Here is a 111,544-nt window from a genome sequence, read left to right as displayed (position 1 = left end):
TCCGTGCCGGTCTCGTCGAAGATTGCGTCGTCGCCGTCACCCGGATCATATCGGTAGGCATCGTTTCCTGCCTCGTCATAGGTTTCGTCGTCACCTAGACCCAACTCATAGTCGTCGTCGCCTTCACCGCCTTCGATGACGTCGTTTCCATCAAGGGCCCTTAGCGTGTCGTTGCCCGCCAGACCGAAAAGATAGTCGTCATTGCTTGTGCCGACCAAGAGGTCGGCGCCGGACGTGCCGTTATAGTCGGTCACGAGGTCATCGGTGGCATGGCTCTGATTGTCGGTCACGAAATAGACGGTTTCAACCGAGGTCAGCCGGATCCGGCCTTCCAGTCCACTCATGCCCTGGACGGAAACCGTTCCATCCATCTCATGGGTGAAGATGAAGTTTTCACGTGCGCCGAACAGGCTCAGCGTGTCGGCGCCATTCCCGCCGTCGATCGTGTCCGTTCCGCCGGAAGAATGGAAATTGTCGTCTCCATCGCCGCCTCCGATCTCGTCATCCCCGCGACTGCCACGCAGATCGTCGGCGCCGGACGTGCCCTGATTGTCCAAAGGGTCGCCCGCCACACCGTCTCGATAATCCTCTAGGGCCGTCTTGTATGCCGCGACCGATCCGGTCTGAAGCACGACCTCGGGGCTGAGGCCATAATTGTGCAGGAAGTCGAGAACGCTGAGTGTATCCTCAGACAGTTCGATGGAGGGGAGATCGATGTCGAAGCTGGGACGGCCATCCTCCTTGTAGAAAGGTCCCGACAAGGCGTCCGACGGGTCGTCCTCATATTCGTTCGAACCCGTTACGTCTTCGAACAGGATCGTGGCCCCGGTCGCGTTGACCCTGACGACCAAGTCGCCGCGGAGCTGCACCGTGCCGTAGAGGCCTGGTCCCGACGGAGGATTGTCGGCGATGATCTGCGCATCCCAGATCACCGTCACATCATCCTTGGCAAGGCTGGAGAGGTCGAACCTGCCGGTGTGACGGTGGGTGACGCCGTCGGCATCGCGCGCGATTACGGTGTCGTGCCCGTCATTGGCGCCGAACTCGACGGTGATGTCGAGATCGCCGTCCTCAGGCGGAAGGAGCATGATCACGTCATTGCCGGCACCGCCCGCAACATAGGCATCCAAGATCGCCGTGACCTCGATATAGTCGTCGCCCGAGCCGCCCTCGGCAGAATCCCCACTGCCCGCCACCACGAGATAGTCGTTGCCCCCGCCGCCATACATCTCATCGCCGCCGCTCCAGCCGCTGACGATCATGTCGTTGCCGTCGCCGCCGGTCAGGATGTCGCTAGCGGTGTCCTCGCCGCCGAAGATCATCGCATCGCTGCCGTCGACAGTGATCACGTCGGCGCCCGCGCCGCCGTCGATCCGCTTGAGGCCGTCGTGAACGGCGAGGTCGGTGATCTCGTCGTCATAGGCGGAGCCGATGATCTGGGTCTTGGCGTTGAAGAGGTTGATCGTGCCACCGCCGTCCGGTGTGCTGGCGGTGCCGGTGCCCTGATCGTCGATGTTGACGACGATCCTGCCCGAGAGTTCCTCGGCGTTCGCGATGACATCGGCGCCGGGCCCCATGTCGATCGTCAGCGTGTAGCCGTTGGGGATCAGGCCCGAGAGGTTGAGATAGTCACTATACTCGGTGGCAATGATCTTCTCGATCGAATGTAGCGTGTCCGTGCCGCCTTCCGCATCGTTGACAGTGATGGCAGTATTCGATCCGTCTCCGTGAAAGTTGATCGTGATATACCCTGGGCGTGATGCATTGTAGCTGACGGTATCGGTATCTGCGCCGCCGTTAGTCCTGTCTCCTTCGTCTCCGCCCCAGATCGTGTCGTTGCCAGCGCCGGCGGTGAATTGATCGCTTCCCGCGCCGCCGATCAGTGTGTCATTGGCCCAGACGGAGTCAAACAGGCTGTCACCGTCGAGAATGAAGTCGTTGCCGTCCCTTCCGTGAAGGATGTCGGGCCGGTACGATCCAGTAATTAAGTCTCCCTGCAAAGTACCAACGACCATGTTAGTTGGCTCGACGCTGGTGATGTCGCCACTTTGATCTTCTTCCAGCAGCGCATCGATGTCGCGCCATTCTTGATAGGTGAAATAGGTGCCGATTGCGCGACCCGTCGGAATGACGTTGTTGCCTGTGGAATCCAGATAGCCGACCTGCGACGAATGGGTACCGATGACGTAGTCCAGTCCGCCGAAATTCAGCAGGTAGACCCCTCCACTGTCGCCAATGTTCGCGGCAATGTCATATTCCAATCGCCCGTTCGCCACAGCGGTAACGCTACCCGATCCGGAGGTGCCAACATGCCCCGTCCGGTTTCCTTCTCGAGACACATACGCCCCATTTAGTGCCGCGCCCGGATTCTTGAGATCATTATCGTCTAGAAAAACGACGAGGCCGTCAGCAGATGACCCTATCTGTCCCCCGCCTTGAATGATGACTGTGTCGTAGCGAGCAAGGCCAGCCTCTATTACCCCGTTTACCGGGATCGCTCCTCCCGCTGCAATCAATTGGTTGACTGAATCCAGATATTGTCCTGCATAACCTCGGTATGAAAGACCGATCGTGTTAGACCCATCAATGATATCTGGGCTGGATCGACTTCTGTCCCATTCGAACACGATATGACCAGCAGTCAGTACGAAGTTGTCACCGATGCGATAGCCGGTTCCACTGGTAGTGCTGTTCGGAAGTTGATCGTCACGCGTTGGGCCCGATACTGTTGTTCGATGACCGGCCATGCTTTCCTACTCCGTACAAAAGGTTCCCCAGACGGCGCTTCCTTCAGGATTCGGAACGCCGCCAACAATCGCGCGATCGTGCCCACCAGCGGAAGTGTGTCGCGGAGGCCCTCCCACGGGTCTTGAACACGGGACAGCGTCGACCCATTCAGAACAGCCGAGCAAGTGGGGATGCTCGTAGTGACGCGCGGCCAACCCGGAGCAGCTGGGGGTGCCGTTGCCGCCACGTTCAGAGCAAATTAGATCGCCTGTGAGAGCGTCCGACCACGCTTGGCACCACGGGTGACGCATTGCTGCGATCCGGCGTCCGTTGAAAGGGCGGCCCTCAGTAAATGCGGTACAGAGCGTCGTCTCGCCTTCGTTGACCGCCTCCGCCTCTGAGCCCTGCCAGCGGCTTTCGCAAAAGCGCAGACTTGATTGACGTGCACCGCCAAAGTTGTCCCGAAAGGCTGAAGTCGCATGCGGCGCCGTTGCGCCTGCGCAAAAGGGCTCCGATGGTTCAACGGCCCGATCAGGGTCAGCCGTACAATGAATGGCACCATCAGCTCCAGTCCGGGAGCACAGCTTCTGCCAATTGGTCCAGATGAGACAATGAGGGTGCGTCTCGCCGAACGCCAGCAAAGCACGATCCGCTGCGGCGGGATCACGTGTCGACGTATCGGAGATTTGAGCAACGCTGCCCTGCGGTGCGAGGGAAATGCACGCGCCAGCCCCGAGCAGGCAGCCAACGAGTCCCCAATAAACGAATCGACGCATGGCGACGCGCCTCCTTATCGTTGCTGAAGCTGTCACTGGATTGTTGCATCTGCAAGTCTATTTCATGGTATATTATTCGTTTTCAAAGTAACCGGGAAGAAGCGCGCCTTATAGTTAATGTTGATACTATCGAAGCGAGGCTGGCGCATATCGAATGCGGCGCGGGCGATCCCAAAAAGCTCTCCGACTCAAAACGGGCCGGAGGTTCGTCGCCGCCGGCCCGTCCTGCCGTTTCGCATGGAGCAGTGGGACGCTTGTAGCCGCAGATCGGGATCAAGGCGACTCCCGAATGAGCCGGGGATTGCGGCCGCGCCGCCAGCCGGGCGCGCTGATCGAGATCGGGACGATTCCATGGGAACAGCGGCCGGCGCAGCGGGTTTAGCCCCCGTCGATCGCCCCCCAATCGACGACGTGAGCGGCGGGCCTCCCAAAACGCTGGCGGGAGGCCCGCATCGCTCGGGCCATCGGCATGCCGTCGCGCCCGGCTGGAATTTGAACGCGCGGCACGGAAAGATCCGCGGGCGCCGGCAGCGGTCAGCCGGGGACGCGCCGGTTGGAGAAATGCAAGGCGGCGAAGGGGAAATCCGCCGTCCCCCAGCGGCGGAGCGCCCGGTAGAGTTTCTCGTAATAGCCGCGGACATGGGCCGACGGCGTCACCCACCAGTTGACGTCGGCGTCGCACCGCGCCAGCTCTTCCGAGAGCGGCGTGCGCCGTCCCAGGGGATAGAAATAGCAGCAGCCAAGATATTCGCCTGCATCGGTGTGGGCGGCGTAGCTGAACGAATAGCCCTCGCGGAACTCGCATTCGTGCCAGACGAGATCGATATAATTGCCGTCTTCGGTGACCGGCCCGGCCGGCCAGCCGCCGCCGCGGGTCTCGCGGATCAGGTCGAGGCTGGCGTTGATGCCGGCGACGTCCTCGGCGAGATGCTCGCGGCCGAGCCGGCTCGCCACGATGTCCTCGAAGGTCAGCCGGGGCGGCGCCGCGAAGCCGGCGGGCAGGCGGATGGGCTTGATCAGCTGCGCATAGTCCATCGGCGTTCTCCTATGGCCATGGCCAGGCCTTCAGCACCCGCACGCCGTCCGGTCCGGCGCCGGGCCAGAGTTGCACGAGATACTGGTCGTCCCCTTCGAGCCCGTTTTCGCTGAGCGTGTCGAGACCGGAGAGGTTCACCCGCACGCCGAGCGGCCCGGTCGTCACCTCGAGCCGCGGGGACGTGGCTTCGTAGTCGGTCAAACCGGCGAGCACGAGCCGGCCCGTGGGGCAATCGAAGCCGGTTTCGGCCACATGTTGCCAGTCATCGAGAGCCGGCGCCGGACGCTCGGCGTGCCATTCGACGCGCACCGGCACCGTCATGTTGCGCGCGGTGTGGAGGACGACCGCATGCGGCCCGGCCATGAGGCGGCGGGCGATCGTCTCGTCCGTATAGTCGTCGGGGAGATCGGGGTGATCCTCGTCGCGCAGGTAGATCTGGAAATAGTCGGCGAACAGTTCGCCCTCGAAGAGCAGGCTGGCCATGACTCCTCCATCCTTCCGTCCCGACGTTCAGGCCACGGCTGGCCCCGGCTCAGCGCGCCACGATCCGCATCCGGACGCTGACCCGGTCGCCCAGGCCGACGCCGGCGGCCTTCTGCACCGCCACCTTGACCGGCAGCAGATAGGTGTCGCCCTGCGGGAAGAGCGAGGTGGTGAAGCGGGTCGTGCCGATCGCCGCCTCGACCGGGACGACGCCCCAGCCGTAGCTGGCGAGGCGGGCGGCGTAGCGGACCTCGCCGACCAGGTCCGCCGGGACCGGCACGAAGAGCCAGGGGGCGGGGCCGCGCCAGTGGATGATCTCGCCATCGAACGCGATCGAGGCCAGGGCTTCGCCGTCCGCAGTCACAGTTTCGCTCCCGTCGATCGCCGTCCGTGCCGGCACAGCCATGGCGGGCCGGGGCCGCGAATGCAACGCGGCGTCTGACGGGCCGCGTCAGTTCGAGTTGCGTGGCTCGCCGTCGCGGCGGATGTTGAGATTGACGTCGATGTCGCCGATCCCGTTGTCGACATTGTCGACCACCCGGCCGGCGCGGTCGGCGACGTTGCCGACGTCGGACGCGGCCTCCTCGGCGGCCCGGCCGACATCGTCGACGACATTCTCGACGCCGGGCGCGTCATAGCTGATCGTGGTCTGGCCGTTCTGGCGGTCGTTCTCGACGCTGCACGCGGCGGCGAACAGGAGCGGGAGCGCGAAAAGCAGTCGCATGGGCTTCCTCCATGGTTTGCCGGTCAACGCCCGTCGACCGTTTCGGGTCCGCGCGCCGCGGCAAGAAGAGGGCTCAGGCGCTCAGCCGGGTGACGTGGCCCATCTTGCGGCCCGGCCGGGCGTGGCGCTTGCCGTAGAGGTGGAGGTGCGCGCCGGGCTCGGCGAGCAGGGTCCGCCAGTCGTCGGCGTCGCGGCCGATCAGGTTCACCATCTCGACGCGCGGCGCGGTGCGGCCGGTGGCGCCCAGCGGCAGGCCGCAGATCGCGCGGATGTGGTTCTCGAACTGCGAGCTGACCGCGCCCTCGATCGTCCAGTGGCCGCTGTTGTGGACGCGCGGTGCCATCTCGTTGAACAGCGCCTCCTCGCCGACCGCGAAGAATTCCAGCGCCAGCACGCCGACATGGTCGAGCGCCTCGGCGACGCGGCGGGCGAGGGCCTCGGCGGCGGCGACGGCGGGCTGGAGGGCGGGCTCGACGGGCACGATCGAACGGTCGAGGATGCCGCTCCTGTGGATGTTGCGCGGCGCGTCCCACAGGACGGTCTCGCCGTCGGTGCCCCGGCACAGCAGGATCGAGAATTCGGCGTCGAAGGTGACGAAGCTCTCGAGCAGCGAGGGGGCGGCGGCGACGGTTTCCCAGGCGAGGGGCGCCGCCTCGGGCCGCTCGATCCGCGCCTGGCCCTTGCCGTCATAGCCCAGCCGCCGCGTCTTCAGGATCGCAGGCGTGCCGATTTCGGCGAGCGCCGCTTCGAGGCCGGCCGCCTCGTCGACCCGCGCGAAGGGGGCGGGGCGGCCGCCCTGGCGGACGACGAAGCTCTTCTCGCTCAACCGATCCTGCGCGATCTCCAGGGACTCGCGCGGGGGATAGAGCGGGACCTGGCTGACGATCGCGCTCAGCGGGCCGGCGGCGATATTCTCGAACTCGTAGGTGCAGACGTCGACCTGGCCGGCGAAGCGCGCCAGCGCGTCCTCGTCGTCGAAACGGCCGCGGGTGAGGTGCGCCGCGACCTCGCCGGCGGGCGGCGTCTCGTCGGGCGCGTAGATGTGGCACTTGTAGCCGAGCGAGGCGGCGGCGAGGCTCAGCATGCGCCCGAGCTGGCCGCCGCCGACGATGCCGATGGTGGAGCCGGGCGGAACGATCATTCGGGGCTTTCGGCGACCCCCTCGGTCTGCCTGGTGCGCCACGCCTCGAGCCGGGCGGCCAGCACCGGATCGGCGGTGGCGAGGATCGCCGCAGCGAGGAGACCGGCATTGGCGGCGCCCGCCCGGCCGATCGCCAGCGTCGCCACCGGCACGCCGGCGGGCATCTGGACGATGGAGAGCAGGCTGTCGAGGCCATTGAGGGCCTTCGATTCCACCGGCACGCCGAGCACCGGCAGGCGGGTCATCGACGCGGCCATGCCGGGCAGGTGCGCGGCGCCGCCGGCGCCGGCGATGATCGCCTTGAGCCCGCGCTCGACGGCGCTGCGGGCATAGTCGTAGAGCCGCTCGGGCGTGCGGTGCGCCGACACCACTTTGGTCTCGTAGGGAATGCCGAAGGCGTCGAGCATCTCGGCCGCGCCCTTCATCGTCTCCCAGTCGGAGCGGCTGCCCATGATGATCCCGATGAGAGGCGCTCCGGCGGTCATGTCGTTTCGAGCCTGTTTGGTCGGCGAAGCGCAGTCCTTAACCACCGCCTCGCGCGAGAGCAATCGCCGCTTCGCGGCTTGTTAACCAGTGCTGGCGTAGAAAGCGGGCCTTTGGTGGGCAAGGGCCGGGCAGTGGCATCACAGGCGGAATTTTCGAGGAACCCAGGCAGTCGCTATGACGACGCGCCGGACGTGCGCGAGGAGCTGGCACGACTGGCCGACGAGAATGCGCTGCTGCGCGCGGCGCTGGCCGAGACGCGCGCCCGGCTGGGCGATCTCGAGGAGGCGGTCGACAGCGATCCGCTCACCGGGCTTGCCAACGAACGCGCCTTCCGCCGCGAGCTCGACCGGGTGGTGCGCCAGGCGCAGCGCCACGGCACCCCGGCGGCCCTGCTCTCGATCGATCTCAAGGCGCTGAAGCGGCTCAATGCCGAGCGCGGGCGGATCGCCGGCGACGCGGCGCTCGCCCATGTCGCCCGGCTGGTGAAAGGGCTGATCCGGACGACCGACGTGGCAGCGCGGTTGGGCGGCGGCTTCACCCTCATCCTCGACCATCTCGATCCCGATTCCGCGATCGACACCGGCGAGCGGATCGCCCGCTTCATCGCCGGCCAGCCGCTCGATCTCGGCGGGGCGCAGGTCGCGCTGGAGGCGACGGTCGGCGTCGCCGCAATCCTCGCCGGCGACAGCGCCGAGGACGTCCTCGGCCGCGCCGAGCGCAACATCGCCCGGATGAAGGAATTCTAGGGCCCCGGCGTCGTCATTGCGAGGAGCCCTTCGACGCCGCCTGCGGCGTCGCTCAGGATAAACTGCCGCTGCGCGGCAGCGACGCGGCAATCCAGTCCTCGCGCCAGCGCCGCTCTGGATTGCTTCGCTACGCTCGCAATGACGATTTCGGCCTCAGGCGTTAACTAGGCGGAGAGCGTGCTGCGGACCGCTGCATGGGCATCGGCGGCGCGCTGGATCGCTTCGGCCGCCGACCAGCCCCAGGCGAGATGCCCCGCGAGCAGCACGGCGCTGCCCGGCGCCGCACCCGTCGCCGGGCGCACGGTGAGCCTGGGCAGCAGCCCGGCCTCGCCCGCCAGCCAGAGCCCGCCGCCGGCAAGCGCGCCGGTCAGCCGGCCGAGCCGGGGATTGGTCGCCGCGAGGAAAGCGCCGAAGGCAGCGCCATAAGCGAAGTCGCCGAGCCGGATCGACGACGCGAGGGTGTCGCGCGCGTTGGCGCGGCCGCCCTGCAAGCGGCGGACGGTCGACGCGAAGACCAAGGTAGCCGCGACGCCCGCGACGCCGCCGATCGCCAGCCGCGCCGCAAGGCCAGGTCCGTCAGTCTGCTGCTTCGCCATGGCGCCGCCATAGCCCGGCGGCGCGGCCCGGAAAAGTCAGAGCTCGACGCCGCTCGCGATCGCCTCGAGCTTTTTCAGGCGCTCGCGCACCGCGGCGAGCTCGATGCGCGTGCCGACGTCGCCCTCCGCTTCGTTCGCGGTCCGCCGGTGCGCGAGCTCGAGCCGCTTGAGCTCGAGCCAGCCCTGCCAGGCTCGTGAAGCGGCGACGGTCAGCATCGCGGCGATCGTCAGCGCGGTCGCGGCAAGGATCAGGGTGGTGGTCATTTCGGGTCCCATCTCAATCAGCCTGTCTGGCAAGGCGGGGCGGCTTCGGCCCCGGATATTCGGCGGAGGTCGATGGCGGTTCGACGAACGTCACCATGAGGGCCGTCATTCATATCTGAGCGCCACGATCGGGTTGGTCCGCGACACGCGCAGGGCATGGCCGGCGATGGTGCCGAGCGCGATCACGAAGGCGAGAAGGCCGGCGACGACGAATGGCCCCGGCCCGAGATCGACCCGCGCGTCGAAGCCGTTCAGCCAGTCGCGCATCACCCACCAGGCAACCGGCCAGGCGATCAGGTTGGCGACGATCACCGGCTTCGAGAACTGCCAGGCGAGCAGCTTGACGATGTCCAGGACGGTCGCGCCGAACACCTTGCGGATGCCGATCTCCTTCGTCCGCCGATCGGCGGTGAAGGCGGCAAGGCCGAACAGGCCGAGACAGGCCACGATCACCGCAAGCGCGGCAAAGGTCGTGAAGACGATGCTGCGCGTCTCCTCGGCATCGTAGAGCTGCCGGATGATGTCCTCGCTGAACTCGGCCTCGAACGGGACCTCCGGCGCGATCCGCTTCCACACCCGCTCGACGCGGTCGCGCACCGCCGTCGGATCCCCGGAATAGCGGACCAGCAGCCAGCCCGGCTGGGTCCGCTCGTAGAGGAACATCGTCGCCGCGACGGGCTCGCGGATCGAGCGGAAGCGGCTGTTGCCGACGACGCCGATGATGGTGACGGGCGTGCGCCCGACCGTCTCCACGTCGCCGTCGTCGGCGCGCAGGGTCCGGCCGATCGCATCGGCGGGTCGCGCGAAGCCCAGCCGCCGGGCGGCCAGCTCGTTGAGCACGACATTGTAGCCGCGTCGCGCCATCGTCGCTTCGGCCCCCCCGTCCGGCAGGTCGGCGGCCAGCGTGCTGTCGTCCATCGCCTGCCGCTCGCTGAAGGTGCGGCCGGCAACAGTCGGGATGTCCATCGTGCGGAAGAAGCCCGGATCGATCCGGTAGAGCTCGAACTCGACCGGCTCGGTCGCGCCGGGCGCGGTGACCGTCATGTTCTCCATGCCCCAGGTGGCGACGCCGATCGTCGAACGGCCGACCGAGGTAACGCCTTCGACCGCGCCGATCTCGCGCAGCATCGTGTCGAGGACGGGGCGCAGGGCGGAGCGATAGATGTTCCCGACCTGGAGGATGCCCTCGCTGCGATAGCCGACGTCGATGGTGCGCGCGAAGGCGGTCTGCGCGTAGATGACCGAGGTGCAGATGATGAGGGCGATCGAGACCGCGAACTGGCCGACGACGAGGATGTTCCTCAGGCGACCGGAGCCGGCCGGATCGGTGGACGACTGGTTGGCCTTGAGCACCGAGGCGGGACGGTAGCGGGACAGGATGAAGGCCGGATAGAGCCCCCCCGCGCCGCCGACGATCAGGATGAGGCCCGGGATTGGCAGAAGCATCCCTTGTTCACCGAAATAGCGGACCCGAAGATCGGCATCGAGCAAGGCGTTGACGGTGGGCAGCAGCATCTCGACCAGCGCCACGGCGATCAGCATGGCGGTCGCCGTGAGCAGGATCGATTCGCCGAGGAACTGGGCGATCAGCTGCCGCCTGGAGGCGCCGAGCACCTTGCGCAGCGCCACTTCGCGGGCGCGCTGGCCGGCGCGGGCGGTGGCGAGATTGACGAAGTTGATGACCGCCATGGCGAGGATCAGCACGCCGACGATCCCGAGCGCGACGATCGTCCCGCGATCGTTGGTCGGCCGCATCCCGTTCTGCGATTCGCCGAGATGGATGTCGCGCACGTTGATTAGCCGCCAGTCGACGTCGGTGCCGGGGTTGACCCGTTCGCCGCCGATCACCCGGTCCGGAATGTTGCGGCGCTCCCATGCGGGCATCTGCCGCGCGATCTCGGCGACGTCCGCGCCCGGCCGCAGCCGCGCATAGACCCAGCCGTTCTTCGGCATCCACTGGGTCAGGAACGGGACGGAGCCGCCGTACAGCGTCTCGAAATCGACGCGTGCCACCACCGACAAAGCGAGATGGCTTTCGCGGGGCGGGTCCTGGACGACGCCGACGATCCGGTAGTCGGTCGTCCGGCCGCCTGCGACGAGGGCCAGGGTTCGCCCGACCACGTCGATCGTGCCGAAGCGCCGCTGCGCCTCGGTTTCGGTCAGCACCAGCTCGCCCGGGGCGACCAGCGCCCGTCCCGGGTCGCCGCGCAGGAAGGGGATGCGCAGCACATCGAACAGCGGCCCGTTGACGAAGAGGAAATGGTCGCTGACCGTGCCTTCGCCATCCTGGAGGATGACGGGCTGCATCTGGCCCGCGTAGACGACCTGCTCGACCTGCGGGAACTGGCGCAGCCGCTCCCCCGAGACGTAGGACGTCATCTGGGTGCCGCCCAACTCCACGTCCGGATCGTCGCTGCGGGTGATCCACTGCTGCAGCTGGAAGGTGCGCGCCGCATCGGGCAACCACGCGTCATAGGTGAGCTCGTAGCGGACGTAGAGGAGCACCGTGAGGCAGGCGGCGAGCCCGAGCGACAGGTCGGCGATGTTGATGACGGCGTAGGTCTTGTTCCTGACGAGCGCCCGGAGGCCGACGACGAGATAGTTCTTCCACATGATCGACCCTCCTACTCGTATCTGAGCGCGACGATCGGATTGGTCCGGGACACGCGCAGGGCGTGGCCGGCGATCGTTCCAACCGCGATCACGAAGGCGAGGAGCCCGGCGAGGACGAAGGGGCCGGGGCCCAGGTCGACCCGCGCGTCGAAGCCGTTCAGCCAGCCGCGCATCACCCACCAGGCGACCGGCCAGGCGATCAGGTTGGCGATCATCACCGGCTTGGTGAATTGCCAGGCGAGGAGCTGGACGATGTCGCGGCTGCGCGCGCCGAACACCTTGCGTATGCCGATCTCCTTGGTGCGCCGTTCGGCGGTGAAGGCGGCAAGGCCGAACAGGCCGAGACAGGCAATCACCACCGCGAGCGTCGCGAAGCCGGCGAAGGTCTGCCCGCGCGCCGCGTCGGTGGCGTAGAGTCCGGCGAGCTGGGCGCCGGCGAACGCGCCCTCGAACGGCACGTCCGGGACGACCTGGCGCCAGACCCGGCCGATCTGCTGGCGCACAGTTTCGGGATTTGGCGATCGGTAGCGGACGATGAGGGTGCGATAGGCGCCGCGATCGTGGAATATCATCGGTTCGGCGGCTTCGCGGAGCGAGCGGAAGCGGCTGTCGGCGACGACGCCGACGATCGTCGCCGGCACCAGCTCGCCGCCGAACATGCTGGGGCGGACCTGCTTGCCGATTGCGTCCGCCGGGCTGTCGAAGCCGAGGCGGCGGGCGGCAAGCGCGTTCACCACGACGTTGAAGCCGCGCTCCGCGAGCGCCTGCTGCGCCGGCGCGACCGCTTCCTCGGGCTCGAACGGCGTCCAGGCATTGTCGTTGGCAAAAGCGCGCGACAACGGCCGCCCGGCCAGCATCGGAATGCGCATCGTGCCGAAGAATTCGGGGCTGACGCTGTAGAAGCCGATCAGCGGCGGCGCGGTCAGGCCCGGCGCCTGGACGTTGGTATTGAAGGTCGTGCCGCTCGCGACCGAGATCGAGCCGGCCGCGACGCTCTCGACGCCGGGCACGCGGCCGATCTGGCGCATCAGCGTCTCGGTCGCGCGGACCGCCGAGGCGCGGTTCATGTTCTCGACCTGGATCAGGCCCTCGCGCTCGAAGCCGAGATCGGTGGTCTGGACGAAGACGGTCTGCGCGTAGACGACGATGGTGCAGATGATGAGCCCGATCGAGACGGCGAACTGGGCGACGACGAGGGTGCCGCGCAGCCGCCCGGTCCCGCCCGGCTCGGCCGAGGAGCGGTTGGCCTTGAGCACCTCGCCGGGCCGGAAGCGCGACAGGTAGAAGGCCGGGTAGAGGCCGCCGGCGAGGCCGACGACGAGCCACAGCGCCAGGACCGGCAGGAGCACGCCGCCCGCGCCGAGATACCGGACCGAGAGATCGGCATCCAGCCAGGCGGAGACATAGGGCAGGCCGAGCTCGACGAAGGCGAGGGCGAGCAGCATCGAGACCGCGGTGATCAGCAGCGATTCGCCGAGGAACTGGAGGACGAGCTGCCTGCGGTTGGCACCGACCACCTTCCTCAGCGCCACCTCGCGGGCGCGCTGACTGGCGCGGGCGGTGGCGAGGTTGACGAAGTTGACGGTCGCCATGCCGAGGATCAGCAGCGCGACGATGGCGAAGGTGACGAGAGTGCGACGGTCGTTGCCCGGCCGCTCCAGCTCGCCCTCCGCGCCGCTCAGATGGACGTCGCGGATGTTGACCAGCCGCCAGTCGAACAGGTCGCCTTCGTTCACCCGCTGGCCGCCGACATTGCGCGGCGGGATGCTGCGCCGCTCCCAGGCCGGCATGCGGGCGTTGATCGAGGCCGCATCGGCACCGGGGCGCAGCTTCAGATAGACATAGCCGTTGATGCAGCCCCAGCCGCAATCCGCCTTCTCCGCGTCGGTGATCCGGCGGACCAAGGAGATGTTCAGGTGGCTGTTGCGGGGAAGATCCTCGAACACGCCGGTGACGCGCATCGCATATGGCTCGCCGCGGCGGATGCCGGTGAGCGTGCGCCCGAGCGCGTCGATCGTGCCGAACTGCCGGATCGCCTCGCTGCGGCTCATCACGACGCCGTCCATCCCCGCGAGCGCGCGGGCCCGGTCGCCGCGCAGGAACGGCAACTGGAGAATGTCGAAGAAGGCGGCGTCGACGAGGAAGGCGGGGGCGAAGACCGGCTCGCCGTTGCGGAGCAGGACGAGCTCCTCGCCGTCGGCGCGCGCGATCGCCTCGATCTCGGGGAATTCCCGGCCCAACGAGTTGGTGATGATGCCGTGCGTCGCCTGCAGGACCGCGCCGGGATCTTCCGGATCGATGCTGACCGTCTGGACCTGGAACACCCGCTCCGCGTCCGGCAGCCAGCGGTCGTAGGTCGTCTCGTAGCGCACGTAGAGGAGGAGCAGCAGGCAGGCGGCAAGGCCGGTGGCGAGGCCGAAGATGTTGATGAAGGCGTAGGTCTTGCTGCGGACCAGCGCCCGGAACCCGACGGTCAGATAGTTGCGCCACATGATCCGCGTCCCCTGCCTACTCGTAGCGAAGCGCGTGGATCGGATTGGCCCGCGCGACCTTGATCGCGTGGCCGGCGATGGTGCCGATCGCGATGGCGAGCGCCAGCATGGCCGCGATCACGAAGGGCGCCGGCCCCAAGTCGATGCGCGCCTCGAAGCCGTTCAGCCATTCGCGCATCGCCCACCAGGCGACCGGCCAGGCGATCAGATTGGCGATCAGCACCGGCTTCGAGAATTGCCAGACGAGCAATTTCAGGATGTCCATCGTGCTGGCGCCGAAGACCTTGCGGATGCCGATCTCGCGGGTGCGCCGCTCGGCGGTGAAGGCCGCCAGGCCGAAGAGGCCCATGCAGGCGATCAGCACCGCGAGCAGAGCGAAGGCGGCGAAGGTCTGCGCCCGCGCCCGCTCGGCGGCGTAGAGATCGGCGATGATCGTTTCGCTGGTCCGGGCCTCGAACGGCACGTCCAGCACGAGGCGCTTCCAGGTCGCCTCGATCGCCCTCTGCGCCCCTTGCGCGTCGTCGCCCGAATGGCGCACCATCAGCCAGTCGAGCGCGCCGCGGCTCTGCCGGAACATGGTCGCGCGGATGGGATCGCGGACCGAGCGGAAGCGGCTGTCCTCGACCACGCCGACGATGGTCAGCGGCACTGGGCCAATATCCTCGCCAAGCAGCTCGGCCCGCACCTGCTGGCCGATCGCCGCGCGAGGCGAGCGAAAGCCGAGTGCGGTGGCGGCGCGGGCGTTGATCAGGATATTGATGCCGCGCGCCGCCAAAGCGCGGTCCGCCGCCTCGTCGCGGGGGGAAGCGCGGGTGGCATCGTCGGCGGCGCGGTTCTCCTCGAACAGGCGACCGGCGAGAGGCTCGATCTCCATCGTCTGGAAGAAATTGGGGCCGACGGGCGCGCTGCTGATTTCGACCGGCTCCGCGACCCGTGGCACCTGCACGCGCTGGGTGACGTTGCCGGTCGTTCCGACCCCGACATTGGTGCGGGCCACCGCCTCCACGCCGTCGATGCCGCGCAGCTCCCGCATCAGCGCCTCGGCGACCGAAGCGACGCGGCCGTCGCTCACATTGGCGATCTGGATCAGGCCGCCGCTCCGATAGCCGGGATCGACGGTGCGCGCGTAGACGGTCTGCGCGTAGATGATCGCGGTGCAGATGATGAGGCCGATCGAGACCGAGAATTGGGTGATGACCAGCAAGGTGCGGATCCGGCCCGTACCGGGCATCTCGGCCGCCGAGCGGTTGGCCTTCAGCACCAGGCCGGGCTGGAATCGCGACAGATAGAAAGCGGGATAGAGTCCGCCGGCGATGCCGATCAGCAGGACCAGGCCAAGGATCGGCAACAGGAGCCCGCCGCTGCCCAGATAGGCGATCGACAGATCGGCGTCGAGGAAGGCCGCGTAAGGCGCGAGCAGAAGCTCGACCGCGGCCAAAGCGATCAGCATCGCGACCGTCGCGACGAGCAGGGACTCGCCGAGGAACTGGACGACGAGCTGCTGGCGGCGGGCGCCGAGCACCTTCCGGAGCGCGACTTCCCGAGCGCGGCGGCTGGCCGAGGCGGTCGAGAGGTTGATGAAGTTGAAGCAGGCGGTGGCGAGCACCAGGGCGGCGACGATCGCGAAGGTCGCGATGGTGGTGCGGTCGTTGCCGCGCACCGCGGCGCCGTCCTGCGCCTCGCCCAGATGCACGTCGCGTAGGCCGATGAGGCGATAGTCCTGCTGGGCGCGGAAATCGACCTCGGCGCTGACCGGGATGTTGCGCGCCTCCCAGGCCGGCATCTGCCGGTGGATCTCCTCGGCCGTGCTTCCCGGGCGAAGCGCGACATAGACCCAGCCCGCCTGCCAGCCCCAGTCGGTGAAGAAGTCCGAGTTGGCGCCGAAAAAGCCGGCCGGATCGAAGCGGGTCAGCATGCGCAGGCGCATGTGCGAGTTGCGCGGCAGATCGCGCATCACCCCGCCGACACGGTGATCGACGTTGCGGCCCTGGACCGCCACGGTCAGCGTCTCGCCGACCGGGTTACCCGCGCCGAACAGGCGGAGCGCCTCGCTCTCCGAGAGCACCACCGACCCCGGCTCCGCGAGCGCGGTGCGCGGATCGCCATGGACGAGCGGGAAGGCGAAGACGTCGAAGAAGGGCCCGTCGACCATCGCCGCCTCGGGCACCGCGAAGGCCTGGCCGTTGCGGATCACGGTGGCGGTGTTGGGCAGCAGATAGACCCGGCGCTCGACCTGTGGGAAATCGCGCGCGATTGCGAGGCCCGAGACGTAGGAGGACATTTGCAGGTTAGGGTCGTCGCCATTGTCCTGCGGCGCATAATCGGTCTGCATCTGGTAGATATTCTCGGCATTCGGAACCCAGGAGTCGTAGCTGAGCTCGTAGCGGACGTAGAGCAGGATCATCAGGCAGGCGGCGAAGCCGAGGGCGAGACCGAGCACGTTGATCAAAGCATAGGTGCGGTTGCGCGCGAAGGCCCGGAGGCCCGCCGTCAGATAGCTTGTCCACATCAGCTTTCCCCTTTAGGAACCGGTCATTCGTATCTGAGCGCGTGGATCGGGTTGGCGCGCGCCACCTTGATCGCATGTCCGGCGATGGTGCCGATCGCGATCACCAGCGCGATCAGCCCGGCCAGCACGAACGGCGCCGGGCCGAGATCGACGCGGGCGTCGAACGTGTTCAGCCAGTCGCGCATCACCCACCAGGCGACCGGCCAGGCGATCAGGTTGGCGATGATGATCGGCTTGGAGAACTGCCAGGCGAGCAACTGGACGATGTCGCGGGTGCGCGCGCCCATGACCTTGCGGATGCCGATCTCCTTCGTCCGCCGCTCGGCGGTGAAGGCGGCGAGGCCGAACAGGCCGAGGCAGGCGACGATGATCGCGAGGACGGCGAAGCCGGCGAAGGTCTTCGCCCGCGCATCCTCGGCCTCGTAGAGCTCGGCCATGATGTCCTCGCTGAAGTCGGCCTCGAACGGCACCTCGGTGGTGATGCCCTTCCACACCCGCTCGACCTGGGCGCGGATGTCGGCCGGATTGCCGTTGAAGCGGACGGCGAGGTGGGTGTGGTTGCCGTTGCTGTTCTGGAAGATGATCGGATCGACCGGCAGCTTGACGTTGCGGAAGCGGGTGTCGCGGACGACGCCGATCACGGTGATCGGCACCAACCCGATCTCCGAATCGACCAAAGCGGCGCGGAACGAGCGGCCGACCGCGTCGCGCGGATTGTTGAAGCCGAGGCGGCGGGCGGCAAGCTCGTTGATCACGACGTTCGCGCCGCGCGCCGCCAGCGCCCGCTCGGCGGCGGGATCGGGCGGGTAGGGCAGGGTCATGTCGTCCATCGGCCGCTGCGGATCGAACCAGCGCCCGGCAAGAAGCCGCATGCCCATGGCGGGCATGAAATCCTCGTCGACATTGTAGATGCCGATCGTCACCGGCTCCGGAACACCCGGCACCATGACGCCGGTATTGTTGTTGTTCTGGGTCGCGACGCCGATATTGGTCCGCCCGACGGATTCGACGCCGGGCACGCGCCGCACTCGCTCGGCGATCGTCTCGCCCTGGTTGAGCAGCTGATAGCGCGACAGGCCGTCGATCTGGAGGATGTGGCTGCGGTTGAAGCCGGGATCGACGGTGCGGGCATAGACGGTCTGGCCGTAGATGACCGCGGTGCAGATGATGAGCGCGATCGAAACGGCGAACTGGGCGACGACCAGGATGTTGCGCATCCGCCCGGTCCCCGGCGTCTCCGACGAAGACTTGTTGGCCTTGAGCACCGTCGCCGGCTCGAAACGCGAGAGGAAGAAGGCGGGGTAGAGGCCGCCGAAGATGCCAACGATGACGACCAGGGCGAGCACCGGCAGGACCACGCCGTCAGCGCCGAAATAGGTGACCCTCATGTCCGCCTCGAGGAACGCGGCGAGCGACGGCATCAGCAGCTCGACGAGCGCCAGCGCGATCAGCATCGCGACCACGGCGACGATCACGGATTCGCCGACGAACTGGGTGATAAGCTGCTTGCGGGTCGCGCCGAGCGCCTTCCTCAGCGCCACCTCGCGGGCGCGCTGGCTGGCGCGGGCGGTGGCGAGATTGGTGAAGTTCACCACCGCCATGCCGAGGATCAGGAAGGCGATGACGGCGAAGGTGACGATCGTGGTGCGATCGTTGCCGGGCGCCATCGCGGCGGCCTGGCCGCGGCCGAGATGGATGTCGGCGACGTTGACGATGTGCCAATCCTGGTCGTCGCCGGCGTTGAACCGCGCCTCGCCGGCATTCTCGTCGGGGATGCGCCGCCGCTCCCAGGCCGGGAAGCCGCGCTGGATCTCCTGCGGGTCGGCGCCGGGCCGCAGCTTCACGTAGACATAGCCGTTCTGGCAGCCCCAGCAGTCGAGCGCGCCGGGCACGTCCGCATTGTAGGCGATGAGGTCGATCCGGATCAGGCTGTTGATCCGGAAGTGCGAGTTGCGGGGGATGTCCCTCAGCACGCCGGTGATGCGGAAGTCGCGCGAGACGCCGCGGGTGATCAGCGTCATCGTCTGGCCGACGACATTGTCGGTGCCGAAGCGGCGGCGCGCCTCGGACTGGGTGATGACCGCCGAATTGACCTCAGCCAGCGCATTGCGGTCGCCGCGCGCCAGCGGCAGCGGCACGATGTCGAGGAAGTTGCCGTCGACCCAGAGATAGTCCTCGGTCATCGTCGCCTGGCCGTTCCGGAAGAACACCGGATTGTTGTTGGTGACGTAGACCTCCCCCTCGACCTGCGGAAAATCGCCGCGGATCGACTTGCCCGCCTGGTAGGGCGTCATCTGGAGCTGGGCCTCCTGGCCGGTCTCGCTCGACTTGTACCAGCTCTGGATCTGGTAGACGCGCTCCGCCTCGGGAATCCAGCGGTCGTAGCTGAACTCATAGCGGACGTAGAGGAGGATCATCAGGCAGGCGGCCATGCCGATCGCCAGGCCGAAGATGTTGATGAAGGCATAGGTCCTGCTCTTCATCAGCGCACGAAAACCGACGGTCACGTAATTGCGCCACATGATGATCCCCTTCCCCGACCTATTCTGAAGCGACCGGCTTCTCCCGTTGGTGCTATTCCCGCTGGTGCTATTCGTATCTGAGCGCGTGGATCGGATTGGCCCGCGCCACCTTGAAGGCGTGGCCGGCGATGGTGCCGATCGCGATGGCGAGCGCGATCAGCCCGGCCAGCACGAACGGCGTCGGACCCAGGTCGATGCGCGCGTCGAATGTGTTCAGCCATTCGCGCATCGCCCACCAGGCGGCCGGCCACGCGATCAGGTTGGCGATGATCACCGGCTTCGAGAATTGCCAGGCGAGCAGGCCGACGATGTCGCGGGTGCGCGCACCCAGCACCTTGCGGATGCCGATTTCCTTGGTCCGGCGCTCTGCCGTGAAGGCGGCGAGGCCGAACAGGCCGAGGCAGGCGATGATCACCGCGAGCATCGCGAAGCCGGCGAACACCTGGGTGCGGGCGGCCTCCGCCTCATAGACCTCGGCGACGCGCTCCTCGCTGAACACGCCGTCGAACGGCACGTCCGGGGAGAGCCGCCGCCAGGCCTGTGCGACGCGGTCGCGCACGCCGCGGGGATCGCTGGCGTCGTAGCGGACCAGCAGCACCCCGGCGCCGGGCGGGTTCATGCCGAACATGATCGCGTCGAGCGGCTGGCGGATCGAGCGGAAGCGCGAATCCTGGACGACGCCGATGATCCGGGTCGGCACCACGCCATATTCGGCCTCGACATAGCTCACCTGGACGGTCTTGCCGACCGCGTCGGCGGGGTTCCGGAAGCCCAGGCGGCGGGCGGCGAGCTCGTTGATCACGACATTGGCGCCGCGTGCGACCAGCGCGCGCTGGGATTCGGGCGTCGGTGAGAAGGGCTGGTTGAAATCGTCGGCCGGGCGGTTCTCGTCGAACAGCCGGCCGGCGATCAGCCGGATCCCCATCGTCTCGAAGAAGTTCGCATCGACATTGTAGGTGTCGATGTTCACGGGATCGGCCTGGCCCGGCACCTGCACGCCGTTGCTGATGCTGCTGGTTGTAGAGATGCCGATGCTCGAACGGCCGACCGAGACCACGCCCGGCACCCGCTTCAGCTCCTCGACGATGGCGTCGGCCCGCTCGACCAGCTGCCGGCGGCCGAGATTTTCGATCTGGATCAGGCCGTCGCGGCGGTAGCCGGGATCGGTTGTCCGCGCGTAGACGGTCTGGGCATAGACCACCGCGGTGCAGATGATGAGGCCGATCGAGACGGCGAACTGGGCGATGACCAGTGCGTTGCGCAGCCGGCCCGAGCCGGCGGCCTCGGCGGTCGACTTGTTCGCCTTCAGGACCTGCGCCGGCTGGAACCGCGACAGGTAGAAGGCGGGATAGATGCCGCCCGCTGCGCCGACCAACAGGGTGAGCAGCACGATCGGCAGCAACATGCTCCCGGCGCCGAAATAGGTCATGCCGAGCTCGGCATCGAGGAAGCTGGAGAGGGCCGGCAGCAGCAGCTCGACCAGCGCCAGCGCGGCCAGCATCGCAATCGCCGCGATCAGCACCGATTCGATCAGGAACTGGAGGACGAGCTGCTGGCGGTTGGCGCCGAGCACCTTGCGCAGCGCCACCTCGCGGGCGCGCTGGCTGGCGCGCGCCGTGGCGAGATTGGTGAAGTTGACGCAGGCCATGCCGAGGATGAGGAAGGCGATGACGGTGAAGGTGACGATCGTGCGCCGGTCGTTGAGCGGCGCCATCGTACCGACATTGGCCTCGCCGAGATGGACGTCGCGGACGTTGACGATCTTCCAGTCCTGGTTGTCGCCCTGGTTGCTGGTGACCTGGCCGAACGTCTGGTCCGGGATGTTGCGCCGTTCCCAGGCCGGGAGCTGCGCCTGCATCGCCGCGATGTCGGCGCCCGGCCGGACGGTGAAGTAGAACCAGCCCGACTGCCAGCCCCAGCTCGTCAGCATCTGCGGGCTCTCGGCATAGATGCGGCCCGGATCGATGCGCGCCACCATGTTGAAGCGGACGTGCGAGTTGCGCGGAACGTCGCGCACGACCCCGGTGACCCGGTAGTCGAGGGAAATCCCGCGCTGCACCATCGTCACCGTCTTGCCCATCGGGTCTTCGGCGCCGAAGATGCGCCGTGCCTCGCTCTCGGTGAGCACGATCGTGTTGGCCTGCGAGAGCGCGGTCGCCGGGTCGCCCTTGACGAACGGGAAGCGCAGCACATCGAAGAAGAGGCCGTCGGTGAGCAGGACGTTCTCGGGCTCCAGCGCCTCGCTGCCGCGCAGGACGATCGGGCCGCTGGACCAGGCATAGACGGAGCGTTCGATCTGCGGGAAATCGGCCTTCGCACGCGCGCCGGCGATGTAGGAGGTCATCTGCAGCAGCGTCTCCTCGCCGGTCTGCGGATCTCGATAATGGCTCTGGAACTGGTAGGCGTTCTCGCTGTTCGGCAGCCACGCGTCGTAGCTGGTCTCGTAGCGGACGTAGAGGAGGAGCATCAGGCAGGCGGCGAGGCCGACCGCGAGGCCGAAGATGTTGATGAAGGCGTAGGTCCGGTTCTTCATCAACGCCCGGACACCGACGGTGAGATAATTACGCCACATGCTTCGTCTCCGTTCCTGCGCGATCTGGTGCGCGCTCAGTTTGCCGCGGCACGGATGCTGCCCGAGCCGTTGACGTCCTCGCTGACCTGCCGGGGACGTCCGCTGTAGGTGATGTTGCCGCTGCCATTGACCGTCGCGGCCATGGCCTCGGTGGCCTGTGCGCGGACATTGCCCGATCCGTTGATCACGACCCGTGCGCTGCGGGCACGCAGGCGTTCGAGGTCGGCGTCGCCGGACCCCTGGATGCGCACCTCGACCTCGTCTACTCGGCCGTCGGCCCGGAACGAGCCTGAGCCTTCGCCGGTCAAGGCGAGACGGCCGTCGGTCAGGCCGGTGAGCAAGACGTCGCCGCTCGCGCGGAGATCGACGCCGTCGAGCCGCGGGACCGTGATCCGCGCGATCATGGGCTGCCGCACCCGGTAGCCGCCCTCGACGCGGAGATGGAGCCTGCCGTCCCGCGCATCGGCGCGAATGCGGTCGACCAGATTGTCGTCGCCCTCGAGCTCGATCGCGGCGCGCGGGCCGATCGTGATCTCGGCATCGAGCGCGTCGTCGACAATCACCCGGGTGAAGTCGCCGGCCGGGCGCGCCTGCCGGATGCGGCGGCCCGAGCCTTCGACCGGCGTTTCATCGCTGTAGCGGACTTCGATGCCGCGATCGCTGCTCGCATTGACCATGCGCTCCCGGTTCCCGGCATGCGCCGGGCAGGCGATCAGCATCATGGCCGGAACCAGCAAGGCGGGCATGGTGCGCATCAGGCAGCCCGGCGGTGCTCGATGAGGATGCGGCCGTCGAGCATGTTGACGACGCGGCCGGCATAGTCGGCATGGGCCGGCGAGTGGGTGACCATGCAGATGGTCGACCCTTCCGCATTCAGCGCCTGCAGCATCTTCATCACCTCTTCGCCATGGGCGGTGTCGAGGTTGCCGGTCGGCTCGTCGGCGAGGATCAGCTTCGGTGCTGCGACAAGGGCCCGGGCGACGGCGACACGCTGCTGCTGACCGCCTGACAGCTGGGACGGCCGGTGCCTGGCGCGGTGGGCGATACCCACCTTATCCATCACCTCGTCGACCCGGGTGCGCCGCTCTCCCGCGGGGACATTGTGGTAGAGCAGCGCAAGCTCGATATTCTCGCGGACGCTAAGCTCGTCGACGAGATTGAACGATTGGAAGATGAAGCCGATGTTCCGCTTGCGGAAGTCGGCGAGCTTGGATTCCGACAGGCCCGCGACCTCGGTGCCGTCGAACACGTAGGAACCGCCCGACGGGCTGTCGAGCATGCCGATCACGTTGAGCAGGGTGGACTTGCCGCAGCCCGACGGCCCCATGATCGCGACGAACTCGCCGTCGGCGACATCGAGGAAGATCTCGTCCAGCGCGGTCGTTTCGACCGTGTCGGTGCGGTAGACCCGGGACAGATTACGCATGCTCAGCATCAGATCGGCTCCTTTCATTGCCCACTCAGGCTCAGCCGATCGCGTTCGGCGAAACCCGTATAAGGAGAGGTGATGACGCGCTCGCCGGGGTCGAGACCCTCGAGCACCTCGATCGATTCGGAATTGCGGCGGCCGAGCCGGACCTGGCGCTTGACCGCGCTCGAGCCGTCCGGCGAGACCACGAACACCCAGTTGCCGCCGGTCTCGTTGTAGAAGGCGCCGTTGGGGATCAGCAGCGCCGGCGAGGGATCGCCGAGCGTCAGGCGGATCTGCACGGTTTGGCCGCGCTGGAGGTTCTGCGGCTCCTCTCCGAGGAAGGCGAGGTCGATCTCGAACGTGCCGTTGCGCACCTGCGGATAGATCTTGCTGACCCTGAGGCGGACCTGGCGGCCGCCGGCGTCGGCGGTGGCGATCTGGCCCTCGGCGACGCGGCCGAGATAGAATTCGTCGACCTGGGCGCGCAGCTTGTTGCGGCCGGCGCTGTCGATCTGCCCGAGCCGCTCGCCGCGCTGCAGCGACTGGCCGATCTGGATCGAGAAGGCGGTGAGCTGGCCGGTGACGGGCGCGCGCAGGTTCAGGGCCTCGAGGCTGCCGCGGGCGATCGAAAGGCTGTCGTTCAGCGCAGTGGCGGAGGAGCGCAGCTGGGCGAGCTGGCTCGATTGCAGCCGCTCGTCCTCGCCGCGCTGGCGGCGCAGCACCTCGGCGCGGCGACGCATTGCCTGGGCCGTATCGCGGCTGTCGGCGAAGGTGCGCTGCGGCACGAAGCCGCGCTGCGCGAGCGGGCGCTGCAGCTCGTACTGGCGCTCGGCGGTCTGCGCGGCAAGATCGGCCTCGATGAGGGCGCGCTCGTTGGCCAGGCGGGTCTGGTTGAGCGCGAGCTCCTGGCTGCGCATCGAATTGATCTGCTGGGTGACCTCGGTCTGGCGCGCGAGCACGTTCAGCTGGAGGTCGGAATTGGAGAGAATGGCGAGCGGCTGGCCCTCCTGGACCATCGCGCCGTCCTCGACGAGGATGCGCTCGACCCGGCCGCCCTCGACCGCGTCGAGGAAGACGGTGAGCGACGGCTCGACGCGGGCGCGCAGCGGCAGGAAGTCGTCGAACCGGCCGCGTTGCACTTCGGAGATGGTGAGGCGCGCGGTGTCGACGGTCTGGCTGTTGGCGGTGGGCGCGAAGAAATAGAAGAGCAATGCGACGAGAAGGACGACGCCGGCAGCGAGGCCGACCTTGATCTGCTTCGAGAGGCCCTTCGTCTCGACGACACGGTCCATCGCGCCGCCGCTCTCGGGGCCATGCTCACCCTTGGTCATTCGCACCACGCTCATTCATTATCGTCCTTCATTGTCCTTCTTGGGCTGCGGCGGCGTCGCCTGTCCGATTCCGGACAGAAGCTGTCCGCCGCCGCACACCTTGCGTCCCTTCATGCCAGCGGCAGCGCGATGAACGAGAGGAAGCCGGTCATCAGGAAACCGAGTGCGAAAGCGAAAGTCTCGACCTTTTCCATGTCAGTGCTCCTTGGCGAGGGTGACCCCCTTGCCCGGATCGGAGCATAAGCCGTGCCAGCCGAAAGAAATGGCGGATTTCCGGGATTCCTGCTTGAAAGTGTTGGTCGAATCTCGCATGGACCCTGTCCGCTTCCGGACTTGGCACGGAAGTTGTTTGTCCGGTATCGGACAGCCACGGGAGGGCCCACGTGAGCCAGACGAAGCGCTTCGGGCGCTGCATCATCATCGACGACGATCCGGACATCCTGATGTCCGCGCGCCTGCTGCTGCGCGACATGTTCCGCGAGGTCATCACCGTCCAGGCGCCCGAATCCGCGATGACCGCGATGGAGGAGGAGCGTCCGGACGTCATCCTGCTCGATGCCAATTTCGGGCGCGGCGCGACCAACGCGGCGGAAGGCTTCCACTGGCTTTCCGAAATCCTGAAGCGCGATCCCGACGCGGTGGTGGTGATGATCACCGCCCATGCCGGCATCTCGGTCGCGGTCGAGGCGATGAAGCGCGGCGCGACCGACTTCGTCTCCAAGCCCTGGTCGAACGAGCGGCTGCTCGCCACGGTGCGGACGGCGGCGACGCTGCGCACGTCGCGGGTCGAGGTGGTGACCGAGCGCAAGCGCGCGGCGGCGGTCACGGCGCCGACCGGCGGTGAAACCCCGCTGCTCGGCCAGTCGCCGGCGATGGCGCGGGTCTATTCGCTGATCGAGCGCGCCGCGCCGACCGAGGCCAATGTGCTGATCCTCGGCGAGAACGGCACCGGCAAGGAGTTGGTGGCGCGCGCGCTGCACGCCGGGTCGCGCCGGGCGGACAATGTGCTGGTCTCGGTCGATCTCGGCGCGGTCGCCGAGAGCTTGTTCGAAAGCGAGCTGTTCGGCCACATGAAGGGCGCCTTCACCGACGCCAAGGGCGACCGGATCGGGCGGATGCAGGCAGCCGACGGCGGCACCCTGTTCCTCGACGAGATCGGCAATGTGCCGCTCCATCTCCAGCCCAAGCTGCTGACCGCGCTCGAGCAAAGGCAGGTCGTGCCGGTCGGCGGCAACAAGCCGGTGGGAATCGACGTCCGGGTCATCGCCGCCACCAACGTCAGCTTCGACCAGCTCGCCGACGAGAGCCGCTTCCGTCAGGATCTCCTGTTCCGTCTGAACACCGTCGAGATCGAGCTGCCGCCCTTGCGCGAGCGGCGCGAGGACATCCTGCTGCTCGTCGAGCATTTCGTCGGCCTGTATGCCAGGAAATACGGCAAGGAGCCGCGCGAGATCCCGCCGCCCGTCGCCGACGCGCTGGTCAGTTACGACTGGCCGGGCAATGTCCGCGGGCTGCGCCATGCTGCCGAACGCGCGGTGATCCTCGCGGACGCGGGCGCGTTCACGGTGGACGATTTCTCGCTCTCGCGCGTCGCCGCCCGGACGCCGACGGCCTCCGCGCCGGCGCCGGTTCCGGCCGCGCCGACGGTCGCCGCGGCGCGCGACGACCTCAATCTCGAGCGGGCCGAAAAGCAGATGGTCGAGCAGGCGCTGAAGAAGCACAGCTACAACATCTCGCTCGCGGCGGCCGAGCTCGGCCTCACCCGCGCCTCGCTCTACCGGCGGATGGAGAAGCACGGTCTTTAGTGTGCGCCTCGGCTCGCGCTTTCTGCTCGGCCTCGCCTGGCGGCTGGGGCTGCTGCTGCTCGCCGTTTTCGCCTTCGTGGGATCGCTGGAACGACCGGACCTGGGCGCCGCACGGGTCCTCGCGGGCCTGCTCGTCATCGGTGCGGCGGCGTGGCTGTGGCGGCACATCCAGCGCACCAACATGGAGCTGGCGCGGTTCATCGACGCGGTGCGCTTCGGCGATTTCAGCCAGAGCTTCTCGCACCGCGCCGACGGCAGCGGCTTTTCCGAGCTGGGGAGCGTGCTCGATGCGGCGCTGAAGCGCATGCGCGACGAGAAGCACAAGCTGATCGACGCGAACCGCTTCTACGAGGCGGTGCTCGACGATGCGCCGACCGCCCTGCTCACCGTCGACAACGGCAAGGTCGAGCTCGCCAACAAGGCGGCGCGGCGGCTGCTGATCCGGCACCAGGGCGTCCGCGTCGAGGATTTCCGCGAATATGGCGACGCCTTCGCCGACGCGCTGGAGGGCGGGGCGGTGAACCGGCCGCGGCTGGTGCCGCTGCTCAGCGACGGCGTGCCCCAAACCATGCTGGTCAGCGCGGCGGTGGTGCACCGGCTCGGCGGCCTCGTCCGCGTCGTCGCGGTGCAGCCGATCCAGGGCGAGCTCAATGCCATCGAAATCGCCGCGCAGAGCGACCTCATCCGGGTGCTGACCCACGAGATCATGAACTCGATGACGCCGGTCACCTCGCTCGCGCACAGTGCCGCGGGGCTGATGCGCAAGGTCGACACGGGCGGCAATGCCGACATTTCGGACGCCCGTCAGGCGGTGGAGACCCTGGCCCGGCGGGCGGACGGGGTGATGAACTTCGTCGAAAGCTACCGGCAGATCAGCCGCGCGCCGGAGGTGCGTCGCCGGCCGATCGACGTCGCCGCCTGGGCGGAGGAGCTCGCCGCCCTGTTCCGCGCCGACGACCGGGCGCAGGACGTGGCGCTGGACGCCAGCATCGAGCAGGAAATGGCGCCGCTCGAGGCCGATCCGGACCTGATGAGCCAGGTGCTGATCAACCTGCTGCGCAACGCCGCCGATGCCGCGCGCGGCCACATCGACGCGCCGAAGGTCGCGCTCCGTTTCCAGCGGACGCCGTCGGGGCGGACGCAGATCGAGGTCGAGGACAATGGCCCGGGCGTGCCGGAGGGTCTCAGGCAGGACATCTTCCTGCCCTTCTTCACCACCAAGCAGAAAGGCACCGGCGTGGGGCTCAGCCTCGCCCGTCAGGTCGTGCTCGCCCATCGCGGCTCGATCAGCATTCTCGACGGCGCCGGGGGCGGCGCGCTGTTCCGGATCGTGATCTAGGGTCCAGAGCGCGATCATCTTAAGCTGCGTCGTCATTGCGAGCGCAGCGAAGCAATCCAGCGCGGCCTTCGAGTCAGGCTGGATTGCTTCGTCGCTTCGCTCCTCGCAATGACGAGATGTTTCAGGCTAAGCTGATCATGCTCTAGCCGAGCAGCCGTTCGGCGAGGTCGCGCGCCTGCACCGAAATGTCCGGGACGGCGATGCTTTCCCAGAAGGCGCCGCGGGTGATCGGGCCGATCGCGGAGAGCGACGGCGAGGCATTGCCGAACGCATCGATGACGCGGCTGCCGGCATCGACGTTGAGGCCGAGCCGGCAGGGATCGGGGCGGATGCGGCCGGCGCCGCGCAAGGTGGCGAGCAGCGGATCGCCGCTGTTGGCGAGGCCGAGATCGGGACCGGTGCAGTTGACGGCGTAGCGGACCTGCTCGGTGATCACCTCCTTGCTGCCGCGCGGCTGCCAGGAGACGGCGAGGCCATGGCCGTCCGGGGCGATCTTCCGGGCCCGGCCGGCGGCGAAGGTCAGGCGGCCCTCGGACTCCATGGCCGCGATCCGCTCCGCGACGGCCGGGGCGATGCGATGGCGGTGCACGTCCCACCAGGGGCGCAGATGCCGCAGGAACCTGAGCTTGGTCGGGAGCGGGGCGCCGGTCCACAGCGTCTGGGTGACCGGGCGCATTTCCTGCACCGCGACGCGCCAGCCGACCACGTCGCTCCGTTTGCGGAAGGCGTTGAGGAGCCAGCTCAGGTCGCCCGGATAGTCGGGCTCCGCATCGGAGGAATCGTCCTTGCGGATGTGCGGACGGGGGGCGAGGCCACGCCGCGACAGCGACAGGATGCGGCCGCGGAAGCCGGTGGCGTCGAGCGTGAGCGCCGCGTCGATCGCGGTGAGGCCGGTGCCGAGGAGGAGGATCATGTCCTGGTCGCCCAGACCCTCCAGGAACCCGCCGAACCAGGGATCGTCGACATAAGCGGAGCCGAGACGATCGGGATCGATGCCCGGCGGCGTCGCCGGTCGGAGGTTGCCGAGCGCGAGGATCACGGCGTCGGCGTGGAGGCTGCCCCCGTCGGCAAGCCGGATCTCTTCGCCTTGCGTGCCCGGAACGACGTCGACCGCCTCGCCGCCGATCACCTCGATCGCGTCGCCGGCGGCGTCCTTGAGCTCGCACAGATAGTCGCCGAACAGCATGCGGGGCGCATAATCGTCCGGCGCGCCGCCAAAAGGTGCGAACCAGCGCGCGAAATGGCCGGGATCGTCCGGATAGACGATCATCTTGTTGGCGGGGACGTTGAGCAGATGTTCCGGCCGGGTCGTCCCGTAGGCGGTGCCGCGGCCGGGAACGCGCTCGCGTTCGATCAGGGCGACCTGGCCGGCGCCTCGGCGGAGGAGATGCAGCGCCTGGATCGTGCCCGAGGCACCGGCGCCGATCACGGCGATCCTGGGCTGGGTCATGCGATCTCGCGCTCGGTCAGATAGTCGCCCTGGACCGGATCGGCGAGGCTGAGGCCGTCGAGGATGCGCGCGGTCTCGTCGCGCACCATCAGCATGGCGCGGTGCAGCCGGCACTTCTCCTCGGAAATGCAGTTCTTGCATTTCTCGTAGGCAAGCCGGCTGGCGCAGGGGAGAAGCCCGAGGGAGCCGCGGGTCAGCCGGACGATCTCGCCATAGGTGATCTCGGCCGGCGGACGGGCGAGCCAGTAGCCCCCCTCGCGCCCGCGCATCGTCTCGACCAGCCCGGCCCGGCGCATCTGCGACAGGATCACGGTCAGGAACTTGGGCGGCAGGTTCTGCGCCTCGGCGATCTCGGTGAGCTGGACCGGTCCTTCCCCGTAGCGATCGGCAAGGTGGAGCAGCGCCCGGATTGTGTAGCGCGTCCGTTGAGAAAGCATGGCGCTCCCATGGACCCGATGTGCGCGGAAAACAACGGCTGAGCCGCGCCCGAGTCAGCTGATGTCGGGGGGCGCCTCGTCCAGCCGGCCGTGCAGGCGCCAATTGGAGAGCGCGCGCAGGCTCAGCATGGCAAGGCGCACCTCCTGCAGGAAGATCAGGAGGCCGACGATCAGCAGGCCCATGGCGAGGATGAACAGGGCCGCGATCACCCGCGCGGCGGCGATCTGGGTCGGCTCGGCAATGAACAGGATGGCGACGACCACGCAGACGAGGAGCGCGCTCGCGGTGCAGCAGATGATCGCGAGGTTCGCCGCCCTGATCCGGCGGGCGAGCAGGCGCAGCTCGATGAGGGCATGGTCGCGCTCGACCGGATCGAGCGATTCCGCGGCGGCCGAGACCCGGCGGGCGCGATCGACGACGCGGGCGAGCCGGTTGGCGAGCACGTTGAGGATCGCGCCGACGCCGGCGAGCAGGAAGACCGGCGCGACGGCCAGCTGGATCTGCGAGGCGATGGCGGAAATCTCGGGGTTGTGCATGGGCCCTCCGGCGATCCGTGGCGGACGTTAGGGCGCCCCGGCCACGACGGGCAAGCTTTCTCTAGGCTCCCCGGCGATGATCTCGTGTTGCTATTGCGATGCGTTCGCAATAATACTGTCGACACAGGAGATCATGGATGCTGATTCAAGCGCTTGCCGAAACCCCCGATCTGCGTCTCGTCGCGGCCGCCGAGGCACGCACGGTGATGGCTCTGAGGCTGTGGATCGTAATGGGCAAGCTCGGCCACTGCCCGTTGCGGGCGATCACCGAGCGGCTCGGCTGCGCCCGCGCCGCGGCACATCTGCACCTGCTGATGGAGGAGATCGGCACGGCCTGGCCCGATCCGTTCTGCGCCGCCTCGCCCTGCTGCCCGCGGCTCAGCCACGACGAGGCGCTCGCGCTGGAGATGATCCGGGCAGGTGGCCGCGGCGACCGGCCGGCTTTCGATCGGCTGCTCGCCGACATGCTTCCCGCCGACGTGCGCGAGCGGCTCTACCTTTCGGCTTCGGTGCTGAGCCAGGCGCTGGAAAATGCCTGAGCCGGTCAGGCGGCGGGCGGCGGCGCGAGCGCGGCGGTGACGAGCTCGGTGTCGAAATATTCCCTGAGCTCGATCATCTGCCCGCCCTGCATCCGGATCACGTAGCAATAGCTGTTGTTGTAGGGCCTGCCGGCCGTGGTCATGACCTCGCCGCGGCACAGGACGACGACCGTGTCGTCCTCGGCGATCATCCGCTCCGCCCGGTTGCGGTAGGTCGTCGCGAACTGGCCGGCGAGCGGGCGCAGGATCTTCTCGCGGACCGCGGTCTTGCCTTCGTAGCGGCCGGACCAGGCGTTCGTTCCCTCCATGATCCAGGTGAAGTCGTCGGCCATGGCCGCGACGAAGGGCCGGGTGTCGCCTTCGGCGAACGCGTCCCAGACGCGCCGCAGGACCGCCTTGTTCTGTTCCGGCGTCATGGCAATCCTCCCGGCGCATTTGGTATCAGTTCGAAACCTATGGGCCAAGCCATGTCCTAGCATCACCTGCGCCTCGTGGGTTAGGCAGGGGCCGACTCGCTCGGGGGCGGAGGGATCGGTTTGGCCGGACATCATCACCATCATGACGGACACGGCCACGGCCCGCCCGATTTCGGCCGCGCCTTCGCGATCGGCATCCTGCTCAACAGCCTGTTCGTGGCCGCGGAGGCCACCGCCGGCATCCTGTTCGGCTCCATGGCCCTGCTCGCCGATGCCGGGCACAATCTCTCCGACGTGGTCGGGCTGGCCGTCGCCTGGGTCGGGGCCGGACTGTCGAAGCGGGCGCCGACGCGGCGCTTCACCTGGGGCTATCGCGGCGCCTCGATCCTCGCCTCGCTCAGCAACGGCGTGCTGCTGCTGATCGCGGTCGGCGCGATCGCGGCCGAGGCGATCGGACGGTTCGCCAATCCGCCGCCGGTCGAGGGCGGCGTGATGATCGCCGTCGCGGCGATGGGCGTCGTCATCAATTTCGGCACCGCGCTCCTGTTCGTCCGCGGCCGCAAGCGCGACATCAACATCCAGGGCGCCTATCTCCACATGGCCGCCGATGCCGGCGTCTCCGCCGGCGTGGTCGTCGCCGGCGCGCTGATCCTGTGGACCGGCGCGCTCTGGATCGATCCGGCGATCAGCCTCGTCATCGCCGCGATCATCCTGTGGAGCACCTGGGGCCTGTTGAAGCAGTCGCTCTATCTCTCGATGGGTGCGGTGCCCGAGGGGATCGACACCGACGACGTCGAAGCCGCGCTGATCGCGCTGCCGGGCGTCACCAAGGTGCACGACCTTCACATCTGGGCGTCGGGCACGACCGAGACGGTGATGACGGCGCATCTCGTCCTTGCCGGCGGCCATCCCGGCAACGGCTTCCTCACGGACGCCCAGCGCGTGATGCACGACCGGTTCGGCATCGGCCACGTCACCATCCAGATCGAGGTGGGCGAGGGCGCCGATTGCGACGATTGCGGTGCGCCGGACGGCCATGGCGGCCATGATCATGCGGTGCCGGCGCGATGACCCGCAACATCGTCCAGGTCACGCCGTTCATGCTCGTGCCCGATCTGGAGGCGGCGCTCGCCTTCATGACCGAGACGCTCGGGTTCGGCGTGGATTTCCGGATGAGCGACTATGCCTATGTGAGCCGCGAGGGCGCAGGCTTGCGGATGATGGCGGCCGGGCCGGGGAATCCGTTCCAGCCGGGCACGCGCCGCTTTGCCTATTATTTCGACTGCCGCGACGTCGACGCGCTGTACGCCGAGCTCAAGCCCCGGCTCGACCGGCTGCCGGCGGGCGACGTCCATGGACCGGCGGACAAGCCCTATCGCCAGCGCGAGCTGCTGGTGCTGGCGCCCGACGGAAATCTGATCGCGTTCGGGCAGGCGATCGCCGCGGCTGGCGGCTGAGGCTGGTCGCCGACGAAATCGGCCCTTATTCTGCCGCCCTCTCCAAGACAGGAGTCGCCTGACCCATGCGCATCCTCGCCCCCGCCCTCGCCGTCCTGCTCGCCCTCGCGCCTTCGGCCGCCGTGCCGGCGCTGCCCAACGGTGCCCGCGCGCCCGATTTCACCACCACCGGCGCGCTCGCCGGCCGGCCGTTCCGTCTCCATCTCGCCGAGCAGCTCCGGCACGGCCCGGTCGTGCTCTATTTCTATCCGCGCGCCTTTACCGCCGGCTGCACGGCCGAGGCGCATGCCTTCTCCGAGGCGGCGGCCGACTTCCGCGCCGCCGGCGCACGCGTGATCGGCATGTCGGCGGACGATTACGACACGCTGCGGCGCTTTTCGGTGGAGGCCTGCCGCAACGCCTTCCCGGTCGCGACCGCCTCGCCGGAGACGATCCGCGCCTATGACGTGCTGCTGCGCGAGGGCGCCAACATGACCAACCGCACCTCCTATGTGATCGCTCCCGACGGGCGGATCATCTATGCGCACAGCGAGATGGACTGGCGCAATCACGTGACCAACACGCTGGCCGCGGTCCGCCAGTGGCATGCGGAGCAGCAGCGCCGGTCCCGCTGACGCCGTCCCGCTCGCGACAGGAATGGGCTTGACGGGATTGCCGAAATCCCGTCCGTCCGCGGGCATGACGTTCGCACTCCATCCCGCGATCGATGCCGAAGCGCTGCGCCGGACCTTCGCCGCAGACCGCCGCATTCAGATCGCCCCGTTTCTCGACGACGCCAGCGCGCAGGCGCTGCGGGATCATCTGCTGGCCCGCGACGACTGGCGGCTGGTGTTCAACGCCGGCGAGAAGTTCTACGAGGTCGATCGTCCCGGCCAGGCATCGATGACGGCCGAGCAGCAGGCGACCCTCGACGGCATCGTCATGCAGGCTGCGACCCTGGGTTTCCAGTATCGCTACGAGACGATCCGGGTTCCCGACGATCCGGCCGAGCGCGGGAAGAACGGCTCGCTGCTCGACCAGCTCGCCCTCTTCCTCTCGAGCGGTCCCGCACGCGATCTCCTGCGCACGATCACGGGCGCGCACGACATCGCGTTCGCCGATGCCCAGGCGACCTGCTATGGCCCGGGCCACTTCCTCACGCTCCATGACGACAATGTCGCCGGCAAGAACCGCCGCCTCGCCTATGTGCTGGGGTTGACGCCGAAATGGCGCGCCGAGTGGGGCGGGCTGCTGATGTTCCACGACGAGGCGGGCGATATCGAACGCGCGCTGCTGCCCCGGATGAACGTGCTGAACCTGTTCGCGGTCCCCCAGGCGCACAGCGTCAATATCGTCGCGCCGTTCGCGGGGGCGCCGCGCTATTCGGTCACGGGATGGCTCCGGACGGGATAGCCGTTCCAATGCGCAAGGGCGCCCCGCGACAATTTTCTCGGGAACCTTCGTCCTTGTGAACGCTTTGTGACGCGGGATGCTGGGTGTCACGCGGCTTCCCGGGGCGCCGGTCCGCAAGGTCCGACGCCCCGCTTTGTGACGGAATGAAAGGGGTTTCGATGAGGATTCTCACCCAGGGGGCGATTGCGGCTGGTATGCTGGCCCTGACCGCGTGCGGCGGCACCACCCAGACGCCCGCCGAGAACGCGGCCGACAATGTCGAGGCCATGACCGAGAACCAGGCCGACTATCTTGAGGGCGTTGCCGGCAACACGTCGAACGACCTGGTCGCCGACACGCTCGAGAACCAGGCGGATGCGGTGCGCGAAGCCGGCGAGAACCGGGCGGACGCGATCGAAGCCAATGCGCAGCCGCCGGCCGACGTGAACGGCATGTAAGTTTGCGTCCCGTTGCGTTTTTGAAAGAGGGCGCCTGCGAGTTCGGGCGCCCCTTTTTTATGCGCAGGGTCCCCTCTATGACGGGCCCATGGACTTGTCCCGTTTCGTCGAGGCGCAGCAGAATGTCTATGCGGACGCGCTTGCCGAGTTGAAGGCGGGCCGCAAGACCAGCCACTGGATGTGGTTCATCTTCCCGCAGATCGCCGGACTCGGGCGCAGTCCGACGGCGCAAGTCTATGCGCTGGCTTCGCTCGACGAGGCGCGCGCCTATCTCGATCACCCGACCCTCGGGCCTCGGCTCGCCGAAGCGGCGACAGGTGCGCTTCAGCATCGAGACAAGAGCGCCGAAGCCATTTTCGGGCCGACCGATGCGATGAAATTCCGGTCCTCGATGACCCTCTTCGAGGCGGCGAGCGATACGCCCGGCCCGTTCACCGAAGCGCTGGACGCATTCTATGCCGGCGCGCGCGATCCTGCGACGCTGCGGATATTGGAGGAGATGGCGTGAGCGAGCCGATCAGGCTTCACGAAAGCTGGCTGGCGCCGCTGAAGGGCGAGTTCGCCGAGCCTTATATGACCCAGCTTCGCGCGTTCCTGGTCGCGGAGAAGGCTGCGGGGCGGCGCATCTTCCCAAAGGGCAGCGAATGGTTCCGGGCGTTCGATCTGACGCCGCTGGGCCAGGTGCGCGTCGTGATCCTCGGGCAGGATCCTTATCATGGGCCGGGACAGGCGCATGGGCTGTGCTTCAGCGTCAGGCCGGGCACCCAGATCCCGCCGTCGCTGGTCAACATCTACAAGGAAATGCAGGCCGATCTCGGCATTCCGCCGGCCCGGCACGGTCATCTGGAGCATTGGGCGAAGCAGGGCGTGCTGCTGCTCAACAGCGTGCTCACCGTCCAGATGGGCCAGGCCGCCTCGCACCGCGAGCGGGGCTGGGAGCGCTTCACCGACGCAGCGATCGCCGCGGTGAACCGGCAGGCCGATCCGGTCGTCTTCCTGCTCTGGGGCAGCTATGCGCAGAAGAAGGCGGCCGTGGTCGACGGCCTCGACAAAGGCGGGCAGCATCTCGTTCTGAAAGCGCCGCACCCGTCGCCGCTGTCGGCGCACAGCGGCTTCTTCGGATGCCGCCATTTTTCCAAGGCCAATGCCTTCCTGGAAAGTAGCGGCCTGCCGCCGATCGACTGGCGGCTGCCGGATCCGACCGCGGATTGATCGCCGGAGCCGATCACAGAATATGGATAAAGTCATTGGCATTGTTGCGAACGATTCTTAACTAGGGTGCCATGCACACGTACGATCTCCTGTCCCGAGACCTGGCGAAGACACTGTCCTACCTTGCGATCCACCTGATGGTTGGCTTTTCGGTGGCCTATGCGCTCACCGGATCGGTCGCGATCGCCAGCGGAATCGCGCTGATCGAACCGTGCCTCAACGCGATTGCGTTTTTCTTCCACGAGAAAGCCTGGCGGCTGCGCGACCGCCGGCGGGGACCGCCGTCACTCGCCGCCTGAAATCCAGCCGGAGCTCCGGCTCTGGAGGCGCTGCGCGAGCCGGCCGGCCAGCAGGCCGGGGAGAATGGCCGCGATACCGGTGGCCGCGGCAAGGCCGATCGCCACCGGCCAGAACGGGAGCGCCGATGCCTCGAGAGCGAGCCGGACAGCGACGGCGGCGGGGAGGCACAAGCTCATGGTCAGCCAGGCGATACGCACCGTCGCGATCTGGCCGACGACCAGCATCATCGCAACCATCGAGAGGCCGGCCAGGCCCGCGATCATCGCGGGATCATCGAAGCCCTGGCTGCGGTCGGAAGAGGACCAGTGCGGCAATCCCACCAGGAAGAAGCCGACGAGGAAGGCGGCGATCAGCCCGAGGATGCTGCGGCGGACCATGGCGGTCCAACCCTAGGGACGGCCTGCTTAACAATGCCCGATGGCTTATGGTTTACGCGGGCGCGAGGCCGGCAACGAGCTGGTCGATCAGCGGCGGCGGGGCATCGAGCACCGCCATGCTGTAGCTCGCGATCATCGCTATCACCTCCGCATCGTGTCGGGTGAGCCAGGCCTCGCTGTCGTAGAAGGCGTCGAGCGTCTGCTGACGCGCCTCGACCGACGGGAAGGTGCGCACCAGGCAATAGCTGTCGGCATCGTGCCGCGACGACGGTGATGCCGGCCGCCTCGAGCATCGGCAGGATCTGTCCGTGGAAGCGCCGGTCGAACGCGTCGCCCATGCCCGGACGGAGCGTGTAGACGCGCAGTTCGAGAACCTGGTCGGCGGTCATTCGGACGGGCAGTTGCCGGGCCGCTCTTCGGTGGTGCCGCCGGCCAGATACCAGCGCGAGGGACCATCGGCGCTGTCGTCATCGTCGTAGAAGCAGACGTCCGCGGTGGCGCCGTCCGGCGTGATCGAGATCGACCAATTGTGGTAGCCGCAATTGTGCGGCTCGCAGCCCCAGGCGAGGATCCGGCCGTCCCGCGCCACGATCGGCGCATCGGTCGCCGGGCTGTCGAGGACGAACCGGCGCAGCGCCGGATCGGTCAGCGTCGCCGCGACGGCGGTGCGGACCGCGGGATGGGCGCGGAAGGTGACGCCGTCGACGCTCTCGCCCGGATGGCGGCCGACATAGGCGGTGAGAATGCCTGCCGTTCCGGCGGTGGCGTTCGCCGCCGCCGCGGCATTGCCGGGTGCGGGCGCAGTCGCCGTGTCGGCCTTGTTCTGTTCCGGCGCCGGAGCGCTGCAGGAGATGACGGCGAGGGTGGTCAGACAGGCCCAGAACCTGGTCATGGTATATCTCCCGCAAGGTCCGGCCCGCCTTACAAGAGCGGGTGATCGCGCGCCATCCTAATGGTGGTCGAGGGGAAGGCGGAGCTGGCGCGCTGGCGCCGGTCCGTCGAGGGGTGGGCGGTAGAGATTGTGCAATTCGACGAGGTCGAGATGATCCGCCTCGGCCGCGGGGAAGAGCAGGCCGCGCTCGTCCCCTGCCGGGGCACCGGTGCGGCTGAACAGGCGCAGAGGGGCCTGCGGCGACAGGCGGGAGAGCCTGGCGCTGAGCGCGGCGAGATCGCTGTCGACGACGCGGGCGAGGATCAGCAGGCTGCGGCTGCGCCCGTCGGTCACGCGGCCGAGATAGCGATCGGACCGGTCCTCATAGTCGATCCGGCCGAAGGCGCTGTCGGTGACCAGGAAGGCGATGCGGTACATCCGGCCGGGCTCGGGAACGGGCAGCTGGATCATCGGCCGCCGCCCCGGATCGCCCGGCGCCCCGGGGGTGCGGCGCAGATATTCGGCAGGGAAGGAGATCGACAGGGCATGCCAGGGCGTCGTGCCGGGCGCCGGGATCCAGCGGGAGGTGCGCGGGCCCGGCGACGCGATGCCGCGCGCGACGAGCGGCGTGGTGCCGTCGTGCGACTGGCTGAAGGCGAGGCCGCGGCGGCGGATGGCGAGGCGGGCGAGGCCGAAGCCGCCCGCGCCGGCGACGTGGAAGGCGCCGTGGCGGTCGGCGATCACCGTCCAGGCGCCGGAGACCAGCTGGCGGGCACGGTCGGCGACGGCGAAGCGTACCGCCCGGGCCGGCACCTCGCCCGCATGCGGCAACCAGATATAGGCACGCGCCTGATCCATCGCGCCGATATGCCGTGGCGCGGGGACAGGGGACAGCGCGAAATCGGCAACGGGTGACGCATTGCGTCGGGCCGCCGGCAGTGTCAGCATCGCGCCATGGGCATTGCCGAGCTGATCGGTCTTGCGGCCAGTATCAGCCTGCTGTCGGGCTGGCGACTCTATCTGTGCGCCTTCGCGACCGGCCTGGCGATGCGCTACGGCTGGATCGATCTGCCGCAGCATCTCTCCGCGCTGGATGCGCTCGCCAGTCCCTGGGTGATCGGCATTGCCGGCGTCGGCCTCGTCGCCGAATTCTTCGCCGACAAGATCGCCTGGCTCGATTCCGCGTGGGATGCGGTGCACAGCTTGGTGCGGCCGGTCGGCGGGGCGCTGCTCGCGATGGCGATCGTCGATGCGCAGGATCCGACCTGGCAGGTGGCGAGCTTCCTTCTGGGCGGCGGTGCGGCCCTGCTCAGCCATGGCGCGAAGGCGGGAACGCGTGCCGTGGTCAACACCAGCCCCGAGCCGTTCAGCAACATCGCGGTCTCGACCGGGGAGGACGTGGTCACCGGCGGGCTGCTCTGGCTGGCGCTCGCCAATCCGCTGGCGGCGACGGTGATCGCGGTCGTGCTGCTGGTCGTTTCGATCGCCGTCTTGCTCTGGGTGCGGCGCCTGCTGAAGCGGGCCTTCGCGCGCCGCGCCGACGCCGCGCAGCCCTGACCCTGAGATGCTGCGCCGGATCGGCTATCTGCTGCTGCTCGCGCTGACGCTCGCCGCCTGGTGGTGGTTCGAGCGCCGCGACGCCGAGCTGCGGACGATCCGTGCCGCCGACGGCGCCGAGATCCAGGTGATCGACGGGGATTCGCTGAAGCTGGGCGCCGACAAGATCCGCATCGCCGGCATCGATGCGCCCGAATATCGCCAGACCTGCACCGACGCCGACGGACGCGCCTGGCCGTGCGGCGAGGCGGCACGCGGCGCGCTGGAACGGCTGGTGCGTGGCGGCGGTCTCGTTTGCATGGAGAGGGCGACGGACCGCTACGGCCGCAAGTTGGCCGACTGCCGCACCGGCGCCGGCGACGTCGGCGCCGCCATGGTCCGCGCCGGCTTCGCGCTCGGCGCCCGCGACCCGCGCTTCGAAGAGCATGAAGCGGAGCTGGCCGACGCACGGCAGGCGCGGCGCGGCGTCTGGCGCGGCACGCACCAGCATCCGGCCGACTGGCGCGCGGCCCATCCGTCGCGGCAGCGCGCCGATTGACCGGGCGGCACCGGGAGCGGCCCATTCAATCGCGGCGTTCGGGCGCCTAGGCTGGTGCGCATGATTCGCCCGCTCGCATGTCTTGCCGGTCTTGCCCTCCTCGTCGGCTGCACCGACGATGCCCCGATCAATCAGCCGGCCGCCGCCAACGAAACCGCCACAGCGAATGCGGCCGCCCCGGCGCCGGTGCCCGATGCGGCGCGGGTCCGCATCGAGACCGGAGCAGGCGCGATCACGCTGGAGCTGGACGGGCGGCGGGCGCCGGTCACCACGGCGAACTTCCTCGCCTACGCCGATCAGGGCCGGTTCGACGGCACCAGCTTCTACCGCGCGGCGCCGACGCGGGGCGCGCCGGGACGCGGCTTCATCCAGGGCGGCATCCGCCGCTCCTACCGACGCATGCTGCCGCCGATCGCGCACGAGCCGACCAGCAAGACCGGCCTCAGGCACGAGCCCGGCACGATCTCGATGGCGCGCACCGCACCGGGCAATGCGATGGGCGAGTTCTTCATCACCACCGCCCGGATGGAGCAGATGGACGCCCGTGGCGACGATCCGGGCTATGCCGCCTTCGGCCGCGTGGTCGAAGGCATGGACGTCATCCGCCGCATCCTCGACGCCGAAACCATCCCGAACGCCGGCAGCGGCAGCATGCGCGGCCAGATGCTCGCCGATCCGGTCGCGATCGTCCGGGTGCGGCGGGTGGAATAGGTTAGCGCGACCCTGCCGCCGCCTGCATCGGTGGAATGGGCGGGAGCGTCGGGCCGAACGGGAAGGAGCCCTGCGGGGGCGGCCGCAACGGCCAACTTCCGAGCACATTATGAATGCCGTTCCCGTGCTCGCTCTCGATCAACAGGATCTCGCCCGGAACCCATTCGCACAGGAATGTGAACGGCTCGAAGCCGCAGCGGTCATGGCCCAGCGTCACATGCGGCTGGTGCTTCTCCAGTATTGGCATGATGTCCCGTGCCGCGAGATGTCCGAACAGGGTGCGGCAGAACGCGCGATACCCGGCCTTCCGCCCGATCGTATAGAGCGCCGCCCCGCCGTCACCACCACCGACGCGTCCGAGATGCAGCAGGAGCGACGACAGATCGGCGCCGGCCAGCGCCGCCTCGACGCGGGGCGCGATGAAATGATCGCGCTCCAGGCTTTCGAGCAGCACGCACAAGGTCAGATGAAGATGGCGTTCCCTGATCTGCCGCTCATGCTGGCCGGCGGCCTGGCGCAGCGAGGCGATCCAGTAGCGCAGCACGGGATCGGGCCTGAAAGCGAGGAAATAGCGATAGACATCCGGCTTCGGCATGGCGCTCTCCGACTCGACAAGATGTTCCTATTATGTTCTCGATCGAGACCAAAAGTCGAGTCGCCTTCGAAGGGTTCGCGTGCCTGCCGCGTTAGGTCCTGCGGACAGTGATCGTCCGAGGAGACCTGACATGCGTACCAAGTTCCTGTTCGCGGCCATTGCGCTCGGCGTCGGCACCCTTGCCAGCGCGATGCCGGCCGAGGCCCGGATCAACCAGCGGCAGGGCAACCAGCAGCACCGCATCTGGCACGGCGTCGGCACTGGCGAGCTCACCGCGCGCGAGGCCTACCGGCTCGAGCGCCAGCAGGCGCATATTGCCCGCTACGAACGGCGCAGCCGCGCCGACGGCCCCGGCCTGACCGGCCGCGAACGTTATCGGCTGGAACGGATGCAGGACCGGGCCAGCCGCAACATCTACCGCCAGAGGCACGACCGGCAGGACCGCTGGTAAGGCGGTCCGCCGCCACCCGGCGCGAAGGGGAACGACGCACCGCGCCGCATCGGCCGGCGGGTCGCCGGTCGGCGGGGCCGCCGCCCCGTCAGTGGACGAAGCGCGCCACCACGTCGCGGTAGGAGCGGCTGACCTTCACCTGCTGGCCCGAGCCCAGAACCAGGAAGCATTCGCCGTTGGTGTGCGGCTTCACCTGGCGGACCTGATCCAGGTTGACGATGGTCGAACGGTGGACGCGCTGGAAGCGGCGCGGATCGAGGCGCTTCTCCAGATCCTTCATCGTCTCGCGCAGGATCAGGGTGTTGTCGCCGGTGTAGATGCACATGTAGTCGCCGGCGGCGTCGATCTTCTCGATGCTGTCGACGTCGACCCGGAAGATCTGGCCGCGGTCCTTGATGTTGATCATCTTCTCGTAGCGGCTGGCGGCATGGCCGTCGTCGCCGACCGCATCGACATTCTCCATCGCATCGGGCGCCACTTCGGCGAGCACCTCCTTGAGCTTCTCCACCTCCTCGACGCCGCGCTTCTCGGTGAGGCGCTGGCGCACCCGCTCGAGCGTGTCGGCGAGACGCGCCTCGTCGACCGGCTTCATCAGATAGTCGACCGCCTGCGCCTCGAACGCGCGCAGCGCGTGGTCGGAATAGGCGGTGACGAAGACGAAGAGCGGCGGCTCGACCTCCATCAGGCCCTGGATGACCGAAAAGCCATCGAAGCCCGGCATCTGGATGTCGAGGAAGACGAGATCGGGCTTGTTGGTCTTGATCGAGCGGATCGCCTCGCGCCCGTTCGAGCAGGTGTCGATGATCTCGACGTCCTCATGCGGCTGAAGGCGCAGCTCGAGACCCTGAATCGCCAGCGGCTCGTCGTCCACCAGGATGGTGCGGATCGTCATTTCGGCTCCTCGGTTTGGAAGGGTATATCGATGAAAACGCGGAAGCCCCCTGTAATGTCCGACTGTGTCTCGAACCTCTGGTTGTCGCCATAGGCCTGCGCCAGACGGTCCCGAATGTTCGCCAGACCGACACCGGTGGAATGTTCGGCGCGCGCCTTGTACTGGGCGTCGGCGCCCGGCCCGGTATCGGTGACGGTGATGAGGACGCGGTCGATCTGGCGCCTGACCTCGACCGAGATGTCGGCGCCCTCCTCCTGCGGCGTCACCGCATATTTGATCGCATTTTCGACCAGGGGCTGGAGCAGCAGCGACGGCAGCTGCGACTGGGCCGCGCCAGGATCGATATTGAAGTGCGGCCGCAGCCGTTCTTCGAAACGCATCTTCTCGATCTCGAGATAGAGCTTCAGCGTCTCGACCTCCTGCTGGATCGTGACCGTGCCGGCCGGCTCGTTGACCAGAGTATAGCGCAGGAAGGACGACAGGCGCGAGAGCATCGCATTGGCGCGGTCGGTCTGCTTGAGCAGGACGAGGGTGGAGATCGAGTTCAACGTATTGAAGAGAAAGTGGGGATTGAGCTGGTAGCGCAGCATGGCAAGCTGGGCATTGGAGGCCGTGCTTTCAAGCCGCAGCAGCCGGTCCTTCTGCTCTTCCAGCAGAATGTAGAAGTTGATCGAATAATAGAGCGCCGACCAGGCGATCAGCAGCGAGACGGTGAGCAGGATCGCGCCGAGGAAGCGGATTCCCTCGGGCCGCGTGCCGGGCTGGATGAACGTCGCGACGCTCCACGTCTCGATCGCCGAGAAGGCGGCGGCGGCGCTGACGACGATCAGGATCGAGCCCACCCAGGTGACGATCTCGCGCATCTGGATGAGCCGGCGATAGGCCGCGGCCATCAGGAGCGTGATCGAATAGCCGGTGGCGGTGAGCAGCAGGGTGTGGAGCACGTAGCTCCAGCCCATGTCGTTGGCGACGCCGGAGAGGGTGCGCAGGATGAAATAGCCCGCCCAGCCGGCCGACTGCAGCGTCCAGAAGGCCCTGTTCTTGTCCTCGAAGAACGGACGGCCGTGCAGCCGGAACGGGTTCCAGCTTCCCTGCGCTTCGCCCGTCATGGGCGGCGCGGCCTGGGCGATGCTATCGGGCACGCGTCGTCTCCGCACTCCCTCTAGAGCATGTGTTCCCGCAAGGGAAATCGCTCATCGGCGATAGGCGCCCGGGGTTGCGGCGGCACCGGGCGCGGGTGCGCCCGCCGTCGCGCGCTCGGGCAGGACCAGCATCGACCAGTCGTCTTGCTCGGCGACATAGGCCGCGACGGCGCGGCGCACGTCCTCCGCGGTCATGTCGCGATAGGTGGAGAGGTAAGCGCGGACATTGTCGATCTCGGCCGGCGTCCCGGCCCAGTTCTCGATCGCCTCGATCCAATAGGCGTTGGTGGCGAGCCGCCGCTCGATGCCGCTCACCACCGGGTTCTGGGCGCGGGCGAATTCGTCGGGCGCCGCGGGATTGGCGGCGAGATCGGCGACGATCTCCCGCGCCGCCCGGAAGAAGGCCTGGGCGCGCTCGGGGCGGATCTCGGCGGCGGCGTAGAAGATGCCCCAGTTCGCGAAGGTGTCGGAGGAGAGATGCGCGGCATTGGGCGAATAGGTCGTGCCCTCCGCCTCGCGCAGCCGGTCGAACAGCCGGACCTGGAACATGTTGGCGGCGAGCGAGAGCGCGCGGCGGTCGCGGATCCCTTCGATCCCGCCGAGCGTCGACCAGCCGATCAGCGCGAACGCCTGGCTGGCGTCGCCGCGATGGGTGAAGGTGCGCGGCTCCGGGCCCGGCGCGGGCGGCCGGAGGGCGGCGGCATGGCTCGTCGTCGTCGTCTCCGGGCGGGTCGGCAGTGCCGCCACGGTGCGGGTGACCGCCTCGACCGCGGCATCGAGCGTCATGTCGCCGACGATCACGACATGGACCGGTCCGTCGGCAAGCAGCGGGGTGTAGAAATCGCGGAACTGGTCGATCGTGGCATTGGCGATCTCCTCGCGCTCGATCGGGCGGAAGCGCTGGTCGTTGGGGCGCACGAAGCCGCCGAGCTCGCGATTCGCCCGGGCCGAGGCCGAGGTGAAGGCGAGGTCGTAATTTTCGACCGCGCTCGTCCGGTAGCGGGCGAAGAGGGCCGGATCCCAATGGGGCGCGACGAGCTTGGTGGCGAGCAGGCGGAGCTGGTCGGGGAGGTCGGCCGCATTGGTCTGCCCGCCGAGCACGAAGGCGTCCTCGTCGATGCCGAACGACAGGTTCATCCGTCGTCCGGTGAGCAACCGCTCCAGCCCGTCCTGGTCGAGCCCGGCCAGGCCCGACGGGGCGACGAGAGCGGACAGCCAGCCGAGCGAGGGGCGATCCGGCGCCAGGCCCGCCTGGCCGTGGCCGAAGCGCAGCCGCACCAGCACCGAGCCGCGCTCGAACTCGGTCGGCTTGAAGGTCAGCGTCGAGCCGTTGGCGAAGCGGACGATGGTGACGTCCATGTCGTCGATCCGCTGGCGCGAGATCTCGCGGCCGGGCGCGCCGAGCGCGGGCAGGTCGTCGAAGCTCACCAGGCGCTCGGCCGGACGCGTCGCGGGGGCCGCCGCGCGCGCCTCGGCCAGCCCCTGCGCCAGCGCCGCATTGCCGCCCTCGATCGCGGTCGGCGTCGCCAGGATCATGCGCGGGCCGAGGCCGGTGAAGAGATCGCGCATCGCGGCGCCGACCCGCGCCGGCGTCATTTCCGCCACGTTGCGCTCGAAATTGTCGAGCACGGTCCGGGCGGTGGTGGTCACCGCGCCGTTGTCGACCGCACCGACGAGTTGCTCGGCGCGGACCTGCGAGCGCACCGTCGCCTCGCCCTGGACGGCGGCGGTGACGCCGGTGCGCAGGTTCCTGACCTCGCGATCGATCTCCGTCTCGCTGGGCGGGGCGCGCAGCGCATCGCCGACGATCGCGAAGCTCTCGGCCATCGCCTCGCGCCAGCGGCCGTCCCGCGCGGTCAGGGTGAGACCGCTCATGTCGGCGATGTTGCGCTGGCGCGACAGGCCGACCGAAGCGCTGATGAAGGCGGAGTCGCCGCGGGCATGGGCTTCGAGGCGGCGGTTGATGATCCGTGCGGCGAGAGTCTCGGCGAGGTAGATCTGCTCGCGCGCCATGGTGTGCGGGACCCGCTCGTAGGGGCGGATCCACTGGATGTTGGCGGTGTAGGGCACGCCCGGATAGGGAACGTTGGCGACCTTCCCGGCGACCTCGACCGGCGTGCCATAATCGGGGTCGGCGGGCTCGGGCCCCTCACCCCGCCAGCCGCCGAAGCGGCTCCGGATCAGCGCTTCCATCATGTCGGGATCGGCGTCGCCGACCATGACGATGGTGGTGCGGCCGGGGCGGTACCAGCGGCGATAGAAGGCGCGCAGGCCCTCGGCCGTGGCGGCGTTCAGCGTCTCGTCGGTGCCGATCGGGTCGCGCTGTGCGAAGCGCAGTCCGGCGAAATAGAGCGGCAGGGTGACGTCGCGCATCCGGGTGGTGAGTTCGGAGCGGCGGTTCTTCTCGGAGAGGATCACCGGGCGCTCGCCCTCGACCGCCGCCGGGTCGAAACGGGCGCGCGCCATCATCTCGAACAGGACGTTGAGGCTGGTGTCGAGGCTGGTGCGGTCGGCGTGGGGAAGATCGAGCTGGTAGACCGTGTCGGTCGGGCTGGTACGCGCATTGCTGTCGCTGCCGAAGCTCGCGCCGAGCCGCTGCCAGGTCTGCCGCGCCTCGCGATCGGGAAAAGTCTCGGTGCCGCGGAACACCATATGCTCGACATAATGGGCCCAGCCGCGCTCGTTGTCCGCCTCGTGCAACGAGCCGGCGTCGATGCGGATGCGGATCGAGACCTGGCCGGCGGGGAGAGCGTTGCGGCGCACCGCATAGCGCAGGCCGTTGGGCAAGGTGCCGAACCGCCAGGCCGGATCGGGCGCGATGTCGCTGCCGCGATAAAGCCAGCCGGTGTCGCCGTGGGCTGCCGGGGCGGCCGGTGCAGGGGCCTGTGGCTGCGCGAGCAGCGGGGCGGAGAAGGCGAGGAAGAGGGCGAGAATCGCCGGACGAAGCGGAATCATCGGAGCCTTTGTGGGTATGCCGCGTCGGGATGTCGAGCATTGTCCTTCCCTCGGCCGCCTTGACTCTTGCTGAACGTGGGAGGAACATAACAGGAACATATGACTCCGAGTCGCTCCTCCGCTGCGGCCCTCGCCGATCCGCGCCTTGCCGCGTTGCGGGCCGAGGTGCGCGCGCTCGAGCAGATCGGTCGTGCCGCCGAGCGGCCTGCCGTGCCGTTCGGGATCGCCGGGGTGGATGACCGGCTGGCGGCGTGCGGGCTCGCGCCGGCGCTGCATGAGGCGGCGGCCGATACGCTTGCACCGGGCGACGAAGCGGCCGCTACCCTGTTTCTTGCCGCGGCGGCAGGCCGCTTCGTGCGCGCGCAGGGCGGACAGGTGCTCTGGGCGCTTGCCCGCCGGGACCTGTTCGCCCCGGCCCTGGCGCAGGCGGGACTGCCGCCCGATCAGGTCGTCTACGCCGATTGCCGCGACGATGCCGAGCTGCTCGCGGTGATGGAGGAGGGGCTGCGCTATGGCGGCCTGGCCGCGGTGGTGGGAGAGGTGGCGCGCGCCGGCATGGCGAACCTGCGTCGGCTCCAACTCGGCGCCGAGGACAGCGGCACGGCGGCGCTGCTGCTGCGGCGCTGGCGCAAGAGCGGGGCGGATCCGCTCGCCGCGCCGTCCCCCGCCGTCACTCGCTGGCGGATCGGCTGCGTGCCGGCCGCGCCGCTCCCTTATGCCGGGCTCGGTCGCGCCTGCTGGCAGGTCGCGCTCGTCCGCCAGCGGGGCGGGCCGCCGCATACATGGATACTGGAGGCCCCCGATGCCGAGGCTCGCCTCGCTCTGGCTGCCCGATCTGGCGATCGACCGGATCAGGCGCACGGAGCGGACCGCCGCGCCGCCGCGCCGCCCGCTCTGGCTGCCTGACGCCGATCGCGTGCTGCCCGCGCGTAGCGGCCACTGGCGGCCTGGTGCGCGCTGGGCACGCGAGGCGCCGGCGCAGGATGTGATCATCCGCGACGGCACCGGCGCGCTGGTCACCGCGCACCGCGATGGCAACCGCCTCCTCGTCGCCGCCGCCTCGCGTCAGGCGCGTGCGCTCGGTCTCGATCCCGGCATGCCGCTCACCCAGGCGCGCATCCTCGTCCCCGGCCTCGACGTGCGCGATGCCGACCATGACGGCGACGCCGCGTGGCTCCAGCGCCTGGCCCTGTTCGCCGCCCGCCGCTGGACGCCGCGCGCGGCCCTGTCCGGCCCGGACGGCCTGTGGTTCGACCTCACCGGTGTCGCCCATCTGTTCGGTGGCGAGGAACGGATGTGCGAACGCATCCTCGCCTTCTGCCGCCGCCTGGGCTTCGCCGCCCGCATCGCGGTGGCGGGCAGCCTCGGTGCCGCCCACGCGCTCGCGCGTTTTTCCGGGCGGCCGCTCACCCTCTGTCCCATCGGAGGCGAAGCGCAGGCGATCACCGATTTCCCGCTCGCGGCGCTGCGTCTCGACGCGGAGGTGCTCGACGCCGGCCGCCGCCTCGGCATCGGGCGGGTCGGCGAGCTGATCGCCATGCCGCGCGGCCCCCTCCAGCGGCGTTTCGGCAGCACCTTGCTTACCCGTCTCGATCAGGCGCTCGGCCGGATCGGCGAGCCGTTCGACCCGATCGTGCCCGAGGAGCCGCCCGAAATTCTGCTCCGCTTCCTCGAGCCGATCGCCACGCCCGAGGCGATCGCCGAAGCGCTGGGCGAGGGCATGCGCCGGCTCGTCCCGTTGCTGGAGGAAACCGGCCTCGGCGTGCGCCGGCTGGTGCTGCTCTGCGACCGCGTCGACGGCGACGTCCAGCGCGCCGCGATCGGCACCGCCCGCGCCACCCGCGACGGCGCCCATCTCTTCCGCCTGATGGCGCCGCGGATCGAGACGCTCGAGCCCGGCTTCGGCCTGGAAAGCCTCCGCCTCGTCGCGGCCTGCGTCGAGCCGCTCGAGTCCCAACCGATCGAAACCGAGTTGGGCCAGCCGAGCGGCGGCGATCTCGCCGGCCTCGTCGACCGTCTCGCCGTCCGCCTCGGCCGCCCCCGCATCTACCGCCTGAGCGCGCTCGAAAGCGATCTGCCCGAGCGCAGCGTCGCGCGCATCGATCCGCTAGGCCAAGCGGCGAACTGGCCGAAATGGCCCCGTCCGGCCCGCCTCGTCATCCCGCCCGAGCCGGTCGATTTCGTCATGGCGGAACATCCGGATGGGATGCCCGCCCACTTCAAATGGCGCGACCGGCTCTACAAGATCGTCGCCGGCGACGGCCCGGAACGCGTCTACGGGGAATGGTGGCGCCGCGCCGAGGAGCGCGAGGCGATCCGCGACTATTACGCCGTCGAGGATGACGAGGGCCGTCGCTTCTGGCTGTTCCGCAAGGGCGATGGCGAAACCGAGGCCACCGGCGATCGCAGCTGGCACCTGCACGGGGTGTTCGGATGAGCGGCTCAGTGACGGGCGTCGAGAGCCTGGACATGGCCTTGTGCGGCATATTCCAGGATTTTCTCATCGGGAGTCAGCACCGGACAAACCAAATCGTTGGCCGTTGCCAGGATCAGCCGGTCTGCGGGATCACCATGAATGGCTGGGGGAAGGAGGCCTGCCGCGACAGCCAATTTCGGCGCAACCGGCACCAGTTCCATGCGCGGATCGGACAATATTCTGCTGATCCAGTCGAGGGGGCCTTGGCCGAGGTTCAACCGCCCCTTCCCGACCAGCATCGCAACCTCCCATGGCGTAATCGCCGAAAGCGAGAACGCATTTCCGGTCTCAATCAAACGTCGGCTTTCAGGCCCGAGCCGCCCGTCTCCCAGCGTGAACCAGACGAGGGTCGCCGTATCGAGAAGGATCAAGGAAGATCATCCCACTTGGCGGGATCGTTGGCATGTACTTCGCTAGGGTCGATGGCGGGACTGAAAGGATCGTCGAACCGATATCCGGAATTCTTCATGCAGCCGAAGAACAGTCGCTTTTCCTCCTTCGGCGCCGGACGCAGCACGCCGACCGGCTTGCCCCGCTTGGTGATGGTCACGGGCTCGCCCGTGCGCTCCACCTCGTCGAGGATGCGCAGGCAATGCGCCTTGAATTCCGCCGCGCCGATCATCTTGCCCATGACCAAGTCTCCAGAAGTGGTCACTTCATATAGTCATTTCCTTGGGGGCGGGCAATCATGACCTATGTCGAGCTCCAGGTCGCGACCCATTTCAGTTTCCTGCGCGGCGTCTCCAGTGCGGAGGAGCTGTTCTCGGCCGCCGCGATGCTCGGCTATCCGGCGCTCGGGGTCACCGACCGCAACACGGTCGGCGGCCTCGTCAAGGCGCTGCGGGCGGCCGATGCGACCGGCGTCCGACTCGTCACCGGCTGCCGGCTCGACCTCATGGACGGCTCGTCGCTGCTGGTCTGGCCGGAGGACAAGGCCGCCTGGTCGCGCCTCACCCGCCTGCTCACCACCGGCAAGAGCCGGGTCGACCGCAAGAAGGGCGAGAAAGGCCAGTGCTTCCTCCACTGGGAGGATGTGGAGGCGTGGAACGCGGGCCTCGTCGCCGCCCTGATCCCCGACGAGGCGGACCGCACCAGCGAGATCGCGCTGGCCCAGATGGCCGACATCTTCGGGGACCACGGCCATCTCGCCCTCACCCATCGCCGCCGCCCCGGCGAGGCAGCGCGCCTCCATGCGCTCGACGACCTCGCCAAAAGCTACGGCCTGAGGAGCCTCGCCACCGGCGACGTGCTCTACGCCGGTCCCGACAAGCGCATGCTCCACGACGTCGTCACCGCGATCCGCGAGCATTGCACGATCGACGAACTGGGCTTTCGCCGCGAGCGCTTCGCCGACCGCTATCTCAAGAGCCCGGAGGAGATGGAACGGCGCTTCCGGGATTTCCCCGATGCGGTCCGGGCGACGGCCGACATCGCCGAGCGCTGCACCTTCGACATGCGCGAGCTCAGCTATCAATATCCCGACGAGCTGGTCATGTCCGGGCGCACGGCACAGGACGCGCTTGAGCGGCTGACCCGCACCGCAATGTCGGCCAAGTTCCCCGAAGGCGTGCCGCAAAATTATGCGGACCTGCTGGAGCATGAGCTGAAGCTGGTCGCGCGCTGGCGCTATGCCCCCTATTTCCTCACGGTCAATTCGATCGTCCGGTTCGCCCGCAGCCAAGAGATTCTCTGCCAGGGCCGCGGTTCGGCCGCGAACTCGATGATCTGCTACATACTCGACATCACCTCGATCGATCCGATCATCCATAAGCTGCTGTTCGAACGCTTCCTGTCCGACGACCGCGACGAGCCGCCGGACATCGACGTCGATTTCGAACATGACCGGCGTGAGGAAGTGATCCAGTGGATTTATGAAACTTACGGTGAGGAGCACGCCGCCCTGACTGCCGTGGTCAGCCGCTATCGCACCCGCGGCGCGGTGCGCGAGGTCGGCAAGGCCTTGGGTTTACCGGAAGATTTGACTGCCACCCTCTCCGGCCAGGTCTGGGGCTGGTCGAACGATGGCGTCGCGGAACAGCATGTCCGGCAGCTCGGTCTCGACAAGAACGATCCGCGTCTTGCGCTGACGCTGGACTTGACCCGCCAGCTCGTTGGCACGCCACGACACCTTTCCCAGCATCCCGGCGGCTTCGTCCTCACCCGCGACAGGCTGGATAATCTCGTACCCATCGAGCCGGCGACGATGGAGGATCGCCGGGTCATCGAATGGGAGAAGGACGATCTCGAAGAGTTGAAGATCATGAAGGTCGATGTGCTCGGCGTCGGCATGCTGGGCTGCATGCGCCGGGCCTTTGAGCTTCTCGAGGCACATAAGGGCCAGCGCCTCGATCTCGCCTCGCCCGAGATGCAGGACGATGATCCCGCCGTTTTCGACATGATCTGCAATGCTGACACGCTCGGCGTCTTCCAGATCGAGAGCCGCGCGCAGATGTCGATGCTGCCGCGCCTCAGGCCGCGCCAGTTCTACGACATCGTCATCCAGGTCGCGATCGTCCGGCCGGGGCCGATCCAGGGGAATATGGTCCACCCCTATTTGCGGCGGCGCGAGGGAAAGGAAATCCCGGAATATCCCAAGCCCGAGCTTGAGGAGGTTCTGAGCAAGACCTTGGGCGTGCCGCTCTTCCAGGAACAGGCGATGAAGGTTGCCATCGTGGGGGCGGGCTTTTCGCCGGCCAGGGCGGACGCGCTGCGTCGTTCGATGGCGACCTTCAAGTCGACCGGCGGCGTCACCGATTTTCACGATGATATGGTCGAAGGAATGGTGAGACGCGGCTACATCCGGGATTTCGCCGAACGGACGTTCAAGCAGATCGAGGGGTTCGGCAGCTACGGCTTTCCCGAAAGCCATGCCGCGAGCTTCGCCAAGATCGCCTACGCTTCGTCCTGGATGAAGCACTACCATCCGGAAATCTTCTGCGCCGCTTTGCTCAACGCCCAGCCGATGGGCTTCTATGCGCCGGCACAACTCGTCCGCGATGCGCGCGAACATGGGGTGGAGGTGCGTCCGGTCTGCGTGAATGCCAGCCGCTGGGATTGCACGCTGGAAGCGGGGGGAGGGAAATGTCTCCCGCTCCGCCTTGGCCTCAGGATGGTGAAGGGCCTTTCCAACGATCATGGCGCGCTGATCGCCGCCGCAGGGATGGATGCGCCCTTCACGTCCATCGAGGATGTCTGGCAGCGCACCTGCGTGCCGGCGGCGGCGCTGGAGAAGCTCGCCGATGCCGATGCCTTCCAGTGTCTCGGGCTCGACCGGCGACAGGCGCTGTGGCGCGTGCGGGGGCTGGGCGGCAAGCCGCTGCCGCTGTTCGCCGCCGCCGAGGCACGGGCGAACGAACCCGAGGTCGCGCTGACCCCGATGACCGAAGGGCGCGAGGTGGTCGAGGATTACCGCGCGGTGCAGCTGTCGCTCCGCGCCCATCCGGTCGCCTTCCTGCGCGACCAGCTCGAGGAGAGGGGTATCCTGCCCGCCGCGGCGCTGCGCGGCCTCGGGGACGGACGGAAGGTCTCGGTCGCCGGCATCGTCCTCGTCCGCCAGCGGCCGGGCAAGGGCAATGTCACCTTCATCACCATGGAGGACGAGACCGGCATCGCCAATGCGCTGGCCTGGGAGCGGATCTTCCAGGCGCACCGCCGGGTCATCCTCTCTTCGGCGATGATCGCGGTCCACGGCCAGCTCCAGAAGGAGGGACAGGTGATCCACATCGTCAGCGAGCGGATCGAGGACCTGACGCCGTGGCTCGCCCGGGTCGGCGAAATGCATTTCCCGCACCGCTACGGCCCGCCCGACGCCGCGAAGAACGGCGGACACGATCCGCGCGATCCGCTGCCTCCGCCGCGCCCGGCCTTGCTCCCCGGCCGCGACGGCGGCATGCGCATCCGCTCACGCAATTTCCACTGATCCTCATGCGCCGAAGCACGTCGCCGCATTTGGGATGACGCGCCGCGCGAAGCTTCCTAGATAGACGGCCCCCCTTGGAGATTCCCATGCGTACTCCTTTGCTTGCCCTCCTCCTCGCCCCCGCCGTCCTCCTTTCGGTCCCCGCCACCGCCCAGCAGCAACAGCAGCGCCAGCCGGAGCTCGGCGCACCGACCGCCACGCCCGAGGAAATGCTCGGCCAGATGGACCCGGCCGCGTCCGAACAGGAGATGCAGCGGCTGATCGCGGAAGCAGCGGCCTTTCCGCTCGGCTCGATCGACAATCCCGTGCGGGTCGGCGGGCCGGACGGCGAACGTGCCTATCTCGCGCGGCTGCGCTGCGCCGACGGCGCCGCGATCCGGCTCGGCGCGCGCAACGAGTCCGGCGTCGGCGCCTTCGGCACCGTGACCAACGCCTATGCCGTCGCCTGCGGCGGCACGACGCGGCGCATCGTCTTCGACATGTACCATGAGGAGCATGTCGAGAACCGCGCGCCGCCGGGCTTCACCATCGCGGGTTGACTCTCTGCGCTTGCCCACCCGTGCGGCGCCCCTATGTAGGCGCCGATGCGGGCGACGCTGCGATGGCTGGGAACGACCCTCCTTTCCCTGGCCATTCTCCTGTGCTTCGCGCCGACGCTCGTCCCGCCCTTCCTCGACCGGATCTATTATGAGGGACCGGCGAGCGGCCATTATGACGGCGCCCGCTTCTTCAATCCCGATCCCGATGCGCCCCGCCCGCCACGGCCGGGCAGCGTCTTCACCCGCATGCTCCGCGCCGAGGGGCGGGCCGAATGGCCGGCGCAGGTGCCGGTCACGCCGACGGTTCCGTCCCGCCGCATTGCCGGCAACGACATGCGCGTCACCTGGATCGGCCACGCCACCGTGCTGGTCCAGACCGCCGGGCTCAACATCCTCACTGACCCGATCTGGTCGGAGCGCGCCTCGCCCTTCTCCTTCGCCGGGCCGCGCCGCGTCCGGGTGCCGGGCGTGCGGTTCGAAGACCTGCCGAGGATCGACCTCGTCCTCGTCAGCCACAATCATTACGACCATCTGGACCTGGCGACGCTCCGCCGCCTCTGGGCGCGCGATCGACCGCTGATCGTCACCAGCCTCGGCAACGACACGATCCTCCGCCGCGCCGGCATCGACGCCCAGGCGCGCGACTGGGGCGGGCGCGTCGCCGCGGGCTCGGCCGAGGTGATCGTCGAACGCAACCACCACTGGGGCTCGCGCTGGTTCACCGACCGCAACCGGGCCCTTTGGTCGGCCTTCACGGTGCGCACGCCTGCGGGCAACATTTTCTTCGCCGGCGACACCGGCTGGGGCGACGGCGCCTGGGTGCGCGAGGCGGCGCGCCGCGGCCCCTATCGACTCGCCATCCTGCCGATCGGCGCCTACGCGCCGCGCGACGTGATGGAGGCCAATCATCTCAACCCCGAGGAGGCGATGCGCGTCTTCGTGATCCTCGATCCCGTACAGGCCATCGGCATGCACTGGGGCACGTTCCAGCTGACCTGGGAGCCGATCGACGAGCCCCGCCAGCGCCTCGCGGTGCTCTCCCGCGTCCGCGGCCTCGCGCCGGGCCGCTTCGTCACCACGGAGGCCGGACAGGCGTTCAGCGTGCCTTTGGCGCCGCAGAGAGGGGCAAACGCGCGCTAATCCGCCGTTCACACCCAATGTCTACATTGCGCTTCGCGGGCGACATCCTATCTTGGGTGTGAAGGGAAAAGCGATGAGCGACGACAACCGGACTCCGGACAAGGATCCCGGCACCAACACCTGGATGAAAAGCCTCCTGATCTGGGCCGGCATATTGCTCGGCCTCGTCCTGTTCGTGCAGGTGATGGGCGGCGGCGCCACCCGGGCGGCCGATTCGATTCCCTATTCGGAATTCCTGAACAAGGTCGACGAAGGCCAGGTGAAGCAGGTCGTGATCGGCAAGGAAGCGATTTCCGGCCGGATGACCAACAACGAGACCTTCCGCACCAACCTCGTCGCCGATCCCGAGCTCACCAACCGCCTGCGCGAACGCGGTGTCGCCTTCGACGGCCAGCCCGAGCAGCAGACCTCGCTCTGGATGTACATCCTCATCCAGTCGCTGCCCTTCCTGCTGATCCTCGGCATCGCCTTCTTCGTGATGCGCCAGATGCAGAAGAATGCCGGCTCCGGCGCCATGGGCTTCGGCCGCTCCAAGGCGAAACTGCTGACCGAGAAGCATGGCCGCGTCACCTTCGACGACGTCGCCGGCATCGACGAGGCGCGCGAGGAGTTGCAGGAGATCGTCGAGTTCCTGAAGGACCCGACCAAGTTCGCCCGCTTGGGCGGCAAGATCCCGAAGGGCGCGCTGCTGGTCGGCTCGCCCGGCACCGGCAAGACCCTGCTCGCCCGCGCCATCGCCGGCGAGGCGAACGTGCCGTTCTTCACCATTTCGGGCTCGGATTTCGTCGAGATGTTCGTCGGCGTCGGCGCGTCCCGTGTCAGGGATATGTTCGAGCAGGCCAAGAAGAACGCGCCCTGCATCGTCTTCATCGACGAGATCGACGCGGTGGGTCGTCACAGGGGCGCGGGTCTCGGCAACGGCAATGACGAGCGCGAGCAGACGCTGAACCAGCTGCTCGTCGAGATGGACGGCTTCGAGGCGAACGAAGGCATCATCATCATCGCCGCGACCAACCGGCCCGACGTGCTCGATCCGGCGCTGCTCAGGCCCGGCCGCTTCGACCGCCAGGTCGTCGTGCCGCGTCCGGACATCGACGGGCGCGAGAAGATCCTCTCGGTCCACGTCAAGAAGCTGCCGCTCGCGCCGGACGTGGACATCCGCACCATCGCCCGCGGCACCCCAGGCTTCTCGGGCGCCGATCTCGCCAACCTCGCCAACGAGGCCGCTTTGCTCGCCGCGCGCAAGGGCAAGCGCCTGGTCGCGATGAAGGAGTTCGAGGAGGCCAAGGACAAGGTCATGATGGGCGCCGAGCGCAAGTCCATGGTGATGACCGAGGAAGAGAAGAAGGCGACCGCCTATCACGAGGCCGGCCATGCCCTCGTCTCGCTCCACGTCGAGGGCTGCGATCCGCTGCACAAGGTGACGATCATCCCGCGCGGCCGCGCCTTGGGCGTGACCTGGAACCTGCCGGAGCGCGACCGCTACTCGATGTCGATGATCCAGATGAAGGCGCGGCTCGCGCTCTGCTTCGGCGGCCGCATCGCCGAACAGCTCATCTACGGCAAGGACGCGCTCAACACCGGCGCCTCCAACGACATCCAGCAGGCCACCGAGATGGCCCGCTCGATGGTCATGGAATATGGCATGAGCGAGAAGCTCGGCTGGCTGCGTTACCGCGACAACCAGGAAGAGGTCTTCCTCGGCCACAGCGTCGCGCGCTCGCAGAGCGTCTCGGAGGAGACCGCCCGCCTGATCGACCAGGAGATCCGCACCCTGATCGAGGAGGCGGAAGGTCGGGCGCGCACGGTGCTCACCGACAATCTCGATGAGCTCCACAAGCTCGCCGGTGCGTTGCTCGACTATGAGACGCTGACCGGAGAGGAGGCCAAGCGGGCGATCAAGGGCGAGGATATCGGCCGCGAGAATCCGAGCGACCGCTCCGGCCCCGCGCCGATCACCGGCTCCTCGATCCCGAGCACCCGCCGTCCGCGCGGCGGCATCGGCGGGCCCGCGCAACAGGGCGCGTAACGTTAAGATCAGGCCAAAAAAAGGGGCGGTCCGTTCGGGCCGCCCTTTTTCTATCCCAGTGCGCCGATGCCGAGCAGCAGCACGAAGAACAGGCTGGCGGTGACGAAGCAGAAATTGACCAGCAGGAAGGTGCGCACCAGCGCCCCGACCCAGCCGAGGCTGTAGGCCTGTTTCAGCTGACGATACATATGGATCGGCGGGATGAACGTGCCCGCGGTGGCGATGATCGCCGTCGGCACGCCGGCGAAGCCGAGGATGGTCAGCACGATCGCGAGCAGCGACATGAAGGCGAGCGAATAGGTGACGAACACCGTATGGTCGTAGAAGCGGAAGCGCCGCGTCCAGAAGAACAGCAGCCACACGAACGGCACCGAGATCGGGATCAAGAGCCAGGAGAATTTGTAGCCGTTCGCCTGCAGCTTGTAGAGCGCGAGGCCCGGATTCTGGTTGATCTTCTTGAGACCGGAGTCGAGCCGCGCCCAACCCGTCCTGACCCCGTCGTCGGTCGCATTGAGCGTGGGCGCGCTCCGCCGCAGCTGGGCCAGCGCCTGACGGCCCTGCTGCAGCTCCGCGATCCGGCGATCGTATCGGGCCACCCGCTCGGCGCGGCGTCCGTCGTCGCGGCGTTCCGTCAGCCATTCGCGCCGGCTCTCCTGCGCCCGCGCCAGTTCCGCGGCCATGCCTTGCTCGGCCATTTCCACGCCGCGCGCCGCACCGAGGGGGCCATCGCTCAGGCTGGTGAGGGACAGGCCGTAGATCTGCAAGATTGCGAACATCAGGAAGATCGCGAACAGGAACATGCCGAGCGGCGAGACGAATTTCGCCCGCTCGCCATGGACGTAGCGCCGCGTCAGCTCGCCCGGCCGCCAGGCGAGCATCGGCAACGTCCGCCAGAACTTGCCGTCGAGGTGGAGGATGCCGTGGATCAGGTCATGGCCGATCGCCGAGATGGTGCGGTGGACATGGCCCTTCTGGCCGCAGCGGCGGCAATAGGCGCCGGTGAGCCCGGCGCCGCAATTGAGGCAGTTGCCCTCCGCCTCCTGCGTCGCCTCGCCTGCTTCCGGCTCCACGGTGCGCGCGAACATGCCGCCCGTCACTGCTTCGCCCACACCCTCGATTCCGCTCATGTCCTGGTCTTTCCCCTAGCCCAGCGCCCCGATGCCGAGCAGCATCAGGAAGAAGAAGCTGGCCGTCACGAAGCAGAAATTGACCAGCAGGAAGGTGCGCACCAGCGTGCCGAACCGGCCGAGGCTGTAGGCGCCCTTCAGCTGGCGGTAGATGTGGAACGGCGGCACGATCATCGCCGCGATGGCGATGATGCCGGACGGCAGGCCGGTCATGCCGGACAGCGTCAGCAGGATCGCGAACAGCGACATGAAGGCGAGCGAATAGGTGACGAACACCGTGTGGTCGTAGAAGCGGAAGCGCCGCGTCCAGAAGAACAGCAGCCACACGAACGGCACCGAGATCGGGATCAAGAGCCAGGAGAATTTGTAGCCGTTCGCCTGCAGCTTGTAGAGCGCGAGGCCCGGATTCTGGTTGAACTTCTCGATTCCATGGTCGAGCCGCGGCCAGCCGGTGTCGAAGTCCGCATCGATGAAGCGCCCGGTGCCCGTGCTGAGCTCCTGCACTGCATCGACGCCTTCCTGCGCCCCGGCGATCTCCCGGTCGAGCGCGTCGAGCGTCGCCGGCTGGCCGTTCTTCAGCACCACCCGCTCGCCGCGCGCGAAGGCGGCGCGGCGGTCATGCGCCTCGCGCAGCTCGCGCACCACCTCCTGCCGCGCGACGTTCATGTTCCGCTGGACCACCTCGCTCGAGCGCATGTCGAGGTTGCTCAGCGACAGGCCGAAAATCTGCAGCACCGCGAACATCAGGAAAATGGAGAACAGGAACATGCCGAGCGGCGAGACGAATTTCGCGCGCTCGCCATGGACGTAGCGCCGTGTCAGGTCTCCCGGCCGCCAGGCGAGCAGCGGCAGCGCGCGCCAGAACTTGCCGTCGAGGTGGAGGATGCCGTGGATGAGATCGTGTCCGATCGCCGAGATGGTGCGGTGGACGTGGCCCTTCTGACCGCACATCCGGCAATAGGGGCCGACCAGCGCGGCGCCGCAATTGAGGCACTTGCCCCCGGCGTCGTGCGCGGCCTCCCCGGCCTCGGGCTCGATGGCGCGCGCGAACATGCCGCCCGTCACCGCATCGCCGACACCTTCGATTCCGCTCATGACCGCCCCTTGTCGGCCGCCTTATGACGAAGCCGCCGCGGGCCGTCGAGGCCGTTCGCATGCGGCCTGTGCCCATGCTATCGCCCGCCCATGACCCTGACCGGCCTCCTCGGCGGCTCCTTCAACCCGGCCCATCGCGGGCATCGCCGGATCAGCCTCGGCGCGCTCAGGCGGCTGGGTCTCGACGAGGTGTGGTGGCTGGTCTCGCCGGGCAATCCCTTGAAGCCGAAGACGGGGATGGCGCCGCTGGCAGCCCGCGTCGCATCGGCGCGGACCGCGGCGCGGCGGGCGCCGATCCGGGTCACCGCGATCGAGGCCGAGCTCGGCACGACCTACACCGTCGGGACGATCGCCGAACTGGTCCGGCGTTTCCCGGAGCGGCGCTTCATCTGGCTGATGGGGGCGGACAATCTCGCCCAGTTCCACCTCTGGCGCGACTGGCGGAAGATCGCCGCCCTCGTGCCGATTGCCGTCATCGCCCGTCCGGGTTATGATGGCCGGGCTCTCAGGGCACCGGCCCTGGGCTGGCTGCGGCGCTTCGTCCGGCCCGCGCGCCAGGCTCGGCACTGGACGAGATGGAGATTGCCGTCGCTCGTGCTGCTTGAACTGCCGCCCGATCCGACCAGTGCGACCGCCATCCGTGCCGCCGACCCGCAATGGCACGAAAACGTCACGGAAACGTTCCAACACAAGGCTGTCCGCGACGGCGTGACGCGCCGAAAGTTGATGGGCCTGATACAGCAAAGGAGGCATTTTGCCCGCTAACGCACCCGCTCCGCAGACCGGCGGAGCCGACGAACAGGCCGAGGCGCTTCACGACCTCGTGCTTCGTTCCCTCGACGACGACAAGGCGCTCGACGTCGCCTCCATCCCGCTTGTCGGCAAATCCAACATCGCCGACTATATGGTGATCGCGAGCGGCCGCTCGACCCGTCAGGTTGCCTCGATGGCGCAGAAGCTCACCGAGCGGATCAAGCGCGATCTCGGCCGCAACGTGCGCGTCGAGGGGCTGCCGGTCGCCGACTGGGTGTTGATCGATGCCGAGGACGTGATCGTCCACCTGTTCCGCCCGGAAGTGCGCAGCTTCTACAATCTCGAAAGGATGTGGGCGTTCGAGGAGAGCGCCGCGTCGGCCGTCGCAGCGCACTGAGCCGCCTTGTTGCTCCACATCGTCGCGCGGGGGAAGATAGGGCGCGGCCCGGAGGCGGAACTGGTCGCGCGCTATCTGAAACGCATCACCTGGTCCACGAAGGTGACCGAGCTCCCGGACACGGGGGGCAAGGTGCCGCCACCGGCCGACAACGGCGTCACGATCCTGCTCGACGAGAAGGGCGCGCAGCTCTCCTCGACCGAGCTGGCCCGCCGGCTCGAGCGCTGGCGCGACGACGGCCGGCGCGAGGCGCGCTTCCTGATCGGCGCCGCAGGCGGCTTTGGCGATGCCGAGCGCGCCGAGGCCGACCTCCTGCTCGCCTTCGGCACCGCGACCTGGCCGCACCTCCTCGCCCGGGCGATGCTCGCCGAGCAACTGTTCCGGGCGACGAGCATCCTTGCGAACCACCCCTATCATCGCGAAGGATAGGCTGGTGCGCGGGCCATTGCTCCCATTGCTCCTCATCCTTGCGGCCTTGCCGCTCGTCGCGGCGGTTGCCGCGCATGCGGCGCGCGGCAGCGATGCCGACGCCTTCGCGCAGGCCCTGAAGGACGCGCGTCAGGCGGAGGCGCGGTCGCGGGCGCTCGACCAGCGGGCCCGTCGCGCGACCGACGCGGCCCAGCGCGCCCGCGTCGAGGGCGCGGCGCTGGCCGCCCGCATCGAGGCCGCCGAATCCGGTCTCACCGCGGCGCAGCGCCGGATCGCGATCGTCGAGCAGCTCCAGGCGGGGCAGCGCGCGCGGCTGGCGGCGCGCCAGAGACCGCTCGTCCGTCTTACCGCCGCCCTCCAGACGATGGCGCGCAGGCCGGCCGCGCTGGCGCTGGTCCAGCCGGGATCGGTCAACGACACGGTTCGCGTCCGATCGCTGCTCGCGGCCACCCTTCCGGAAATCCGCCGCCGCACCGCCGCGCTGCGGGCCGAAGTGACACGCGGCAACGCTCTGCGCCGCGACGCGGACCTGGCGCGCACGGCCCTGCTCGCCAGCCGCGAGCAGCTGCGCCGCCGCCGCGTCGAGCTGGCCGCGTTCGAGGCGCGGGAACGGTCGCACTCGTCGGAACTGGCCGGCCTCGCGCTCACCGAGTCGGATAGGGCGCTCGCCCTAGGCGAGGAGGCGCGCGCGCTCGCCCGGACGATCGGCAACCGGGCCTATCAGGCGCAGCTCGAGGCCAGCCTCGCCCAACTGCCGGAGCCGATGCCGCGCCCGCTGCGCGAAGGCGAGCGTCGCGAACAGCGTGCCAATCCACTCCCCTACCTCCTTCCCGTCCAGGGGCGCCTGTTGACCGGAGTCGGCGAGATTTCCGACGGCGGCGTCCATTCGCGCGGGCTGACCTTCGCGGTCGCGCCCGGCGCGCGGGTGATCGCGCCGGCGAACGGCCGCGTCCTGTTCGCGGCGGCCTTCCGCTCCTACGGCAATGTCGTCATCCTCGATCATGGTCGCGGCTGGTCGACCGTGATCACCAATCTCGCTACCCTCGATGTGGCGCCGGGCGCCATCGTCCGGCGCGGCGCGGCGCTCGGCCGGACCGGCGGCGAGTCGCCCCGCGTCACCGTCGAATTGCGCCGAAACGGGCGCCCCGTTCCGGTCGCGCAGCTCCTCGCCGGCTAGCGCCTGCTCGTCAGACGGTGCCGGCCCACACCCCCACCCGGCCTCCCAATAGCATATCCTGTCGATGGGAGGCCGGAGGCCGGGTGGGGGTGCGGGCTGGTGCCGCTCGATCCAATCACCGCGTTAATCTCCCGTTGCTTTTCCCGGGCCTAGAAACACGGTAGAAGCCGGCGAAACCGCCTTTCATCAGGACCAAGCATGGCCAGCAATCTCTTTCGCTCGATCGGCCTCGTCAGCGCCGTCGCCTTCATTCCCGCCGCGACCGCCGCGCTCGCCCAGGTCGACGTGAATTCCTATCGCGAGATCGACCAGTTCATGAGCGTGCTCGAGCGCGTGAAGGCCGAATATGTCGACCAGGTCGACGATACGACTTTGATCCGCGGCGCGATCGACGGCATGCTCTCCAGCCTCGATCCGCACAGCTCCTATCTCGACGCGCGCGGCTTCCAGAGCCTGATGACCACGACCGACGGCAATTATGGCGGCCTCGGCCTTACCGTCACCATGGAGGACGGCGCGGTGAAGGTGATCGCGGCCACCCGCGGCACTCCGGCCGATCGCGCCGGCATCAAGGCGGGCGACTTCATCACCCATATCGACGGCCAGCTCTTCTTCGGCGGCACGCTCGACGAGGCGGTCGAGAAGATGCGCGGCGCACCCGGCACGAGCGTCCGCATCACCGTGGTTCGCCCGGGCCGCGACGCGCCGCTCCAGCTCAGCATCACCCGCGCCGTGATCGACATCCCCGCGGTGACCTCCGCGGTGCAGGACCGCGTCGGCATCCTCACCGTCACCACCTTCAACCGCAACACCACCGAGGCGGCGCAGCGCGCCATGGCCGACATCCGCCGCCAGCTCGGCGGCGAGCCGAGCGGCTGGGTGCTGGATCTGAGATCGAACCCCGGCGGCCTGCTCGACCAGGCCGTCGGTCTCTCCGACCTGTTCCTGGAGCGTGGCGAGATCGTCTCCCAGCGCGGCCGGCGCCGCACCGACATCGAGCGCTATTATGCCCGTCCCGGCGACGAGGCGCACGGCGCGCCGATCGTCGTGCTCGTCGATGCCGGCACCGCCTCGGCCTCCGAGATCGTCGCGGCGGCGCTGCAGGACCATCGCCGCGCCATCGTCATGGGCGAGACCACCTTCGGCAAGGGCTCGGTCCAGACCCTGATCCCGCTCGGCCGCGGCGACACCGCGCTGAGGCTGACTACGGCGCGCTACTACACGCCGTCGGGCCGCTCGGTGCAGGAAGGCGGCGTTTCGCCCGATCTTCGCGTGCCGCAGCTTTCCGACCCCGATTTCGCCTCGCGGACGCGGGTGCGCGAATCGGATCTCAGGCGCCACCTGGTCAACGAGGCGGGCATCCGCGACGACGTGCTCCAGGATGACGGCCGCCCCGATCCGCGCTTCGCATCGACCACGCAGGAGCTCGAGCAGCGCGGCATCGAGGACTATCAGCTCCACTATGCGGTGCAGACGATCTCGCGGCTGAATCGCGTCCAGACCGCCGGCGCCGCTCCCGGCCGCACCAGCCGTCGCTGAGCCTCAAGATGGCGACCAGCGCCTCTGCCGGAGCCGCGGGTCCGGGGCCGCTCGGCCTCGCCAAGCTCTTCGCGGTCGCGGTGCCGGCGGCTCTGCTCGGCGGCGCCTATTATTTCCAATATGTCCGTCACCTCCCGCCCTGCGAGATGTGCTGGTGGCAGCGCTATGCCCATATGGCGGCGCTCGCCTTCGCCGTGATCGCGCTGCTCGCCGGGCGCATGCCGGATCGTGGCCGCAGCTTCGTCTGGCTGGCGGCGCTCGCCATTCTCGCGAGCGGCCTGATCGGCTTCTATCATGCCGGCGTCGAGGCGGGCATCTTCGAAGGCTTCACCCAGTGCACCAGCCTGGTCGGCGGTGGCAGCGGTTCCAATGACGACCTTTTGAAGGCGATCATCGCCGCGCCGATCGTGCGCTGCGATCAGGTACCCTGGTCGCTGTTCGGCATTTCGATGGCCGGCTGGAATGCGATCCTTTCCGCTATTGGCGCGTTGGTGGTGTTATGGTTGAGTCTGAAGCGGTCCCCGGTCCGGATCTGACGCCCGCCTGGCGCCCCGGCGATTCGCGCCCCGACGCGGCGTCGATGTTGCGCGTCGACCAAGCCGGCGAATATGGCGCGACCCGCATCTATGCCGGCCAGCTCGCCGTGCTGGGCGATCGCCACCCTTCCGCGCACCTGATCGCGCGCATGGCGGCGCAGGAGCAGCGCCATCTCAGGCATTTCGACGCGATGCTCGCCGAACGCGGCGTGCGTCCGACCCTGCTGCAGCCCTTCTGGCATGTCGCCGGCCATGCGCTCGGCGCCGCCACCGCGCTGATCGGCCCGAAGGCGGCGATGGCCTGCACCGCGGCGGTCGAGGACGAGATCGACCGGCATTATTCGGAGCAGCTCGCGGCCCTGGGCTCCGACGATCCGCCGCTGTCCGAGGCGATCGCCGATTTCCAGGCCGACGAGCGCGAACATCGCGACGCCGCGATCGAGGCTGGCGCCGAGGACAGCTTCGGCTATCCTGTGCTCTATGCCGCGATCCGGGCCGGCTGCCGTGTCGCGATCGAACTGTCGAAGAGGATCTAGGTCATGCGTCACGCCCTGTTCGCCCTTCCGCTGCTGTTCGTCGCCGGGGCGGCCTCGGCCCAGTCGGCCACCGGCGAGCCGCAGATCAACCAGCTGATCGTCTACGGTGAAGACACCTGTCCGCCGAGCACCGATGCCGTCATCAATGTCTGCGCGCGCCTGCCGGAGGACGACCGCTACCGCATTCCGCCGAACCTCAGGAGCGATCCCAACAATCCGTCCAACCAGGCCTGGGCGCGCCGCGCGGTCGAGCTCTCCTATGTCGGCCGCGCCGGCACCGAGAGCTGCTCGCCGACCGGTCCGGGCGGCTGGACCGGCTGCTTCAACCAGATGGTGACGCAGGCCCGCGCCGAGCGCGCGACCGACGAGCGGATCAACTGGAACCAGCTGATCGACGAGGCGCGGCAGGAGCGGCTGCGCCGCCAGGAAGCCGAGATCCTGCGCGAGGGCCGTGAGGAAGAGCGCGAAGAGGCCGGGATTCCGCCGGAGCCGCAGCAATAAGCGCGGGCGGCTCGCCCACCGAGGCTGACGCGCCCGGTCTGCGCCGCGACATCGGCTTCACCGGCTCGGCCTTCCTCGCGTTCAACGGGATCGTCGGCGCGGGTATTTTCGCCTTGCCGGCGACGCTGCACGGCCAGTTCGGCGCGTTCAGCCCGTGGCTGTTCCCGCTGTTCGCCCTCGCCGTCCTGCTCGTCGTGCTGCCGTTCGCGCGGCTGGCGGCGCTGTTTCCGACCTCCGGCGGTCCGGCCGCTTATACGGCCGTGTTCGGGCCGGTCGCATCCTTTCAGGTCGGCTGGCTCTATTACCTGACCCGCGTGACGGCGCTCGCCGCCAACGCAAATGTGTTCGCGATCTATGCCGCTGCGCTCTGGCCGCCGCTCGGCACGGCGATCGGCCGGATCGCGACCATCGCCTTGCTGATCGGCGCGCTCACCCTGATCAACGTCGCCGGCGTGCGCCGGGCGATCCGGGCGCTCGATGCGCTGACCCTGCTCAAGGCGCTGCCGCTTGTCGCGCTCGCGGTTTTCGGCCTGATCTGGTCCGCCCATGCGGTGCCGCCACCCGGTCCGCCGCCGTCGCTCTCGGCGATCGAGGCGACGGCGCTGGTCGTGCTCTATGCCTTCGTCGGCTTCGAGAATTCGGTGGTCCCGGCCGGCGAGACGCGCGATCCCGAGCGCAACATCCCGCGCGCGCTGATCGCGACCGTCGTTGCGACGGCGGCGATCTACTTCCTGGTGCAGCTCGCCTATGTCGCGGTCATGCCCGCCGGCGCCGCGCCGGACGCGCCGCTGGCCGCCTTCGCGGAGGCGCTGATCGGGCCGGTCGGCGCGGTGCTGCTGTCGCTGACCGCGCTTGCCTCGGTCGCCGGCAACGTCACGGGATCGCTTACCTCGACGCCGCGAGTTACCTATGCGCTGGCCCAGGGCGGGCTGCTTCCGTGCTGGTTCGGGCGGGTCAGCGCACGTTTCGCGACCCCGGCCAATTCGGTGCTGTTCATGGGTCTGCTCGGCTTCGCGCTGGCGGTGACCGGCAGCTTCGTCTGGCTCGCCATCGTCAGCACGCTGGCGCGCCTGTTCGTCTATGGCGCCAGCATCGCCGCCTTGCCCGCCAACCGGCGCCGCGCCGGCCTTGCGACCGGCATCGGCACCTTTGCCCTGATCGGCGCGGGCCTTGCCCTGTGCGTCTGGGCGGCGATGCAGTCACGCGGCGATGCCTGGGCGATGCTCGGCGGCCTCGTCGCGCTCGGCCTGCTGCTGTTCCTGATCGCGCGCCGTCAGGCCGCTTCGAGCGCGGCGGCCTCCGTCTCGGCGATCCAGCCCCCGCCGAGCACCCGCTCGCCCTCGTAGATCACCGCCGCCTGCCCCGGCGCGACGCCATATTCGGGCGTCCGGAAGATCACGCGGTCGCCGTCGATGCGCGCCGGAGCCGGTCTGGCGAGCGAGCGGACCTTGACGGCGAGGCCGTCGCGCTGGTCCTCGCCGAGCCAGTTGATGCCGTCGAGCCGGGCGCTGCGCACCGCGAGCGCCCGCCTGGGGCCGACCACGACGCGGCGGCTCTCGGGCTCCAGCTTCAGCACGTAGAGCGGCGCGCTCTGCCCGCCGATCTCGAGGCCGCGGCGCTGGCCGACGGTGAAGTGGATGAGGCCGCGATGCATGCCCAGCACCCGCCCGTCCTGATCGACGATCTCGCCCGGATGCGCCGTCTCAGGGCGCACCTTCTCGACGATCCGGGCATAGTCGCCGTCGGGGACGAAGCAGATGTCCTGGCTGTCCGGCTTGTCGGCGACGATCAGTGCGAGCTCGCGGGCGAGGTCGCGCACCGCCGCCTTGGGCAGGCCGCCCAGGGGAAAGCGCAGGAAATCGAGCTGGTCGCGGGTCGTCGCGAACAGGAAATAGCTCTGGTCGCGCGCCGGATCGGCGGCGCGGTGCAGCTCCGGCCCGTCCGGCCCGGCGACGCGGCGGGCATAATGGCCGGTGGCGAGGCAATCCGCGCCGAGATCGCGGGCGAGGGCGAGGAGGTCGGTGAACTTCACGCCCTGATTGCAGCTGATGCACGGGACCGGCGTGCGGCCACTGGCATATTCGTCGGCGAAGCGCTCGATCACGCTCTCGCGGAAGCGGCTCTCATAGTCGAAGACGTGATGGGCGAAGCCGAGCCGGTCGGCGACGGCGCGCGCGTCATGGATGTCGCGCCCGGCGCAGCAGCTCTTCGCGCGCCCGGTCGCGGCGCCGTGATCATAGAGCTGGAGGGTGATCCCGATCACCTCGGCGCCGCTCCGGTGGGCGAGCGCGGCCACGACCGAGCTGTCGACGCCGCCCGACATGGCGACGACGATCCGCGCCCCCCTGGGCGATCGGCCGAGCTGGAAATCCGCGTCCATCGCGGCGCTAGATAGGCGCACAAAGGCCCGCCGCCCACCCCTTTGGTGCTTTACTTCCCCTTCACCCTCTTTCGCTAAGGCGGGCGGCGATGAAGATGAGCTTTCCCGGCAAGGGGGCGAGGCATCGGGCGCCGCTCGACCATGACGTCCTGCTCGCGACGCTCGCCGCGCAGCGGGCGACGCGCGCCGCGGCAACGGCTGCGCGCGTGCCGGCACTGCCGACGGCAGAGGAGCCGATCACGGAAATCCTGCTCGCCGGCCCCGGCTGGCAGCGGGCCCGATCGGCGCAGCAGGGCAGCTTCCATCCGGACGAGGCGGAGCGCAGACCGTGAAACCCGCAGGTCCGATCTTAACCCTTCGTACACCCTGTTCACCGACATCTTTACCGTCGCGTTTTAGCGTTCCTTCAATGCTCGGGGAGTACGGGAAGGAACGTGGGCGGCATCGATCGCCGAACTCGTGTGCAGTTTTGAGGTACGAATGATCGAGAACCAGAAATTTCGACCCGCCCAGGTGATCGGCCCGCTTGGCGAGCCGCTGACGCTGGACAGCCTGCCGCCGCCCCAGACGACGCGCTGGGTCGTGCGCCGCAAGGCCGAGGTCGTGTCCGCGGTCAATGGCGGCCTGCTCAGCGTCGACGAGGCGTGCGAGCGCTATGGCCTCAGCCTCGAGGAATTCGCCGGCTGGCAACGGGCGGTCGACCGTTCGGGCATGCCCGGCCTGCGCGTCACGCGCATCCAGCACTACAAGACCCTCTACGAGCGTCAGCAGAAATATTGAGCCGGTAGCGATTTCGCTGCCGGAACGATATCCTTCCCGTCGCCGGAACCAGACTGGCAGTGGCGCGTCTTAAGGTCGGACCGCCGCTGTAACCATTCAGGGCGGTTGCAGGAGGGATGTCACATGATCGGTATCATCATCTGGCTTATCGTTGGCGGCGTCATCGGCTGGCTCGCCAGCATCGTGATGCGCACCGACGCGCAACAGGGTATCTTCCTCAACATCATTGTCGGCATCGTCGGCGCGTTTCTCGCGGGGCTGATCATCACCGGCGGGTCGATCAACAATGCGGGCTACGACATACGTTCGCTGATCGCCTCGTTCGTCGGCGCCGTGGTGCTGCTCGGGATCGTCAACCTGTTCCGCCGCGGCCGCGTCCGCTGACGCGCCGTCAGCAAAAGAAGGGCCGCTCCGGCGGGAGCGGCCCTTGTGCATCTATTACTGAAGCTCGAAGCTCACCGTCAGGGTGACGCTCAGCGTCTGCTCGCCCGGCTCGATCTGCGTGCCGGCCGCATCGCGCGCCTGCGCTTCCATGCGCATCACCGGCACCGGGGGCATCTGGATCGCGCCCGGCTCGCTGACCGAGAGGACCCGCACCACGCGCATGCCGAGCGTGCGGGCATAGAGATCCGCGCGGGCGCGGGCGGTCGCGATCGCCGCCGTCCGCGCCTCGTCGAGCGCCGCCTCCGGCCGGTCCACGCTCAGCATCGGGCCGTTGATCTGGTTTGCGCCCTCGGCGACCAGCGCGTCGAGGATGCGGCCGGTCTCGGCGATGTCCCGGAAGCGCACCGTCACCTCGTTCGAGGCGCGATAGCCGACCAGCTGCGGCGGCTGATTCTCCGCATAGCGATAGTCGGGCTGGAGGCTGACATTGCTGGTCTGGATGTCGCGCGCGGCAATGCCGGCCCGCTCCAGCGCGGCGCGGACCGACGCCATTCTGGCGCCGTTCTGCCGGATCGCCTCCTGGGCGGTCTGCGCCTGGGTGACGACGCCGGCATTGATCCGGGCGATGTCGGGAACCCGGGTCACCTCGCCGGTCGCGACGACGTCGAGGCGGGTACCGGAAACCGGCCGCGCCGCCTCGCTCTGCGCAACGGCGGCGGACAGGGGCGCGGCAATCGCCGCGGCCGCGAGCGTTGCGGCCATGACGGATCGTATCATCTTGTGCTCCTTCTACTCGGGGCCGCACGGGCGCGGACCCGGTGCGCCCTTAACAGGAACGCGGCTGCACCGTCGCTGAATCGTTCGTATCGGCGCCGTTCAGCGCCGGGCGACGAGCCGGTAGATGCCGAGAATGATCAGCGAGCCGACGATCGCGGCGATGAAGCCCGCGCCCTCGCCCGGCCCGTACCAGCCGAGCGCCTGGCCGAGGAAGCCGGCGAGGAGGGCGCCGGCGATGCCGAGCACGATGGTGACCAGGCAGCCGCCCGGATCCTTGCCCGGCATGATCGCCTTGGCGATCGCGCCGGCGATCAGTCCGATGATGATCCAGGTAATCCAGCCATGATCAGCGAGATATTGGGACATGCTACTTGCCCTCCTCTTGGCGCCGTCCGCGATTCGGCGGGCGACCCGGCATTCAGCATTGGTAAAGGGCCGTTGTTGGTTGTAAAGCGCGCTTCCCGCAGCGGGGGCGGGAAGGCACCACGTTTTTGGCTTGTTCCGGGTGATATATTCGGGTAACACAGCGACGGATAAGCGGCCAGTCGCCGCAGAGCCGGATTGGGGACAATGAAAGCGATGAACTTCGAGTCGAGCAAGTGGCGCAGGGATGCGCTCGACGATGTCGTGGTGGACGAGGAGACGCTTGTCCGCCGCCGGCGCCGGCGCAACATCATCCTCGCCGTGGTCGCGATCGCGCTCATCGCGATCCTGGCGGTGTTCCTGCTCGGCGGCAGCGGCGAGAAGGCGGCGGCCCCGGCCGGCGACCAGGGCCAGCAGCTGCCGGCGGTGACCGTGATGGTCCCGGGCACGCAGGATGTGGTCGCGATGATCTCCGCGACCGGTTCCCTCAACGCGCGCCGCGACATGCAGGTCGGCGTTCCCGGCGAGGGCGGGCAGGTGGTCCGCGTGCTCGCCGAGCCCGGCCAGTGGGTCAATGCCGGCCAGGTGTTGGCGGTGATCGACCGCCGGGTCCAGACCCAGGAAGCGGCGCAGCTCGCCGCCCAGATCGAGGTCAACCGCGCCGACCTGAGGCTCGCCGAGAACGAGCTGCAGCGCGCCCAGGCGCTGGTCGGCCGCGGCTTCATCAGCCAGGCCGACGTCGACCGCCGGCGCGCAACGCGCGACGCCACTGCGGCGCGCGTGCGCGTCGCCGAGGCACAGCTCGCCGGCACCCGCGCCCGGATCAGCCAGCTCGACGTGCGCGCGCCGACCGCCGGCCTGATCCTTGCCCGCAACATCGAGGCAGGCCAGGTCGTGAGCGGCGGCTCGGGCTGGGTGTTCCGCATGGCCCAGAACGGCGAGATGGAGCTGCGTGCGCAGCTCCAGCAGAGCGACCTCGCCCGGCTCAGCGCCGGCGTGCCGGTGACGGTGACGCCGGTCGGTTCCGACCGTTCCTACCAGGGCACGGTCTGGCAGGTATCGCCGATCATCGATCCGCAGACCCGCCAGGGCGATGCGCGCATCCTGATCCCGTACAACGAGGACCTACGTCCGGGCGGCTTCGCCAGCGCCGAGATCCGGGCCGGCTCGCGCACCGCGCCGCTGCTGCCGGAATCGGCGGTGCAGAGCGATGCGCGCGGCAACTTCGTCTACCTCGTCGACAACAACAACACGGTGGTGCGCCGCGACGTGCAGATCGGCGAGGTGACCGACCGTGGCATGGCGATCGTCTCGGGCCTGCAGGGCAACGAGCGGATCGTCGAATCCGCGGGCGCCTTCCTCAACCCCGGCCAGCGGGTGCGGCCGGAGCTGCGTCGGGCGCGCAACACCCGTTGATGGACGAAGCGGAGGCGGCCGGGCCGCCGCCTCCCTGATTGAGGCTGGAACAGGACAGAACAATGGGTTTCCGCAACATCTCCGCCTGGTCGATCCGCAACCCGACCCCTTCGCTCGTCCTGTTCCTGTTCCTGTCGCTGGCCGGGATCATCAGCTTCATGCGGATGGACGTCCAGAACGATCCGGATATCGAGTTCCCGATCGTCATCGTCCAGATTTCGCAACCGGGCGCAGCGCCCGCCGAGCTGGAGACGCAGGTCACCCAGCGGGTCGAGGCGGCGGTGCGTTCATTGACCGGCATCGACGAGATCAACTCCACCGTCACCGAGGGCAATTCGACCACGGTCGTCCAGCTCGCGCTCGGCACCCCGATCGACCGCGCCGTCAACGACGTGCGCGATGCGATCACCCAGATCCGCGGCAACCTGCCCGACGGCATTCTTGAGCCGCAGGTCAGCCGCGAGGACACCGCCGGCGACGACATCGCCAGCTTCGCTGTCGTTTCGACCGACATGACGCTGGAGCAGCTGAGCTGGTTCGTCGACAACACGGTGTCGCGCGAGCTCCTGTCGGTGCCGGGCCTCGCTGCGGTCAACCGGACCGGCGGCGTCAGCCGCGAGATCCGCGTCATCCTCGATCCGACCCGCCTTCAGGCGCTCGGCATCACCGCCGGCCAGGTGAACCAGCAGCTCGTCCAGATGAACCTCAATGCGGCGGGTGGCCGCGCCCAGATCGCCGGCTCCGAGCAGTCGATGCGCATCATCGGCAATGCGCTCAATGCGCATCAGCTCGGCCAGACCCAGATCGCGATCAGCGGTGGCCGGACGGTGAAGCTGGCCGATATCGCCCAGGTCCGCGACCTTTATGGCGAGCAGCGCTTCTACGCGACCCAGAACGGGCGCCAGGTGCTCGCCTTCGGCTTCCAGCGTGCCAAGAACGAGTCCGACGTCAGCGTCTATCACGGCGCGATGGAGAAGCTGCGCGCGATCGAGCAGGCCAATCCGGGCGTGCGCTTCGTGCCGCTGACCAACTGGGTCAAATATGCCGAGGAGCAGTATCACTCGGCGATCGAGGCGCTGATCGAGGGCGCCGCGCTCGCCGTCGTGGTCGTCTTCCTGTTCCTGCGCGACTGGCGCGCAACCGCCATCTCGGCGATCGCGATCCCGCTGTCGGCGATCCCGACCTTCTGGTTCATGGAGCTGCTGGGCTTCTCGCTGAACAGCATGACGCTGCTCGCGCTCAGCCTCGTCGCCGGCGTGCTCGTCGACGATGCGATCGTGGAGATCGAGAACATCGTCCGACATATGCGGATGGGGAAGACCGCCTGGCAGGCGTCGATCGACGCCGCCGACGAGATCGGCCTCGCCGTGGTCGGCACGACCTTCTCGATCGTCGCGGTGTTCCTGCCGGTCGGCCTGATGCCGGGCGTCGCCGGGCAGTTCTTCAAGAATTTCGGCTTCACCGTCGTCGCGGCGGTGCTGACCAGCCTCGCGGTCGCGCGCCTCATCACGCCGATGTTCGCCGCCTATTTCCTGAAGGCGAAGGGCCATGCAAGCCATGGCGAGGGCTGGCTGATGGACCGTTACATGTCGGTGCTCGCCTTCACGCTCAAGCATCGCTGGACGACCGTGGTCGGCGGCATCGCGGCGCTGCTCGCCACCGTCGCCTGCTTCGCGCTGCTGCCGCAGACGTTCCAGCCGAACCAGAATTTCGACCGCACGGTCGTCTCGGTCGAGATGGTCCCAGGCACCACCCTGGCCCAGACCGGCGATGCGGTCCGCCAGGTCGAGTCGGTGCTGCGCCAGCAACCCGAGGTCGAGGGCGTGTTCTCGCGTATCCGCGTCGGCAACGCGACGATCGAGGCCGCGCTTCGTCCCGACCGCGAGCGCTCCAGCGTCGAGTTCGAGCGCGCGATGGCGCCGACGCTCACCCAGATTCCGGACGCGCGCGTCTTCTTCCGCTCGCAGCAGGGCGGGCAGCGCGACCTGATGCTCACCTTGGGCGGTGACGATCCGGTGCTGCTCAACCAGACCGCGCAGCGGATCGTCGAGGAAATGTCGCGCCTGCCCGAGCTCAGGGCGCCGCGCGTCATGGGCGACCTGCAGCGGCCCGAGATCACCATCCGGCCGCGCATGGACCTTGCCGCCAATCTCGGCGTGACGACGGCCGCGCTCAGCAACGCGATCCGCATCGCGACGCTCGGCGACATCGACCAGAACAGCGCCCGCTTCTCGCTGAACGACCGGCAGATCCCGATCCGCACCTCGATCAACGAGAATTCGCGCCAACGCCTCTCGACGATCGAGAATCTCCCGGTGCCGACCGCGACCGGCGGCTCGGTCCCGCTGCGGCTGGTCGCCGACATCGGCTTCGGCGCCGGCCCGACCCGCATCGATCGCACCAACCAGGTCCGCCGCGTCAATATCGGCGCCGATCTGGCCCCGGGCTATGTCAGCGGCCAGGCGTGGGAGAAGATCCGGGCGCTGCCGTCGATGCGCAACCTGCCGGACGGCGTGCGCGAGCTGCTGCTCGGCTTCAACCGCTGGCAGCAGGAGCTGATCCGCGACTTCATGATCGCGGTGGGCTCGGGCGTCTTCCTCGTCTTCTCGGTGCTGCTCCTCCTCTACCACCGCATCCTGCCACCGTTCGTGAACATGGGCTCGTTGCTGCTCGCGCCCCTGGGCGGCCTGCTGGCGCTGATGATCGTCGGGCAGCCGGTCTCGCTGCCGGTCTATATCGGCCTGCTCATGCTGCTCGGCATCGTCGCCAAGAACTCGATCCTGCTGATCGATTTCGCGCTGGAGGAGATGGGCAAAGGCGTGCCGAAATATGAGGCGATCCTGGACGCCGGCCACAAGCGCGCCCAGCCGATCGTGATGACGACGGTGGCAATGACGGCCGGCATGATCCCGACTGCCGTCTCGCTTTCCGGCGATGCCGCCTGGCGCGCGCCGATGGGCATCGTCGTGATGGGCGGCCTGATCCTTTCGACGGTGCTGACCCTGGTCCTGGTGCCCGGCACGTTCAGCCTGGCGCTCGGCGTCGAGGAGCGGCTCGGGCCGCGGCTCAGCCGCTGGTTCACCACCGGCGGCAAGGACGCCCGTCCGCCGGCGCCCGAACCTGCCGAATAGGCCTCATTTCGGCGGCGGGTTTGAACCGGACCCGCCGCCAGCTATTCTGACTCCATGAGCCCGCGTGACCCGCTGCCCTTTCGCGCCCGTCCGGCGCCGAGCGCGCGGGGCATGCGGGCGCTCGCGACCGCGATGCTCGCCGGCATGGCGGCGATCTTCATCGCTGCGACCGGCCTCGTCGATCAGCATCCGGCCTGGGGGTTCGTGCGCGCCTTTGCCGAGGCGGGGCTGGTCGGCGGCATCGCCGACTGGTTCGCGGTGACCGCGCTGTTTCGCCATCCTCTCGGCCTTCCGATCCCGCACACGGCGATCATCCCGCGCAACAAGGACCGGATCGGCGATACGCTCGCCGCCTTCGTCAAGGACAATTTCCTCACCCCCTCGGTCGTCGCGCGGCGGATGCGGCAGGTCGATATCGCCGGCGCCGTCGGCCGCTTTCTCGCCCAGCCGCCGGGCGAGGGGCGCCTGCGCGAGGGCGGCTCGCGCCTCCTCGCTGACATCCTCGAGGCGCTCGACGAGGAGCAGCTGGGCGGCATGGTCAAGGGGGCGATCGTCGCGCGGATGCGGTCGATCGAGGTCGCGCCCTTGCTTGGCCAGACGCTCGAGGCGGCGATGACCGAGGAGCGGCACGTGCCGATGATGGACGGCATCATCACCTGGGCCGGCCGTACGCTCGATGCCAATGAGGACGTGATCCGCGCCATGGTCCACCAGCGGGCCGGCTGGATCCTGAAGCTCGCCGGCCTCGACGACCGGCTCGCCGACGCGATCGTCGACGGCCTCAGGAAGCTCACCATCGACATGGCGGTCGAGCGCGACCATCCGCTCCGCGTCAAGGCGGAGGAAGGGCTCGCGCGGCTCGCCGCCGGCCTCCAGGGCGATCCGGAGATGCAGGCCAAGGTCGAAGACTGGAAGAACGAGATGATCGAGAACAAGGCGGTCGGCGACTGGCTCTCGGGCGTCTGGGAGAACAGCCGCGCCGGCCTGCTCCGCGCCGCCCGCGATCCCGACCGTGCGCTCGCCGGCAAGTTCGGCGAGGCGCTGCGCCAGTTGGGCGGGACGCTGCAGCGCGAGCCGCGCCTCAGGAATGCGATCAACCAGTTCGCCCGCCGCGCCGCCTCCGGGATCGTCGCCTCCTACGGCAGCGACATCGTCAAGCTGGTCTCCGAAACGGTGCGCGGCTGGGATGCGCGCACCGTCTCAGACCGCCTCGAGAACGCGGTCGGCCGGGACCTTCAATATATCCGCATCAACGGCACGCTCGTCGGCGGCCTGGTCGGCGCCGGCATCCATACGATCGAAGTGCTGGCGTGAGCGCGCGCGACGACACGCTCAGGGACATGGCCGCCAATCGTGGCTGCCGGCTGGTCAAATCGCGTATCCGCACGCCCGGGCGCGGCGACTACGGGCGGTACGGGCTCAAGGACGCGAGGACCGGTCGTGAGGTGCTGGGCTTCGGCAAGACGGCCTCGCCGCGACGGATGGGGAGATCGAGGGCCAGCGCGGCCATGGGTCGGGCGCGGTACTGGTGGAAGCCGCCGAGACCGGGCTCCGGGATCGTGGCTGCGGCCTCGTGGAGGTGACCAGTAACCGAAAGCGCGCGCGCGCACCGATTCTACGAGCGTCTCGGCTACGAGCGCACCAGCTATCGCTTCGCCAAGCCGCTCTGAGCGCCATTTTCGCGGGCCGGGGGACTTGAACCGGGCGCCCGGCTGGGCTTTGTTGCGCGCCGAGAACAGGGAGGAATTGCCATGAATGTTGCCCGCCTGCTCGCCGCTGCCGCGGCGCTTGCCCTCGCTGCGCCTGCGGTCGCCCAAACCCCGCCGGCCGCACAGGCCCGGCAGGAGGCGGTCACCGTCATTCACGCCGGCACGCTCCTCGCCGTTCCGGGCCGTCCGCCGCGCCGGGAGGCGAGCATCGTCATCCGCGGCCGCCGCATCGCCGAGATCCGCGACGGCTATGTCGACGTGCCGGGCGCGCGCGTCGTCGACCTGCGCGACTCCTACGTCCTGCCGGGCCTCATCGACATGCACGTCCACCTCGTCGGCCTCGACGACCGCTTCCAGGCGCGCCTGCAGGCCAATCAGCGCGACTATGAGGACGAGGCCTATACGGCGCTGCTCAATGCCCGTCGCACGCTCCTCGCGGGCTTCACCACCGTCCGCGACCTCGGCGCCGAGCCGCGCACGATCACGTCCCTTCGCGACGCGATCAACGCCGGCCAATTCTCGGGGCCGACGATCGTGGCGGCCGGCCGCGGCGTTTCGGTCACCGGCGGCCATGGCGGGGTCAACGGCCTCAACCGCGACCTCACCGAGATCATGCACGCCCGCGCCACCAACATGTGCAATGGCGCCGAAGACTGCCGCCGGGCGGTGCGGGAGCAGATTTCGGCCGGCGCGGACGTGATCAAGTTCGCGGCGACCGGCGGCGTGCTGAGCAACGTCGCGGGCGGCCTCAACCGTCAGATGATGCCGGACGAGATGCGCGCGATCGTCGAGACGGCCCACACCTTCGGCCGACGCGTCGCGGCGCATGCGCACGGTGTCGACGGGGTCAATGCCGCTCTGGAGGCCGGCGTCGATTCGATCGAGCACGGCACCTTCACCAACGACCAGACCTTCGCCCTCTACCGTCGCACCGGCGCCTATTATGTGCCAACCCTGATGGCCCCGGCTGCAGCGCTGGCCGACGGCGCGCGCGGCGCGCTCACTCCGGCGCAATATGACAAGGCCCGCGAGGCCGCCGGCAATGCGACCGAGAGCCTGCGCAGGGCGGTGCGGGAGAACGTGAACATCGCGTTCGGCACGGATTCCGGCGTCAGCCGCCACGGCGACAACGCCCAGGAGTTCGCGCTGATGGTGAATGCCGGCATGACCCCGGCCGCCGCGATCCGTGCCGCGACCGTAGGGGCGGCGACCCTGCTCGGCCGCGCCGACACGATCGGCACGATCGAGCCCGGCAAGGAGGCCGACATCATCGCCGTCGCCGGCGATCCGACCGAGAATGTGCGCCTGCTGGAGACTGTCGGCTTCGTCATGCACCAAGGCCGCGTCCACAAGCTCGGCGGCGAGCGGCAGCTGACCGACGCCGACTGACGGCCGACGGCGGCTCAGCCGTCGCTGACGCGCTCGATATCGGCGCCGACCGCGCTCAGCTTCTCCTCGAGCCGCTCATAGCCGCGGTCGAGATGATAGACGCGATTGACCTGGGTCTCGCCCCGGGCCGCCAGGCCGGCGAGGACCAGGCTCATCGAGGCGCGCAGGTCGGTCGCCATCACCGGCGCGCCGACGAGATGGTCGACGCCCCGCACCACGGCGGAGCGGCCGCGCACCTCGATGTCGGCGCCCATGCGGCTCAGTTCCGGCACATGCATGTAGCGGTTCTCGAAGATCGTCTCGGTCAAGAGGCTGGTGCCGTCGGCGAGCGCGAGCATCGACATGAACTGCGCCTGCATGTCGGTCGGGAAGGCGGGGAAGGGGGCGGTGGAGAGCGACAGCGGCCGGGTCGCGCCGTTGGCGCTCACCCTGATCCCGTTGTCGAGGATCTCGACCTCCCCGCCGGCGTCCTTGAGCCCCGCGAGGATGGCGTGCATCGAATCCTCGCGCGCGTTGGCGAGTTCCAGCGCCCCGCCGGTGATCATCGCCGCGCAGGCGTAGCTGCCCGCCTCGATCCGGTCCGGCATGACCTGGTAGGCGGCGCCGTGCAGCCGGTCCTTGCCGTGAATGGTGAGCGTGTCGGACCTCAGGCCCTCGATCTCGGCGCCCATCGCTATCAGGCACTGGGCGAGATCGGTGATCTCCGGCTCGCGCGCGGCATTCTCGATCACCGTCGTGCCCCTGGCGAGCACGGCGGCCATCAGCGCATTCTCGGTCGCGCCCACCGACACGGTCGGGAAGCTGATCGTGCCGCCGGTCAGGCCGCCCTCGGGCGCCGTCGCCTTCACATAGCCGGCAGCCAGCTCGATCTCGGCGCCCAGCGCCTGCAGCGCCTTGAGGTGCAGGTCGATCGGCCGGTTGCCGATCGCGCAGCCGCCGGGCAGCGACACCGTCGCCTCGCCGGCGCGGGCGAGCAGCGGCCCCAGCACCAGGATCGAGGCGCGCATCTTGCGGACGATGTCGTAGGGCGCGACGGTCGAGGCGATGTCGCTCGCCTTCAGCGTCATCGTCCGGCTGAAGCCGTCGCCCTTGGCGCCCTTGACCATGGTCGAGACGCCGAGCTGGTTGAGGAGGTGCATGAAGCTGTCGACATCGGCGAGCCGCGGCAGGTTCTGCAGCTCCAGGATCTCGTCGGTGAGAAGGGCGCACGGCATCAGCGTCAGCGCCGCATTCTTCGCCCCCGAGATCGCGATCCGGCCGTTGAGCGGGCGGCCGCCCCTGATGATGATCCTGTCCATCAGGGTCGGCGTTTACGCCTTCTCCGCCGCCGTGCAAGCACCCGGAAAAATGCGCGGGGGCCAGACGCACTTAATTTCGATCAGGGCAGAGGCCGCCATTCCTCCATACAAGTCACACGGTTGTCGCAATTTTCTCGGGTTTGGGGGACGCGGTTGTTGGGGGCAGAAGGTCTCGCCGAGCGGTTCGGTAAGCATGCGCGCCTGACCGCCAGCGAGCAGGCCGCGCTCGACCGGTTCGAGGAGCAGCAGCGCAGCTATCGCCGGGGCGCCGTCGTGATCCGCGAGCAGGAGAATGCGCGCGAGCTGTTCGTGGTCCGCTCGGGATGGCTGCATTCCAGTGTCGTACTCGGCAATGGCAGCCGGCAGATCACCCGCTTCCACTTCCCCGGCGACCTCGTCGGCCTGCCTTTGCTCGCCTTTCCGGATTCCCCGGAAACGGTGACGGCCGTCACCGACATTGTCCTGCACCCGTTCGGACGGGAGCGCGTCGGCGCCCTGATCGCAGAGCACCCCCGACTCGGGGCGCTGCTGCTCTCGCTGGCGGTCGCCGATCGCGTCGCCTTCGCCGATCGTATCGCCTCGCTCGGCCGCACGCCCGCGCGCACCCGCGTCGCCGCGCTCCTGTGCGAGATCTACATGCGGATGCGCGGGCTCGGCACGGCCGAGGGCGGCCCGATTCCACTGCCGCTGACGCAGGAGGATATCGGCGACGCGACCGGCCTCACCGCCGTCCACGTCAACCGCATGATGCGCGTGCTGGCCGAGGACAGGATCATCGAGCGCCGCGGCGGCATGTTCCGTGTCCTGGACGAGGCACGCCTCTGCGCCGACGCGGGCTTCCTCGATCGCTCGCCGGTGGAGACGGGCTGGCTGCCGCCGCCGCGGTGAAGCGACCTCAGGCCTTTTCGAGCGTGCACTGCAGCGGGTGCTGATTCTCCCGCGCATAGTCGATCACCTGGGCGACCTTGGTCTCGGCGACCTCATAGGGAAAGATGCCGCAGACGCCGACGCCGCGCTGGTGGACGTGGAGCATCACCCGGGTCGCGTCCTCGAGGTCCATCTTGAAGAAGCTCTGCAGGACGTGGACGACGAACTCCATCGGCGTGTAATCGTCATTCAGCATCAGCACCTTGTAGGGCGAAGGCGTCTTGGTGCGGGTGCGCGTCTTGGTGGCGACGCCAAGGCCGGTGCCCTGATCGCCCTCGTCGATCCGATCGTCGTCGGAAGCCCAAATCCGGATGTCGCTCATGTCCATATCAACGCAATAAATATGGCAGGGTGCCCGCCGCCTGCAAGGGTTTCGGCGGTCGGTTGTCGTCAGTCGACGTAGCGGCGGGAGCTTAACAAGGCGCCAAAACAAAGGGCGGACGCCCCGAATGGGAGCGCCCGCCCTTTTACACGGTCGGCTGTGCCGACCACTCGCGAAAAGCTTACGCCGCGAGGGTCTTCACGCGCTCGGCCGCGACCGAATAGCGGCTGGTGATCGGCTCGGCGACGTCGCCGGCGATCTTCAGGACGGCCTCGCTCACCTTCGCGCTCTCGGCGACGGCGGCGTCGAACGCGCTGCGGGCATAGTCGCTCTGCAGCTTGAAGAAGTCGGTCGCGGTCTTCACCTCGGCGAAGTTCTTGAAGGCCGCCGAAGCGTCCTCGAAGCTCTTGCGGCCGAACTCGGCGGCTTCCTGGCTCAGGGTCTCGACGCCCTTGGCGGCGACCTTCGAGGAGGCGACGATCGCCTCGACATTGCCGCGGGTCAGGTCGGCGAATTCCTCGACGAGCCTGGAACCCTTTTCGAAGGCGGTCTTGGTGCGCTCGTTGATGTCGCCGAACGCATTCTTGAACTGGTCGGCGCCGACGAACGGCGTCTCGGTCTTGGTGGCCATGGTCTTCACTCCTTGTGTGTCGGCGCCGGCGCGAACCGGCGTCAAAGTCTTGTTCACGGCGGCCGCCTTGGCGGCCGGGGCTTTGGCAGCCGCGACCGGCCTGGGGGCCGGAGCGGCTTTCTTGACGGCGGGCGCGGCGCTCTTCGCCGGCACGCTCTTCTTCACGCGTACGGCCGCAGCTTTTACCGGCGGCGGCGCCTTCTGGGTCTTCTCCACAAGAGCCGGAGCCGTCGCAGCCTCGGGCGCGACCTTCGCTTCGACCGGGGCCGCTTCGGCCTTCTCGGCCTTCGCAGGCATCACCGCCGGCGCAGCGTCGGACACGATATCCTCGGCAGGCTTGGCGGCCGGCTCGGCAGCTTTGGTCTCGGCCATCGCAAACGACTCCGTCTTTGTTGCGGTGCAGCAAATAGTGCGGGCGGCGGCGGATTGCAAGCACTTTTTGTGCGCTGCAACATTGCTGTCACAATGAGGATTTTCAATGGCTTAGGAGGCAAGATCGTATACGATCTACCTTATCTTCTCACGCGCGCAATACGCCCGTGCAGAACGCAGCGTGCTGGTGTTCTGGTCGAAGAAGAGACGAGAGATCGACGCTCAGGCGACGTGACGGATCGGCGTGAAATCGGCGAGCCAGGCGCGGGCCTGGCGTTGCGCTTCGGCGATCTCGCGCGCAGTCATCTCCTCGGCGATGTCGGCGCGGCATTCCTGTGCCAGCGTGCTGCCGTTCAAGGCGGCGAGGTTGAACCACTTATGCGCTTCGATGAGATCGACCATGATGCCGCCGCTGCCGGTCGAATAGGCGACCCCGAGTTCGTAGAGCGCCTGGATGTCGCCCCCCGCGGCATCGGCGATGCGGCTTTCGACGAGGAAGGCCGCGGATTTCGCACTGTGACCCATATGACATGCCCCCAACCTGCGTGTCCGGGACCATGTCTGCGGCAGCACTCCCCAACAAATGGTTAACGTCGCGATCAGGATGTCGGCGGCGGGGGCGCGGATTGCGTGACGCTTTCGAGCGGGCAGCGCCAGCCTTCGACCCGGATCGCGCCGAAGCGGTCGAGATCGCCCTGCGGCGTCGTTTCGAAGGCGAGCGGCGCGGTCGGCCTCAGCCGGGCGCAGGTGCCACGCGTACGCGCATAATACCACTGACCGGTGTCGGCACGGACATACACGCCCCGATCATCACGCACGACGGCTTCCAGGAAGCTGCGCATGCGCGGAATCCGGGTTTCCTCGGTCTGACCGGGAGCTGGTTCCGCCGCAAGGAGCGGAGCGGCGCCGATCAGGGCGGCAGCGAGCGTGACGGCTTTCATCATCTTCCTCGTCTCCCTTCTGCGAGGGGCGGCTCCTGCCATGTCAGCGATGAACCGACGCTGAGCGCGGCCATTCCACCGCGAGGATCGAGAAGAGCACGGTGTCGCGGACATGGCCGTTCCAGGTGATCCGGTCGGCGCGGATCACGCCCTCGCGCACGCCGCCGATCTTGGCCATCGCCGCCTGGGATCGGCCGTTGCGCGCATCGACGCGGAACTCGATCCGGCGAAAGCCGCAGTCGATCGCCCGGCCGATCATCAGGTCCTTGACCCGGCCGTTGAAGCCGGTGCCGCGCATCGCCGGCACATAATAGGTGCAGCCGATCTCCAGCACGCCGCGGTGCGTATCGATTCCGAGGAAGCTCGACATGCCGGCCAGCGCATCCTCCCTGAACAGGGCGAAGGTACGCCAGTCCGGGCGACCGCGGATGAAATCGAAGCTTGCGTCGAACCGGTCCGGCGCAAAGGACATGGAATAGATCTGCCAGATGTCGAGGTCCTCAGCGCAGGCGGCCTTGAGCGCGCCGCGGTGCGCCTCCGTCGCCAGCTCCGCACGCACCTCGCCGTCCTGCATCGGCGCGTCCAGCGCGTCAGTCCCGATCATCGTCGCCGTCAGCTTCGCCGTCAATTTCGCCGTCAGTTTCCAAATCCCGCGCCACCTGCGGCGAGCGCAGCAGCGTGTCGATATGGCTGCCCTCGTCGAAGCTCTCGTCGAGCAGGAACTTGAGGCGCGCGGCATATTTGGTGTTCACCCGCCGGGCGACCTCGCTCTGGAGATAGGCGGTGTTGGTCCTCAGCGCCTTCAGCACCGCCTCGGCATCGCCGCCGAGCAGCGGCATGACGAAGGCGGTGGCGTGCCTCAGGTCCGGCGACATGCGCACCTCGGTGATCGAGACGCTGTGGCTGACGAGCGTCGCGTCATGCACGTCGCCGCGCATCAGGATGTCGGAAAGCGCATGGCGGACCTGCTCGCCGACGCGCAGCAGCCGCACCGAGCGGCCTTCGGGGGTTTCGTTGTGCCGTGCCATCTGTCTGTTCTTGGGGCGCGATATGCCCAATGACGGAAGGAAACTACTTCTTCTCGTAGCCGCCCTTGTCGGGAATCGGCTGGCCCTTCTCGTCCAGCGGCTGACCTTTCTCGTCGACCGGCGGCTTGCCACCCTTCTCGTCACTCATGCTACGACTCCTTCCCCGATAGGAGACGCAGCCTAGCTCGATCGCGAGGGCGCGACAACGTCCCCGGCTCAGCGCCCATTCGTCGCCATCTCGCCCTTCATCGCCCGGGCTGTGAAGGTGCCGCGGGCGACGAGATCGCCGTCCTGGTCGAACAGTTCCGCTTCGGTGAAGACGATCGTCCGGCCGGCATTGACGACGCGGCCCTTGCCGACGAAACGGCCGGGCCGTGCCGGCTTGATGAAGGAGATGGTGAAATCGATCGTCGGCGCATAGACGGTGCCGCCGGTCATCGCGAACAGCGCCGGGCCCTGCGTGTCGTCGAGCATGGCGGCGAGGAACCCGCCCTGCACCGTCCCCGCCGGATTCACGAACCGCGCGTCGACGATGAAGCCGATCTCGATCGTCCCCGCGGCGACATCCACGTCGCGCAGCGTCCAGCCGAGCAGTTTCGATCCTTCGGGCAGCGGGAAGCTGTCGAAGACGGACTTTGGGGCAGTCACGGTCAGGCGTCCGCCAGAATGTCGTCCACGGCAACGTCCAGCGTTCGCGCGAGCGCGCGCCAGAGCGGCATCGTGCCCTGCGCTTTCCCATTCTCGATTTCCGACAGGTTCGATTTGACCGTGCCGACGGCCTTGGCGAGCGCCGCTAGGGTCATGCCCCGATACTGGCGCCAGACGCGCAAGGGGCTTTCTCCGTTCAGGATGCGATCGATCATCTCGGCGGGCAGATATTCCTCCCCCGCCAGGCGGCGCTGCTCGGCCTGCTCGGCCGCTGCGCTGTCGGCCCTGTCCTCGGCAATATCCAGCAGCCGAGCATAGTCTTCGACCGGTAGCACAGCCATCTTCCGACCCGCGATCTCGACAATCTGTGCGGTCATTCCGTCACCTCATAAACCGATCCACGCGGCGCGATATCGTCGATCCAGAGCACATCATTGTCGATCCGGAAGATCACTCGCCAGTCCTGCACACGCAATCGGCATTCAACCCGTCCCTGCAGCCGCTTCACGTTCGCGCCCATCGACCCCGGATCCGCCGCCAGTTCACCGATCTTCTGCCGGATCAGCGTGCGCTTGTTGGACCGGACAAGCGCTTTCGCCGCCGATTTGGAAAATCGGATGTCCATCGAAGCGTGTTTAGCATTCTCCGAACCTTTCCGCTATAGAAAGTTCGGATATTCCGAACTCGCCCTATAGCGTGCGTTCGCGCTCCTCGATCTCGAACGTCTCGAGCATGTCACCCGGCTTGATGTCGGTGTGGCTCTCGAAGGTGACGCCGCACTCGAGGCCCGCGCGAACCTCGGGCACGTCGTCCTTGAAGCGCCGGAGCGAGGCGATCGATCCGTTGTAGATGATCACGTCGTCGCGCATGATGCGCGCCTTCAGCGCCTTGCGGATGAAGCCTTCGGTGACCAGCAGGCCCGCCGCCTTGCCGTGCTTTCCGGCAGAGAAGACCTCGCGGATCTCGGCGCGGCCGACGACATTCTCGATGATCAGCGGACCGATCTTGCCGGCCATCGCCGCCTTCACCGCGTCGGTGAGATCGTAGATGACATCGTAATATTGCATGGCGACGCCGTTGCGCTCGGCGATCTCGCGCGCCTTCGCATTGGCGCGGACGTTGAAGCCGATGATCGGCGCGCCCGAGGCGGCGGCGATATTGACGTCGCTTTCCGTGATGCCGCCGACGCCGGCGTGAAGCACACGCGCCTTGATGTCGTCGTTCGAGATCTTGTTGACCGCCGCGACGATCGCCTCGACCGAGCCCTGCACGTCGCCCTTGATCACCAGCGGGAATTCGACCGCCTGCTTCTCCTTCAATGCGGAGAACATCGTGTCGAAGCTGGCCGGCGCCGAAGTGGTGCGCTTGCGGTCGATCACGCCCTGACGATAGGCCGCGACTTCGCGGGCGCGTGCCTCATTCTCGACGACGGTCAGCGTGTCGCCGGCCGACGGCACGCCGCTGAGGCCCAGCACCTCGACCGGAACGCTCGGACCCGCTTCCCTCACCTGGCGGCCATGATCGTCGATCATCGCGCGGACCTTGCCCGAGATCGGGCCGGCCACGAAGATGTCGCCGACGCGCAGCGTGCCGCGCTGGACGAGCACGGTCGCGAGCGGGCCGCGGCCCTTGTCGAGCTTGGCCTCGACCACCGCGCCTTCGGCGGCACGGTCGGGATTGGCCTTCAATTCCAGGATCTCGGCCTGGAGCGCGATCGCCTCCAGCAGCTTGTCGAGATTGGTCTTCTTGAGCGCCGAAACCTCGACGTCCTGCACGTCGCCGCCCATGTCCTCGACGACGATCTCGTGCTGGAGCAGCTCCTCGCGCACCTTCTGGGCATTGGCGCCGGGCTTGTCGATCTTGTTGATCGCCACGATCATCGGCACGCCGGCCGCCTTGGTGTGGTTGATCGCCTCGATCGTCTGCGGCTTCAGGCCATCGTCGGCCGCCACCACCAGGATGACGATGTCGGTAACGTGGGCGCCCCGCGCGCGCATCTCGGTGAACGCCTCGTGGCCCGGCGTGTCGAGGAAGGTGATCTTCGACTTGTCGGCCAGGGTCACCTGATAAGCGCCGATATGCTGGGTGATGCCACCGGATTCCCCGGCAACGACATTGGCGCCACGGATCGCATCGAGCAGCGAGGTCTTGCCGTGATCGACGTGGCCCATGATCGTGACCACCGGCGGACGCGGCTGCAGCGTCTCCGCCGCGTCGACGTCGGTCTCGGTCTGGATGTCGACGTCGCTGTCGCTGACGCGCTTGATGTTGTGGCCGAACTCGGTGACGAGCAGCTCGGCGGTGTCCTGGTCGATCGTCTGGTTGACGGTGACGACCACGCCCATCTTGAACAGCGCCTTCACCAGATCGGCGCCGCGCTCGGCCATGCGGTTGGCGAGCTCGCCGACGGTGATGTTCTCCGGCACCACGACGTCGCGGATCTGCTTGGCGGCAGGGCCCGACTGCATATGGGCGCGCTTTTCCTTCTCGCGGGCGCGCTTCAGCGCGGCGAGGGAACGGGCGCGGGCATCGCCGCTGTCGTCGAGGGCGCGGGTGACGGTGAGCTTGCCGCGCTCGCGGCGATGGTCGTCGCGGCCGCGTGCCGGACGGGCCGGCTCTGGCCGCTTCACCGGGGTGAACGCCTGGCGCGGCGGGCGGGGCTGGCCCGGGCGCGGCGCTTCTGCGGTCTCTTCCGCTGCGGTAGGCTGGGACGCCGTTTCCTCGACCGCCCTGACGGTCTCCTCGACGGCGCGACGGGCCTCTTCCTCGGCCTTCAGCCGCACCTCTTCCTCGGCGCGGCGATTGTCCTCGGCGCGCTTCTTCTCCTCCTCGGTCGCGGCCCTGGCCTGCTTGTCCTCGCGGCGGCGCGCCTCCTCGAGCGAGGCGAGACGGGCCTCCTCGGCCTCGCGCAACAGCCGCTCCTGCAGCTCTTTGCGCGTCTGCACGGAATCGACCGGGCGCGGCTGGGCGGGCTTGGGCGCAGGGGCGGGCTCGGGCGCGCGCGCGGCCGGGGCGGGCGTCGGCGCAACCGGCTCGGGAGCCGGCGTGGCCTCTTCGCCCGGGCGGCCCAGGATGCGGCGCTTCTTCACCTCCACCACGACGGTGTTCGAGCGGCCGTGGCTGAAGCTCTGCTTCACCTTGCCGGTCTCGACCGTCCGCTTGAGGCCCAATGGCGCCCGCGCTCCCAGCTTCGGTTTGTCCGTCGAATCGCTCACTTAGTTTCCTTTGCCCACATCCATTACAGGCGCACCCGGCGCCTTCGCCGACGCGGCGCTTAGCCCAGCATCACGTCCGATAAAAGCGTGCCACCGCTCGATCGCATGCGAGACGCGCGCGGCAGCTGCCCGGTCAACGAGAGCGATATGTACCACATTCTCGCGACCGAGCGCCAACGACAATATGGCCCTTCCCACCGGCAAAACCAAGCCCCGCCGGCCACTTCCCTCGGCATCGGAGCCGACCCGCCAGGCCTGGTCGAGCTTGCGATTGCCCTCCTCGCCCGCATCTTCGGCATGGAGCAGCAGCTGCACCGTGCCGCGCCGCGCCGCGGTCTCGATCTTCTCCGATCCGGTGAGGAGGTTGCCGGCGCGCGCCTCGAGCCCGAGCCGGTCGAGCATCGTCTGCCGGAGCGCCGCCTCGATCCGCGCGCCCAGATCCTCGGGCACGCGCACCTCGCCGGTCTTGAATGCCCGGACCAGCGCGCCCTTGAGCCTGCCCTTGGCCTGTGCCGCCTCCAGCGCGCTGCGATCGACGCCGATCCAGGCGCCGCGCCCGGGGGCGCGCGCGCGGACGTCCGGCGCCACCTCGCCATCCGGGGACAAGGCCAGCCGGATCAGATCACCCCGCGCCCCGGCCTCCCGGGTCAGGATGCAGGTGCGTTCCGGCGTATGAGGACCGTGCTCCCGCGAAGGCGGGAGCCCAGACGCTTGTTTGTCCTGGCCCCCATCGAGGAGGTCGCCCTGTCCCCCGGACAGGGCTGTGGATGCCCGGGGGGCATCCACACCTCTCGATTTCGCCGGGGTTCGCGGCTGACGGGTCAGCCGCTCATTGGGGAGTTTCCGCAACCGCGTCCTCCCCGATAGTCTCTGGTCCTTCATCCTCGAACCAGTGCGCGCGCGCCGCCATGATGATCTCGTTGCCCTGCTCTTCGGTCAGGCCATATTCGCCGAGCACGCCGCCCTTGTCCTCGGGCCGGTTGTTCGGCTCGCGCTGGCGGCGCTGCTCGGGCCGCTTCTTCTGGATGAGCTCGTCGGTGGCGAGATCGGCGAGATCGTCGAGCGTGCGGATGTTCGCCTTGCCGAGCGTCACCAGCATCGCCTCGGTGAGATAGGGCATCTCGGCCAGCGCATCCTCGACGCCTAGGGACCGGCGCTCCTCGCGCGCCGCCGCCTCGCGCCGCTCCAGCGCCTCGGCGGCGCGGTTCTGCAGCTCGGCGGCGAGCTCTTCGTCGAAGCCCTCGATCGCCGACAGCTCCTCGGCCTCGACATAGGCGACCTCTTCCAGCGCCCCGAAGCCCTCGGCGACGAGCAGCTGGGCGAGCGTCTCGTCGACATCCAGCTCGTTCTGGAACATCTCGGAGCGCTCGATGAACTCGCGCTGGCGCTTCTCGCTCGAATCCGCCTCGGTCATGATGTCGATCGCCGATCCGGTGAGCTGGCTGGCGAGGCGGACGTTCTGGCCGCGCCGGCCGATCGCGAGGCTGAGCTGGTCGTCGGGCACCACCACCTCGATCCGGCTCTCCTCCTCGTCGATGACGACACGGGCGACGGTGGCCGGCTGCAGCGCGTTGACGATGAAGGTCGCGGTGTCCTCGCTCCACGGGATGATGTCGATCTTCTCGCCCTGCAGCTCTTGGACGACGGCCTGCACGCGCGAGCCCTTCATGCCGACGCAGGCGCCGACCGGATCAATCGAGCTGTCGTGGCTGATCACGCCGATCTTGGCCCGGCTGCCCGGATCGCGCGCGGCCGCCTTGATCTCGATGATGCCGTCGTAGATTTCGGGGACTTCCTGCGCGAACAGCTTCTTCATGAACTCAGGATGGGCGCGCGACAGAAAGATCTGCGGCCCCCGGTTCTCGCGGCGGACGTTGAGGATGATCGAGCGCACCCGATCGCCAACGCGCAGCAGTTCGCGGGGGATCTGCTGGTCGCGGCGGATCACACCCTCGGCGCGGCCCAGATCGACGACGACATGGCCGAACTCGACGCGCTTGACGACGCCGGTGATGATCTCGTTCGCCCGGTCCTTGAACTCCTCATATTGCCGCTCGCGCTCGGCGTCGCGGACCTTCTGGAAGATGACCTGCTTGGCGGCCTGCGCGGCGATGCGGCCGAACTCGATCGGGGGGAGCGGGTCGACGATGAAGTCACCCAGCTGCGCGTCCTTCTGGAGCTTCGCCGCGTCCTCCAGGTTCACCTGCTTGAAATAGTCGTCGACCTCCTCGACCACCTCGACGACGCGCCACAGGCGCAGATCGCCGCTGTTCGGGTCGAGCTTGGCGCGGATGTCGTTCTCGGCGCCGTAGCGGGCACGGGCGGCGCGCTGGATCGCATCCTCCATCGCCTCGATGACGATCGTGCGGTCGATGAGCTTCTCGCGCGCGACGGCGTCGGCGATCGCGAGCAGCTCGGCCTTGTTGGCGGAAACGGCGCCGGGGGCGTTCCCGGCTTCGGCGGTGGCCATGATCTAGTCCTGTCCTTCTTCTTCGGTCTGTTCGATGGTGTCCGCGCCGTCCGCGCTGATCGGCGCGGTCGCGGCGAGGAGCCGGTCGGTGAAAAGCAGCTTGGCGGAATGGACCGCGGCGAACGGCACGCGCCGTTCGCCGAGGCCATCGACGCGGATCAGCACCTCTTCGCCATCGGCGCCGATCAGATCGCCGCTATATTGCTTGCGGCCCTCGATCTTCTCGGTGAGGTTGAGCCGCGCTTCATGCCCGGCCCAGTCGTCGAAATCCTTCATCCGGGTCAGCGGCCGGTCGATCCCGGGCGAGCTGACCTCGAGCCGGTAGCCGCCTTCGATCGGATCCTCGCCACGGGCTTCCAGCGCGTCGAGCGCGTCGGACAGCCGCCGCGACAGCCGCTCGCAATCGGCGAGATCGAGCTGGCGCGTGTCCGGCCGCTCGGCCATCACCTGCAGCGTGGGATCGTCCTTGCCGCCGATCATCATCACGCGCACCAGCGCCAGCCCCTCGGCTTGCACCTCGGGCTCGATGATCCGGGTCAGCTCGGCGATGTCCGCCATGCACGCTCCAACGGCTAAAGCTCGCCCGTGCCGACCCCGTCCGGGGCCAGCCTCAACAGCGTCACCGATGTCGAGAAAGGCATGCGCTATATAGGGAAGGGGCGGGGAGCGGGCAAGCGCAGAGTCGCGCCATGGCGATGTTTACCCTTTCTTAAGGTTAAAGCCGCATTGAGATGGATGAATTCGGTAAGGTTTTGCTGCTAGATTCCACATGCACCGAAATTCGGCTGGATCGCTGCCATTGAACGTGACGCCGCCTCGCAAGAAACCCTGGAAAGCGCTGATCGTGGCGCTTGTGGTGGGACTCATCTTCGGCGTCGCCCAGGCGGGCAAGCCGATCGAGAACTGGATGCAGATCGCGCGCAACAAGCTGCGCAGCCATCCGGCGAGCGGTGAGATCGTCCTGGTCGCGATCGACGACCGCAGCCTCACCGAGGTTGGAGCGGTTCCCTGGAATGGCAGTCTGCTGGCCGATCTGATCCGTCGGATCGACGCGGCCGGCGCACGCAATATCCATCTCGATGACGAACTGCGGGCGCTCGGATCGCCAGCCCAGGCCAGCCAGCTGGAAGCGACGTTGGCGCAGTCGCGGGCGAACATTCTGTTGCCGTCCAGATTCTCCGTCGATCCGGTCTCCGGCACGCGAACCGACTATCGTCCCGTGGACCGCTTCGCCCGTCACGCGCAGGTCGTGAACACCAATCTGTGGCTCGAATGGGATGATGCCGTCTGGAGTCATCCCTACGCCGTCCCTGATGGCTCCGGTACGATGCTCTCGCTGGGAAGCGTATTGGGTGGCGTAAACCGGCCTGCGGCCGAACTGTTCCCGATCGACTACGGGATCGACATCCAGACGATTCCGACGGTGAGCGCCAGCGACATTCTTTTCGATCGCTACAGATCGGCATCGATCGCAGACAAGGACATCGTGATCGCGCGGACGGATACGACCGCGACCCGCCAGCGGGTTCCCGGCTTCCGCCCCGTGCCGGTCATCCTTTTCCATATCGTCGCCGCGGAGACATTGCGCTCCGGAATCCCGATGAATCTCGGGTGGGCTGTGCCCTTTGGTGTGGCGCTGCTGGTGTCCGGCGTCGCGCTCTACACCCGGCGGCGTGTGATCGCCGGAAGTGTGCTCGCTGTGGCGACCGGCGGCGCAATTGCCGCTCCGATTCTGCTGGAAGCGCATCACATCTATGTGCAGGTCGTGCCCGCTCTGGCGGTGCTTGTCGCGGCAGCGCTGATCCGCCTCACCGCGAGCCTGAAGCGGTCATACAACGCACGCGGCACGACCAATCTGGTGACCGGCATGCCCAACCTGCAGGCGCTCCGCCAGGCCGGATCGAAGTCCGGGGTGGTGATCGCAGCGCGGATCAACAACTACGCCCAGATCACCATGACCCTCCCGCCGCAGCATGAGAAGGAGCTGGTCGAGCAGATCGTCGGGCGCCTCGAATTCGGCGCCACCGGGGCCGACATCTTTCAGGCTGACGAAGGCATCTTCGTGTGGACCTCCCGGATCGGGATCGAGGATGGTCTCATCCAGCAGCTCGAGGGCCTGCAGGGTCTCTTCCGCAGCCCGGTCGTTGTCTCGGGCCGTCTCATCGACCTGACGGTGACGTTCGGGCTCGATCCCGACGGCTCACGGCCGCTGGTGCAGCGGGTGTCGAGCGCGCTGGTCGCCGCTGACGAGGCCGCGCGTGACGGCAAGAGGTGGGCCAGCTTCAATCCGGCCAGCGTCGAGGACGCCGATTGGGAAATGTCTCTCCTGGCACGGCTCGATCATGCGATCGATCATGGCGAGATCTGGATCGCCTACCAGCCGAAAAAGGATTGCCGGTCCGGGCAGCTGATCGGCGCCGAGGCGCTGGTCCGCTGGACGCATCCCGAGAAGGGCGCGATCTACCCCGATCAGTTCATCGGCGCGGCCGAACAGGGTGGGCGGATCGAGCGGCTCACCTATCACGTGCTCGATCAGGCGCTCGCCGGCGCGGCCGCGATTAATCGCCGCAAGCATCGCTTCAACGTCGCGGTCAATCTTTCTGTGCTGCTGCTGGACAGCAAGCGGCTGGTGTCCACCGTCGAGACCCTGCTTCAGAAGCATGGGGTCGATCCCGCCTCCCTGACGCTGGAGGTGACCGAAACCTCCACACTCGGCAGTGCCGCGACCCAGATCGCCAATCTCGAGCGGCTGAGCGCCATGGGGATCCAGCTCTCGATCGACGATTATGGCACCGGCTTCTCAACCCTGGAATATTTGCGGCGCATTCCGGCTTCGGAGATCAAGATCGATCGCAGCTTCATCAGCATGCTGGACAGCTCGCAAAGCGACCGCATCATGGTGAACTCGACGATCCAGCTTGCCCATTCGCTGGGCCGCAAGGTGGTTGCCGAGGGCGTCGAGAGCGAGGCGATCCTGACCGAGCTGAAGCGCATGCACTGCGACATCGCGCAGGGTTATCATGTCGGCCGGCCAATGCCGTTCGCCGACCTCCTCGAGCAACTGGGCCTGGCCGAACGCGCAGCCTGATCGGGACTTCCGGCCTGGGCGTTTGAGCCGGCGCGCAACCGCGCGACCGGGGCTCCCCGCTTTTCCGATTCGGTGAATCGCGCGCTTCGATTCGCGAGCTCACACCCCTTGCGTGCCCGCGCCTTTCACCCCTCGGCCGCTCTCATCTTTGCCGCATAGTCAGCCGATTCAATGAGTTACGGCTTCGAAACGGTTTATGGCTTGTTAACCCTAACAAAAGAGGTTAATGCTAGGGCTCGGCCAAGTTTGTTTTGACTAGAGCTCTAGGGAGATCACCATGTGGGATTGGCTTTTCGGCGGTGGCTACTGGGCCTAAACGGTCCGCCGCAAATGTAAAAAGCCCCGTTTCGGCGGGGCTTTTTCTTTTGGATGTGGTGGTTCGTCGGCCGACGCCGAGGCGTTGCGAGCCGGGCCCCGGGCGTGCGAAAAGGGTGTCACCTTCCCGAACCCGGACATCCAATGAAGATCATCGGCAGCTACGTCTCCCCCTATGTCCGCAAGGTGCTCGCCTGCATGGCGCTCAAGGGGATCGACGACTATGAGATCGATCCGATCACGCCCTTTTTCGGCGGCGACGAATTCCAGCGCCTCTCGCCGCTGCGGCGCATCCCGATCCTGATTCACGGCGATCTGGTGCTCACCGACTCCTCGGTGATCTGCGCGTATATCGACGAGGCTTTCCCCGGCCATCCGCTGCTCCCCGCCGGCCCGGCGGACCGGGCCCGCGCCCGCTGGCTGGAGGAATATGCCGACACCCGGCTCGGCGACCTGTGCATCTGGAGCCTGTTCTACCAGAAGGTGGTCGGTCCGCTGGTGTTCGGCGAGCCCGGCGACCCTGCCCGGGTGGAGAAAGCACTGAGCGAAGGACTACCCGGCGCGCTCGACTATCTCGAAGGCCTCGCGCCGGACGACGGCTTCCTGTTCGGCGAGATCGGCCTCGCCGACATTTCGATCGCGAGCTTCTTCCGCAATGCCGGCTATGCCGGCTTCGAGATCGACGCCGGCCGCTGGCCGCGTGCCGGCGGCCTCATCGCGCGCTTGCTTGCCCATGACTGCTTCGCCCGCTTCCTGCCCTTCGAGCAGGCGCAGCTCAGCACCAATCCGCAGGGGCGCCGCCAGGCGCTCCTCGCCGCCGGTGCCCCGCTCACCGCCGACACTCTCGGGACCCGCGAGCCGCGCCGCGGCGTCATGGCACTCTAGCAGACAGGTTTCCTGATGATGGTTCGGTCGATCTTCTCGCACGTCCGCACATTCGTGCTTCTGCCCGGCCTGTTCCTTGCCGTCCCGTGCGATGCGCAAACGCCGGCCGCGTCCATCCCGGCGAGTCAGGGCTTCTATCGCCTCCCCTATGCGGATGGCACGACGCTCGAGGTGTTCGACGACGTCGAGAGCCACCGTCCCGTCGGCCGCACCGATCTCTTCGCCGTCGACGGCCAACGCCCCTATCGCGTCGTCGCGGCGGCGGCGGGCCGGATCATGGCGATCCAGGACGGCTACAGCGAACAGCAGTCCGGGCGCGCCGCGCGCGAATGCCGCAACAACTTCGTCTGGATCGCCCATCCGAATGGTGAATGGACGAACTATTCCCACCTGGCCCACGGCACGGTGACCGGCCGGGCCGGATTGAAGGTCGGCGACGAGGTCCAAGCCGGCACCTGGCTCGGCGACGAGGGAACGGTCGGCTGCTCGATGCTGGACCATGTCCATTTCGAGGTCGCGGTGCCGCGTCGGGACGACCCGATCGACGCCGGCGGCTTCCTGAACGACAATGCCGATGGCGCACGGCTGCGCCGCCCGCGCTTCTGCGGCGTCGAAGGAGAGGCCGTGAGAAAAGGCGAGCGCCATCGCGCCGGATCCTGCCGATAGCCTGCTATTCCGCGCCCCAGGGCGGCGGCGGCACGGCCGCGAGCTGGGTGAGATCGAATTCGACGCGAAAGAAACGGCCTGGCCTGCGCAGCTCGTAAGCGAAAAGCCTGCCGGGCGAAACTTCTACCGTCCAGATGTTCGTCACCGATGGATGCAGATCCTGCGCGACAAACATCTCGCGCGAGACCCTGTCTGCCGGGAATTCCTGGCGGGTCGCGCTACCGGAAGCCACCGAGTCCCCGCCATATTGCGTCAGCGCATCCTCGCTTCCGTCCTCGTGCCGGTGATCGTGCTTGAGGCGCAAGCCGTCCTGCGTCCGGGTGACGACCCAGGTTCGCGAGCGATTCTCGCCGACGTGGAACGGGATACGGATCTCCGTATCCGTGCAGCTGCGCACGTGCATGATCAGCCGGGTGGCCGTCATCGCGCGGTCGGTCGCGTCCGTGCTGACAACGCGGCCTTCATAGGCCCGACCGCAGAGCGCTCGCAGGGACTCGAAGAACGCATCCTGCGGTGCATCCGCGGCGACCGCGCCGGCGAGGGCGAGAAACGGGAGTGGGGTCATGGGGATCACCCTATCGCCCCTCTCGCGCGGCGCAACCGGCATCGTTATGAAGGGCGCTTCCTCGGTTTCGGCGCATTTGCGTGCCGGACCGCCAGCAGGGAGTTTCCGATGCGCGCCTTCCGCTCCGTTTTCATTCCCGCCCTCGCTTTGATCGGCTGCACCGCCGCCACCGATGCCGGCAATGCCGGGCAGCAGACTGCCGGCCAGTCGGTCGCAGGCGAAGCGGGCCGGCCGTTCCAGGTCCGGGAGATCGCCCAGTTCCGCGAGCCCTGGGCGATGGCCTTCCTCCCCGGCGGTCGCCAGGCGCTGATCACCGAGAAGCGCGGGGCGGTGAGGCTCTGGACGGTCGGCGGCCAGGCCGTCGACGTCGCCGGCGTGCCACAGGTCGCTTATGGCGGGCAGGGCGGTCTCGGCGACGTCGCCGTCCATCCGGATTTCGCCAACAACGGCGTCATTTATCTCAGCTATGCCGAGGCCGGCGAGAACGGCACGCGGCACGCGGCCGTCGGTCGCGGCCGGCTGGTCACCGAGGGCGGGAGCCCGCGGATCGAGAATTTCCAGGTCATCTGGCGGCAGGAGCCGGGCTTCGACGGGCGCGGCCATTACGGCCACCGCCTGCTCTTCTCGCCGGACGGCCAGTTCCTCTTCATCAGCTCGGGCGAGCGCCAGGAATTCGATCCCGCGCAGGACCGCAATTCCAACGCCGGCAAGATCGTCCGCCTCACCGACACCGGCATGGTGCCCTCCGACAACCCCTTCTACGATCAGGGCCGGATCATCAGCCAGGTGTGGAGCCTCGGCCACCGCAATCCGCTCGGCATGGCCTGGGATGCGGACGGACGGCTCTGGGAGATCGAGATGGGCCCGCAGGGCGGCGACGAGCTGAACCTCGTCGAGCGCGGCGCCAATTACGGCTATCCGATCGTTTCCAACGGCGACCATTATGATGGCCGCCCGATCCCCGACCACGACACCCGCCCGGAATTCGCCGCGCCGAAGGTCACCTGGACGCCGGTGATCTCGCCGGGCAACATGATCTACTACACCGGATCGATGTTCCCTGAGTGGCGCGGCGACCTGCTCGTCGCCGGCCTGTCCAGCCAGGCGCTGGTCCGCGTCGACCTCGACGGCACCAGCGCCCGCGAGGCGGAGCGCTGGAACATGGGCCAGCGCATCCGCGAGGTCGAGCAGGGGCCGGACGGCTCGATCTATCTGCTCGAGGACGAGCGCAACGGCTCGGGCGGGCGGCTGCTCCACCTCACGCCGGCGCGCTAGCCTCCAGTTCCGCGGCGAGCGCAACGATCCGGTCGGCCGCTTCGGGCCGGCCGCGGTGACGTGCCTTGACCGCCTCGACCTCGAGCACGCCCGGTCGCGCTTCTGTGCCTGGCGCGCGGCGCGCCTGAAAGGCTCGCGCGGCATCGAGGCCGTCGTTCGCCGCGGCCCGGACCAGCGCGAGGCTGTGCCAGTAGCCGCGGGTCGAGGCGCTTTCGCCGCAGAGGAGGTCCTTGACGAAGGCATTAAGCCCCCAGAAGCCGTCGACATCGCCATTGGTCAGGATGGCCACGTCCCAGCCCAGATCTTCGAGGATCATCAGCTCGCCGGCGATGCCGACATGGCCGCCACTGTGCCCGACGATGCGGTGGCCGTTCACCGTCTCGATGCTGATGCCGAGGCCATATTGCCCGCGCCGGTAGCCGAACCGGCCCCGCGCCGCCTCCTCGCGCATGGCCCGGCTGTAGAGCCGGTCCTCGCGCCAGGCACGGGCAAAGGCGATGAGATCGCCCACGGTCGAATAGCCGCCGCCGGCGGAGTGACCCCGGAATTGGTTGACGAAAAGGTTGCTGCGCCATGCCCCGTGTGCCTGCTCGTCCCGCACGAAGCCGGTCGACCGGTTCGGGACGACGAGATCGAGCGGCCAGTAGCCGCTGCTTCGCATGCCCAGCGGCGCGAAGATCGTCTGTTGGACATGATCGTGGAACGAGATCCCGGTCACGGCCTCGATCACCAGCCCGAGCACGACGTAGCCGACGTTCGAATAGCCGAACTGCGCGCCAGGCTCGGAGACCAGCGGCGTTCCCTGGAACAGTGGAACGAAATCCGGGAGGTTGACGTAAGCCTGCGGCGCGCGGCTCGCGATCGCTTCCCAGTAATTGCCGAGCCCGGAACTGTGGGTCAGCAGTTGCTCGATCGTGACCTGCCGGGCGATGTCGGCATCAGGATAGGCGGGCAAATAGGTGCCGAACGATGCGTCCAGCCGCACCAGGCCTTGCTCCACAAGGCGCAGGATCGCCGTTCCGGTGAACAGCTTGCCGATCGAGGCGAAATTGAACCGCGTGTCGATCCGGTTCGCCGTCTCGTAGTCCCGGCTTGCCAGGCCGGTCGCTCGCGCGAATACGGTTCTGCCACCTCGACCGAGCATGATCGCGCCGCTGAAATCGTCGTCGCGGATCGCGCGATCGAGATAGGATTCGAGCTGCACAGCGATCGCGCGCGCGCTGGCCGACTCCGGTGTTGCGACCGTGGTATCCGCATGTGCGGCAGAAGTTGCCACGCTCATCCCGGCGGTGAGAAGGCCCAAGGCATTCCGGCGTGTGACTTCGACAGAGAAAGGCATCCTGCACCCCTTGCGGCTTCCGGCGAATCAACGTAAGTGCTTACGGAGTTATGACGAAGGAATCTTTGCGTCGTCAAGCCAGCGGTGCCGCGATCGGAGCGCGGTTGCGGCGGCTGTCCGAACGCATCGATCGCGAGGCGAACGCCGTTTATGCCGCGCGGGGGATCGATTTCGAGCAGCGCTGGTACGGTACGCTGTCGTTGCTCGACGAGCGAGGACCGCTTTCGGTGACGGAGATTGCACGCGCGCTCAACATCACTCACGTCGCGGTGAGTCAGGCGCGCCGGTCGCTCACGGCCGCCGGCCTGATCGCATCGACACTCGATCCCGCCGACGGACGCCGGCGGACCCTGCATCTCACGGACGCCGGCGCGGCCTTCGTGGCGCGGCTATGGCCGCTCTGGGACGCACTGAATGCAGTGGGCGACGCCATCAACCGGGAGGCCGCCGACCCGTCTGCTGCGCTCGACCGTCTGGAAGGCGCTCTCGACCGGATGTCGCTCTCCGAACGGGTCGAGCGATTGCTGCCCAGGTCTATTTAATGTCCTTGACCGCCAGATAGACCGTGAACACGAGAAGAGCTGCCATCAGCACCGTCAGGATGATGAAGATGCGGTGCTGCGATCCGGTCACGATCATGTAGATGCCGTTGACCAGCGCCAGCACACCGAAGGCGATGATCGTGTAGAAGAGATAGAGGATCGCCTGGGCCTGCTCGGCGGTGCCGGTGAAACCGACGCTGCTCCCGGTCGCGATCGTCTCGCGCAGCGCCGGTCCCAGATTCCAGATGATCGCGCCCATCATGCCGATCAGGAACAGGCCGCAGAGCAGCCCCAGCCAGCCGCGCCAGGGCGCATCGCCCACCTTGCGGACCGGCCCGCCGCATTTCGGGCAGGTTGTCGTTTTCGTTTCGACGGTGCGCCCGCACGTCGCGTCCTGACAGGTCCAGACAGCGGCCATGGCGTCCCCCTCTTGTGCCCGGCTTCGGAATGGGGGGAACTATACTCAGACGCGACGGTAGCGGAAGTACCAGACCTCGCGGCCCTCGCGGCGTGCCTTGGCCTCGTAGCGCGTTTCCGGCCAGCCGCCCGGGCGGGTGAGGAAGTGCTTGGCGCTCTCCGCCAGCCAGTCGAAGTCGCGGCGCCGGTTCATCACCATCATCGCCCAGCGGCAGTAGGTCGGATCGTCGGTGCCGACGCGGAACTCGCCGCCGCTCTGGAGCTTGGCGGCGATCAGGTCGAGCGGACCGTCATTCACCATCCGCCGCTTGGCATGGCGCGCCTTCGGCCAGGGATCGGGGTGGAGCAGATAGACGAAGCGCAGCGAGGCATCGGGCAGCCGCGCCATCACTTCGAGCGCATCGCCCATATGGACGCGGACATTGGCCAGATGCGCCTCGCGGATATGGCCCAATGCGGTCGCGACGCCGTTGAGGAAGGGCTCGGCCCCGATGAAGCCATGATCGGGCAGAAGGTCGGCGCGATAGGCGAGATGCTCGCCGCCGCCGAAGCCGATCTCGAAATGGAGCGGGCGATCGCCCCCGAAGAGCGACACGCTGTCGATCGGTCCCTCGGCGGGCACGCTGAGCTGCGGCAGCAGGTCTTCGATCAGCGCCGCCTGGCCCTGGCGCAGTGGCCGGCCCCTGGAGCGCCCGTAGAGGCGGCGGATGGTGGTGGGATCGTTCATGGTGCGTTGAGAGCGCGCTGCTATCCCGCTTCCCATGAGACTCGCAAGCTGTATCGCCGCGATCCTGTGCGCCGCCGCGTCGCCGGCCTTCGCCACCGGCACGATCCTCTGCCGCTCGACGATCAGCCCGACCGACGGACCGGCCCTGTCGCTGGTCGTCGGCGCCGGCGGCATCGTGCAGGCGCGGCTGATCCAGGGCGGGGAGCCGTTCACCACCGGCGAGGGTGTGGGCGCACCGATGATCGCCCAGACCTGGCTCGATCGGTGGCAGCTGAAGCTCGACATCGTCGATGGCAATGCCGACGCCCGCATCGCGCGCCTCGACACTCGGCGGCGCGTGGGCGAGGATTATCTCGGCATTCTCATATTGAATGGGCGGACGTGGCGCGTCCGCTGCGAGGAAAGCGGCTAGCCGCCGAACAATCCCTGATGCGTCGTCCGCAATGTGGCCTTCTGCACCTTGCCCATGGCATTGCGGGGCAGCGTCTCGGCGAAGATGATGCGGCGCGGCTGCTTGAAGCGGGCGAGGTCGGCCACGCCGGCCAGCACCGCCGCCTCGTCCAGCGCCAAATCGGTACGCGTCACCACGGCGACAACGGCCTCGCCCAGATCCGGATGCGGCACGCCGATCACCGCACTTTCGCCGACACCCGGGATCGCGTCGATCGCGAGCTCGATCTCCCTGGGATAGATGTTGAGCCCGCCGGCGATGATCAGGTCCCTCGTCCGGCCGACGATGGCAACGCGCCCATCCTCAGCCATCGTCGCGACGTCACCCGTGATGAAGTAGCCGTCGGGGCGCATCTCCTGCGCGGTCTTGCTCGGCCGCTGCCAGTAGCCCCTGAACAGGTTCGGACCCTTGATCTCCAGCACGCCCGGGGTGCCGCGCGGCACCTCGCGCCCCTGATCGTCCGCGACCCGCGCGGCGACACCCGGCAGCGGGAAGCCGACGGTGCCGGGAACGCGTTCGCCGTCATAGGGATTGGAACAGATCATCCCCGCCTCGGTCATGCCGTAGCGTTCGAGGATGCGGTGTCCCGTCCGGGCCTCGAAATCGGCGAAGGTCGATTCAAGCAGCGGTGCGGACCCGGAGATGAACAGCCGCATAGTCTTGACGGCTTCGCGCGTCAGGCGCGGATGCGCAGCAAGGCGGACATAGAAGGTCGGCACGCCCATCAGCATCGTCGCGGAACCCAGGTCGTCGATTACCGCATCGGCGTCGAACCCCTTGTGCCAGAGTATGGTCGAGCCGTTGAGCAGGGCGCCGTGCAGCGCCACGAACAGGCCGTGGACATGGTAGATGGGCAGCGCGTGGATCAGCACGTCGCCCGGCTGCCAGTGCCAGTAATCCCTCAGCACCAGCGCGTTGGACGCGAGATTGCCGTGGCTGAGCATCGCCCCCTTGGAGCGGCCCGTCGTCCCCGACGTGTAGAGGATCGCGGCGAGGTCGTCCGGCCTGCGTGCGACGGTCTGAAACGCGTCCGCGGTGGCGCGCGCCTTCAGTTCCTCCATCGTGCAATGCCCGTCGGCGACGATGAGCGCCGGCTCGGCATCCGCAATGAAATAGTCGAGCTCGGCGGTCGTATAGGCGGTGTTGAGCGGCACGTAGACGAGGCCCGCACGCAGGCTGGCCAGATAGAGCAGGGCGTTGTCGACCGACTTCTCGACCTGCACGACGACCCGGTCACCCGGCCGCGCCCCTGATGCGGACAGCGCCGCCGCCCAGCCGGCGACGGCGCTGTCGAGTTCATCGTAACGCAGGCGGACCTCTCCGCCCTCGACGAAAGCGGGCGTGTCGCCGGCGAGTCTCGCGGCCTCCGCGATCAGGCCGTAGAGGTTCATCGCCGGCCGGTCAGACCGCCTGCCTCAGCGCGTCGACCAGGTCGGTCCGCTCCCAGGAGAAGAAGTCGCCCTCCGCCTTGCGGCCGAAATGACCGTAGGCGGCGCTCTTCTCGTAAATCGGCTTGTTGAGGCCGAGATGGGTGCGGATGCCCTTGGGGGTCAGGCGCACCAGGGTCGGCAGGACCTCTTCCAGCTTCTCGGCGCTCGTGCCGTTCACCTCGGTGCCGTGCAGGTCGACATAGAGCGACAGCGGCTCGGCGACGCCGATCGCGTAGGAGAGCTGGATCGTGCAGCGCCGGGCGAGGCCCGCCGCAACGATGTTCTTGGCGAGATAGCGGCTCACATAGGCAGCCGAGCGGTCGACCTTGGTCGGGTCCTTGCCCGAAAAGGCGCCGCCGCCATGCGGGGCCGCGCCGCCATAGGTGTCGACGATGATCTTGCGCCCGGTGAGGCCCGCGTCGCCGTCCGGCCCGCCGATCTCGAAGCTGCCGGTCGGGTTGATGTGGTACCTGGTCTCGTCCGAGAGCAGCTCGGCCGGCAGGACCTCGGCGATCACCTTCTTCACGTAAGCGTGAAGCTCCGCCTCTTTCTCGCCGTCGTCATAGCCCGGCGCGTGCTGGGTCGAGACAACGATCGCGGTCGCGGCGACCGGCTTGCCGTTCTCGAACTTCAGCGTCACCTGGCTCTTGGCGTCAGGCTCGAGGAAGGGCGCGGCGCCGGAATGGCGGTCGGCGGCCATCTTCTCGAGGATCTTGTGGCTGTAGTAGAGCGTCGCCGGCATAAGGTCGGGCGTCTCGTCGCAGGCGAAGCCGAACATGATGCCCTGGTCGCCGGCGCCCTCGTCCTTGTTGCCGCTTTCGTCCACGCCCTGCGCGATATGGGCCGACTGGCCGTGCAGGTGATTGGCGAAGTCGAAGGTGTTCCAGTGGAAACCGGACTGCTCGTAGCCGATCCGCTTCACCGTCTCGCGGACCGTCCGCTCGATCTCTTCGCGCGCCCCGGGAGCCCAGCCGCCGGTCTCGGCCCATTTCGCCCCGTCATAGATCGGCGTGCAGCGGATCTCGCCGGCAAGGACCACCCGGTTGGTGGTGGTCAGGGTCTCGCAGGCGATGCGGGCCTCCGGATCCTTGGCGAGGAACAGGTCGACGATCGCGTCGGAGATCTGGTCGGAAACCTTGTCGGGGTGGCCTTCGGACACCGATTCGGACGTGAAGAGATAGGAGCTGCGCATCGTGGCTGGTCGATCCTTCGGGAATTGCGGATATAAAGATATCCTTATGTGCGGTGCGCTCCCTAGCGCGCCTTGCGCCGGACTGCAATCGCCAGCGCGACGAGCAGCAGGGCGAAGGCGAAGGGCAGAGCATTGCCAAGGCGTGCGAAGAGAGTCGGCGAAACGGCGCCGGGCAGCCGCGCGTCGATCGCCCCCGCCGTGCCGAGGGGCAGGCTGTGGAGGATGCGGCCGTTGGCGTCGATCACGGCCGAGATGCCGGTCGGAGTCGCGCGCACGACCGGAAGCCCTTCCTCGATCGCCCGGAGGCGCGCCTGCGCGAGATGCTGCGGCGGCCCCCAGGCGCCGAACCAGGCGTCGTTCGAGGGGTTGAAGATGAAGTCGGGCCGGTCGGCGCTGTCGACGACATGGCCGGAGAAGATGATCTCGTAGCAGATCTGGATGCCGGCACGCCCGAAGCCCGGCAGGGCCAGCGTCTGCGGCCCCGGGCCGCTCCAGAAGTCGAGATCGCCGGGCGCGAGGCGCGAGAGGCCGATCGCCGAGAGCACCGGCCGCATCGGCAGATATTCGCCATAGGGGACAAGATGGGCCTTGTCGTAGCGACCGCGCAGGTTCGCACGCGGATCGAGCGCGAACAGGCTGTTGTAGGCGGCGATGGACCGGCCGTCCGGCCCGAACACCAGCTCGACGCCGCCGAGCAGCATCAGGTCGTTGGGGCCGAGCAGGCTTGCGATCCGACGCCGTGCACCACGCTGGAGCGACAGGAAATCGGGCGTCGCCGCCTCGGGCCACAGGATGAGGCGCGGCGTTGCGGAGGGCCGCCCGGTCAGGCCGGCAAGCCGGCGGTAATTCTCTTCGCGGAAGTCCGGGTCCCACTTGTTCTGCTGGCCGATATTGGGCTGGACGACCCGGATCGCGGCGCCCTGGCCCTGAGGGTCGGGCGCAACCGCCCAGGCCAGGCCGCCTGCTGCCACGATCACGATCAGCGTTGCCGCCGCCGTCCGGAATGTCCGCTGCGAGAGCAGAAGAAGGGCCCCGCCCAGCAGCACCGCGATGGCCGACAGGCCATAGGTCCCGATCCAGGGGGCCAGTCCCGCAAGGCCGCTTGGCACCAGGGCAACGCCAACCGGGTTCCAGGCGAAGCCGGTGAAGACGGTTGCCCGCAGCCATTCGGTGACGATCCACGCGGCGGCGAGGACCAGCACGAGCGCCGTTCGGTGGCCGCGGCCCCAGCGCCACGCAAGTCCGGCCGCCGCGGCCGGAAACACGGCCAGGTAGAGCGACAGCAAGATCACGGCGACCCATCCGAGCCAGGCCGGCATCGCCGCCTGGTAGGTGAAGGCGGTCGCGATCCAGTTGAGGCCGAGCACGAACTGGCCGAAGCCGAACCACCAGCCCCGCGCCAGCGCCGAGCGCAGGCTGGGCGCCCTTTCGATCAGCCACAGCAGCACCGCGAAGGCCGCCAGCGTCAGCGGCCACAAGCCGAACGGCGCGAAGCCGCTGGCGGAAACCAGGCCGGCGAGAAAGGCGAGTCCGAGCGACGTCATCAGCGGCGCTATGGCGGGGCGCCCGGCGTCGCGCAATGGGCGTGGTTGACCCCAGCGCACGCGCCCGGCTAGGGGCCACGCTTTGCGATCCCCGGGGGAGCCTTCCTGACATGACCGAGACCCGCCTCGACGTGCTGTGCATCGGCAATGCGATCGTCGACATCATCGCCGACTGCGACGACGCGTTCCTGGAGCGGGAGGGTCTCACCAAGGGCATGATGCGGCTGATCGATGCCGAGGAGGCGGTGCGGCTCTACGATCATATGGGCCCGGCGCGCGAGGTGAGTGGCGGCTCGGCGGGCAATACGGCGGCGGGCATTGCGGCGCTCGGCGCCCGCGCCGGCTTCATCGGCCAGGTCGCGCCCGACCAGCTCGGCGAATTCTATCGCCACGATCTCACCGCCACCGGCGTCGAGTTCACCACGCCGGCGACGGATTTCGGCGTGCCGACCGCGCGCTCGATGATCCTGGTGACGCCGGATGCGCACCGGACGATGAACACCTTCCTCGGCGCCGCCCAGCTCCTCCCGGCCTCGGCGCTCGACGCGGCGCAGATCGAAGGCGCCGCGACGCTCTATCTCGAAGGCTATCTGTGGGATCCGGAGACGCCCCGCTATGCGATGGTGAAGGCGATCGACATCGCCCGCCGCGCCGGCCGCAAGGTCGCCTTCACGCTCTCCGACACGTTCTGCATCGATCGTCACCGGGGCGGCTTCAACCAGCTGCTCGACGACGGGCGGCTGGACATCCTCTTCGCCAACGAGGCCGAGATCAAGATGCTGGCCGGGACGGACGATTTCGAGGCCGCTATGGCCGCCACGCAGGGGCGGGTGCAGACCCTGGTCGTCACCCGATCCGAGCTCGGCGCGATCGCCGTGCAGGACGGGGCGCGCGCCGAAGTGCCGGCCGAGCCGGTCTGCAAGGTGGTCGACACGACGGGCGCCGGCGACCTCTTCGCCGCCGGCTTCCTCGCGGGACAGGCGCAGGGCCGCAGCCTGGAAGACTCTCTGGTGATGGGTGCCGTCGCCGCGGCCGAGGTGATCTCGCACTACGGCGCGCGCCCCGAGACCGACCTCAAGGCGCTCGTCGCCAGGCGCCTCGGCTAGCTGCTTGGCGTCGCCGGCGCCGGAGTATCCGGCAGATCGGGCGACGGCGCGGGCACATCCACGTTCGGCATCGGCGGACTGATCTCCGGCGGCGGCGCCTCCGGCTGGGCAGGCTGCGTCGGCTGGGGCGGTGCCTCGGGCGGTGGCGGGGTGGCCATGAACCTCTCCTTCGCAAGAGGAACGCGGCAGGTTGACCGGTGGTTGCACGGGCTATTGTGCTGGCGGTCCCTTAAGCTCGATCACATTGCCCGACGGGTCCGCGACATAGATCGAGAGACTTTCCCCGCGCGCGCCGCCGTGCACGCCCTCTTCGACAATGGCGACGTCATAAGCGGCGAGATGCGCGCGCATCGCTGTCTCGTCCCACGGTCCCGTGGCGATGCAGATATGGTCCATGTTGCGTCCGCCTTTGGCCGAGGGTCGCGCCCAGGCCCCTTCCTCGACGCTAACGTCGACCAGATCGATCAAAGCCTTGCCAGTACGCAGCTGCAGCATGCCATATTCGGGAAGGGCGTTCTCGACGGAGCAGCCGATCACGTCCCGGTAGAAAGGCTCAACCGCAGCCAAGTCTTCGACCAGAAGCAGGATGTGGTCGAGGCCTTCGAGCGCAAAAGGTGGGCGGCTCGGCATTCGACGATCCTACGCTCATCGGGCACAATGAAAAAGGGGAGGCCGAAGCCTCCCCTCCTTCCCCTTTATCGGGGCTCGTCGATGCCCGGAATGCCGGGCTCGATATCGTGGATCTCCGGCTCGTGCACCTCGACCAGGCCGCGGCCGAGATGGCTGTTGCGATAGGAGTAGCCGAAATAGATGACGAAGCCGATCAGCGCCCAGATCGGCAGGACCAGGATCGCCGCGAGCGGCAACAGCAGATAGAGGCCGAGCGTGCCGACCATGGTGAGCGGGCCGACGAGCCACAGCGCCGGAACGCGGAACTTGCGCTCGCGATGGGGATCGCGCTTGCGCAGCATCATCACCGCCAGGGCGACCATGAAGAAGGCGTAGAGGGTGCCGGCATTGGCGACGTCGGCGAGCTGACCGACCGGCAGCATGGCGGCGGCCAGGGCGACGCCGAGGCCGGTCACCGCGGTGACGACATAAGGCGTCTTCCACTTCGGGTGGACCTTCGAGAGCGCGTCCGGCAGCAGGCCGTCGCGCGACATCACGAAGAAGATGCGGGTCTGGCCGAACATCAGGATCAGGATCACCGACGGCAGCGCGAGGAACGCCGCATAGCCGATCCAGTTGCCGATCTGGCCGTAGCCGATCGTGCGCAGCACATGGGCGAGCGCCTCGTTCGAGCAGACGAGAAGCTCCGCATTTTGCGGCAGCCCGCACTGGCGGGCGAGTTCGGGCGAGCCGGTAATGAGCGGAATGCCGTCCGGGCCCATGATCGGCTGGCCGCCGATCGCGCCGATCGCGCCCGCCGCGACGAGCATGTAGAAGATGGTGCAGATGCCGAGCGAGCCGATGAGCCCGATCGGCACGTTGCGCTGCGGGTTCCTGGTCTCCTCCGCCGCGGTCGAGACAGCGTCGAATCCAACATAGGCGAAGAAGATCGTCGCCGCCGCGCCGCCGACGCCGACGCCGCCGGCCTCGAAGAAGCCACCCGGCATGAACGGATTGAAATTGCCCGCCTGGGCCATCGGCAGGGTGAGGATGATGAACACCACCAGCGCCGTGATCTTGATCGTCACCAGAATGGCGTTGACGCGGGCGCTTTCCGTGGTGCCGATCATCAGCAGCCAGGTGACGAGCAGCGCGATCACGAAGGCGGGCAGGTTGAAGAAGCCTCCCTCCGCGCCGCCCAGCCACAGCGGCCCGGCGCGCAAGGCGTCGGGCAGGTGTATGCCAAATGTTGATTCCAGTATCGTGCCGGTAAAATATCCCGACCAGCCGACCGAGACGGCGCTCGCCGCGATGGCATATTCGAGGACGAGGGCCCATCCCACCGTCCAGGCGAGGAATTCGCCCATGACGGAATAGGTGTAGGTGTAGGCGGATCCCGCCACGGGAACCATGGCGGCGATCTCTGCATAGCAGAGCGCGGCGACCACGCAGACCGCGCCGGCGATGACGAAGGAGAGGATCAGGCCCGGGCCGGCCTTCTGCGCGCCGGCGGCGGTCAGCACGAAGATGCCGGTGCCGATGATGCAGCCGATGCCGAACAGGGTGAGCTGGAATGCGCCCAGCGAGCGGTGCAGCGATTTCTTTTCTGCGGTGGCAAGAATAGCGTCGAGAGGCTTTACGCGCCCGAAAATCATGATGTTCGTCCCCTGAACCTGCGACCCCCCGGCCGCTCCTTTATGTTTGGCCGGGGAGCCTAACCGCTAAATCGCTGGCCGCAAGCCGATAATCGGCGCGCGGCGTCCGGCGGCGGCACAAGGTCGGTTCAGTCGGCGCGGCTGCCGAGCGGCCGGGCCGGCGCGTCTTCCGGGAATTCCGGCATTTCGGGCGCGATCACGCGGAGCTCGCCCCGGGCCAGGCGCGAATGACGCATGCCGTAGGCGAAATAGAGCAGGACCGCCGCGACGAGGAACCAGCCGAAGAAGATCAGCACCCGCGTCTCGACGGTGAAGATCAGCGCGAAGCAGGCGATGACGCCGGCGACCGGCAGCACCGGATAGAGCGGCACCTTGAACCCGCGCGGCAGCTCGGGATGGGTGATCCTCAGCCACACCACGGTCAGGCTGACGATGCCGAAGGCGGCGAGCGTGCCGACCGAGGTCATGTCGCCCAGCGTGTTGATGTCGAAGAAGCCGGCGGCGGTGGCGACGCCGAGGCCGACGGCGAGCGTGTTGATCCACGGCGTCTTGAACTTCCGGTGCACGGTGGCGAAGATGCCGGGCAAGAGGCCGTCGCGCGCGATCGTGTAGAAGATGCGGGTCTGGCCGTACATCAGCACCAGGATGACGGAGGTGAGGCCGATGATCGCGCCGACCTTGATGGTCGTGGCGAACCAGGCCCATTGCGGCCCGAACGCGTCGACCGCGACCGCGACCGGATCGGGGACGTTGAGATCGCGATAGTTGACGACATGGGTCAGCACGATCGAGACCAGGATGTAGAGCGTCGTGCAGACGAGCAGCGAGCCGATGATCCCGATCGGCATGTCCTTCTGCGGATTGCGCGCTTCCTGCCCGGCGGTCGAGACCGCCTCGAAGCCGATATAGGCGAAGAAGACGATCGAGGCGGCGCGCAGCACACCGCCCCAGCCGAATTCGCCTTCCTGGCCCGTGGGCGGCGGGATGAACGGATCCCAGTTGGCCGAGAGCGTGTCGTAATTGGCGATGACCATATAGCCGCCGACCAGGATGAAAGCGATGATCACGGTCATCTTGATGGCCACGATGACGTTGTTGACCTTGGCCGATTCCGAGACGCCGACGACGAGCAGCAGCGCCAGCACGGTGCAGACGAGGAAGGCGGGCAGGTTGAAGAGGGTGGTGATCACCGTACCGTCGGCCAGCTCCCTGGCATGGCCGGCCGGACCGGTCAGCGTGGCAGGGACGTGGATGCCGATGTCGGCGAGCAGGCTCACCATATAGCCGGACCAGCCGACCGCGACGACCGAGGCGGCCAAGCCATATTCGAGCAGCAGCAGCGCGCCCATGATCCAGGCCGCGAACTCGCCGAGCGTCGTATAGGTGTAGGTATAGGCCGAGCCCGAGACGGGGAGGGTCGACGACAGCTCCGCATAGCACAGGCCCGCAAAGCCGCAGACGAGGCCCGCGATGACGAAGGAAAGCAGCACCGCCGGCCCGGCGTGCAGCGCCGCGGCATTCCCGGTCCGTACGAAGATGCCGGCACCGATGATGCAGCCGATCCCCAGGAAAACGAGGTTCCACGGCCCCAGCGTCCGCTTCAGCTCGCTGGTCGCCGTCTCTTCCTGGACCTGCTGGACGCTTTTGCGCATCATGATGCGCGCGAGGAACCCCCGCTCCGGTACGCTTGCCATTCGACTCCCTCGCCGCGTTTGTCCGGCGGTCCCTAGCCGGAATTTCGGCCGGCGCCAGCCCATATCGACGAGTGTCAGCGCGCCAGCATCGGGCCCAGCCCGCGGCCGCCGAAGATGTGGACGTGAAGGTGGGGCACCTCCTGCCCGCTGTCCGCGCCGACATTGGCGAGCAAGCGGTAACCCGGTGCGACCAGCCCGTGCTCGCGCGCGATCTTCCCGACCGCCCGCACGAAACCGGCGATCTCGTCCGCGCTCGCGCGCTCGGAAAAGTCGTCCCAGGAGACGTGGGCGCCCTTGGGGATGACCAGGATATGGGTGGGCGCCTGCGGATTGATGTCATGGAAGGCGAGCGCGAATTCGTCCTCGTAGACGCGCTTGGACGGAATCTCGCCGCGCAGGATCCGCGCGAAGATGTTGCTGTCGTCATAGGGCAGGGTGGCGTCGATCGGCATGGCTCGTCTCCTTGGGCCCGGGATAAAGCGGCGGCCGGACACGAGCAACGCGCTTGACCCGTCGCCCTGCCGCGCTACGAGTCGGATCATGAGCGATGAAGCGCCCGACAGCCTGATTCCCTATGACGAGATCGTCCAGGAGGCCCTGCGCGCCGTCGTCGGACGGGTGCTTGGCGAGGTCGAGGCGACCGGACGGCTGCCCGGCGAGCATCATTTCTACATCACCTTCAAGACCCAGGCCGTCGGTGTGGACATCCCGAGGCACCTGATCGAGCGCTTCCCGGACGAAATGACGATCGTCATCCAGAACCGCTTCTGGGATTTGAAGGTGCGTGAGGATGGGTTCGAGGTCGGGCTGTCGTTCAACCAGGCGCCGGCACGGCTCATCATCCCCTTCTCGGCGATCACCGGTTTCGTCGATCCCGCGGTCAATTTCGCGCTCCAGTTCCAGGCCCAGGCCGAGGAGACCGGCTTCGAGGAGCACGAGCACGCCGAGAACGACCCGCCGGCAGCCGAACCGGTCGAGGACGGCTCCAACGTCGTCTCGGTGGACTTCAAGCGGAAGAAGTAGTCCCGGCCCGTCGGGCCCTCCCTCTAGAACAGTCCCGGCACCTCGCGCTGCGCGGTGCTCGGCCGCTCGGGCGACAGCAGCTCGCGCCGGGCGGACGTCTGCTGGGTCCGCGCCGCGGACGCGCTCGCCGTGCCGATCCGCGTGCACCCCCGTCCCGCAAGGAAGTCGAGCGCGGTGCGGATCGAGGCTTCCTGCGGGTCGCCGAGCTGGCGGGCGATGTCGTCGCCAGCCTGGCAGGTCGCGTCCATCCGGCCGGCGAGGCCGCTGAAATAATCGCCCTGCCGTGCTGCATTCTGGGTGGCGAACGCGATGACCCGCAGCCGATCGTCGCACTGCGCGCGGTCGAGGGCGATCTGGCCGACCGGCTTGCCGAAGCTGTTGGTGCCGACCAGCGCGGCATCGGCGCGCAGATAGGGGATGAAGGCATTGATCACGAGCTCGCTCGCCGAGGCGGTGCCGTTCGTGCCGATGAAGGCGATCCGCGCCGGCGCCACCGATTGCGGCTGCGGCTGGAAATAGCGCGTCTCGTTCTCCGCCGATTTCTCCGGCCGGAAGACGGTGTAGGAGAACACGTCGGACGTCGCCCGGTTCTGCCCGAGCAGATCGCCGAACAGCTCCGCGATCGAGACCAGGCCGCCGCCATTGTAGCGCAGGTCGACGACAACCTCGGCGATACCCGCAGCGCGGAACTGCGCAAACGCATTGCGCAGCGCCGGATCGGCGGTGGTGATGAAGGTGCGCAGGTTGACGTAGCCGACCTGCCGTCCGCCGTCGTTGATGATCCGGGCGCCGTAGCGGGTGGAGACCGGCAGCAGCTCGAAATTCGCCTTGGTGACGCTGACATCCCGCTGACCGCCGGCATCCGTCACGCGCAGCACCCGGATCGTACCTGCCGTCGGCGGGCCAAGGGCGTTGGTCACGCCGGCACTGCCCTCGGCGGCAATGATGTCGCCGACGGCGCGCAGATTCGTGCCCGTGCCGATGGCGAGAATCTCCGTGCCGCGGTCGAGTCCGGCGGCGAGCGCCGGCGCGCCTTCGAACGCTTCGGACACGAACACGCGGCGTTGGACCGTGTCCACCGACAAGCGGATGCCGAAGCCGGCGCTGGTGCCGGAGCTGTAATAGGCGTCCTCTTCGGCGATCGAGGTCAGATAGGTGAAGAAGCGGTCGCGGCCTTGCGCGCGGGCGGTGGCGGTCAGCGCATCAATATAGGCGTCGACCGTAGTGTAGGCCGCCGGATCGAGGTTTGCGGGCAGCGTCTCCGGAAAAAGATACCATTCGCGCAGCTGCGCCGCCGCCCAGTTCTGCCGGTCGCGTACCGAACAGGTTGCGGTTGGTGGTGGAGTCGATCCGCCGGGATTGGTGGTGCCACCGGTCGAACCACCGCCGCCTCCGCCGCCGCCACAGGCGGAAAGCAGGGCCACCAGACCCAGAAACGATCCGAACCGACGCCACCCCGCCATGGCCTGCCTCCCGCCATCAATGGCTTAGCCCGAGGTGCACGGGCTGTCAGCGGTCAAAATGTCTGCCCTCGCCTTGGTCGGCTGCCGAGTCGCCCCTTCACCTCGCCGTGCGTTCGTTCTACGGGCGGGAGGACAGCCGAGAGGGGAAGAGATGAGCGTGACCAGCACCCGCACCGAGACCGACAGCTTTGGCCCCATCGAGGTCTCGGCCGACGCCTATTGGGGCGCGCAGACGCAGCGCTCGATCGAGAATTTCCCGTTCGGCGAGCGCGAGCGGATGCCGGTCGAGATCGTCCACGCCTTGGGGTTCGTGAAGCAGGCCGCGGCCCGGGTGAATGCGCGGGAGGGCGGGCTCGACGCCGAGCTCGCCGAAGCGATCCAGCAGGCGGCCGGGGAGGTCGCGAGCGGCGTCCATGACGACCAGTTCCCGCTCGTCATCTGGCAGACCGGCTCCGGCACCCAGTCCAACATGAACGCCAACGAGGTGATTGCCGGCCGCGCCAACGAGATCCTGACCGGCAGCCGCGGCGGCAAGTCGCCGGTCCATCCCAACGACCATGTCAACAAGGGCCAGTCGTCCAACGACAGCTTCCCGACCGCGATGCACATCGCCGCGGCGCGCGCCGTTGCCGCGCGCCTGCTTCCGGCTCTCAACACCATTCATCGCCGCCTCGCGGCGCTGGCCGAGCAATGGGACGGGATCGTCAAGATCGGCCGCACCCACCTCCAGGACGCGACGCCGCTGACGCTCGGCCAGGAATTTTCGGGCTATGCCCACCAGATCAAGATGGGCATCGCCCGCGTCGAGGGGGTTCAGCCCCGTCTCTACGAACTGGCGCAGGGCGGCACCGCGGTCGGCACCGGGCTCAACGCGCCCAGGGGTTTCGGCGAGAAGTTCGCCGCCGAGGTCGCGAACCTGACCCAGCTTCCCTTCACCACCGCCCCGAACAAGTTCGAGGCGCTGGCGACCCATGACACCCTGGTCGAGCTCAGCGGCATCCTCAACGTCATCGCCGTGTCCCTGACCAAGATCGCCAACGACATCCGCCTGCTGGGCTCCGGCCCCCGCTGCGGCCTCGGCGAGCTGCGCCTGCCGGAAAACGAGCCGGGCAGCTCGATCATGCCCGGCAAGGTCAATCCGACCCAGTGCGAGAGCCTGACCATGGTCGCCGCCCAGGTGATGGGCAACCATGTCGCGGTGACCGTCGGCGGCCTCCAGGGCCATATGGAATTGAACGTCTTCAAACCGTTGATCGGCGCCAATGTGGTGCGCTCGATCAACCTCCTCGCCGACGGCATGGAGAGCTTCACCGCACGCTGCCTCGACGACATGGAGGCGGATGAG

At 68.1% G+C, this 111,544-nt stretch carries 112 protein-coding genes (2 of these 112 running past the window's edge); 49 read left to right on the top strand and 63 right to left on the bottom strand.

Features of this window, described 5'->3' with window-relative positions; genetic code table 11:
• The 7 genes from RCO27_RS07710 to purE all read right to left on the bottom strand — a co-directional run.
• Positions 1–2,747, bottom strand: the 5' portion of a protein-coding gene (locus RCO27_RS07710) for a calcium-binding protein (RefSeq protein WP_309002088.1). Its footprint begins 325 nt before the window's first position; 2,747 of the gene's 3,072 nt are visible here — the first part of the coding sequence; it begins with the start codon at positions 2,745–2,747; the stop codon falls past the left edge of the window.
• Between the two features lie 1,290 nt (positions 2,748–4,037).
• On the bottom strand, positions 4,038–4,538 hold the full coding sequence (locus RCO27_RS07705; protein WP_309002087.1) for a hypothetical protein: 501 nt from the start codon (positions 4,536–4,538) through the stop codon (positions 4,038–4,040).
• A 10-nt stretch (positions 4,539–4,548) separates the two neighbouring features.
• Positions 4,549–5,022, bottom strand: a complete 474-nt coding sequence (locus RCO27_RS07700) for a hypothetical protein (RefSeq protein ID WP_309002086.1) — start codon at positions 5,020–5,022, stop codon at positions 4,549–4,551.
• 49 nt (positions 5,023–5,071) lie between these two features.
• A complete protein-coding gene (locus tag RCO27_RS07695; protein WP_309002085.1) occupies positions 5,072–5,386 on the bottom strand; it encodes a DUF1905 domain-containing protein in 315 nt (104 codons plus the stop codon).
• A gap of 87 nt (positions 5,387–5,473) precedes the next feature.
• Positions 5,474–5,746, bottom strand: a complete 273-nt coding sequence (locus tag RCO27_RS07690) for a hypothetical protein (RefSeq protein ID WP_309002084.1) — start codon at positions 5,744–5,746, stop codon at positions 5,474–5,476.
• A 73-nt stretch (positions 5,747–5,819) separates the two neighbouring features.
• Entirely contained in the window at positions 5,820–6,887 is a 1,068-nt protein-coding gene (locus RCO27_RS07685) for a 5-(carboxyamino)imidazole ribonucleotide synthase (protein ID WP_309002083.1), read from the bottom strand.
• Positions 6,884–7,372 (bottom strand): 5-(carboxyamino)imidazole ribonucleotide mutase, encoded by a 489-nt coding sequence (gene purE, locus RCO27_RS07680; protein WP_309002082.1) that lies wholly within the window; start codon positions 7,370–7,372, stop codon positions 6,884–6,886. Before purE ends, RCO27_RS07685 begins: the two co-directional genes overlap by 4 nt.
• A gap of 132 nt (positions 7,373–7,504) precedes the next feature.
• Here purE and RCO27_RS07675 point away from each other — a divergent pair, with 132 nt between their 5' ends.
• Positions 7,505–8,119: a GGDEF domain-containing protein gene (locus tag RCO27_RS07675; protein ID WP_309002081.1), complete on the top strand. Its 615-nt coding sequence runs from the start codon at positions 7,505–7,507 to the stop codon at positions 8,117–8,119.
• 164 nt (positions 8,120–8,283) lie between these two features.
• On the opposite strand, the gene RCO27_RS07670 is transcribed toward RCO27_RS07675, so the two are convergent.
• The 10 genes from RCO27_RS07670 to RCO27_RS07625 form a co-directional block, all read right to left on the bottom strand.
• Complete coding sequence (locus RCO27_RS07670) at positions 8,284–8,715, bottom strand: hypothetical protein (RefSeq protein WP_309002080.1); 432 nt, start codon at positions 8,713–8,715, stop codon at positions 8,284–8,286.
• Positions 8,716–8,751: 36 nt separating this feature from the next.
• Entirely contained in the window at positions 8,752–8,979 is a 228-nt protein-coding gene (locus tag RCO27_RS07665) for a hypothetical protein (protein ID WP_309002079.1), read from the bottom strand.
• A gap of 105 nt (positions 8,980–9,084) precedes the next feature.
• Positions 9,085–11,592, bottom strand: coding sequence for an FtsX-like permease family protein (locus tag RCO27_RS07660; RefSeq protein WP_309002078.1), 2,508 nt, complete (start codon positions 11,590–11,592; stop codon positions 9,085–9,087).
• Positions 11,593–11,603: 11 nt separating this feature from the next.
• Entirely contained in the window at positions 11,604–14,084 is a 2,481-nt protein-coding gene (locus tag RCO27_RS07655; protein WP_309002077.1) for an ABC transporter permease, read from the bottom strand.
• Between the two features lie 16 nt (positions 14,085–14,100).
• Positions 14,101–16,593 (bottom strand): ABC transporter permease, encoded by a 2,493-nt coding sequence (locus RCO27_RS07650; protein ID WP_309002076.1) that lies wholly within the window; start codon positions 16,591–16,593, stop codon positions 14,101–14,103.
• A gap of 23 nt (positions 16,594–16,616) precedes the next feature.
• Positions 16,617–19,115 (bottom strand): ABC transporter permease, encoded by a 2,499-nt coding sequence (locus RCO27_RS07645; protein ID WP_309002075.1) that lies wholly within the window; start codon positions 19,113–19,115, stop codon positions 16,617–16,619.
• 67 nt (positions 19,116–19,182) lie between these two features.
• On the bottom strand, positions 19,183–21,687 hold the full coding sequence (locus tag RCO27_RS07640; protein ID WP_309002074.1) for an ABC transporter permease: 2,505 nt from the start codon (positions 21,685–21,687) through the stop codon (positions 19,183–19,185).
• 35 nt (positions 21,688–21,722) lie between these two features.
• The gene (locus RCO27_RS07635; protein ID WP_309002073.1) at positions 21,723–22,442 is read right to left on the bottom strand and encodes a head GIN domain-containing protein; all 720 of its coding nucleotides are present in this window, start codon (positions 22,440–22,442) and stop codon (positions 21,723–21,725) included.
• Positions 22,442–23,122: an ABC transporter ATP-binding protein gene (locus RCO27_RS07630; RefSeq protein WP_309002072.1), complete on the bottom strand. Its 681-nt coding sequence runs from the start codon at positions 23,120–23,122 to the stop codon at positions 22,442–22,444. The genes RCO27_RS07635 and RCO27_RS07630 overlap by 1 nt, the downstream gene beginning before the upstream one ends.
• A 14-nt stretch (positions 23,123–23,136) precedes the next feature.
• A complete protein-coding gene (locus RCO27_RS07625; RefSeq protein ID WP_309002071.1) occupies positions 23,137–24,444 on the bottom strand; it encodes an efflux RND transporter periplasmic adaptor subunit in 1,308 nt (435 codons plus the stop codon).
• A 368-nt stretch (positions 24,445–24,812) separates the two neighbouring features.
• Here RCO27_RS07625 and RCO27_RS07620 point away from each other — a divergent pair, with 368 nt between their 5' ends.
• Positions 24,813–26,234 carry a sigma-54 dependent transcriptional regulator gene (locus tag RCO27_RS07620; protein WP_309002070.1) on the top strand — a complete coding sequence of 474 codons (1,422 nt, stop codon included), beginning with the start codon at positions 24,813–24,815 and terminating at the stop codon, positions 26,232–26,234.
• Position 26,235: 1 nt separating this feature from the next.
• Positions 26,236–27,573 carry an ATP-binding protein gene (locus tag RCO27_RS07615; RefSeq protein WP_309002069.1) on the top strand — a complete coding sequence of 446 codons (1,338 nt, stop codon included), beginning with the start codon at positions 26,236–26,238 and terminating at the stop codon, positions 27,571–27,573.
• A gap of 142 nt (positions 27,574–27,715) precedes the next feature.
• Here RCO27_RS07615 and RCO27_RS07610 read toward each other — a convergent pair whose 3' ends face one another.
• From RCO27_RS07610 to RCO27_RS07600, 3 genes are read right to left on the bottom strand one after another with little or no spacing between them, the layout of a single operon-like run.
• The gene (locus RCO27_RS07610) at positions 27,716–29,023 is read right to left on the bottom strand and encodes an FAD-dependent oxidoreductase (RefSeq protein WP_309002068.1); all 1,308 of its coding nucleotides are present in this window, start codon (positions 29,021–29,023) and stop codon (positions 27,716–27,718) included.
• Entirely contained in the window at positions 29,020–29,460 is a 441-nt protein-coding gene (locus RCO27_RS07605; protein WP_309002067.1) for an Rrf2 family transcriptional regulator, read from the bottom strand. The genes RCO27_RS07610 and RCO27_RS07605 overlap by 4 nt, the downstream gene beginning before the upstream one ends.
• 54 nt (positions 29,461–29,514) lie before the next feature.
• On the bottom strand, positions 29,515–29,997 hold the full coding sequence (locus RCO27_RS07600) for a DUF2721 domain-containing protein (protein ID WP_309002066.1): 483 nt from the start codon (positions 29,995–29,997) through the stop codon (positions 29,515–29,517).
• A 137-nt stretch (positions 29,998–30,134) separates the two neighbouring features.
• Between RCO27_RS07600 and RCO27_RS07595 the strand changes: the two genes are divergently transcribed.
• Positions 30,135–30,536: an addiction module antidote protein gene (locus RCO27_RS07595; protein ID WP_309002065.1), complete on the top strand. Its 402-nt coding sequence runs from the start codon at positions 30,135–30,137 to the stop codon at positions 30,534–30,536.
• A gap of 5 nt (positions 30,537–30,541) precedes the next feature.
• Here the strand turns inward: RCO27_RS07595 and RCO27_RS07590 are convergent, their stop codons facing one another.
• Positions 30,542–30,952, bottom strand: coding sequence for a nuclear transport factor 2 family protein (locus tag RCO27_RS07590; RefSeq protein WP_309002064.1), 411 nt, complete (start codon positions 30,950–30,952; stop codon positions 30,542–30,544).
• A gap of 120 nt (positions 30,953–31,072) precedes the next feature.
• Here RCO27_RS07590 and RCO27_RS07585 point away from each other — a divergent pair, with 120 nt between their 5' ends.
• From RCO27_RS07585 to RCO27_RS07550, 8 genes are all read left to right on the top strand, one after another.
• Entirely contained in the window at positions 31,073–32,023 is a 951-nt protein-coding gene (locus RCO27_RS07585) for a cation diffusion facilitator family transporter (RefSeq protein WP_309002063.1), read from the top strand.
• Positions 32,020–32,409, top strand: a complete 390-nt coding sequence (locus RCO27_RS07580; protein WP_309002062.1) for a VOC family protein — start codon at positions 32,020–32,022, stop codon at positions 32,407–32,409. Before RCO27_RS07585 ends, RCO27_RS07580 begins: the two co-directional genes overlap by 4 nt.
• Before the next feature lie 65 nt (positions 32,410–32,474).
• Complete coding sequence (locus RCO27_RS07575; protein ID WP_309002061.1) at positions 32,475–33,023, top strand: peroxiredoxin; 549 nt, start codon at positions 32,475–32,477, stop codon at positions 33,021–33,023.
• A gap of 64 nt (positions 33,024–33,087) precedes the next feature.
• Positions 33,088–33,801 carry a 2OG-Fe(II) oxygenase family protein gene (locus RCO27_RS07570; protein ID WP_309002060.1) on the top strand — a complete coding sequence of 238 codons (714 nt, stop codon included), beginning with the start codon at positions 33,088–33,090 and terminating at the stop codon, positions 33,799–33,801.
• A 158-nt stretch (positions 33,802–33,959) separates the two neighbouring features.
• The gene (locus tag RCO27_RS07565; RefSeq protein WP_309002059.1) at positions 33,960–34,238 is read left to right on the top strand and encodes a hypothetical protein; all 279 of its coding nucleotides are present in this window, start codon (positions 33,960–33,962) and stop codon (positions 34,236–34,238) included.
• An 88-nt stretch (positions 34,239–34,326) separates the two neighbouring features.
• Positions 34,327–34,746 carry a DUF1810 domain-containing protein gene (locus RCO27_RS07560; protein ID WP_309002058.1) on the top strand — a complete coding sequence of 140 codons (420 nt, stop codon included), beginning with the start codon at positions 34,327–34,329 and terminating at the stop codon, positions 34,744–34,746.
• Positions 34,743–35,450, top strand: a complete 708-nt coding sequence (ung, locus tag RCO27_RS07555; protein WP_309002057.1) for a uracil-DNA glycosylase — start codon at positions 34,743–34,745, stop codon at positions 35,448–35,450. Before RCO27_RS07560 ends, ung begins: the two co-directional genes overlap by 4 nt.
• Before the next feature lie 89 nt (positions 35,451–35,539).
• Positions 35,540–35,749: a DUF2061 domain-containing protein gene (locus RCO27_RS07550; RefSeq protein ID WP_309002133.1), complete on the top strand. Its 210-nt coding sequence runs from the start codon at positions 35,540–35,542 to the stop codon at positions 35,747–35,749.
• Here the strand turns inward: RCO27_RS07550 and RCO27_RS07545 are convergent.
• The 4 genes from RCO27_RS07545 to RCO27_RS07530 form a co-directional block, all read right to left on the bottom strand.
• Positions 35,735–36,127, bottom strand: coding sequence for a hypothetical protein (locus tag RCO27_RS07545; RefSeq protein ID WP_309002056.1), 393 nt, complete (start codon positions 36,125–36,127; stop codon positions 35,735–35,737). The genes RCO27_RS07550 and RCO27_RS07545 overlap by 15 nt on opposite strands.
• Before the next feature lie 52 nt (positions 36,128–36,179).
• Entirely contained in the window at positions 36,180–36,362 is a 183-nt protein-coding gene (locus RCO27_RS07540) for a hypothetical protein (RefSeq protein WP_309002055.1), read from the bottom strand.
• 150 nt (positions 36,363–36,512) lie between these two features.
• On the bottom strand, positions 36,513–37,019 hold the full coding sequence (locus tag RCO27_RS07535) for a hypothetical protein (RefSeq protein ID WP_309002054.1): 507 nt from the start codon (positions 37,017–37,019) through the stop codon (positions 36,513–36,515).
• Positions 37,020–37,076: 57 nt separating this feature from the next.
• Complete coding sequence (locus tag RCO27_RS07530; RefSeq protein ID WP_309002053.1) at positions 37,077–37,946, bottom strand: hypothetical protein; 870 nt, start codon at positions 37,944–37,946, stop codon at positions 37,077–37,079.
• 6 nt (positions 37,947–37,952) lie between these two features.
• Between RCO27_RS07530 and RCO27_RS07525 the strand changes: the two genes are divergently transcribed.
• The 3 genes from RCO27_RS07525 to RCO27_RS07515 are packed head-to-tail and all read left to right on the top strand — an operon-like array spanning position 37,953 to position 39,804.
• Positions 37,953–38,555, top strand: a complete 603-nt coding sequence (locus RCO27_RS07525; protein ID WP_309002052.1) for a DUF4126 domain-containing protein — start codon at positions 37,953–37,955, stop codon at positions 38,553–38,555.
• A 7-nt stretch (positions 38,556–38,562) separates the two neighbouring features.
• The gene (locus RCO27_RS07520; RefSeq protein WP_309002051.1) at positions 38,563–39,093 is read left to right on the top strand and encodes a thermonuclease family protein; all 531 of its coding nucleotides are present in this window, start codon (positions 38,563–38,565) and stop codon (positions 39,091–39,093) included.
• Between the two features lie 60 nt (positions 39,094–39,153).
• Positions 39,154–39,804, top strand: a complete 651-nt coding sequence (locus RCO27_RS07515; RefSeq protein ID WP_309002050.1) for a peptidylprolyl isomerase — start codon at positions 39,154–39,156, stop codon at positions 39,802–39,804.
• Between the two features lies 1 nt (position 39,805).
• Here the strand turns inward: RCO27_RS07515 and RCO27_RS07510 are convergent, their stop codons facing one another.
• A complete protein-coding gene (locus RCO27_RS07510; protein ID WP_309002049.1) occupies positions 39,806–40,399 on the bottom strand; it encodes a 2'-5' RNA ligase family protein in 594 nt (197 codons plus the stop codon).
• Positions 40,400–40,529: 130 nt separating this feature from the next.
• On the opposite strand from RCO27_RS07510, the gene RCO27_RS07505 reads away from it, so the two are divergent.
• Positions 40,530–40,850, top strand: a complete 321-nt coding sequence (locus tag RCO27_RS07505) for a hypothetical protein (protein WP_309002048.1) — start codon at positions 40,530–40,532, stop codon at positions 40,848–40,850.
• An 88-nt stretch (positions 40,851–40,938) separates the two neighbouring features.
• Here the strand turns inward: RCO27_RS07505 and RCO27_RS07500 are convergent, their stop codons facing one another.
• From RCO27_RS07500 to RCO27_RS07490, 3 genes are all read right to left on the bottom strand, one after another.
• The gene (locus tag RCO27_RS07500; protein WP_309002047.1) at positions 40,939–41,742 is read right to left on the bottom strand and encodes a LytTR family DNA-binding domain-containing protein; all 804 of its coding nucleotides are present in this window, start codon (positions 41,740–41,742) and stop codon (positions 40,939–40,941) included.
• A complete protein-coding gene (locus RCO27_RS07495; protein ID WP_309002132.1) occupies positions 41,739–42,851 on the bottom strand; it encodes a histidine kinase in 1,113 nt (370 codons plus the stop codon). Before RCO27_RS07495 ends, RCO27_RS07500 begins: the two co-directional genes overlap by 4 nt.
• 84 nt (positions 42,852–42,935) lie before the next feature.
• On the bottom strand, positions 42,936–45,839 hold the full coding sequence (locus tag RCO27_RS07490) for an insulinase family protein (protein ID WP_309002046.1): 2,904 nt from the start codon (positions 45,837–45,839) through the stop codon (positions 42,936–42,938).
• 99 nt (positions 45,840–45,938) lie between these two features.
• Between RCO27_RS07490 and RCO27_RS07485 the strand changes: the two genes are divergently transcribed.
• A complete protein-coding gene (locus RCO27_RS07485) occupies positions 45,939–46,745 on the top strand; it encodes a protein ImuA (protein WP_309002045.1) in 807 nt (268 codons plus the stop codon).
• Entirely contained in the window at positions 46,642–48,276 is a 1,635-nt protein-coding gene (locus tag RCO27_RS07480; protein ID WP_309002044.1) for a DUF6504 family protein, read from the top strand. The genes RCO27_RS07485 and RCO27_RS07480 overlap by 104 nt, the downstream gene beginning before the upstream one ends.
• A 5-nt stretch (positions 48,277–48,281) precedes the next feature.
• Here the strand turns inward: RCO27_RS07480 and RCO27_RS07475 are convergent, their stop codons facing one another.
• Together RCO27_RS07475 and RCO27_RS07470 are read right to left on the bottom strand one after the other, a co-directional pair.
• Positions 48,282–48,686 (bottom strand): type II toxin-antitoxin system VapC family toxin, encoded by a 405-nt coding sequence (locus RCO27_RS07475; protein WP_309002043.1) that lies wholly within the window; start codon positions 48,684–48,686, stop codon positions 48,282–48,284.
• On the bottom strand, positions 48,683–48,946 hold the full coding sequence (locus RCO27_RS07470) for a type II toxin-antitoxin system Phd/YefM family antitoxin (RefSeq protein ID WP_309002042.1): 264 nt from the start codon (positions 48,944–48,946) through the stop codon (positions 48,683–48,685). The genes RCO27_RS07475 and RCO27_RS07470 overlap by 4 nt, the downstream gene beginning before the upstream one ends.
• Before the next feature lie 54 nt (positions 48,947–49,000).
• On the opposite strand from RCO27_RS07470, the gene RCO27_RS07465 reads away from it, so the two are divergent.
• The 4 genes from RCO27_RS07465 to ftsH all read left to right on the top strand — a co-directional run bounded on the left by RCO27_RS07465 (position 49,001) and on the right by ftsH (position 55,942).
• Complete coding sequence (locus RCO27_RS07465) at positions 49,001–52,234, top strand: error-prone DNA polymerase (RefSeq protein ID WP_309002131.1); 3,234 nt, start codon at positions 49,001–49,003, stop codon at positions 52,232–52,234.
• Positions 52,235–52,320: 86 nt separating this feature from the next.
• On the top strand, positions 52,321–52,773 hold the full coding sequence (locus RCO27_RS07460) for a hypothetical protein (RefSeq protein WP_309002041.1): 453 nt from the start codon (positions 52,321–52,323) through the stop codon (positions 52,771–52,773).
• A 45-nt stretch (positions 52,774–52,818) separates the two neighbouring features.
• Complete coding sequence (locus tag RCO27_RS07455) at positions 52,819–53,913, top strand: MBL fold metallo-hydrolase (protein WP_309002040.1); 1,095 nt, start codon at positions 52,819–52,821, stop codon at positions 53,911–53,913.
• Positions 53,914–53,986: 73 nt separating this feature from the next.
• Positions 53,987–55,942 (top strand): ATP-dependent zinc metalloprotease FtsH, encoded by a 1,956-nt coding sequence (gene ftsH / locus RCO27_RS07450; protein ID WP_309002039.1) that lies wholly within the window; start codon positions 53,987–53,989, stop codon positions 55,940–55,942.
• Positions 55,943–55,992: 50 nt separating this feature from the next.
• Here the strand turns inward: ftsH and RCO27_RS07445 are convergent, their stop codons facing one another.
• Together RCO27_RS07445 and RCO27_RS07440 are read right to left on the bottom strand one after the other, a co-directional pair.
• Positions 55,993–57,069 carry a DUF3667 domain-containing protein gene (locus RCO27_RS07445; RefSeq protein WP_309002038.1) on the bottom strand — a complete coding sequence of 359 codons (1,077 nt, stop codon included), beginning with the start codon at positions 57,067–57,069 and terminating at the stop codon, positions 55,993–55,995.
• 15 nt (positions 57,070–57,084) lie between these two features.
• Positions 57,085–58,164, bottom strand: a complete 1,080-nt coding sequence (locus tag RCO27_RS07440) for a DUF3667 domain-containing protein (RefSeq protein ID WP_309002037.1) — start codon at positions 58,162–58,164, stop codon at positions 57,085–57,087.
• Positions 58,165–58,254: 90 nt separating this feature from the next.
• Here RCO27_RS07440 and RCO27_RS07435 point away from each other — a divergent pair, with 90 nt between their 5' ends.
• The 9 genes from RCO27_RS07435 (at position 58,255) to RCO27_RS07395 (ending at position 65,378) form a co-directional block, all read left to right on the top strand.
• On the top strand, positions 58,255–58,929 hold the full coding sequence (locus RCO27_RS07435; protein WP_309002036.1) for a nicotinate-nucleotide adenylyltransferase: 675 nt from the start codon (positions 58,255–58,257) through the stop codon (positions 58,927–58,929).
• Entirely contained in the window at positions 58,919–59,314 is a 396-nt protein-coding gene (gene rsfS, locus RCO27_RS07430; RefSeq protein WP_309002035.1) for a ribosome silencing factor, read from the top strand. The genes RCO27_RS07435 and rsfS overlap by 11 nt, the downstream gene beginning before the upstream one ends.
• A 6-nt stretch (positions 59,315–59,320) precedes the next feature.
• Positions 59,321–59,743 carry a 23S rRNA (pseudouridine(1915)-N(3))-methyltransferase RlmH gene (locus tag RCO27_RS07425; protein ID WP_309002034.1) on the top strand — a complete coding sequence of 141 codons (423 nt, stop codon included), beginning with the start codon at positions 59,321–59,323 and terminating at the stop codon, positions 59,741–59,743.
• Between the two features lie 4 nt (positions 59,744–59,747).
• Positions 59,748–60,920 carry a peptidoglycan DD-metalloendopeptidase family protein gene (locus RCO27_RS07420; RefSeq protein ID WP_309002033.1) on the top strand — a complete coding sequence of 391 codons (1,173 nt, stop codon included), beginning with the start codon at positions 59,748–59,750 and terminating at the stop codon, positions 60,918–60,920.
• Positions 60,921–61,118: 198 nt separating this feature from the next.
• A complete protein-coding gene (locus tag RCO27_RS07415; RefSeq protein WP_309002032.1) occupies positions 61,119–62,459 on the top strand; it encodes a S41 family peptidase in 1,341 nt (446 codons plus the stop codon).
• Between the two features lie 8 nt (positions 62,460–62,467).
• Positions 62,468–62,995, top strand: coding sequence for a disulfide bond formation protein B (locus tag RCO27_RS07410; RefSeq protein ID WP_309002031.1), 528 nt, complete (start codon positions 62,468–62,470; stop codon positions 62,993–62,995).
• Positions 62,959–63,531 (top strand): demethoxyubiquinone hydroxylase family protein, encoded by a 573-nt coding sequence (locus RCO27_RS07405; protein ID WP_374990370.1) that lies wholly within the window; start codon positions 62,959–62,961, stop codon positions 63,529–63,531. The genes RCO27_RS07410 and RCO27_RS07405 overlap by 37 nt, the downstream gene beginning before the upstream one ends.
• Positions 63,532–63,534: 3 nt before the next feature.
• A complete protein-coding gene (locus RCO27_RS07400) occupies positions 63,535–64,032 on the top strand; it encodes a hypothetical protein (RefSeq protein ID WP_309002030.1) in 498 nt (165 codons plus the stop codon).
• Positions 64,029–65,378 (top strand): APC family permease, encoded by a 1,350-nt coding sequence (locus RCO27_RS07395; RefSeq protein WP_309002129.1) that lies wholly within the window; start codon positions 64,029–64,031, stop codon positions 65,376–65,378. The genes RCO27_RS07400 and RCO27_RS07395 overlap by 4 nt, the downstream gene beginning before the upstream one ends.
• Here the strand turns inward: RCO27_RS07395 and mnmA are convergent.
• Complete coding sequence (mnmA, locus tag RCO27_RS07390; protein ID WP_309002029.1) at positions 65,306–66,412, bottom strand: tRNA 2-thiouridine(34) synthase MnmA; 1,107 nt, start codon at positions 66,410–66,412, stop codon at positions 65,306–65,308. The genes RCO27_RS07395 and mnmA overlap by 73 nt on opposite strands.
• 89 nt (positions 66,413–66,501) lie before the next feature.
• On the opposite strand from mnmA, the gene RCO27_RS07385 reads away from it, so the two are divergent.
• The 3 genes from RCO27_RS07385 (at position 66,502) to RCO27_RS07375 (ending at position 67,576) form a co-directional block, all read left to right on the top strand.
• Entirely contained in the window at positions 66,502–66,744 is a 243-nt protein-coding gene (locus RCO27_RS07385) for a hypothetical protein (protein WP_309002028.1), read from the top strand.
• Between the two features lie 148 nt (positions 66,745–66,892).
• A complete protein-coding gene (locus RCO27_RS07380; RefSeq protein ID WP_309002027.1) occupies positions 66,893–67,192 on the top strand; it encodes a DUF1153 domain-containing protein in 300 nt (99 codons plus the stop codon).
• 126 nt (positions 67,193–67,318) lie between these two features.
• The gene (locus RCO27_RS07375; RefSeq protein WP_309002128.1) at positions 67,319–67,576 is read left to right on the top strand and encodes a GlsB/YeaQ/YmgE family stress response membrane protein; all 258 of its coding nucleotides are present in this window, start codon (positions 67,319–67,321) and stop codon (positions 67,574–67,576) included.
• A 54-nt stretch (positions 67,577–67,630) separates the two neighbouring features.
• Here the strand turns inward: RCO27_RS07375 and RCO27_RS07370 are convergent, their stop codons facing one another.
• Positions 67,631–68,353 (bottom strand): SIMPL domain-containing protein, encoded by a 723-nt coding sequence (locus tag RCO27_RS07370; RefSeq protein ID WP_309002026.1) that lies wholly within the window; start codon positions 68,351–68,353, stop codon positions 67,631–67,633.
• A 99-nt stretch (positions 68,354–68,452) separates the two neighbouring features.
• Entirely contained in the window at positions 68,453–68,719 is a 267-nt protein-coding gene (locus RCO27_RS07365) for a GlsB/YeaQ/YmgE family stress response membrane protein (protein ID WP_309002025.1), read from the bottom strand.
• 213 nt (positions 68,720–68,932) lie between these two features.
• Between RCO27_RS07365 and RCO27_RS07360 the strand changes: the two genes are divergently transcribed.
• From RCO27_RS07360 to RCO27_RS07345, 4 genes are all read left to right on the top strand, one after another.
• Positions 68,933–70,132: an efflux RND transporter periplasmic adaptor subunit gene (locus RCO27_RS07360; protein WP_309002127.1), complete on the top strand. Its 1,200-nt coding sequence runs from the start codon at positions 68,933–68,935 to the stop codon at positions 70,130–70,132.
• 62 nt (positions 70,133–70,194) lie between these two features.
• On the top strand, positions 70,195–73,263 hold the full coding sequence (locus RCO27_RS07355) for an efflux RND transporter permease subunit (RefSeq protein WP_309002024.1): 3,069 nt from the start codon (positions 70,195–70,197) through the stop codon (positions 73,261–73,263).
• A gap of 54 nt (positions 73,264–73,317) precedes the next feature.
• Positions 73,318–74,577 (top strand): DUF445 domain-containing protein, encoded by a 1,260-nt coding sequence (locus tag RCO27_RS07350; RefSeq protein ID WP_309002023.1) that lies wholly within the window; start codon positions 73,318–73,320, stop codon positions 74,575–74,577.
• Between the two features lie 437 nt (positions 74,578–75,014).
• On the top strand, positions 75,015–76,361 hold the full coding sequence (locus RCO27_RS07345) for an amidohydrolase family protein (RefSeq protein WP_309002022.1): 1,347 nt from the start codon (positions 75,015–75,017) through the stop codon (positions 76,359–76,361).
• Between the two features lie 14 nt (positions 76,362–76,375).
• Here the strand turns inward: RCO27_RS07345 and murA are convergent, their stop codons facing one another.
• Positions 76,376–77,659, bottom strand: a complete 1,284-nt coding sequence (murA, locus tag RCO27_RS07340; protein ID WP_309002021.1) for a UDP-N-acetylglucosamine 1-carboxyvinyltransferase — start codon at positions 77,657–77,659, stop codon at positions 76,376–76,378.
• 156 nt (positions 77,660–77,815) lie between these two features.
• Here murA and RCO27_RS07335 point away from each other — a divergent pair, with 156 nt between their 5' ends.
• Complete coding sequence (locus RCO27_RS07335; protein ID WP_309002020.1) at positions 77,816–78,547, top strand: Crp/Fnr family transcriptional regulator; 732 nt, start codon at positions 77,816–77,818, stop codon at positions 78,545–78,547.
• Positions 78,548–78,554: 7 nt separating this feature from the next.
• Here RCO27_RS07335 and clpS read toward each other — a convergent pair whose 3' ends face one another.
• Positions 78,555–78,908, bottom strand: a complete 354-nt coding sequence (gene clpS / locus RCO27_RS07330) for an ATP-dependent Clp protease adapter ClpS (RefSeq protein ID WP_309002019.1) — start codon at positions 78,906–78,908, stop codon at positions 78,555–78,557.
• Positions 78,909–79,089: 181 nt separating this feature from the next.
• On the bottom strand, positions 79,090–79,539 hold the full coding sequence (locus RCO27_RS07325; protein WP_309002018.1) for a phasin family protein: 450 nt from the start codon (positions 79,537–79,539) through the stop codon (positions 79,090–79,092).
• Between RCO27_RS07325 and RCO27_RS07320 the strand changes: the two genes are divergently transcribed.
• Entirely contained in the window at positions 79,529–80,008 is a 480-nt protein-coding gene (locus tag RCO27_RS07320) for a hypothetical protein (RefSeq protein ID WP_309002017.1), read from the top strand. The genes RCO27_RS07325 and RCO27_RS07320 overlap by 11 nt on opposite strands.
• Before the next feature lie 125 nt (positions 80,009–80,133).
• On the opposite strand, the gene RCO27_RS07315 is transcribed toward RCO27_RS07320, so the two are convergent.
• The 11 genes from RCO27_RS07315 to rimP all read right to left on the bottom strand — a co-directional run bounded on the left by RCO27_RS07315 (position 80,134) and on the right by rimP (position 88,771).
• The gene (locus tag RCO27_RS07315) at positions 80,134–80,436 is read right to left on the bottom strand and encodes an SEL1-like repeat protein (protein WP_309002016.1); all 303 of its coding nucleotides are present in this window, start codon (positions 80,434–80,436) and stop codon (positions 80,134–80,136) included.
• 74 nt (positions 80,437–80,510) lie between these two features.
• Positions 80,511–80,855: a hypothetical protein gene (locus tag RCO27_RS07310; RefSeq protein WP_309002015.1), complete on the bottom strand. Its 345-nt coding sequence runs from the start codon at positions 80,853–80,855 to the stop codon at positions 80,511–80,513.
• A gap of 40 nt (positions 80,856–80,895) precedes the next feature.
• Positions 80,896–81,456, bottom strand: coding sequence for a GNAT family protein (locus RCO27_RS07305; protein ID WP_309002014.1), 561 nt, complete (start codon positions 81,454–81,456; stop codon positions 80,896–80,898).
• Complete coding sequence (gene rbfA, locus RCO27_RS07300; RefSeq protein ID WP_309002013.1) at positions 81,443–81,880, bottom strand: 30S ribosome-binding factor RbfA; 438 nt, start codon at positions 81,878–81,880, stop codon at positions 81,443–81,445. The genes RCO27_RS07305 and rbfA overlap by 14 nt, the downstream gene beginning before the upstream one ends.
• 216 nt (positions 81,881–82,096) lie before the next feature.
• A complete protein-coding gene (locus tag RCO27_RS07295; RefSeq protein WP_309002012.1) occupies positions 82,097–82,528 on the bottom strand; it encodes a PaaI family thioesterase in 432 nt (143 codons plus the stop codon).
• Positions 82,529–82,530: 2 nt separating this feature from the next.
• On the bottom strand, positions 82,531–82,905 hold the full coding sequence (locus RCO27_RS07290) for a helix-turn-helix transcriptional regulator (RefSeq protein ID WP_309002011.1): 375 nt from the start codon (positions 82,903–82,905) through the stop codon (positions 82,531–82,533).
• Positions 82,902–83,153 carry a type II toxin-antitoxin system RelE/ParE family toxin gene (locus RCO27_RS07285; RefSeq protein ID WP_309002010.1) on the bottom strand — a complete coding sequence of 84 codons (252 nt, stop codon included), beginning with the start codon at positions 83,151–83,153 and terminating at the stop codon, positions 82,902–82,904. Before RCO27_RS07285 ends, RCO27_RS07290 begins: the two co-directional genes overlap by 4 nt.
• A gap of 64 nt (positions 83,154–83,217) precedes the next feature.
• Entirely contained in the window at positions 83,218–85,743 is a 2,526-nt protein-coding gene (gene infB, locus RCO27_RS07280; protein ID WP_309002009.1) for a translation initiation factor IF-2, read from the bottom strand.
• On the bottom strand, positions 85,744–86,397 hold the full coding sequence (locus RCO27_RS07275) for a DUF448 domain-containing protein (RefSeq protein WP_309002126.1): 654 nt from the start codon (positions 86,395–86,397) through the stop codon (positions 85,744–85,746). It abuts the gene before it with no gap.
• A 175-nt stretch (positions 86,398–86,572) separates the two neighbouring features.
• Positions 86,573–88,213, bottom strand: coding sequence for a transcription termination factor NusA (nusA, locus tag RCO27_RS07270; RefSeq protein WP_309002008.1), 1,641 nt, complete (start codon positions 88,211–88,213; stop codon positions 86,573–86,575).
• 3 nt (positions 88,214–88,216) lie between these two features.
• A complete protein-coding gene (rimP, locus tag RCO27_RS07265; RefSeq protein WP_309002007.1) occupies positions 88,217–88,771 on the bottom strand; it encodes a ribosome maturation protein RimP in 555 nt (184 codons plus the stop codon).
• 286 nt (positions 88,772–89,057) lie between these two features.
• Between rimP and RCO27_RS07260 the strand changes: the two genes are divergently transcribed.
• The 3 genes from RCO27_RS07260 (at position 89,058) to RCO27_RS07250 (ending at position 93,167) form a co-directional block, all read left to right on the top strand.
• Positions 89,058–91,301 (top strand): EAL domain-containing protein, encoded by a 2,244-nt coding sequence (locus tag RCO27_RS07260; RefSeq protein ID WP_309002006.1) that lies wholly within the window; start codon positions 89,058–89,060, stop codon positions 91,299–91,301.
• 459 nt (positions 91,302–91,760) lie between these two features.
• On the top strand, positions 91,761–92,501 hold the full coding sequence (locus RCO27_RS07255) for a glutathione S-transferase family protein (protein WP_309002005.1): 741 nt from the start codon (positions 91,761–91,763) through the stop codon (positions 92,499–92,501).
• Positions 92,502–92,516: 15 nt separating this feature from the next.
• Positions 92,517–93,167 (top strand): M23 family metallopeptidase, encoded by a 651-nt coding sequence (locus RCO27_RS07250; protein WP_309002004.1) that lies wholly within the window; start codon positions 92,517–92,519, stop codon positions 93,165–93,167.
• 4 nt (positions 93,168–93,171) lie between these two features.
• On the opposite strand, the gene RCO27_RS07245 is transcribed toward RCO27_RS07250, so the two are convergent.
• Entirely contained in the window at positions 93,172–93,774 is a 603-nt protein-coding gene (locus tag RCO27_RS07245; protein WP_309002003.1) for a hypothetical protein, read from the bottom strand.
• Positions 93,775–93,840: 66 nt separating this feature from the next.
• Here RCO27_RS07245 and RCO27_RS07240 point away from each other — a divergent pair, with 66 nt between their 5' ends.
• Positions 93,841–95,007, top strand: coding sequence for a PQQ-dependent sugar dehydrogenase (locus tag RCO27_RS07240; protein ID WP_309002002.1), 1,167 nt, complete (start codon positions 93,841–93,843; stop codon positions 95,005–95,007).
• Here the strand turns inward: RCO27_RS07240 and RCO27_RS07235 are convergent.
• Positions 94,991–96,283 carry a serine hydrolase domain-containing protein gene (locus tag RCO27_RS07235; RefSeq protein ID WP_309002001.1) on the bottom strand — a complete coding sequence of 431 codons (1,293 nt, stop codon included), beginning with the start codon at positions 96,281–96,283 and terminating at the stop codon, positions 94,991–94,993. The genes RCO27_RS07240 and RCO27_RS07235 overlap by 17 nt on opposite strands.
• Positions 96,284–96,396: 113 nt before the next feature.
• Between RCO27_RS07235 and RCO27_RS07230 the strand changes: the two genes are divergently transcribed.
• A complete protein-coding gene (locus RCO27_RS07230) occupies positions 96,397–96,888 on the top strand; it encodes a MarR family transcriptional regulator (RefSeq protein ID WP_309002000.1) in 492 nt (163 codons plus the stop codon).
• Here the strand turns inward: RCO27_RS07230 and RCO27_RS07225 are convergent.
• Together RCO27_RS07225 and RCO27_RS07220 are read right to left on the bottom strand one after the other, a co-directional pair.
• Positions 96,881–97,306 carry a hypothetical protein gene (locus RCO27_RS07225; protein ID WP_309001999.1) on the bottom strand — a complete coding sequence of 142 codons (426 nt, stop codon included), beginning with the start codon at positions 97,304–97,306 and terminating at the stop codon, positions 96,881–96,883. The genes RCO27_RS07230 and RCO27_RS07225 overlap by 8 nt on opposite strands.
• A 45-nt stretch (positions 97,307–97,351) precedes the next feature.
• A complete protein-coding gene (locus RCO27_RS07220) occupies positions 97,352–98,032 on the bottom strand; it encodes a tRNA (guanine(46)-N(7))-methyltransferase TrmB (RefSeq protein WP_309001998.1) in 681 nt (226 codons plus the stop codon).
• A 34-nt stretch (positions 98,033–98,066) separates the two neighbouring features.
• Here RCO27_RS07220 and RCO27_RS07215 point away from each other — a divergent pair, with 34 nt between their 5' ends.
• A complete protein-coding gene (locus RCO27_RS07215) occupies positions 98,067–98,444 on the top strand; it encodes a hypothetical protein (protein WP_309001997.1) in 378 nt (125 codons plus the stop codon).
• Here the strand turns inward: RCO27_RS07215 and RCO27_RS07210 are convergent.
• The 3 genes from RCO27_RS07210 to lnt all read right to left on the bottom strand — a co-directional run bounded on the left by RCO27_RS07210 (position 98,441) and on the right by lnt (position 102,649).
• A complete protein-coding gene (locus RCO27_RS07210) occupies positions 98,441–99,874 on the bottom strand; it encodes an AMP-binding protein (protein ID WP_309001996.1) in 1,434 nt (477 codons plus the stop codon). The genes RCO27_RS07215 and RCO27_RS07210 overlap by 4 nt on opposite strands.
• A 10-nt stretch (positions 99,875–99,884) precedes the next feature.
• Positions 99,885–101,105: a methionine adenosyltransferase gene (gene metK, locus RCO27_RS07205; protein WP_309001995.1), complete on the bottom strand. Its 1,221-nt coding sequence runs from the start codon at positions 101,103–101,105 to the stop codon at positions 99,885–99,887.
• 62 nt (positions 101,106–101,167) lie between these two features.
• Positions 101,168–102,649, bottom strand: coding sequence for an apolipoprotein N-acyltransferase (lnt, locus tag RCO27_RS07200; RefSeq protein WP_309001994.1), 1,482 nt, complete (start codon positions 102,647–102,649; stop codon positions 101,168–101,170).
• 110 nt (positions 102,650–102,759) lie between these two features.
• On the opposite strand from lnt, the gene RCO27_RS07195 reads away from it, so the two are divergent.
• Positions 102,760–103,755, top strand: coding sequence for an adenosine kinase (locus RCO27_RS07195; RefSeq protein ID WP_309001993.1), 996 nt, complete (start codon positions 102,760–102,762; stop codon positions 103,753–103,755).
• Here RCO27_RS07195 and RCO27_RS07190 read toward each other — a convergent pair.
• The 5 genes from RCO27_RS07190 to RCO27_RS07170 form a co-directional block, all read right to left on the bottom strand.
• Complete coding sequence (locus RCO27_RS07190; RefSeq protein ID WP_309001992.1) at positions 103,752–103,913, bottom strand: hypothetical protein; 162 nt, start codon at positions 103,911–103,913, stop codon at positions 103,752–103,754. The genes RCO27_RS07195 and RCO27_RS07190 overlap by 4 nt on opposite strands.
• 52 nt (positions 103,914–103,965) lie before the next feature.
• Positions 103,966–104,385, bottom strand: coding sequence for a VOC family protein (locus RCO27_RS07185; RefSeq protein WP_309001991.1), 420 nt, complete (start codon positions 104,383–104,385; stop codon positions 103,966–103,968).
• 65 nt (positions 104,386–104,450) lie between these two features.
• Positions 104,451–106,019, bottom strand: coding sequence for an amino acid permease (locus RCO27_RS07180; protein WP_309001990.1), 1,569 nt, complete (start codon positions 106,017–106,019; stop codon positions 104,451–104,453).
• A gap of 128 nt (positions 106,020–106,147) precedes the next feature.
• The gene (locus RCO27_RS07175; protein ID WP_309001989.1) at positions 106,148–107,713 is read right to left on the bottom strand and encodes an amino acid permease; all 1,566 of its coding nucleotides are present in this window, start codon (positions 107,711–107,713) and stop codon (positions 106,148–106,150) included.
• 74 nt (positions 107,714–107,787) lie between these two features.
• Positions 107,788–108,165 carry a histidine triad nucleotide-binding protein gene (locus tag RCO27_RS07170; protein ID WP_309001988.1) on the bottom strand — a complete coding sequence of 126 codons (378 nt, stop codon included), beginning with the start codon at positions 108,163–108,165 and terminating at the stop codon, positions 107,788–107,790.
• 88 nt (positions 108,166–108,253) lie between these two features.
• On the opposite strand from RCO27_RS07170, the gene RCO27_RS07165 reads away from it, so the two are divergent.
• The gene (locus tag RCO27_RS07165) at positions 108,254–108,736 is read left to right on the top strand and encodes a ClpXP protease specificity-enhancing factor SspB (protein WP_309001987.1); all 483 of its coding nucleotides are present in this window, start codon (positions 108,254–108,256) and stop codon (positions 108,734–108,736) included.
• A gap of 23 nt (positions 108,737–108,759) precedes the next feature.
• On the opposite strand, the gene RCO27_RS07160 is transcribed toward RCO27_RS07165, so the two are convergent.
• On the bottom strand, positions 108,760–110,199 hold the full coding sequence (locus tag RCO27_RS07160; protein WP_309001986.1) for a S41 family peptidase: 1,440 nt from the start codon (positions 110,197–110,199) through the stop codon (positions 108,760–108,762).
• A gap of 157 nt (positions 110,200–110,356) precedes the next feature.
• Here RCO27_RS07160 and fumC point away from each other — a divergent pair, with 157 nt between their 5' ends.
• A protein-coding gene (gene fumC / locus RCO27_RS07155; protein ID WP_309002125.1) for a class II fumarate hydratase crosses the window boundary here: on the top strand, positions 110,357–111,544 show its 5' portion. The gene runs 204 nt beyond the window's last position; 1,188 of the gene's 1,392 nt are visible here — the first part of the coding sequence; its start codon is at positions 110,357–110,359; its stop codon lies off the right edge, out of view.

The sequence above is a fragment of the Sphingosinicella sp. LHD-64 genome (assembly GCF_031157375.1).
GTDB lineage: Bacteria > Pseudomonadota > Alphaproteobacteria > Sphingomonadales > Sphingomonadaceae > Allosphingosinicella.
This window is presented reverse-complemented; position numbering and strand designations above follow the sequence as displayed.

Bases quoted from the DNA above. Each gene is read 5' to 3' on its own strand.
- RCO27_RS07705 (WP_309002087.1), bottom strand. From the start codon at position 4,538: ATGGACTATGCGCAGCTGATCAAGCCCATCCGCCTGCCCGCCGGCTTC.
- RCO27_RS07700 (WP_309002086.1), bottom strand. From the start codon at position 5,022: ATGGCCAGCCTGCTCTTCGAGGGCGAACTGTTCGCCGACTATTTCCAG.
- RCO27_RS07690 (WP_309002084.1), bottom strand. From the start codon at position 5,746: ATGCGACTGCTTTTCGCGCTCCCGCTCCTGTTCGCCGCCGCGTGCAGC.
- RCO27_RS07685 (WP_309002083.1), bottom strand. From the start codon at position 6,887: ATGATCGTTCCGCCCGGCTCCACCATCGGCATCGTCGGCGGCGGCCAG.
- purE (WP_309002082.1), bottom strand. From the start codon at position 7,372: ATGACCGCCGGAGCGCCTCTCATCGGGATCATCATGGGCAGCCGCTCC.
- RCO27_RS07670 (WP_309002080.1), bottom strand. From the start codon at position 8,715: ATGGCGAAGCAGCAGACTGACGGACCTGGCCTTGCGGCGCGGCTGGCG.
- RCO27_RS07665 (WP_309002079.1), bottom strand. From the start codon at position 8,979: ATGACCACCACCCTGATCCTTGCCGCGACCGCGCTGACGATCGCCGCG.
- RCO27_RS07660 (WP_309002078.1), bottom strand. From the start codon at position 11,592: ATGTGGAAGAACTATCTCGTCGTCGGCCTCCGGGCGCTCGTCAGGAAC.
- RCO27_RS07655 (WP_309002077.1), bottom strand. From the start codon at position 14,084: ATGTGGCGCAACTATCTGACCGTCGGGTTCCGGGCGCTGGTCCGCAGC.
- RCO27_RS07650 (WP_309002076.1), bottom strand. From the start codon at position 16,593: ATGTGGACAAGCTATCTGACGGCGGGCCTCCGGGCCTTCGCGCGCAAC.
- RCO27_RS07645 (WP_309002075.1), bottom strand. From the start codon at position 19,115: ATGTGGCGCAATTACGTGACCGTCGGTTTTCGTGCGCTGATGAAGAGC.
- RCO27_RS07640 (WP_309002074.1), bottom strand. From the start codon at position 21,687: ATGTGGCGTAATTATCTCACCGTCGGTGTCCGGGCGTTGATGAAGAAC.
- RCO27_RS07635 (WP_309002073.1), bottom strand. From the start codon at position 22,442: ATGCGCACCATGCCCGCCTTGCTGGTTCCGGCCATGATGCTGATCGCC.
- RCO27_RS07630 (WP_309002072.1), bottom strand. From the start codon at position 23,122: ATGCTGAGCATGCGTAATCTGTCCCGGGTCTACCGCACCGACACGGTC.
- RCO27_RS07625 (WP_309002071.1), bottom strand. From the start codon at position 24,444: ATGAGCGTGGTGCGAATGACCAAGGGTGAGCATGGCCCCGAGAGCGGC.
- RCO27_RS07610 (WP_309002068.1), bottom strand. From the start codon at position 29,023: ATGACCCAGCCCAGGATCGCCGTGATCGGCGCCGGTGCCTCGGGCACG.
- RCO27_RS07605 (WP_309002067.1), bottom strand. From the start codon at position 29,460: ATGCTTTCTCAACGGACGCGCTACACAATCCGGGCGCTGCTCCACCTT.
- RCO27_RS07600 (WP_309002066.1), bottom strand. From the start codon at position 29,997: ATGCACAACCCCGAGATTTCCGCCATCGCCTCGCAGATCCAGCTGGCC.
- RCO27_RS07595 (WP_309002065.1), top strand. From the start codon at position 30,135: ATGCTGATTCAAGCGCTTGCCGAAACCCCCGATCTGCGTCTCGTCGCG.
- RCO27_RS07590 (WP_309002064.1), bottom strand. From the start codon at position 30,952: ATGACGCCGGAACAGAACAAGGCGGTCCTGCGGCGCGTCTGGGACGCG.
- RCO27_RS07580 (WP_309002062.1), top strand. From the start codon at position 32,020: ATGACCCGCAACATCGTCCAGGTCACGCCGTTCATGCTCGTGCCCGAT.
- RCO27_RS07575 (WP_309002061.1), top strand. From the start codon at position 32,475: ATGCGCATCCTCGCCCCCGCCCTCGCCGTCCTGCTCGCCCTCGCGCCT.
- RCO27_RS07570 (WP_309002060.1), top strand. From the start codon at position 33,088: ATGACGTTCGCACTCCATCCCGCGATCGATGCCGAAGCGCTGCGCCGG.
- RCO27_RS07565 (WP_309002059.1), top strand. From the start codon at position 33,960: ATGAGGATTCTCACCCAGGGGGCGATTGCGGCTGGTATGCTGGCCCTG.
- RCO27_RS07560 (WP_309002058.1), top strand. From the start codon at position 34,327: ATGGACTTGTCCCGTTTCGTCGAGGCGCAGCAGAATGTCTATGCGGAC.
- RCO27_RS07545 (WP_309002056.1), bottom strand. From the start codon at position 36,127: ATGGTCCGCCGCAGCATCCTCGGGCTGATCGCCGCCTTCCTCGTCGGC.
- RCO27_RS07535 (WP_309002054.1), bottom strand. From the start codon at position 37,019: ATGACCAGGTTCTGGGCCTGTCTGACCACCCTCGCCGTCATCTCCTGC.
- RCO27_RS07530 (WP_309002053.1), bottom strand. From the start codon at position 37,946: ATGCTGACACTGCCGGCGGCCCGACGCAATGCGTCACCCGTTGCCGAT.
- RCO27_RS07525 (WP_309002052.1), top strand. From the start codon at position 37,953: ATGGGCATTGCCGAGCTGATCGGTCTTGCGGCCAGTATCAGCCTGCTG.
- RCO27_RS07520 (WP_309002051.1), top strand. From the start codon at position 38,563: ATGCTGCGCCGGATCGGCTATCTGCTGCTGCTCGCGCTGACGCTCGCC.
- RCO27_RS07515 (WP_309002050.1), top strand. From the start codon at position 39,154: ATGATTCGCCCGCTCGCATGTCTTGCCGGTCTTGCCCTCCTCGTCGGC.
- RCO27_RS07510 (WP_309002049.1), bottom strand. From the start codon at position 40,399: ATGCCGAAGCCGGATGTCTATCGCTATTTCCTCGCTTTCAGGCCCGAT.
- RCO27_RS07505 (WP_309002048.1), top strand. From the start codon at position 40,530: ATGCGTACCAAGTTCCTGTTCGCGGCCATTGCGCTCGGCGTCGGCACC.
- RCO27_RS07500 (WP_309002047.1), bottom strand. From the start codon at position 41,742: ATGACGATCCGCACCATCCTGGTGGACGACGAGCCGCTGGCGATTCAG.
- RCO27_RS07495 (WP_309002132.1), bottom strand. From the start codon at position 42,851: ATGACGGGCGAAGCGCAGGGAAGCTGGAACCCGTTCCGGCTGCACGGC.
- RCO27_RS07490 (WP_309002046.1), bottom strand. From the start codon at position 45,839: ATGATTCCGCTTCGTCCGGCGATTCTCGCCCTCTTCCTCGCCTTCTCC.
- RCO27_RS07485 (WP_309002045.1), top strand. From the start codon at position 45,939: ATGACTCCGAGTCGCTCCTCCGCTGCGGCCCTCGCCGATCCGCGCCTT.
- RCO27_RS07480 (WP_309002044.1), top strand. From the start codon at position 46,642: ATGCCGAGGCTCGCCTCGCTCTGGCTGCCCGATCTGGCGATCGACCGG.
- RCO27_RS07470 (WP_309002042.1), bottom strand. From the start codon at position 48,946: ATGGGCAAGATGATCGGCGCGGCGGAATTCAAGGCGCATTGCCTGCGC.
- RCO27_RS07460 (WP_309002041.1), top strand. From the start codon at position 52,321: ATGCGTACTCCTTTGCTTGCCCTCCTCCTCGCCCCCGCCGTCCTCCTT.
- RCO27_RS07455 (WP_309002040.1), top strand. From the start codon at position 52,819: ATGCGGGCGACGCTGCGATGGCTGGGAACGACCCTCCTTTCCCTGGCC.
- ftsH (WP_309002039.1), top strand. From the start codon at position 53,987: ATGAGCGACGACAACCGGACTCCGGACAAGGATCCCGGCACCAACACC.
- RCO27_RS07445 (WP_309002038.1), bottom strand. From the start codon at position 57,069: ATGAGCGGAATCGAGGGTGTGGGCGAAGCAGTGACGGGCGGCATGTTC.
- RCO27_RS07440 (WP_309002037.1), bottom strand. From the start codon at position 58,164: ATGAGCGGAATCGAAGGTGTCGGCGATGCGGTGACGGGCGGCATGTTC.
- RCO27_RS07435 (WP_309002036.1), top strand. From the start codon at position 58,255: ATGACCCTGACCGGCCTCCTCGGCGGCTCCTTCAACCCGGCCCATCGC.
- RCO27_RS07415 (WP_309002032.1), top strand. From the start codon at position 61,119: ATGGCCAGCAATCTCTTTCGCTCGATCGGCCTCGTCAGCGCCGTCGCC.
- RCO27_RS07410 (WP_309002031.1), top strand. From the start codon at position 62,468: ATGGCGACCAGCGCCTCTGCCGGAGCCGCGGGTCCGGGGCCGCTCGGC.
- RCO27_RS07405 (WP_374990370.1), top strand. From the start codon at position 62,959: ATGGTTGAGTCTGAAGCGGTCCCCGGTCCGGATCTGACGCCCGCCTGG.
- RCO27_RS07400 (WP_309002030.1), top strand. From the start codon at position 63,535: ATGCGTCACGCCCTGTTCGCCCTTCCGCTGCTGTTCGTCGCCGGGGCG.
- mnmA (WP_309002029.1), bottom strand. From the start codon at position 66,412: ATGGACGCGGATTTCCAGCTCGGCCGATCGCCCAGGGGGGCGCGGATC.
- RCO27_RS07385 (WP_309002028.1), top strand. From the start codon at position 66,502: ATGAAGATGAGCTTTCCCGGCAAGGGGGCGAGGCATCGGGCGCCGCTC.
- RCO27_RS07380 (WP_309002027.1), top strand. From the start codon at position 66,893: ATGATCGAGAACCAGAAATTTCGACCCGCCCAGGTGATCGGCCCGCTT.
- RCO27_RS07370 (WP_309002026.1), bottom strand. From the start codon at position 68,353: ATGATACGATCCGTCATGGCCGCAACGCTCGCGGCCGCGGCGATTGCC.
- RCO27_RS07365 (WP_309002025.1), bottom strand. From the start codon at position 68,719: ATGTCCCAATATCTCGCTGATCATGGCTGGATTACCTGGATCATCATC.
- RCO27_RS07360 (WP_309002127.1), top strand. From the start codon at position 68,933: ATGAACTTCGAGTCGAGCAAGTGGCGCAGGGATGCGCTCGACGATGTC.
- RCO27_RS07355 (WP_309002024.1), top strand. From the start codon at position 70,195: ATGGGTTTCCGCAACATCTCCGCCTGGTCGATCCGCAACCCGACCCCT.
- RCO27_RS07350 (WP_309002023.1), top strand. From the start codon at position 73,318: ATGAGCCCGCGTGACCCGCTGCCCTTTCGCGCCCGTCCGGCGCCGAGC.
- RCO27_RS07345 (WP_309002022.1), top strand. From the start codon at position 75,015: ATGAATGTTGCCCGCCTGCTCGCCGCTGCCGCGGCGCTTGCCCTCGCT.
- murA (WP_309002021.1), bottom strand. From the start codon at position 77,659: ATGGACAGGATCATCATCAGGGGCGGCCGCCCGCTCAACGGCCGGATC.
- clpS (WP_309002019.1), bottom strand. From the start codon at position 78,908: ATGAGCGACATCCGGATTTGGGCTTCCGACGACGATCGGATCGACGAG.
- RCO27_RS07325 (WP_309002018.1), bottom strand. From the start codon at position 79,539: ATGGCCACCAAGACCGAGACGCCGTTCGTCGGCGCCGACCAGTTCAAG.
- RCO27_RS07315 (WP_309002016.1), bottom strand. From the start codon at position 80,436: ATGGGTCACAGTGCGAAATCCGCGGCCTTCCTCGTCGAAAGCCGCATC.
- RCO27_RS07310 (WP_309002015.1), bottom strand. From the start codon at position 80,855: ATGATGAAAGCCGTCACGCTCGCTGCCGCCCTGATCGGCGCCGCTCCG.
- RCO27_RS07305 (WP_309002014.1), bottom strand. From the start codon at position 81,456: ATGATCGGGACTGACGCGCTGGACGCGCCGATGCAGGACGGCGAGGTG.
- rbfA (WP_309002013.1), bottom strand. From the start codon at position 81,880: ATGGCACGGCACAACGAAACCCCCGAAGGCCGCTCGGTGCGGCTGCTG.
- RCO27_RS07290 (WP_309002011.1), bottom strand. From the start codon at position 82,905: ATGACCGCACAGATTGTCGAGATCGCGGGTCGGAAGATGGCTGTGCTA.
- RCO27_RS07285 (WP_309002010.1), bottom strand. From the start codon at position 83,153: ATGGACATCCGATTTTCCAAATCGGCGGCGAAAGCGCTTGTCCGGTCC.
- nusA (WP_309002008.1), bottom strand. From the start codon at position 88,213: ATGGCCACCGCCGAAGCCGGGAACGCCCCCGGCGCCGTTTCCGCCAAC.
- rimP (WP_309002007.1), bottom strand. From the start codon at position 88,771: ATGGCGGACATCGCCGAGCTGACCCGGATCATCGAGCCCGAGGTGCAA.
- RCO27_RS07255 (WP_309002005.1), top strand. From the start codon at position 91,761: ATGAAGATCATCGGCAGCTACGTCTCCCCCTATGTCCGCAAGGTGCTC.
- RCO27_RS07250 (WP_309002004.1), top strand. From the start codon at position 92,517: ATGATGGTTCGGTCGATCTTCTCGCACGTCCGCACATTCGTGCTTCTG.
- RCO27_RS07245 (WP_309002003.1), bottom strand. From the start codon at position 93,774: ATGCCGGTTGCGCCGCGCGAGAGGGGCGATAGGGTGATCCCCATGACC.
- RCO27_RS07240 (WP_309002002.1), top strand. From the start codon at position 93,841: ATGCGCGCCTTCCGCTCCGTTTTCATTCCCGCCCTCGCTTTGATCGGC.
- RCO27_RS07230 (WP_309002000.1), top strand. From the start codon at position 96,397: ATGACGAAGGAATCTTTGCGTCGTCAAGCCAGCGGTGCCGCGATCGGA.
- RCO27_RS07225 (WP_309001999.1), bottom strand. From the start codon at position 97,306: ATGGCCGCTGTCTGGACCTGTCAGGACGCGACGTGCGGGCGCACCGTC.
- RCO27_RS07220 (WP_309001998.1), bottom strand. From the start codon at position 98,032: ATGAACGATCCCACCACCATCCGCCGCCTCTACGGGCGCTCCAGGGGC.
- RCO27_RS07215 (WP_309001997.1), top strand. From the start codon at position 98,067: ATGAGACTCGCAAGCTGTATCGCCGCGATCCTGTGCGCCGCCGCGTCG.
- RCO27_RS07210 (WP_309001996.1), bottom strand. From the start codon at position 99,874: ATGAACCTCTACGGCCTGATCGCGGAGGCCGCGAGACTCGCCGGCGAC.
- metK (WP_309001995.1), bottom strand. From the start codon at position 101,105: ATGCGCAGCTCCTATCTCTTCACGTCCGAATCGGTGTCCGAAGGCCAC.
- lnt (WP_309001994.1), bottom strand. From the start codon at position 102,649: ATGACGTCGCTCGGACTCGCCTTTCTCGCCGGCCTGGTTTCCGCCAGC.
- RCO27_RS07195 (WP_309001993.1), top strand. From the start codon at position 102,760: ATGACCGAGACCCGCCTCGACGTGCTGTGCATCGGCAATGCGATCGTC.
- RCO27_RS07190 (WP_309001992.1), bottom strand. From the start codon at position 103,913: ATGGCCACCCCGCCACCGCCCGAGGCACCGCCCCAGCCGACGCAGCCT.
- RCO27_RS07185 (WP_309001991.1), bottom strand. From the start codon at position 104,385: ATGCCGAGCCGCCCACCTTTTGCGCTCGAAGGCCTCGACCACATCCTG.
- RCO27_RS07180 (WP_309001990.1), bottom strand. From the start codon at position 106,019: ATGATTTTCGGGCGCGTAAAGCCTCTCGACGCTATTCTTGCCACCGCA.
- RCO27_RS07175 (WP_309001989.1), bottom strand. From the start codon at position 107,713: ATGGCAAGCGTACCGGAGCGGGGGTTCCTCGCGCGCATCATGATGCGC.
- RCO27_RS07170 (WP_309001988.1), bottom strand. From the start codon at position 108,165: ATGCCGATCGACGCCACCCTGCCCTATGACGACAGCAACATCTTCGCG.
- RCO27_RS07165 (WP_309001987.1), top strand. From the start codon at position 108,254: ATGAGCGATGAAGCGCCCGACAGCCTGATTCCCTATGACGAGATCGTC.
- RCO27_RS07160 (WP_309001986.1), bottom strand. From the start codon at position 110,199: ATGGCGGGGTGGCGTCGGTTCGGATCGTTTCTGGGTCTGGTGGCCCTG.